The organism is Pseudomonas sp. LAIL14HWK12:I7 (assembly GCF_000483465.1).
In the GTDB taxonomy this organism is placed as follows: domain Bacteria; phylum Pseudomonadota; class Gammaproteobacteria; order Pseudomonadales; family Pseudomonadaceae; genus Aquipseudomonas; species Aquipseudomonas kermanshahensis.
This window is the reverse complement of the sequence record NZ_KI519606.1, coordinates 74326-189668: the sequence shown is the minus strand read 5'-3', so window position 1 is coordinate 189668 and position 115343 is coordinate 74326. Positions and strand designations below refer to the sequence as shown.

General features: G+C 63.4%; 95 protein-coding genes (2 of these 95 only partly in view). 55 read left to right on the top strand and 40 right to left on the bottom strand.

Going from position 1 to position 115343, the window contains the following annotated elements; genetic code table 11:
• Together D886_RS0123625 and D886_RS0123620 are read right to left on the bottom strand one after the other, a co-directional pair.
• A protein-coding gene (locus D886_RS0123625) for a Gfo/Idh/MocA family protein (RefSeq protein ID WP_027596249.1) crosses the window boundary here: on the bottom strand, positions 1-132 show its start. Its footprint begins 921 nt before the window's first position; only the first 132 of its 1053 coding nucleotides appear in the window; it begins with the start codon at positions 130-132; its stop codon lies off the left edge, out of view.
• A 150-nt stretch (positions 133-282) separates the two neighbouring features.
• Entirely contained in the window at positions 283-1059 is a 777-nt protein-coding gene (locus D886_RS0123620; RefSeq protein ID WP_027596248.1) for an IclR family transcriptional regulator, read from the bottom strand.
• A gap of 185 nt (positions 1060-1244) precedes the next feature.
• Here D886_RS0123620 and D886_RS0123615 point away from each other — a divergent pair, with 185 nt between their 5' ends.
• The 6 genes from D886_RS0123615 to D886_RS0123590 all read left to right on the top strand — a co-directional run bounded on the left by D886_RS0123615 (position 1245) and on the right by D886_RS0123590 (position 7538).
• Positions 1245-2957 carry an FAD-dependent oxidoreductase gene (locus D886_RS0123615; protein ID WP_027596247.1) on the top strand — a complete coding sequence of 571 codons (1713 nt, stop codon included), beginning with the start codon at positions 1245-1247 and terminating at the stop codon, positions 2955-2957.
• A 115-nt stretch (positions 2958-3072) separates the two neighbouring features.
• Positions 3073-3495, top strand: a complete 423-nt coding sequence (locus D886_RS0123610) for a nuclear transport factor 2 family protein (RefSeq protein ID WP_027596246.1) — start codon at positions 3073-3075, stop codon at positions 3493-3495.
• Positions 3492-4244, top strand: coding sequence for an SDR family oxidoreductase (locus tag D886_RS0123605; protein ID WP_027596245.1), 753 nt, complete (start codon positions 3492-3494; stop codon positions 4242-4244). The genes D886_RS0123610 and D886_RS0123605 overlap by 4 nt, the downstream gene beginning before the upstream one ends.
• A 6-nt stretch (positions 4245-4250) precedes the next feature.
• Entirely contained in the window at positions 4251-5498 is a 1248-nt protein-coding gene (locus tag D886_RS0123600; RefSeq protein ID WP_027596244.1) for an NAD(P)/FAD-dependent oxidoreductase, read from the top strand.
• Positions 5495-6304: a DUF1365 domain-containing protein gene (locus tag D886_RS0123595; RefSeq protein WP_027596243.1), complete on the top strand. Its 810-nt coding sequence runs from the start codon at positions 5495-5497 to the stop codon at positions 6302-6304. The genes D886_RS0123600 and D886_RS0123595 overlap by 4 nt, the downstream gene beginning before the upstream one ends.
• Positions 6279-7538: a cyclopropane-fatty-acyl-phospholipid synthase family protein gene (locus D886_RS0123590; protein WP_027596242.1), complete on the top strand. Its 1260-nt coding sequence runs from the start codon at positions 6279-6281 to the stop codon at positions 7536-7538. The genes D886_RS0123595 and D886_RS0123590 overlap by 26 nt, the downstream gene beginning before the upstream one ends.
• Positions 7539-7963: 425 nt before the next feature.
• Here D886_RS0123590 and D886_RS27230 read toward each other — a convergent pair whose 3' ends face one another.
• A complete protein-coding gene (locus D886_RS27230; protein ID WP_050580781.1) occupies positions 7964-8692 on the bottom strand; it encodes a sensor histidine kinase KdpD in 729 nt (242 codons plus the stop codon).
• A 152-nt stretch (positions 8693-8844) separates the two neighbouring features.
• Between D886_RS27230 and D886_RS0123580 the strand changes: the two genes are divergently transcribed.
• The 5 genes from D886_RS0123580 to D886_RS0123560 all read left to right on the top strand — a co-directional run bounded on the left by D886_RS0123580 (position 8845) and on the right by D886_RS0123560 (position 22683).
• Positions 8845-17469 carry a GH36-type glycosyl hydrolase domain-containing protein gene (locus tag D886_RS0123580; protein ID WP_027596241.1) on the top strand — a complete coding sequence of 2875 codons (8625 nt, stop codon included), beginning with the start codon at positions 8845-8847 and terminating at the stop codon, positions 17467-17469.
• 76 nt (positions 17470-17545) lie between these two features.
• Positions 17546-18277, top strand: coding sequence for a Crp/Fnr family transcriptional regulator (locus tag D886_RS0123575; RefSeq protein ID WP_027596240.1), 732 nt, complete (start codon positions 17546-17548; stop codon positions 18275-18277).
• A 401-nt stretch (positions 18278-18678) separates the two neighbouring features.
• Entirely contained in the window at positions 18679-19200 is a 522-nt protein-coding gene (locus D886_RS0123570) for a sigma-70 family RNA polymerase sigma factor (protein ID WP_027596239.1), read from the top strand.
• Complete coding sequence (locus D886_RS0123565) at positions 19197-20171, top strand: FecR domain-containing protein (protein ID WP_027596238.1); 975 nt, start codon at positions 19197-19199, stop codon at positions 20169-20171. Before D886_RS0123570 ends, D886_RS0123565 begins: the two co-directional genes overlap by 4 nt.
• A 172-nt stretch (positions 20172-20343) precedes the next feature.
• Positions 20344-22683, top strand: coding sequence for a TonB-dependent siderophore receptor (locus D886_RS0123560; RefSeq protein ID WP_033694359.1), 2340 nt, complete (start codon positions 20344-20346; stop codon positions 22681-22683).
• Positions 22684-22896: 213 nt separating this feature from the next.
• On the opposite strand, the gene D886_RS0123555 is transcribed toward D886_RS0123560, so the two are convergent.
• Both D886_RS0123555 and D886_RS27225 read right to left on the bottom strand, forming a co-directional pair.
• Entirely contained in the window at positions 22897-23343 is a 447-nt protein-coding gene (locus D886_RS0123555) for a GNAT family N-acetyltransferase (protein WP_027596236.1), read from the bottom strand.
• Positions 23344-23402: 59 nt separating this feature from the next.
• Complete coding sequence (locus D886_RS27225; protein WP_033694331.1) at positions 23403-24266, bottom strand: helix-turn-helix transcriptional regulator; 864 nt, start codon at positions 24264-24266, stop codon at positions 23403-23405.
• A gap of 156 nt (positions 24267-24422) precedes the next feature.
• Here D886_RS27225 and D886_RS0123545 point away from each other — a divergent pair, with 156 nt between their 5' ends.
• Complete coding sequence (locus D886_RS0123545) at positions 24423-24974, top strand: GNAT family N-acetyltransferase (protein WP_027596235.1); 552 nt, start codon at positions 24423-24425, stop codon at positions 24972-24974.
• A gap of 39 nt (positions 24975-25013) precedes the next feature.
• Here the strand turns inward: D886_RS0123545 and D886_RS0123540 are convergent, their stop codons facing one another.
• The 4 genes from D886_RS0123540 to D886_RS0123525 form a co-directional block, all read right to left on the bottom strand.
• Positions 25014-25574, bottom strand: coding sequence for a nucleotidyltransferase family protein (locus D886_RS0123540; RefSeq protein ID WP_027596234.1), 561 nt, complete (start codon positions 25572-25574; stop codon positions 25014-25016).
• Positions 25575-25845: 271 nt separating this feature from the next.
• Positions 25846-27339, bottom strand: a complete 1494-nt coding sequence (locus tag D886_RS0123535; protein WP_027596233.1) for an aldehyde dehydrogenase — start codon at positions 27337-27339, stop codon at positions 25846-25848.
• A gap of 139 nt (positions 27340-27478) precedes the next feature.
• Entirely contained in the window at positions 27479-28861 is a 1383-nt protein-coding gene (locus tag D886_RS0123530) for an aspartate aminotransferase family protein (protein ID WP_027596232.1), read from the bottom strand.
• Positions 28862-28906: 45 nt separating this feature from the next.
• On the bottom strand, positions 28907-29710 hold the full coding sequence (locus D886_RS0123525) for a helix-turn-helix transcriptional regulator (RefSeq protein ID WP_050580799.1): 804 nt from the start codon (positions 29708-29710) through the stop codon (positions 28907-28909).
• A gap of 335 nt (positions 29711-30045) precedes the next feature.
• On the opposite strand from D886_RS0123525, the gene D886_RS0123520 reads away from it, so the two are divergent.
• Entirely contained in the window at positions 30046-31419 is a 1374-nt protein-coding gene (locus D886_RS0123520) for an APC family permease (protein ID WP_027596230.1), read from the top strand.
• 3 nt (positions 31420-31422) lie between these two features.
• On the opposite strand, the gene D886_RS0123515 is transcribed toward D886_RS0123520, so the two are convergent.
• Positions 31423-31914, bottom strand: a complete 492-nt coding sequence (locus D886_RS0123515) for a GNAT family N-acetyltransferase (RefSeq protein WP_027596229.1) — start codon at positions 31912-31914, stop codon at positions 31423-31425.
• A 137-nt stretch (positions 31915-32051) separates the two neighbouring features.
• Between D886_RS0123515 and D886_RS0123510 the strand changes: the two genes are divergently transcribed.
• Positions 32052-32648 carry a biliverdin-producing heme oxygenase gene (locus tag D886_RS0123510; RefSeq protein WP_027596228.1) on the top strand — a complete coding sequence of 199 codons (597 nt, stop codon included), beginning with the start codon at positions 32052-32054 and terminating at the stop codon, positions 32646-32648.
• A gap of 180 nt (positions 32649-32828) precedes the next feature.
• Positions 32829-33224, top strand: a complete 396-nt coding sequence (locus D886_RS0123505; RefSeq protein ID WP_027596227.1) for a hypothetical protein — start codon at positions 32829-32831, stop codon at positions 33222-33224.
• Positions 33225-33379: 155 nt separating this feature from the next.
• Here the strand turns inward: D886_RS0123505 and D886_RS28065 are convergent, their stop codons facing one another.
• Positions 33380-33538: a DUF2986 domain-containing protein gene (locus D886_RS28065; protein WP_081717545.1), complete on the bottom strand. Its 159-nt coding sequence runs from the start codon at positions 33536-33538 to the stop codon at positions 33380-33382.
• A gap of 61 nt (positions 33539-33599) precedes the next feature.
• Entirely contained in the window at positions 33600-34415 is an 816-nt protein-coding gene (locus tag D886_RS0123495) for an AraC family transcriptional regulator (protein ID WP_256215309.1), read from the bottom strand.
• Between the two features lie 114 nt (positions 34416-34529).
• Between D886_RS0123495 and D886_RS0123490 the strand changes: the two genes are divergently transcribed.
• The 4 genes from D886_RS0123490 (at position 34530) to D886_RS27220 (ending at position 39725) form a co-directional block, all read left to right on the top strand.
• Entirely contained in the window at positions 34530-35438 is a 909-nt protein-coding gene (locus D886_RS0123490; RefSeq protein WP_027596225.1) for a DMT family transporter, read from the top strand.
• Between the two features lie 133 nt (positions 35439-35571).
• Positions 35572-37326, top strand: coding sequence for a phosphoethanolamine transferase CptA (locus D886_RS0123485; RefSeq protein ID WP_218186935.1), 1755 nt, complete (start codon positions 35572-35574; stop codon positions 37324-37326).
• 123 nt (positions 37327-37449) lie between these two features.
• A complete protein-coding gene (locus tag D886_RS0123480; RefSeq protein WP_027596223.1) occupies positions 37450-38112 on the top strand; it encodes a TetR/AcrR family transcriptional regulator in 663 nt (220 codons plus the stop codon).
• A 53-nt stretch (positions 38113-38165) separates the two neighbouring features.
• Positions 38166-39725, top strand: coding sequence for an MDR family MFS transporter (locus tag D886_RS27220; RefSeq protein ID WP_050580780.1), 1560 nt, complete (start codon positions 38166-38168; stop codon positions 39723-39725).
• On the opposite strand, the gene D886_RS0123470 is transcribed toward D886_RS27220, so the two are convergent.
• The gene (locus D886_RS0123470) at positions 39677-40885 is read right to left on the bottom strand and encodes an MFS transporter (protein WP_027596222.1); all 1209 of its coding nucleotides are present in this window, start codon (positions 40883-40885) and stop codon (positions 39677-39679) included. The two genes, D886_RS27220 and D886_RS0123470, sit on opposite strands and share 49 nt — an antisense overlap.
• Positions 40886-40988: 103 nt before the next feature.
• Between D886_RS0123470 and D886_RS0123465 the strand changes: the two genes are divergently transcribed.
• Both D886_RS0123465 and D886_RS0123460 read left to right on the top strand, forming a co-directional pair.
• The gene (locus D886_RS0123465; protein WP_027596221.1) at positions 40989-41576 is read left to right on the top strand and encodes a TetR/AcrR family transcriptional regulator; all 588 of its coding nucleotides are present in this window, start codon (positions 40989-40991) and stop codon (positions 41574-41576) included.
• 58 nt (positions 41577-41634) lie between these two features.
• Entirely contained in the window at positions 41635-42108 is a 474-nt protein-coding gene (locus tag D886_RS0123460; protein ID WP_027596220.1) for a YMGG-like glycine zipper-containing protein, read from the top strand.
• A gap of 36 nt (positions 42109-42144) precedes the next feature.
• Here D886_RS0123460 and D886_RS0123455 read toward each other — a convergent pair whose 3' ends face one another.
• The gene (locus tag D886_RS0123455; RefSeq protein WP_027596219.1) at positions 42145-43050 is read right to left on the bottom strand and encodes a LysR family transcriptional regulator; all 906 of its coding nucleotides are present in this window, start codon (positions 43048-43050) and stop codon (positions 42145-42147) included.
• A gap of 503 nt (positions 43051-43553) precedes the next feature.
• On the opposite strand from D886_RS0123455, the gene D886_RS0123450 reads away from it, so the two are divergent.
• Both D886_RS0123450 and D886_RS0123445 read left to right on the top strand, forming a co-directional pair.
• Positions 43554-43940, top strand: a complete 387-nt coding sequence (locus D886_RS0123450) for a VOC family protein (RefSeq protein ID WP_027596218.1) — start codon at positions 43554-43556, stop codon at positions 43938-43940.
• A gap of 84 nt (positions 43941-44024) precedes the next feature.
• Positions 44025-44594 (top strand): hypothetical protein, encoded by a 570-nt coding sequence (locus D886_RS0123445; RefSeq protein WP_027596217.1) that lies wholly within the window; start codon positions 44025-44027, stop codon positions 44592-44594.
• Between the two features lie 366 nt (positions 44595-44960).
• On the opposite strand, the gene D886_RS0123440 is transcribed toward D886_RS0123445, so the two are convergent.
• The 3 genes from D886_RS0123440 to D886_RS0123430 all read right to left on the bottom strand — a co-directional run bounded on the left by D886_RS0123440 (position 44961) and on the right by D886_RS0123430 (position 48340).
• Positions 44961-46640, bottom strand: a complete 1680-nt coding sequence (locus D886_RS0123440; protein ID WP_027596216.1) for an MFS transporter — start codon at positions 46638-46640, stop codon at positions 44961-44963.
• A 261-nt stretch (positions 46641-46901) separates the two neighbouring features.
• A complete protein-coding gene (locus D886_RS0123435; RefSeq protein ID WP_027596215.1) occupies positions 46902-47345 on the bottom strand; it encodes a VOC family protein in 444 nt (147 codons plus the stop codon).
• Positions 47346-47413: 68 nt separating this feature from the next.
• Positions 47414-48340, bottom strand: a complete 927-nt coding sequence (locus D886_RS0123430) for an alpha/beta fold hydrolase (RefSeq protein WP_027596214.1) — start codon at positions 48338-48340, stop codon at positions 47414-47416.
• Positions 48341-48525: 185 nt separating this feature from the next.
• On the opposite strand from D886_RS0123430, the gene D886_RS0123425 reads away from it, so the two are divergent.
• Complete coding sequence (locus D886_RS0123425; RefSeq protein ID WP_081717543.1) at positions 48526-53406, top strand: NEL-type E3 ubiquitin ligase domain-containing protein; 4881 nt, start codon at positions 48526-48528, stop codon at positions 53404-53406.
• 7 nt (positions 53407-53413) lie between these two features.
• Here D886_RS0123425 and D886_RS0123420 read toward each other — a convergent pair whose 3' ends face one another.
• A complete protein-coding gene (locus D886_RS0123420) occupies positions 53414-55885 on the bottom strand; it encodes a UvrD-helicase domain-containing protein (protein WP_027596212.1) in 2472 nt (823 codons plus the stop codon).
• A 221-nt stretch (positions 55886-56106) separates the two neighbouring features.
• Between D886_RS0123420 and D886_RS0123415 the strand changes: the two genes are divergently transcribed.
• On the top strand, positions 56107-56805 hold the full coding sequence (locus D886_RS0123415) for a pirin family protein (RefSeq protein ID WP_027596211.1): 699 nt from the start codon (positions 56107-56109) through the stop codon (positions 56803-56805).
• 218 nt (positions 56806-57023) lie between these two features.
• Here D886_RS0123415 and D886_RS0123410 read toward each other — a convergent pair whose 3' ends face one another.
• The 7 genes from D886_RS0123410 to D886_RS0123380 all read right to left on the bottom strand — a co-directional run bounded on the left by D886_RS0123410 (position 57024) and on the right by D886_RS0123380 (position 62594).
• A complete protein-coding gene (locus D886_RS0123410) occupies positions 57024-57923 on the bottom strand; it encodes a transporter (protein ID WP_027596210.1) in 900 nt (299 codons plus the stop codon).
• Positions 57924-57966: 43 nt separating this feature from the next.
• Entirely contained in the window at positions 57967-59028 is a 1062-nt protein-coding gene (locus D886_RS0123405; protein ID WP_027596209.1) for an NADH:ubiquinone reductase (Na(+)-transporting) subunit F, read from the bottom strand.
• A gap of 11 nt (positions 59029-59039) precedes the next feature.
• Complete coding sequence (locus D886_RS0123400; protein WP_027596208.1) at positions 59040-59399, bottom strand: phenol hydroxylase subunit P4; 360 nt, start codon at positions 59397-59399, stop codon at positions 59040-59042.
• Between the two features lie 73 nt (positions 59400-59472).
• The gene (locus D886_RS0123395) at positions 59473-60987 is read right to left on the bottom strand and encodes an aromatic/alkene/methane monooxygenase hydroxylase/oxygenase subunit alpha (protein ID WP_027596207.1); all 1515 of its coding nucleotides are present in this window, start codon (positions 60985-60987) and stop codon (positions 59473-59475) included.
• A 32-nt stretch (positions 60988-61019) separates the two neighbouring features.
• On the bottom strand, positions 61020-61289 hold the full coding sequence (locus D886_RS0123390) for an MmoB/DmpM family protein (protein ID WP_027596206.1): 270 nt from the start codon (positions 61287-61289) through the stop codon (positions 61020-61022).
• A complete protein-coding gene (locus D886_RS0123385) occupies positions 61286-62281 on the bottom strand; it encodes an aromatic/alkene monooxygenase hydroxylase subunit beta (RefSeq protein ID WP_027596205.1) in 996 nt (331 codons plus the stop codon). The genes D886_RS0123390 and D886_RS0123385 overlap by 4 nt, the downstream gene beginning before the upstream one ends.
• 55 nt (positions 62282-62336) lie before the next feature.
• Complete coding sequence (locus D886_RS0123380) at positions 62337-62594, bottom strand: phenol hydroxylase subunit (RefSeq protein WP_027596204.1); 258 nt, start codon at positions 62592-62594, stop codon at positions 62337-62339.
• A 372-nt stretch (positions 62595-62966) separates the two neighbouring features.
• Between D886_RS0123380 and D886_RS0123375 the strand changes: the two genes are divergently transcribed.
• The 5 genes from D886_RS0123375 to D886_RS0123355 all read left to right on the top strand — a co-directional run bounded on the left by D886_RS0123375 (position 62967) and on the right by D886_RS0123355 (position 71727).
• The gene (locus D886_RS0123375) at positions 62967-64670 is read left to right on the top strand and encodes a sigma-54-dependent Fis family transcriptional regulator (protein ID WP_027596203.1); all 1704 of its coding nucleotides are present in this window, start codon (positions 62967-62969) and stop codon (positions 64668-64670) included.
• Positions 64671-64809: 139 nt separating this feature from the next.
• Complete coding sequence (locus D886_RS0123370; RefSeq protein ID WP_027596202.1) at positions 64810-67602, top strand: amino acid adenylation domain-containing protein; 2793 nt, start codon at positions 64810-64812, stop codon at positions 67600-67602.
• Between the two features lie 97 nt (positions 67603-67699).
• Positions 67700-68230, top strand: coding sequence for a sigma-70 family RNA polymerase sigma factor (locus D886_RS0123365; protein WP_027596201.1), 531 nt, complete (start codon positions 67700-67702; stop codon positions 68228-68230).
• Positions 68231-68232: 2 nt separating this feature from the next.
• Positions 68233-69180 carry a FecR domain-containing protein gene (locus tag D886_RS0123360; RefSeq protein ID WP_027596200.1) on the top strand — a complete coding sequence of 316 codons (948 nt, stop codon included), beginning with the start codon at positions 68233-68235 and terminating at the stop codon, positions 69178-69180.
• A gap of 96 nt (positions 69181-69276) precedes the next feature.
• A complete protein-coding gene (locus D886_RS0123355) occupies positions 69277-71727 on the top strand; it encodes a TonB-dependent receptor (protein WP_027596199.1) in 2451 nt (816 codons plus the stop codon).
• A 135-nt stretch (positions 71728-71862) separates the two neighbouring features.
• On the opposite strand, the gene D886_RS0123350 is transcribed toward D886_RS0123355, so the two are convergent.
• Positions 71863-72318 carry a hypothetical protein gene (locus D886_RS0123350; RefSeq protein ID WP_027596198.1) on the bottom strand — a complete coding sequence of 152 codons (456 nt, stop codon included), beginning with the start codon at positions 72316-72318 and terminating at the stop codon, positions 71863-71865.
• A 199-nt stretch (positions 72319-72517) separates the two neighbouring features.
• Between D886_RS0123350 and D886_RS0123345 the strand changes: the two genes are divergently transcribed.
• The 9 genes from D886_RS0123345 (at position 72518) to D886_RS0123305 (ending at position 80089) form a co-directional block, all read left to right on the top strand.
• Positions 72518-73852: a lysine N(6)-hydroxylase/L-ornithine N(5)-oxygenase family protein gene (locus D886_RS0123345; protein WP_027596197.1), complete on the top strand. Its 1335-nt coding sequence runs from the start codon at positions 72518-72520 to the stop codon at positions 73850-73852.
• Between the two features lie 167 nt (positions 73853-74019).
• On the top strand, positions 74020-75213 hold the full coding sequence (locus tag D886_RS0123340) for a PepSY domain-containing protein (protein WP_027596196.1): 1194 nt from the start codon (positions 74020-74022) through the stop codon (positions 75211-75213).
• Complete coding sequence (locus D886_RS0123335) at positions 75210-75749, top strand: hypothetical protein (protein ID WP_027596195.1); 540 nt, start codon at positions 75210-75212, stop codon at positions 75747-75749. Before D886_RS0123340 ends, D886_RS0123335 begins: the two co-directional genes overlap by 4 nt.
• A complete protein-coding gene (locus D886_RS0123330; protein WP_027596194.1) occupies positions 75746-76066 on the top strand; it encodes a hypothetical protein in 321 nt (106 codons plus the stop codon). The genes D886_RS0123335 and D886_RS0123330 overlap by 4 nt, the downstream gene beginning before the upstream one ends.
• Positions 76067-76092: 26 nt before the next feature.
• Positions 76093-76662: a DUF6162 family protein gene (locus tag D886_RS0123325; RefSeq protein WP_027596193.1), complete on the top strand. Its 570-nt coding sequence runs from the start codon at positions 76093-76095 to the stop codon at positions 76660-76662.
• 16 nt (positions 76663-76678) lie between these two features.
• Positions 76679-77581 carry a metal ABC transporter substrate-binding protein gene (locus tag D886_RS0123320; RefSeq protein WP_027596192.1) on the top strand — a complete coding sequence of 301 codons (903 nt, stop codon included), beginning with the start codon at positions 76679-76681 and terminating at the stop codon, positions 77579-77581.
• The gene (locus tag D886_RS0123315; protein ID WP_027596191.1) at positions 77578-78327 is read left to right on the top strand and encodes a metal ABC transporter ATP-binding protein; all 750 of its coding nucleotides are present in this window, start codon (positions 77578-77580) and stop codon (positions 78325-78327) included. The genes D886_RS0123320 and D886_RS0123315 overlap by 4 nt, the downstream gene beginning before the upstream one ends.
• A complete protein-coding gene (locus D886_RS0123310; RefSeq protein WP_027596190.1) occupies positions 78324-79223 on the top strand; it encodes a metal ABC transporter permease in 900 nt (299 codons plus the stop codon). Before D886_RS0123315 ends, D886_RS0123310 begins: the two co-directional genes overlap by 4 nt.
• Positions 79220-80089: a metal ABC transporter solute-binding protein, Zn/Mn family gene (locus D886_RS0123305; RefSeq protein ID WP_027596189.1), complete on the top strand. Its 870-nt coding sequence runs from the start codon at positions 79220-79222 to the stop codon at positions 80087-80089. Before D886_RS0123310 ends, D886_RS0123305 begins: the two co-directional genes overlap by 4 nt.
• Positions 80090-80187: 98 nt before the next feature.
• Here D886_RS0123305 and D886_RS0123300 read toward each other — a convergent pair whose 3' ends face one another.
• The 5 genes from D886_RS0123300 to D886_RS0123280 form a co-directional block, all read right to left on the bottom strand.
• Positions 80188-81240 carry a DUF1615 domain-containing protein gene (locus D886_RS0123300; RefSeq protein WP_027596188.1) on the bottom strand — a complete coding sequence of 351 codons (1053 nt, stop codon included), beginning with the start codon at positions 81238-81240 and terminating at the stop codon, positions 80188-80190.
• Between the two features lie 26 nt (positions 81241-81266).
• The gene (locus tag D886_RS0123295) at positions 81267-81818 is read right to left on the bottom strand and encodes a hydrolase (protein WP_027596187.1); all 552 of its coding nucleotides are present in this window, start codon (positions 81816-81818) and stop codon (positions 81267-81269) included.
• A gap of 57 nt (positions 81819-81875) precedes the next feature.
• Complete coding sequence (locus D886_RS0123290) at positions 81876-82595, bottom strand: thioesterase II family protein (protein ID WP_027596186.1); 720 nt, start codon at positions 82593-82595, stop codon at positions 81876-81878.
• Complete coding sequence (locus tag D886_RS0123285; protein ID WP_003256222.1) at positions 82592-82813, bottom strand: MbtH family protein; 222 nt, start codon at positions 82811-82813, stop codon at positions 82592-82594. The genes D886_RS0123290 and D886_RS0123285 overlap by 4 nt, the downstream gene beginning before the upstream one ends.
• Positions 82814-82966: 153 nt before the next feature.
• Positions 82967-83368, bottom strand: a complete 402-nt coding sequence (locus tag D886_RS0123280) for a hypothetical protein (RefSeq protein ID WP_027596185.1) — start codon at positions 83366-83368, stop codon at positions 82967-82969.
• 345 nt (positions 83369-83713) lie between these two features.
• On the opposite strand from D886_RS0123280, the gene purU reads away from it, so the two are divergent.
• Genes purU through D886_RS0123250 form a run of 6 tightly spaced genes read left to right on the top strand, consistent with a single transcriptional unit; the run spans position 83714 to position 90532 of the window.
• Positions 83714-84580: a formyltetrahydrofolate deformylase gene (purU, locus tag D886_RS0123275; protein ID WP_027596184.1), complete on the top strand. Its 867-nt coding sequence runs from the start codon at positions 83714-83716 to the stop codon at positions 84578-84580.
• On the top strand, positions 84577-85488 hold the full coding sequence (folD, locus tag D886_RS0123270; RefSeq protein ID WP_027596183.1) for a bifunctional methylenetetrahydrofolate dehydrogenase/methenyltetrahydrofolate cyclohydrolase FolD: 912 nt from the start codon (positions 84577-84579) through the stop codon (positions 85486-85488). Before purU ends, folD begins: the two co-directional genes overlap by 4 nt.
• Positions 85470-86711, top strand: a complete 1242-nt coding sequence (locus D886_RS0123265) for an FAD-dependent oxidoreductase (RefSeq protein WP_019099481.1) — start codon at positions 85470-85472, stop codon at positions 86709-86711. The genes folD and D886_RS0123265 overlap by 19 nt, the downstream gene beginning before the upstream one ends.
• Positions 86712-86723: 12 nt before the next feature.
• Positions 86724-87029 carry a sarcosine oxidase subunit delta gene (locus D886_RS0123260; protein WP_027596182.1) on the top strand — a complete coding sequence of 102 codons (306 nt, stop codon included), beginning with the start codon at positions 86724-86726 and terminating at the stop codon, positions 87027-87029.
• Positions 87026-89926, top strand: a complete 2901-nt coding sequence (locus tag D886_RS0123255) for a 2Fe-2S iron-sulfur cluster-binding protein (protein ID WP_027596181.1) — start codon at positions 87026-87028, stop codon at positions 89924-89926. The genes D886_RS0123260 and D886_RS0123255 overlap by 4 nt, the downstream gene beginning before the upstream one ends.
• Before the next feature lie 3 nt (positions 89927-89929).
• Positions 89930-90532, top strand: coding sequence for a sarcosine oxidase subunit gamma (locus D886_RS0123250; protein ID WP_027596180.1), 603 nt, complete (start codon positions 89930-89932; stop codon positions 90530-90532).
• 115 nt (positions 90533-90647) lie between these two features.
• Here the strand turns inward: D886_RS0123250 and D886_RS0123245 are convergent, their stop codons facing one another.
• On the bottom strand, positions 90648-91823 hold the full coding sequence (locus D886_RS0123245) for an MFS transporter (protein WP_027596179.1): 1176 nt from the start codon (positions 91821-91823) through the stop codon (positions 90648-90650).
• Positions 91824-91918: 95 nt separating this feature from the next.
• Here D886_RS0123245 and D886_RS0123240 point away from each other — a divergent pair, with 95 nt between their 5' ends.
• The 5 genes from D886_RS0123240 (at position 91919) to D886_RS0123220 (ending at position 97965) form a co-directional block, all read left to right on the top strand.
• Positions 91919-92848, top strand: a complete 930-nt coding sequence (locus tag D886_RS0123240) for a LysR family transcriptional regulator (protein WP_027596178.1) — start codon at positions 91919-91921, stop codon at positions 92846-92848.
• A gap of 124 nt (positions 92849-92972) precedes the next feature.
• The gene (locus D886_RS0123235) at positions 92973-93704 is read left to right on the top strand and encodes a helix-turn-helix transcriptional regulator (RefSeq protein ID WP_027596177.1); all 732 of its coding nucleotides are present in this window, start codon (positions 92973-92975) and stop codon (positions 93702-93704) included.
• Between the two features lie 112 nt (positions 93705-93816).
• Positions 93817-95307: an efflux transporter outer membrane subunit gene (locus tag D886_RS27215; RefSeq protein ID WP_050580779.1), complete on the top strand. Its 1491-nt coding sequence runs from the start codon at positions 93817-93819 to the stop codon at positions 95305-95307.
• Positions 95304-96461 (top strand): HlyD family secretion protein, encoded by a 1158-nt coding sequence (locus D886_RS0123225; protein ID WP_027596176.1) that lies wholly within the window; start codon positions 95304-95306, stop codon positions 96459-96461. The genes D886_RS27215 and D886_RS0123225 overlap by 4 nt, the downstream gene beginning before the upstream one ends.
• On the top strand, positions 96451-97965 hold the full coding sequence (locus tag D886_RS0123220; protein ID WP_027596175.1) for a DHA2 family efflux MFS transporter permease subunit: 1515 nt from the start codon (positions 96451-96453) through the stop codon (positions 97963-97965). The genes D886_RS0123225 and D886_RS0123220 overlap by 11 nt, the downstream gene beginning before the upstream one ends.
• A gap of 59 nt (positions 97966-98024) precedes the next feature.
• On the opposite strand, the gene adhP is transcribed toward D886_RS0123220, so the two are convergent.
• The 5 genes from adhP to D886_RS0123195 all read right to left on the bottom strand — a co-directional run bounded on the left by adhP (position 98025) and on the right by D886_RS0123195 (position 102859).
• Positions 98025-99035 carry an alcohol dehydrogenase AdhP gene (adhP, locus tag D886_RS0123215; RefSeq protein WP_027596174.1) on the bottom strand — a complete coding sequence of 337 codons (1011 nt, stop codon included), beginning with the start codon at positions 99033-99035 and terminating at the stop codon, positions 98025-98027.
• Positions 99036-99154: 119 nt separating this feature from the next.
• Complete coding sequence (locus D886_RS0123210) at positions 99155-100354, bottom strand: type II toxin-antitoxin system HipA family toxin (protein ID WP_027596173.1); 1200 nt, start codon at positions 100352-100354, stop codon at positions 99155-99157.
• On the bottom strand, positions 100351-100602 hold the full coding sequence (locus tag D886_RS0123205) for a helix-turn-helix transcriptional regulator (protein ID WP_027596172.1): 252 nt from the start codon (positions 100600-100602) through the stop codon (positions 100351-100353). The genes D886_RS0123210 and D886_RS0123205 overlap by 4 nt, the downstream gene beginning before the upstream one ends.
• A gap of 221 nt (positions 100603-100823) precedes the next feature.
• Positions 100824-101153 carry a hypothetical protein gene (locus tag D886_RS0123200; RefSeq protein ID WP_027596171.1) on the bottom strand — a complete coding sequence of 110 codons (330 nt, stop codon included), beginning with the start codon at positions 101151-101153 and terminating at the stop codon, positions 100824-100826.
• 35 nt (positions 101154-101188) lie between these two features.
• On the bottom strand, positions 101189-102859 hold the full coding sequence (locus D886_RS0123195) for a hypothetical protein (RefSeq protein ID WP_027596170.1): 1671 nt from the start codon (positions 102857-102859) through the stop codon (positions 101189-101191).
• Between the two features lie 363 nt (positions 102860-103222).
• On the opposite strand from D886_RS0123195, the gene D886_RS0123190 reads away from it, so the two are divergent.
• The 3 genes from D886_RS0123190 (at position 103223) to D886_RS27210 (ending at position 105028) form a co-directional block, all read left to right on the top strand.
• The gene (locus tag D886_RS0123190; protein WP_027596169.1) at positions 103223-104218 is read left to right on the top strand and encodes a 5'-nucleotidase; all 996 of its coding nucleotides are present in this window, start codon (positions 103223-103225) and stop codon (positions 104216-104218) included.
• 64 nt (positions 104219-104282) lie between these two features.
• A complete protein-coding gene (locus D886_RS0123185) occupies positions 104283-104543 on the top strand; it encodes a Pathogenicity locus (protein ID WP_027596168.1) in 261 nt (86 codons plus the stop codon).
• On the top strand, positions 104540-105028 hold the full coding sequence (locus D886_RS27210) for a GNAT family N-acetyltransferase (RefSeq protein ID WP_050580778.1): 489 nt from the start codon (positions 104540-104542) through the stop codon (positions 105026-105028). Before D886_RS0123185 ends, D886_RS27210 begins: the two co-directional genes overlap by 4 nt.
• A 66-nt stretch (positions 105029-105094) precedes the next feature.
• Here D886_RS27210 and D886_RS0123175 read toward each other — a convergent pair whose 3' ends face one another.
• Both D886_RS0123175 and D886_RS0123170 read right to left on the bottom strand, forming a co-directional pair.
• The gene (locus D886_RS0123175) at positions 105095-110227 is read right to left on the bottom strand and encodes a RecQ family ATP-dependent DNA helicase (protein WP_027596167.1); all 5133 of its coding nucleotides are present in this window, start codon (positions 110225-110227) and stop codon (positions 105095-105097) included.
• A 14-nt stretch (positions 110228-110241) separates the two neighbouring features.
• Positions 110242-112944, bottom strand: coding sequence for an AAA domain-containing protein (locus D886_RS0123170; protein WP_218186934.1), 2703 nt, complete (start codon positions 112942-112944; stop codon positions 110242-110244).
• Here D886_RS0123170 and D886_RS28485 point away from each other — a divergent pair.
• Positions 112936-113679: a hypothetical protein gene (locus D886_RS28485; protein WP_218186933.1), complete on the top strand. Its 744-nt coding sequence runs from the start codon at positions 112936-112938 to the stop codon at positions 113677-113679. The two genes, D886_RS0123170 and D886_RS28485, sit on opposite strands and share 9 nt — an antisense overlap.
• A 487-nt stretch (positions 113680-114166) precedes the next feature.
• Here D886_RS28485 and D886_RS0123160 read toward each other — a convergent pair whose 3' ends face one another.
• On the bottom strand, positions 114167-114853 hold the full coding sequence (locus D886_RS0123160) for a hypothetical protein (RefSeq protein WP_371098678.1): 687 nt from the start codon (positions 114851-114853) through the stop codon (positions 114167-114169).
• 174 nt (positions 114854-115027) lie between these two features.
• Between D886_RS0123160 and D886_RS0123155 the strand changes: the two genes are divergently transcribed.
• A protein-coding gene (locus tag D886_RS0123155) for an AraC family transcriptional regulator (RefSeq protein WP_027596164.1) crosses the window boundary here: on the top strand, positions 115028-115343 show its 5' end (the start). The gene runs 509 nt beyond the window's last position; 316 of the gene's 825 nt are visible here — the first part of the coding sequence; the start codon lies at positions 115028-115030; its stop codon lies off the right edge, out of view.

Genomic DNA, 115343 nt, shown 5'->3' with positions numbered 1-115343 from the left:
GAAAGCCTCAGCCTGCGGGCCGGGGTCTGCCACCGCGCACAACTGCGCTTGCGGCAGCTGGCGCAGGTGCTGGTAATGCTGGCGGCCCATGATACCGGCGCCAATCAGGGCGATACGAAGCGGTGCATTCAACGGACTGTCCTCTTGTCATTGTTGTCGGGCACAAATTACGGAACAGTGTTCCATAATTCATGATCGACAATTTAGAACTCGGGTCCGCTTTTCAAAAGCGCCGCCTGCACAGACTGTGCGGTTATCGACCACTAATGAACAGGCGACGCTTTAGGCAAACAGCTCACTGGCCTGGCTGGCCGACGAGAGTTCGCCCACCGCCGCCAACAAGAGTGCTGCCAGTTCAGGCAGGCGCGCTTGCGCCAGCCGGGCGCTGGGGCCGGCGATGCTCAGCACCCCGATCACCTCGTCAGTGCGTGGGCGCCGCACCACGGCGGCCAACGCTGACGTGCCCACCGCTGAGGTCTGCTCGACCCAGGCATAGCCACGCTCCCGTGCACGCTGTAGGTAGCCCAGCAGTTCATCCGTGGAACGCGGCGCATTCGGGCCGAACTGTGCCGGGTCGGCGATGCCTTGGCGCAAGACCATCTGCAGCGCCTCGTCGTCGCTCAGGCTGGCCAACCAGGCATGCCCGGAGGCGGTGTAGAACAGCGGGGCATCGCGGCCCATGTCGGGGTCGTAGCGCAAGCCGGAGCGCGCGCCCTGAGACTTGGCGATCCAGGTCTGGCGGCTGCCTTCGATCACGCCCAGGCGCACCAGCTCGCCGCTGTCCTGGGCAAGGCGGTCAAGAATCGGCTGAATGATGTCGGCGCCACTGCTGGACAGGTAGCGAAAGCCCATCGCCACCAGCTTGGCAGACAGCTGATAGCGGCTGTTGTCGCGGTTCTGCCGCACGTAGCCCAGGCGGATCAGCTCGGCCAGCATGCGGTGGGTGGCGCTCTTGGGGATCTCCAGGCGCTCGGCCAACGTCTGCAGGGCAAGGCCCTCAGGCTCTCCGGTCAGGCTTTCTACAAGACTGAAGGCACGTTCGATCTGACTACCAGCCATGGCTAATGTCCCTGAAAAATGGATGAATTCTGGAAGATGATTCCACAGCCACTGCCATCGGCGCAGCAGGCGGGCGTTGAAGTGTCCGGTTATCGACCAGTTATGCATGTCCTCACTTGCATCTGGCACCGTCCCACATGAAGAATATGGAATCACGTTCCAATAATAATACTGGAGACCCTGCGATGCCTACCGACACCTTGCAAGCCGAATACGACGTTCTGGTCATTGGCTCAGGCGCAGCCGGCCTGGCCGCAGCGGTAACGGCAGCCTGGCATGGGCAGCGCGTGATGCTGGTAGAGAAGGCGCCGGTGTTCGGCGGTGCCACAGCCTGGTCCGGCGGCTGGGCCTGGGTTCCACGCAACCCGCTGGCCCGCCGCGCCGGCATCGTTGAAGACATCGATCAGCCCCGTACCTACCTGCGTAACGAATTGGGCACGCATTACGATGCTGAACGGGTTGATGCCTTCCTCGAGGCCTGCCCACACATGGTCGCCTTTTTCGAGGAACACACTGCGCTGCAGTTTGTCGACGGCAACGCCATCCCCGACATGCATGGCGACACACCCGGCGCCGCCACCGGTGGGCACCAGGTGATCGCCGCGCCCTATGATGCCCGCGAGGTCGGCGCGCTGTTGCCCCGCCTGCGCAAGACCCTGCGCGAGACCTCGTTCATGGGCATGCCGATCATGGCCGGCCCTGACCTGGCCGCCTTCCTCAACATGACCCGCTCGCCACGGGCCTTCTTGCATGTGTGCAAGCGCTTTGGCCGCCACCTGTACCACCTCGCCCGCCATGGCCGGGCCATGCACCTGGTCAACGGCGTGGCTCTGGTGGCGCGCCTGGCCAAATCGGCCGAAGACCTGGGCGTGCGGCTGCTGGAATCTGCCCCGGCCAAGCGCCTGCTGATTGAGCACGGTCAAGTGCGCGGCGCCGTGATAGGCACACCGCAGGGTGACCTTACCGTCCGCGCGAAAGCCGTGGTGCTCGCCGCCGGGGGCTTCCCCAACGACAGTGCGCGGCGCCGGCAGCTGTTTGCGCGTGATGCCAGTGGCCATGACAACCTCGCCCTGCCCCCGCAGTCCTGCTCGGGCGATGGCCTGCGCCTTGGCGAATCGGCAGGCGGTGTGGTGGCCACCGACCTGAAATCTGCAGTGGCCTGGGCACCGGTCTCCAAAGTGCCGCACCGCGACGGCAGCGTCGGCCACTTCCCGCACATCATCGAACGCGGCAAGCCCGGCGTTATTGGCGTGTTGGCCAGCGGTAGGCGCTTCGTCAACGAAGCGCACGGCTACTACGACTATGTGTCAGCCATGCTCGAGGCGGTGCCGCCGGGCGAGGAAGCCTGCTCGTGGCTGATCTGCGACCACCGCTTCCTGCGCCGTTACGGCCTCGGTCACGCCCGACCTGCGCCGTTGCCGGTATGGCCGCACCTGCGCAGTGGCTACCTCAAGCGCGGTGCCAGCATCGAACAATTGGCCCGCGCCTGCGGCATCGACCCTGTCGGCTTGAGTGCCACCGTCGCGGAGTACAACAGCCACGCGCGCCATGGCCAAGACCCGGCTTTCGGCCGCGGCTCCACGCCGTTCAACCGCAAGCAGGGTGACCCGGCGTACAGCGGGCCGAACCCATGCGTGGCGCCGATCGAACAAGGGCCGTTCTATGCTGTGAAGGTTCAGCCCGGTTGCTTTGGCACCTTTGCCGGCTTGCGCACCGATGGCCATGCACGGGTACTGGATGAGCAAGGCCAGCCGATTGGCGGGCTTTATGCCGCCGGTACCGACATGGCCAGTGTGTTTGGCGGCTGGTACCCCTCAGGCGGCATCAACCTGGGCCCGGCGCTGACGTTCGGTTACGTGGCCGGGCGGCATATTGCCGGGGCGCAGGCACCGGAATAAGGCCACCGTTTGGCGGTCACCGGGTAAAAACTGTACAAAAAAATCATCCTGTATAGCTTTGCGGCGAAAGCTAAACTATACCTGTACAAGAAAACTTTTTTGTACAGGAAAGTGAATGCACAGCTACCTGCAAACCTTCGCCGAACGCTTTGCCAGCCTCGATGCGCACACCCTCGACATGCTCGGTGACCTGTACAGCGAGGACGTGACCTTTCGCGACCCCCTGCACCAGATCAGCGGCTTGCCTGCGCTGCGGGGGTACTTCGCGCAGCTGTACGCGAACGTGCAGGAGGTACGCTACACCTTCGAGGGTTACGACGAAGTGCAGCCGGGGCACGGGTACCTGCGCTGGACCTTGCATTTTCGCCACCCTCGCCTAGGCAATGGCGCGCTGATCAGCCTGCAAGGCTGCAGCCACCTGCGTTGGCACGAGCGGGTTCACTTTCATCAGGATTACTTCGACGCCGGTGCGCTGCTTTACGAGCACGTCCCGATCATGGGCAGCGCGGTCCGCTGGCTCAAAGGCAGGCTGGCATGAGCCGCTGCTGGGTGACCGGTGCCAGCAGTGGCATGGGCGCGGCGCTGGCCCTGCGCTTGCTGGAGCAGGGGCACCAGGTGGCCTTGGGTGGCCGCCAGGCCGAGCGCTTGGCACCTTTAGCAGCGCGGTTTGCGCAGCAGGCAATGCTGGCCATCGGCGATAACGACGAACCGGGCCAGGTCGCCAAGGTCGCCGAGCAGATCGAGCATGCCTGGGGTGCACTCGACCTGGTGATCCTCAACGCGGGCACCTGCGAATACCTGGAACCAGGGCACTTCGACCCGGCGCTGGTCGAACGGGTGATGCGCACCAACCTGATCGGCACCAGCCACTGCCTTGCCGCTGCCCTGCCCTTGCTGCGCCGTGCCCAGCACCCGCACCTGGTGGTGGTGGGCAGCTCGGTGAGCTGGCTGGCCCTGCCCCGCGCTGGCGCCTATGGCGCGTCCAAGGCGGCCTTGCGTTACCTGGTGGAGTCGCTGCGCATCGACCTGGTCCGCGAGGGCATTGATGTCACCCTCGTCAGCCCTGGCTTCGTCGACACGCCCTTGACCCAGCGCAACGACTTCCCCATGCCACAGCGCTGGAGCGCCGAGCGTGCCGCCGGGCACATCGTCGCGCGCCTGGGCAAACGCCCGCTGGAAATCAACTTCCCCGGCGCTTTCACCTGGGTGTTGCGCCTGCTCGGCGCATTGCCGGTGCGCTGGCGTCTGCAGCTAGGCCAACGCCTGGCACGAAACCCACGGGAATAGCACGCCATGCGCATCGCAATCATCGGCAGCGGTATCGCTGGCCTCACCTGTGCCCACTTGCTCTCACGCCAGCATGCGCTGACGGTGTTCGAGGCGGCTGACTGGGTGGGTGGCCACACCCACACCGTCGACGTGAACTGGGGCGGCCAGCAGTATGCGCTGGACACCGGGTTCATCGTCTTCAACGACTGGACTTACCCGCATTTCATTCGCCTGCTCGAACACCTGGGGGTGGCTTCGCGGCCGACTCAGATGAGCTTTGCGGTGCATGACCCCGCCAGTGGCCTGGAGTACAACGGCCATGACCTCGACACCTTGTTCGCCCAACGGCGCAACCTGTTGTCACCTGGGTTCTGGGGCATGCTGCGCGACATCCTGCGCTTCAATCGCCAAGCCCTGGCCGACCTGGACAACCGGCGCATCGAAGAAGACACCACGCTGGGCAGCTACCTGCGCACACACGGCTATGGGCGGCGCTTCATCAACCACTACATCGTGCCCATGGGCTCGGCGATCTGGTCGATGTCACGCGCCGACATGCTGGGCTTTCCGTTGCAGTTTTTCGTGCGTTTTTGCCGCAACCACGGTTTGCTGTCGGTCAACCAGCGCCCGCAATGGCGGGTGATCGAAGGTGGATCGCGCAGCTACGTGGCACCGTTGTGCCGGCCCTTTGCCGAGCGTATCCGGCGCAACTGCCCCGTGGCCCGGGTGATCCGTGACGCCGACGGCGTGACTGTGATCAGCGCTGCCGGTACCGAGCGCTTCGACAAGGTGGTGTTCGCCTGCCACAGCGACCAGGCCCTGGCCCTGCTGGCAACACCCAGTGCGGACGAGCGCGCGGTGCTGGGTACCCTCACCTACGCCAGCAACGATGTGGTGCTGCACACCGACACTCGCCTGCTACCGCGTCGGCGCAAAGCCTGGGCCAGCTGGAACTATCGGCTGGGCGGCGCCGAGCAGGCACCTGCGGCACTCACCTACAACATGAACATCCTGCAGGGCATCGACGCCCCGGTCACCTTCTGCGTGAGCCTCAACCAGACCGCACAGATTGACCCGGCGCAGGTGCTCGCCCGCTTCAGCTACAGCCACCCGCAGTACAGCCTTGCGGCCTTGGCTGCGCAGGCCCGCCAAGGCGAATTGCAGGGCCGCCAGCACAGCTACTACTGCGGTGCCTACTGGGGCAACGGCTTCCATGAAGACGGCGTGCTCAGCGCGTTGAAAGTGGCAGAATACTTCGGAGAGCGCTTGTGAACAGCAGCCTGTGTCATGGCTGGGTCAGCCATCGGCGGCTGACCCCGCGGCACCATGCATTCCGCTACCGGGTCGGCATGTTCTACCTGGACCTGGACGAGCAAACACACTGGCGCGGCCTGTCGCGCTGGCTCGCGCGTTCGCGGCTGGCGCCCTTGTGCTGGCGGGAAACCGACTACCTGCCCGCACTGACCGTGCGTGGCATACCGTTGGCCCAGGCCGCCCGCCAGCTGGTCGGCCAAGCAACCGGGCACGCACCCGAAGGCGCGGTGCACCTGCTCACGCAACTGCGCTGCTGGGGGCTGTCGTTCAACCCGGTGAGCGTCTACTTCTGCCATGACCGCGACGGCCACCTGGTGGCGATACTGCTGGAGGTCCGCAATACACCTTGGCGGCAGCGCCACCACTACGTGCTACCGGTGCAAAACGGCCAACCCGACGCATTTAGCCTGGCCAAGGCGTTTCATGTATCGCCGTTCATGCCGCTGGACATGGACTACCGCCTGCGCTTCGTGCTCGACGGCCAGCGCGTCCACGTGCACATGGCGAACTGGCGCGATGGGCACAAGGTATTCGAGGCCCACCTGGCGCTGCGCCGCGAACCGCTGGACCGGCCCGCCTTGCACCGCTACATCCTGAGCTTCCCGTGGATGAGCCTGCGTACGGTGTCTGCCATCTACTGGCAGGCCCTGCGCCTGCTGCTCAAGCGCACCCCTGTCTACAACCACACCGCCAGCCAGGGCGACCTGAGCCTTGGCCACGCCTGTAAGGAACCTGACCATGTCCGACCCCACACTGAGCGTTAGCAAGTCGGCCGGCCTGACGCCGGTACTTGGCAGCCTGGCCCGGATGGCCGTGCTGGCGCAATTGCGGCGCTTGAGCCAAGGCTGCCTGCGTTTGATTTGCAATGACCAGCACTGGAACTTCGGTGACGCCGGCAGCGCGCTGTATGCCGAAGTCGAGATCGTCGATGATGCCGCCTGGAGCCTGATCGCCGGCAACGGTTCGATCGGTGCTGGGGAGGCTTATATCCACGGCTACTGGCGCACCCCCGACCTGGCGGCGGTAACCCGCCTGTTCGTGGCCAACCTGGACGTGCTGGATGCCCTTGAAGGTGGCCTGGCGCGCTTCGGCCGCCCGGCACTGCGCCTACTGCATCGCCTTAACCGCAACAGCCGGCGCGGTGCGCGGCGCAACATCCTGGCCCACTACGACCTGGGCAATGCGCTGTTCGAACGGCTGCTCGACCCAACCCTGATGTATTCCGCGGCACAGTTCGACAGCCCCGAGCAGAGCTTGGAGCAGGCCCAGCTGAACAAGCTGGAGCGCATCTGCCAGAAGCTTGAGCTCAAGCCCCACGAGCACCTGCTGGAAATCGGCAGCGGCTGGGGCAGCTTGGCCATCCATGCCGCTACCCACTTCGGCTGCCGCGTGACCACAACGACGCTTTCCGAGGCGCAGTACGCGCACACGCTGCAACGTGTGCAGGCGGCAGGCCTGGAGCAGCGCATCACGGTACTGCGCGAGGACTACCGCGATTTGCAAGGGCGCTTCGACAAGTTGGTGTCGATCGAAATGATCGAAGCCGTCGGCCATCGTTACCTGCCCCTGTACTTTCGCCACTGCGCCGCGCTGCTAAAGGACGACGGCCTGATGCTGTTGCAGGCCATCACCATTCGTGACCAGCGCTACGAAAAGGCCCGGCGTTCGGTGGACTTCATACAACGCTACATCTTCCCCGGGGGTGCCCTGCCCTCGCTAAGCGTCCTGCTCGACACCGCCAGCCGCCAGACGGCGCTGAACCTGGTGCACCTGGAGGACTTTGGCACCGACTATGCGCGCACCCTGCGCCATTGGCGCGACAACCTGCGCCATGCGCGCAACGCGTTGATGGAGTTGGGCTACGACGAAACCTTCCAGCGCCTGTGGGAGTTCTACCTGTGTTATTGCCAGGGCGGTTTCGAAGAGCGCGCCATTGGCGTGGCACAGCTGCTATGGGCCGCGCCCCAGGCCCGCCGCGCACCCCTACCAGGCGCCTGACCAGGCAGGCAAAGGCTGCTCCTACAAAGGGCGGGTCATGTGATCACTGCGGTATCGGCATCGCCAGGTTGATTCAGAAAACACGTGCCTGAGCCTGGCATGCAATGGCTGCACACTTCCCAGTAGGAGCAGCCTTGTGCTGCGAAGAGGCCAGTGAACATTGCGAAGATCAACGGTGCTGTCGCCGGCCTCTTCGCAGCACAAGGCTGCTCCTACAAAGGGCGGGCCATGTGATCACTGCGGTACCGGCATCGCCAGGGTGATGCAGAAAACAGGCGCCTGAGCCTGGCATGCAATGGCTGCACACTTCCCGGTAGGAGCAGCCTTGTGCTGCGAAGAGGCCAGTGAACATTGCGAAGATCAAGGGTGCTGTCGCCGGCCTCTTCGCAGCACAAGGCTGCTCCTACAAAGGGCGGGTCATGTGATCACTGCGGGAGCGGCATCGCCAGGGTGATGCAGAAGGTAGTACCCGCCTGCTCGGTCGATGTGACCGAAACTTCACCTGCATGCGCCTGGGCTATCTGCCTGACAATAAACAGCCCCAGCCCAATGCTGCCGGCCTTTGCAGCCCGTTGCTGGCCGCGTACCAGCGGCTCGAACAGGCGCCCAAGCAGCTCGGCAGGGATGGGTACGCCCCAATTGTGTACGCTCACGGTAGCTGCACGCCCATAACTGCGCGATGTCACTTGTATGGGCGCACCGCGCTCGCCATAGGCGACGGCATTGGCGACCAGGTTGCTGACGGCTTGATGAAGGCGGTCCTTGTCGAACAGGGCGCTGCGCTCGCCCAGGTGCAGGTGAATCAAGGGGTAATCGGGGCAGGTCAGGCGCAGCTCTTCCACGCACCTTGCAACAGCCTCTGACAGGTCGCACAGCACAGGATGCAGGGCAATGCCCCGCCCTTCTTGCGGCAACGTGTAGTCCAGAAGGTCCGCCACCAGCCGCTGGGCCCGCGCCACCGAATCGCTGATGGTGCCCAGCAGCTTGAGCGTATCGGCAGTGTGCTGGCGACGCGACAGCAACTCTGCAGCCATGCTCACGGCCTGCAGCGGTGTACGCAGGTCATGGCAGACCATGCCCAGCATCTGCTGGGGCGACACGGTCGGCTTGTACATCGGCGCCGGTAAAGGGGGCATCAGGGCGAGGGAAAGCACGGGGCAAACTCCTATGGCGGAACAGGTTCAACGGGAGGCAGGAGCAGCATGTGCCCGCTACCCGGGCGGGTCTGTTCGCTACCGTACAGACCCAGCCTGCCTGCCCCACGCACACTGCTTATCTACCGGTCAGCTCACGGCACCCGACACCCATGGACAACCCTTGGCTTCGCGCACTCAGCTACGTGCAACGCCTGGCCAACCGTGCCCGGCGCTGGCGCGCGCCACGGCACGCGTTCACCTACGAAAGCCTGCTGCGCTCGGAGCTGTACAGCGCCAAGCAACTGGCCGAGCACGGCACCTGGCTCGCCAGCCAGCACCGCTTGAGCCAGTTGCCTGCCGACGATTCGCTGCTCGACCGCCTGGCCGATAACGAACGCATGCTCTACGCAAGCTGTACCGCCCTCGCCGCCGCCCTGCCCGACTCACGCCCGACGCTGCCTGCCGCGCAGTGGCTGCTCGACAACTTTTACCTGGTCGAAAGCCATATCCGCATCGCCAAACGCCACCTGCCCAGCGATTACAGCCTGCAACTGCCCCGGCTGGACAATGGCGCCTCTAGCGGCTTGCCGCGGGTCTATGACATTGCACTGGAAACCATCTGCCACGGCGATGGCCGGGTCGACGTCGAGAGCCTGAGCCACTTTGTCGAGGCCTATCAGCAAACCGCCACGCTGACCCTGGGCGAGCTCTGGGCGATCCCGATCATGCTGAGGCTGGCGCTGATCGAGAACCTGCGCCGTGTGGCCGCCCGGGTCATGGCCAACGGGGCGGACCGAGACCTGGCCAATGGCTGGGCCGACACCCTCAGCGAAACCGCCGAACGCGATGCCAAAAGCGTGGTACTGGTGGTGGCCGACATGGCCCGCTCGGAGCCACCGATGACCGCCGCCTTCGTCGCCGAGCTGGCCAGGCGGCTGCAGGGCCACAGCAGCGCGTTGACCCAGCCACTGGCCTGGATCGAGCAACTGCTGGGCGAGTCGGCAATGAGCATCGAGCGCCAGGTGCAGCTCGATGCGCAACAGCAGGCCATCGACCAGGTCTCCATCAGCAACAGCATCGGCAGCCTGCGGCTGCTGTCGACCGTGGACTGGCGGCTGTTCGTCGAACACCTGAGCCATGTCGAGCAAGTACTCGGCCAAGACCCCGCCGCCGTGTACGCAGCCATGGACTTCGCCAGCCGTGATCACTATCGGCACATCGTCGAACGGCTGGCGCGGCACAGCGCCTTCAGTGAAGAACAGGTGGCACACACCGCCATCGAACTGGCGCGTGCCGCAAGCGCGACGTCGCACTCACAGGCAGCCCACGTCGGCTATTACCTGGCAGGCGCTGGCCTGGCGTTGCTGGAACAGCGCCTGGGGGCGCGGGTGGCGCTTGGCGAGCGCTGGCAGCGCCTGTTGCACCGGGCACCACTGGCGTTCTACCTGATGCCATCGGCACTGCTCTCGTGCCTGTTGGCCTGGGGCTTCGTCGCGGGCATGGCCGCCGAGGGCTGGCCTGCCTGGGCAGTGGCGGCTATGGCCCTTCCCGTGCTGCTGACCACCAGCCGGCTTGCCATCGGCCTGGTCAACTGGCTGGTGACCCTGACCGTGAAGCCTGCGTTTCTGCCACGGCTGGACTACGCCGCGGGGATTCCCGTCGAGGCCCGCACCCTGGTCGTGGTGCCGAGCCTGCTGGGCAGCGCGGCCGACGTCGAAGAGCTGGTCGAAGGCCTTGAGGTGCGCTACCTGGCCAACCGTGATGACCACCTGCATTTCGCGCTGTTGAGCGACTTTATGGATGCCCCCACACAAACCTGCGCCGAAGACACGGCCCTGCTCGACCTCGCCAGTGACGGTATTGGTGCACTGAACAAAAAATACGGTGAGCGCTTCTTCCTGTTGCACCGGCCGCGGCTGTGGAACCCCACCGAGCGATGCTGGATGGGCCACGAGCGCAAGCGCGGCAAGCTCGCAGTGCTCAATGCCCTGCTGCGTGGACGCGGGGCCGAGCGCTTCATGCGCATCGTCGGCGACCTGCGCACGCTCGATCGGGTGCGCTACGTCATCACCCTGGACACCGACACCCAGTTGCCACGCGATGTGGCGCAGAAGTTTGTCGGTGCCATGCAGCACCCCTTGAACCGCGCCTGCTTCGATGCCGACAGCGGCCGCATCCGGTCAGGCTACGCGATCCTGCAACCACGGGTCGGCATCAGCCTGCCCAGCGTGTCGCGCTCCCCCTATGCCCGCCTGTTCGGCAGCGATGCCGGGGTGGACCCTTATACCCTGGCGGTGTCGGACGTGTACCAGGACCTGTTCCTCAGTGGCTCCTTCATTGGCAAGGGCATCTACGCCGTGGATGCCTTCGAGCGGGCCCTGGAGGGGCGCTTTGCCGACAACCGTGTACTCAGCCACGACCTGATCGAAGGCTGCTACGCCCATGCCGGCCTGCTCAGTGACGTGCAGTTGTTCGAGGCGTATCCGGCGCGTTACAGCGCCGATGTAAAGCGCCGCCACCGCTGGATACGCGGCGATTGGCAACTGCTACCGTGGCTGGTGCCGTGGCTGCGCACCGGCGTCGAAGGCCAGGCGCAGCGCCCGCTGAGTGCGCTGTCGCGGTGGAAGATCTTCGACAACCTGCGCCGCAGCCTGGAGCCGGCCGCGCTGCTGACGGCATTGCTGTGGGGCTGGCTGGCCAGCACCACGCCGCTGCTGTGGACCGTCGCGCTGCTGGGCCTGCTGCTGACCCGCCCACTGCTGGACACGCTGCTCGAACTGGTGCGCAAGACCACTGATGTGCCACTGGCCGAGCACCTGCTTGCCGCCCTGCACACCTCGGGCATCTACTTCGTGCGGGCCGGGTTGTCGCTGGCCTGGTTGCCGTTCGAGACCCGCTACAGCCTGGATGCCATCGCCCGCACGCTGTGGCGGCTGACCGTGAGCAAACGCCGGCTGCTGCAGTGGAACCCTTCGCGGGAGGATGAACGCAACAGTGCCGATACCCTGCAGGCGGTGTATCGCGAGCAATGGGTACAGCCCGCCCTGGTGCTGCTGCTGACGGGCGCCTTGGCGCTACACCCCAGTGTCCTGCTGCTGGCGTCGCCCATTCTCGCGCTGTGGCTGCTTGGCCCGGCCCTGGCCTGGTGGCTGAGCCGCACGCGCGGGCGCAGCGTGTTTGCACCGCAGGCCCAGGACTTGCGTTTTCTGCACCGGCTGGCCAGGCGCAATTGGGCCTTCTTCGACCGCCATGTAGGCCCTGCCGACAACTGGCTGCCGCCCGACAACCTGCAGGAGCCGCCCTTCCCCAACATCGCCCACCGCACCTCGCCTACCAACATCGGCATGGCCCTGCTCTCGCACTTGGCCGCCCATGATTTTGGTTACCTGACGGCCGGCCGCCTGCTCCAGCGCCTGACCCCGATGCTCGACAGCCTGGACCACCTGGAGCGCTACAAGGGGCACTTCTACAACTGGTACGACACCCAGACCCGCGCGCCCTTGCACCCGCTGTACATTTCTGCGGTGGACAGCGGCAACCTGGCGGCCCTGCTGCTGACGCTCAAGCCCGGGCTGCTGGCGATGGCCGATACCCCCGTGCTTGACCGCCGCCTGAGCCAGGGCCTGCTGGACACGCTCGATATCCTGCACGAAACGTTCGCCACCGCAGGCCGGGCTGGCGAACCGCTGGAAGCGCTGGGCAAACAGCTGCGGCAAGCCCATGAGCAACCGGCCCCGTTGCCTGCCTCGTTGATGCAACAGCTCACCGAGCAAGTACAAGGGCTGATCCAACAATACGCCCCGCCCGCTACCGAGGCCGACGATTGCCTGTTCTGGCTGGAGGCCCTGCATCAGCAATGCCTGGACCTGGCTGGCGAGCTGCACGCCTTGCAACTGCCACCCGGCAATGCGCCGGCGCTTCAGGCAGCGTTGAGCTGGCGCCAGCTTGCGCAGCTAGAGCCGGACCACTGGCCCGCCGACGAACGCCTGGCCGTGGCCACCGTCCGCACGCAGGCCTGCCAGCGCATCGAGCAAGCGCACAGCCTGGCGCAGCGGATCGCCGCCATCGCCAGCATGGACTTCAGCTTCCTCTACGACACCCAGCGCGACCTGCTCGCCATCGGCTACAACGCCGATGAACATCGCCTGGACACCGCGTTCTATGACTTGCTGGCCTCGGAAATGCGCCTGACCAACTTCGTGGTCATCGCCCAGGGCCAAGTCCCCCAGGCAAGCTGGTTCGCCTTGGGCCGGCTACTCACCAGCAATGCCGGTGTGCCAGTGCTGTTGTCGTGGTCGGGGTCGATGTTCGAGTACCTGATGCCGCTGCTGGTGATGCCGAGCTACGAAGGCACCTTGCTCGACCAGACCTGCCGCGCCGCAGTCGAACGGCAGATCGACCACGGCAACCTGCTGGGCATCCCCTGGGGCGTTTCTGAGTCGGCCTACAACGCCCTGGACGCTCACCTGAACTACCAATATCGGGCGTTTGGGGTACCCGGCCTGGGCCTCAAACGCGGCCTGGGCGAAGAACGCGTGGTCGCCCCCTACGCCAGTGCGCTGGCCCTGTTGGTAGCGCCGGGCGCCGCCTGCCGTAACTTGCAGCGCCTGAGCACACTGGGGCTGGCTGGCCGCTTCGGGCTGTACGAAGCCATTGACTACAGCGAGGCGCGCCTCCCCCCGGGCCAGAGCGCCGTGGTGATCCGCTCGTTCATGGCTCACCACCAGGGCATGAGCCTGCTGGCCCTGACTTCCTTGTTGCTGGACAAACCCATGCAACGGCGCTTCACCTCCGACCCGCAATGCCAGGCCAGCCTGCTGCTGTTACAGGAACGCGTGCCGAAAACCGCCGCGCCGTACCTGCATACCCTGCAGGCACCGGCCGTGGACGCGGCAGGCCACACAGGCGAAACCCGGCTACGGGTGTTCAGCGAACCGAATCGGCGCCACCCCGCCGTGCAACTGCTTTCCAATGGCCGCTACCACGTCATGGTCAACCATGTCGGCAGTGGCTACAGCCAGCGCAATGGCGTGGCCGTGACCCGTTGGCGCGAAGACGCCACCCGCGATGACCTGGGCTGCTTCTGCTACCTGCGGGACGTCGCCAGCGGTGCATTCTGGTCAACCACCTACCAGCCCACGCGGCACCGCGGCAGTAATCAGGAAGCAATCTTCAGCGATGGCCGCGCCGAGTTCCGTATCCGTGAAAACGACTTCGACTGCCATACCGAAATAGCCGTTTCCCCCGAAGACGACATCGAACTGCGGCGCCTGCACCTGACCAACCACAGTGACCAGCCGCGCACCCTGGAGCTGACCAGCTACGCCGAAGTGGTGCTGGCACCGGCGCTCAGCGATGCCTTGCACCCGGCATTCAGCAAGCTGTTCGTGCAGACCGAACTGGTCCGCCCGCTGCAGGCCATCATCTGCACCCGGCGGCCGCGCTCGCAGCAGGATGCGGTGCCGTGGATGTGCCATGTGCTGGCCGTGCATGGCGCCGACATCGATGCGGTGTCTTACGAAACCGACCGTGCGCGTTTCATCGGCCGTGGCCGCACACTGGTGGCCCCGGCGGCACTGGACCGCCACACCGAGGCCTTGTCCGACAGTGCCGGGGCAGTGCTCGACCCGATCGTGGCGATTCGCTGCCGCATCAGCCTGGCACCTGGCCAGAAGGCCACGGTCGACCTGGTCACCGGCGTGACCGACAGCCGCGACGCCTGCCTGCAGCAGATTGCCAGGTACCGCGACCGGCACTTGGCCGACCGGGTGTTCGACCTGGCCTGGCCCCATAGCCAGGTGCAGTTGCGACAGCTGAATGGGTCGCTCAACGATGCCCGGCTGTTCGAGCAGATGGCCGCGTCGGTGCTCTACCCCAACGCGGCGCTGCGGGCCAGCGGCGCCCTGCTGGCCAGCAACCGGCGCAGCCAGTCGGGCCTGTGGGGCCAGGGGCTGTCGGGGGACCTGCCGATCGTGCTGGTGCAGATTGCTGACCCGGCCAACTTGCACTTGGTCAAGCAAATGGTGCTCGCCCATGCCTATTGGCGGCAGAAGGGCCTGGCGCTGGACTTGGTGATCTGGAACGAAGACCAGGCCGGTTACCGCCAGCAATTGCAGGAGCAGATCATGGGCATCGTCACCTCCGGCAGCGAGGCTGCGCTGCTCGATCGCCCCGGCGGGATCTTCGTGCGCCCGGCGCAGCAACTGTCGGCAGAGGACCGCACCCTTACCCTGTCGGTGGCGCGGCTGGTGCTCAGCGACAGCCACGGCACGCTGGCCGAGCAATTACATCACCGCCACGCGCCGCCAGCCCCCGCCGTGTTCGAGGCGACCCTGGCCTACCCCCCGAGCAAACCCGATAGCCGCTCGCTGGCAGACGCACCGGCGCGGGTGCTGGGCAACCGCTACGGCGGTTACAGCGCCGATGGCCGTGAGTACCTCATCGCCCACGCTGATGGCCTGCCACCCCCGGCGCCGTGGGTCAATGTCCTGGCCAACCCGCAGTTTGGCAGCGTGTTGTCGGAGGCCGGCAGTGCCTATACCTGGTACGAGAACGCCCACGAATACCGCCTGACCCCTTGGCACAATGACCCGGTTTGCGACCCCAGCGGCGAAACCCTTTACCTGCGTGACGAAGACAGCGGGCAGTGTTGGTCGCCCACCCCGATGCCTTGCCCAGGCCCTGGCCGTTATCGCACCCGGCATGGCTTTGGCTACAGCGTTTTCGAATACGCCGACGACGGCCTGGACAGCGAGCTGTGGGTGTATGTCGCGCTGGATGCGCCGATCAAGTTCAGTCGGCTCAAGTTGCATAACCGCTCGACGCAGGCGCGACGGTTGTCGGTGACCTGCTTTGTCGAGTGGGTGCTGGGCGACCTGCGCAGCAAGTCGGCCATGCACGTGGTGACTGAAATCGACCCGGCCAGCGGCGCCGTGTTTGCCCGTAACCGCTATGCCGAGGCGTTTGCGCGGCATGTGGGCTTTGTCGATTGCGACCTGCCCTTGTATGGCATTACCTGTGACCGCAGCGAATTCCTCGGGCGCAATGGCGATTGCCAAGCCCCGGCAGGCCTGCGCCAGGCGCGGCTGTCAGGGCGCACGGGCGCCGGGCTGGACCCGTGCACGGCCGTGCAGGTCAGCGTCCTGCTGCAAGCGGGTGAAAGCCGCGACGTGGTGTTCCGCCTGGGTGCCGGGCCAAACGCCGAGGCCGCCAGCCACTGCGTGCAGCAATACCGAGGGCTGCGCGCGGCCCTGGACGCTCTGGCAAAGGTCCAGGCCTACTGGCGCGACACCTTGGGCAGCGTGCAGATCGAAACCCCCGAGCCGTCCCTGGATGTGCTGGCCAACGGTTGGTTGCTGTACCAGGTGATTGCCTGCCGTTTCTGGGCGCGCAGCGGCTTTTACCAGTCCGGCGGCGCCATCGGTTTTCGCGACCAACTGCAAGACAGCATGGCCATGCTCCACGCCACCCCAGCCCTGGCCCGCCAGCACCTGCTGGCGTGCGCTGCGCACCAGTATGCCGAAGGCGATGTGCAGCACTGGTGGCACCCACCGCTGCAGCGCGGGGTGCGTACCCGCTGCTCCGACGACTTGCTGTGGCTGCCGCTGGCAACCAGCCGCTATGTGGCACTGACAGGCGACCACGCGGTGCTGGACGAGCCGGTCGGGTACCTGCAGGGACGTGCGCTGAATGCCGGCGAAGAGTCCTATTACGACCTGCCCTCCCAGGCGAACCTGGTCGAGAGCCTGTACCAGCATTGCCAGCGTGCCCTCGGGCATGCCCTGCAATATGGGGTTCACGGCCTGCCGTTGATGGGCAGCGGGGACTGGAACGACGGCATGAACCGCGTCGGTGAACAAGGCCTGGGCGAAAGCGTGTGGCTGGGGTTCTTCGGCCACGAGGTGTTGCGGGCGTTCGCCAGCGTCGCCCTGGGCCACGGCGACAGCGCCTTCGCCCTGCAGTGCAGCCGCCAGGCCGCCACCCTTGCCGAGCACCTGGAGCAGCATGCCTGGGACGGTGGCTGGTACCGCCGCGCCTGGTTCGACGACGGCCAGGTGCTCGGTTCGGCCAGCAACCTGGAGTGCCGCATCGACTCGCTGGCGCAGAGCTGGGCAGTGCTGTCCGGGGTTGCCCCGCATGGACGGGCACGGGCCGCCATGGCCGCGCTGGACAAACACCTGGTGCGCCGCGACATCGGCATCGTCAAGCTGCTCGACCCACCCTTCGACCACGGCGATCTCGACCCCGGCTACATCAAAGGCTACCTGCCCGGCGTGCGCGAAAATGGCGGGCAGTACACCCACGCGGCCATCTGGGCGAGCATGGCCTATGCCAGCCTGGGCGATGCCGCCAAGGCCTGGGAACTGCTGCGCTTGATCAACCCGGTGCGCCAGGGCAGCAATGGGTTGATCGAAACGTACAAGGTCGAGCCCTATGTGATGGCCGCCGATGTCTACGCCGTCGCACCCCACGCAGGGCGCGGCGGCTGGAGCTGGTACACCGGCTCCGCTGGCTGGATGTACCGGCTGATTTTGGAGAGCCTGCTAGGCCTGCAACGCTGCGGGGACACCCTGCGGATTCAGCCGCTGCTGCCAGCGGACTGGCCCGGTTACACCCTGCACTACCGATTCGGCAGCACCCCGTATCGCATTGAAGTACGCAACGGCGCTAATGCCGAACTGACCCTGACCCTCGACGGCCAGCGGCTGGCCCAAGCGGTACTGCCGCTCAAGGATGATGGCGTACTGCACCAGGTGATCGCCGAGTACCAGCCGTCCCCTTTGCCCATTAACTGAGGGCCGACGGGTATGCAGCACGTGCCAGTGGGGGCTAACCTTGTTGCGACAACCGCTGCCCCCGACGGTCCCGCGCATGCAACCCACCTCCAACCCCCGGCAAAATCACCTGTTGGCCGCGCTGACCGCGGACACGTTCGCCCGGTTGGAGCCGCACCTGGAACGGGTCAGCCTGCCCCTTGGCAAAGCGCTCTACGAGTCCGGCGACACCCTACGCCACGTCTACTTCCCCACCGATGCGATCGTCTCGTTGTTGTACGTAATGGAGAACGGCGCCTCGGCGGAAATCTCGGTGGTGGGCAATGAAGGGCTGGTTGGCATCGCCGTGTTCATGGGCGGCGAAAGCACCCCCAGCCGTGCGATCGTGCAAAGCGCCGGGCATGCCTATCGCCTGCCATGTCAGCGTTTGAAGGACGAGTTCAACCGCCATGGCGAGCTGATGATGTTGATGCTGCGCTACACCCAGGCATTGATCACCCAAATGGCGCAAACGGCGGTGTGCAACCGGCACCATTCCATCGACCAGCAACTGTGCCGCTGGCTGTTGCTGTCGCTGGACCGCCTGCCGGGCGACCGGCTGTGCATGACCCAGGAACTGATCGCCAACATGCTGGGCGTGCGCCGCGAAGGGGTGACCGACGCCGCTGGCAAACTGCAGCGGCTGGGCGTGATCGAATACAACCGGGGTCATATCAGGGTGCTCGACAGGGCACACCTGGAGCAGCTCAGTTGCGAGTGTTACGCGGTGGTCAGGAAAGAGACCGAACGCCTGCTTCCCTACCTGCCGCCTGTACGTCCTGCCGTATAGCCAAGCGTTATGGCCTGATTTTCTGCTTCGGCTGATAGCTGTACCGCTCTGCCGCAGAGGCTCTGGACGGGTCGGGATGGCCGGAACCTCTTTGGCTTTCCGTCGGCGTCTGCGCCTCGGTATCGTCTTCATCTTTCCCGGTTGGCCAGTCTTCGCCGTGCCCTGGTTCAACAGCGGGGGCATCAGCCTCTGTGAAGCGCTTGCCAGTGGTCATACACACCTCTCAATGCTCAGATGATCTGAGCTACAGCCAGTGTGCGCCTTCCCGGTGGGCAGCAGTTTTATATCGGACCAGAGACCGCCAAGGCATTTGCAGCGCGCGCGTATTGCAGGGCTGCCCAAGCCGTATATATGATAAGCATTATCGTTTGCAACAATGACCCCTGCGGCGGCCGCACTCCATGCTCCCTTCCCCTGATCCCCTTCTGTGCGATGTGGCCTTGCTCTATCGCCAGCAACACAGCTGGCTGACGCGCTGGCTAAGGCTGCGGCTGAACTGCTCGCAAAGCGCAGCGGACCTGGCGCAAGATACCTTCCTGCGCCTGCTGAACAAACAGAACGTGCCACAGTTGCATGCACCCCGCACCTTCCTGGCGAAGGTGGCGCAAAGCGTGTTGTGCAACCATTTTCGCCGGCAGAAACTCGAACGCGCCTACCTCGAGGCGCTGGCGACCCTGCCCGAACAGGTCGCGCCCAGCCTGGAAACCCAGGCAATCCTGCTGGAAACCCTGATCGCCCTCGACGCCGCCCTCGACGGCCTGGAGCGCCCGGTGCGCGAGGCGTTCCTGCTGTCGCAGGTGGATGGCCTGGGGCATGCGGACATTGCCGAGCGGCTGGCCGTGTCGATTACCACGGTGAAGCGCTACATCGTCAAGGCAGGCGCCCTGTGCATCATGCTCGATCACAGCCTGGACCTGCCATGAACGGCCAGGGCTCTGCATCGATCCCGGGCGAGGTGGCCGAGCAGGCCATGCAGTGGCACCTCGAACTGCAAGAGCCGGCGGTCAGCGCTGCCACCCTGGCCGCCTGCATGAGCTGGCGCCAAGCGCACCCGCTGCACGAGCACGCCTGGCAACGGACCCAGGTGTTCGCCCAACGCATGCAGGACATGCGCAGCCCAGGCCAACGCGCCTTGGCCCACGCGGCGCTACGCCAGCAGCCGTCGCGGCGCACGGCGCTCAAGCAACTGTCGCTGCTGATGGCCGCAGGTGCCGGCGCCTGGTACCTGAAAGACGCCGCGCTGGTACAAGACTGGCGCGCGGACTACCACAGCCGCATTGGCGAGCAACGGCGCTTGACGCTGGCCGATGGCACCCAGGTACAGCTGAACACCGACAGCGCCCTTGATGTGGCGTTCGACCATCAGGCACGCCGCTTGCGGTTGCTGCGCGGCGAGGTGCTGATCAGCCGCTCGCCCCGCGCCGATAGCCGGCCGCTGTGGGTGGACACCGTGCATGGCCGCCTCGCATCGACACTGGCGCAGTTCAATGTGAGGCTGCACGCCGAGCTCACCCAGGTCAGCGTGTATCAGGGCAGCTTGTCGGTGCAACCCGCCTTGCAGCCCCATCCGCCCCTTCTGCTGAGTGCCGGGGAGCAGGCCAGCTTCAGCCGCCAGGGCGTGCTCGACCGTCAGTCCGTGCCCCCCGTCGCTCCGGCCTGGAGCCAAGGCATGCTGGTTGCCCAAGGCCAACGCTTGGCGGCCTTTCTCGACGACGTCAGCCGCTATCGCCGTGGGCACCTGGCCTGCGACCCCGCCTTGGCGGACCTTCGTGTGTCAGGCACATTCCCGCTGGATAACACCGAAAAAATCATCACCGCAGTGGCGGACACCTTGCAGCTCGACGTGCAGCATTTCACCCGCTACTGGGTGACGTTGAAGCCGCGCATGGCCTGACGAAAAAAAAGTTGCACAGAGGTGGTCCGATTTCGCGTCTCACGAGACTTAACCCTCAGCACTTCAAATCAATGGGGGAACACTCGTGAATCGCACCGCACGCAAACGCCAGGGCTGGCAGTTATCGGTTACGCAAAAACTTGCCGGCGCAGTGGTCCAGGGCATCGCTTGCATGAGTGCAAGCGCCCCGCTGCTGCTGACGCCCGGCTGGGCCACCGCTGCCGAGCAGGCGCAGGCCGATTTCGATATCGCTGCCGGCCCACTGGCGCCCGCATTGGCCCGCTTTGGCCAGACCGCGCACATTCTGCTGTCTTACCCCACGGCATTGACCGAGGGCCGCAGCACCAGCGGGCTGCAGGGCCGTTTCGATGTCGACCAGGGCCTGGCGATGCTGCTGGCTGGCACTGGGCTTGAAGCCAGCCGCGGCGTCAACGGCAACTATTCGCTGCAAGCCACTGCCACGGGGGCCCTGGAGCTGAGCGCGGTGTCCATCTCTGGCAAGGCGCCGGGTTCGACCACCGAAGGCAGCGGGCTCTACACCACCTATTCGTCGAGCAGTTCCACGCGCCTCAACCTTACCCCCCGCGAGACCCCGCAATCGCTGACCGTGATGACCCGCCAGCGCCTGGATGACCAGCGTCTGACCAACCTCACCGACGCGCTGGAAGCCGCGCCAGGCATCACCGTGGTTCGCGATGGCCTGGGCTCGGAGAGCGATTCGTACTGGTCGCGCGGGTTTGCCATCCAGAACTACGAGGTCGACGGTGTGCCGACCAGTACCCGCCTAGACAACTACTCGCAGAGCATGGCGATGTACGACCGCATCGAAATCGTGCGCGGCGCCACCGGCCTGATCAGCGGCATGGGCAACCCCTCGGCGACGATCAACCTGATCCGCAAGCGCCCCACCGCCGACGCCCAGGCCAGCATCACCGGCGAAGCGGGTAACTGGGACCGCTATGGCACCGGTTTTGATGTGTCCGGGCCGCTGACCGAAACCGGCAACGTGCGGGGGCGCTTCGTCGCCGACTACAAAACCGAAAAAGCCTGGATTGACCGCTACAACCAGCAATCGCAGCTGATGTATGGCATCACCGAATTCGACCTCAGCGAAGACACACTGCTGACCGTGGGCTTCAGCTACCTGCGCAGCGACATCGACTCGCCGCTGCGCTCCGGCCTGCCTACGCGTTTCTCGACAGGTGAACGTACCAACCTCAAGCGCTCGCTCAATGCCGCGCCAAGCTGGTCGTACAACGATCACGAGCAAACCAGCTTCTTCACCTCCATCGAGCAGCAACTGGGCAACGGCTGGAGCGGCAAGGCCGAGCTCACCCATGCCGAGAACAAATTCGACGAGCTGTTCAACTTTGCCATGGGTGAGCTGAGCCCGGAGGGCAGCGGCCTGACCCAGTTGCCCGTGCGTTTTTCCGGCACCCCACGCCAAGACAACCTCGACCTGTACGTTACCGGCCCGTTCAGCCTGTTCGGGCGTGACCATGAGTTGATTACCGGCATGACCCTGTCCCAATACCGGGAAAACACCCCAAGCTGGGGCGGCTGGCGCTATGACTACGCCGGCTCGCCAGCGGGTGTGATCGACAACCTGTTCACTTGGGACGGCAAGTCTGCCAAGCCGGACTTCGTCGAAAGCGGCAAGTCATCGATCGACGAAGACCAGTACGCGGCGTACCTGACCTCGCGCTTCAGCGTGACCGACGACCTCAGCCTGATTCTTGGCAGCCGCTTGATCAACTGGAAGCGCGACACCTCGGACAGGCCGTATGGCGGCGACGAAACCGAAGTGAACCGTGAGGAAAACGGCGTATTCATCCCTTATGCCGGCGTGGTCTACGACCTCGACGACACCTGGTCGCTGTACGCCAGCTACACCAAAATCTTCAACCCGCAGGGCTCGTGGGTCACCGACGAGAGCAACAAGCCGCTCGACCCGATGGAAGGTGTCGGCTACGAGCTCGGCATCAAGGGCACCCACCTCGATGGCAAGCTCAACTCAAGCCTCGCGGTGTTCAAGCTGGAGCAGGACAACCTGGCCATCTGGCAACACGACAACGTCTACAGCGCCGAACAGGACACCACCTCCAAGGGCATCGAACTGGAGCTGAACGGCGAGCTGGCCGAAGGCTGGCAAGCATCGGCCGGTTATGCCTATTCGGTGACCACTGACGCCGACGACCAGCGCATCAACACCAACCTGCCGCGCAACAGCTTCAAGACCTTCACCAGCTACCGGCTGCATGGGCCACTGGACAAGATCACGGTCGGCGGTGGGGTGAACTGGCAGAGCAAAGTCGGCGCCGACCTGCACACCTTCAGCCAGGGCAGCTACGCGGTCACCAACCTGATGGCCCGCTATGACATCAACCAGCACGTGAGTGCATCGGTGAACCTGAACAACGTGTTCGACCGTGAGTACTACAGCCAATCCGGCCTTTACGGCGTATATGGCACCCCGCGCAATGTGATGACGAGTTTCAAGTACAGCTTCTGATTCGAGCCACAGACACGTCAAATCCCCGCTCAACCCCAATCCCGGTAGGAGCAGCCTTGTGCTGCGAAGAGGCCCGCGACAGCAACGAAGATTGATGGTGTTGTCACGGGCCTCTTCGCAGCACAAGGCTGCTCCTACAGGGGGGTGCGTCCCCGGCAGGTGCGCCTATGTGTGCAAGGAGAATTGGGCGTTGGGTAACGGCATCGCTAAAAATCAGGGCAACCGCTTCTCCATCGGCTGATAGACCAGCCCGGCAAACTCGCCCACGTCGCCTGTCAGAACGAACCCATAGCGTTCGTAGGCGGCCACCGATGACAACGAGGCCCTGACCGTCACCACCGCCTCCCTCGCCTGCGCCAGTGCCGCGTTCATCAGGCGCGTACCGATGCCCCGACGTTGCCAGCCCGGTGCGACGAACAGCATGGCCACGTGGCGGCCTTCCTTGAATTCGATCAACCCGGTGAGGGCGCCGTCCGCGACGCACACCAGCATCAGGTTATCGCCCTCCATACGCTCGGCAAACGCCTGTGCCGCCGCCACCTTGGCGAAGGTGTCCACACCCTGCGCCGACAGTGAAGGTGCAACGGCCTGCATGAATGCGTTCAGGCACAGGGTGCTGGCAGAGGGCAGGTCGTCGTGGATCAGTTGGCGTATGTGCATGGTCGTCATCCGTGGCGAGTCAAAGCAGGATAATGCCCCGCCGCAAGCAACCCTAGCAATCAAGGGCCTGGCCGCGATCCGTTCGGCTCATGCGAGTGGCTGCGATAGTAGGACAACGAAACCCCCGTCTGGCGTTTGAAATACCGGCACAAATACGACGCGTCGGCGAAGTTGAGCGTGTCCGCGATTTGCCCAATCGCCAGGGTACTGTATGAAAGCAGTGCCTTGATTTCCAAGGTCACTTGGCGGTCAATCAGGCCTTTGGGGGTGTCATTGAAAAAAGTCTTGCTGAGCTGCGACAGATAAAACGGCGTGATCGTCAGCGCATCGGCATAAAACTTCACCTCTCGGTGGCGCATGCAGTGCTTGCCTATCAACTCCCAGAAACGCCAACTGAGTGTTTCCTGGCGGCTGAATTGCCGGCCCGCCTGGTACTGCGCCGGGAGTTGCTCGGCGATCTTCAGAAACAAGTTTTGCAGGTGATTTCTAAGCATGATGTGCTGGTACGTGGGGCAGCGCTGCGCAATGTCCCGCATGTGCGCCAACCAGCCCGCCAGCAGCGGCCTGTCAGCATTGGCCGGCACGCAGTGAGGGTGGTCATGCAAGAAAACGAACAAGGGGTTTGGCAGTTGGTAAGCCACCTCCGCAGCAAAGCCTTTGGGCATCAGGCAAAAAAATACCCTGAAACTGCGTGAGCGACGTTTGAGCAACGCGATCGTGTCCTCGGCCAACACCATCACATCACCACGCCTGACCGCCTGGTCCTTGAAGTTGAACGCGAAGGCGGCACTGCCGGACAAGCACACCAGCAGCGTAATGTAGGCATGGCCGAAAGACAGCGGCACGCCTACCCCTTCAGCGAGTGTGGTGTCACCCAACCGGGGCGGGTCGCCCGGTGTAACCAGTTTCGGAATGTGCTGCATGGTGGCTCAACGCTGCCCAATTAAACTGCGCAAAGCTTATCACCGCTCGCTGATGGAGTTTCGAAAAGTACCGAAACTACCGAGGTACTGACGTGTACCCATCAAGCGCCGCCCACTACCCTGTGACGCCCGAGCAACCCAGGATGAGTACAGGACATGCGACTTGAAACACAACGGCTGCGGCTGCGCCCTTGGCAAGAAACAGATGCCGCTGACTTATACGAATACGCCAAGGACGACCGCGTTGGCCCTGTCGCGGGGTGGCCACCGCACACCAGCGTAGCGCACAGTGCCGAGGTCATCCGCACCGTGTTCAATCACCCCGAGGTGTATGCCGTCGAACTGAAGGAGAACGGCCGTGCAGTGGGCTGTGTGGGCATTCTGATAGGCGGCAACAGCCACTTCGAGATCAGCGAGCAGGAAGGCGAAATCGCCTACTGGATCGGCGTGCCGTACTGGGGCAAAGGCCTGATTCCCGAAGCCGTGCGTGAAGTGATGCGGCACGGGTTTGAAACCCTGAAACTCAAGGCGCTCTGGTGTGGCTATTTCGCTGACAACACCCAGTCTTTTGTTGCCCAATCGAAGTGCGGGTTCCGCCATCACCACACCGAAGAAAACAAATACAACCCGTCCCTTCAGGATTATCGAACCGAACACATCAGCTGCATCACTTACGCGCAGTGGCTCACGCCGGCTGACCACCCATGACGGGCGTACTAACAGCCAGGTGTGATGTGCGGTGATCGCTTAGCCAACCACTTTCAACCACGGCCAGCGCTCCCGGTAGCTGGCCGCTTTTTGCTCGAACAAGCCAGGTTGCAGGTTCAATGGGTTGGGCCTTAGCAGGTCGTGCTGAAGATCATCCAGCCCATGGGTGCTGTAGAGCACGCCGGTGTGGACATCTATGCCCAGGCAGGTCGAGCTGATCAGGTAGCGGTCGATGCCATCGGTTACCCGTTGCAATGCCGGGTAAGTGACGCCGAACTTCGAGGCGTACCACAGGTGAACACGGGCCTGGTTGCGCGCCTCGACATTGACGCCAAGGTGCGCGCAGGCCTGCTGAACCCGTGCGATCACCCGGTCTTCAGCCTCCCACGACAGGTCTTCATCGAAGTAGGCAATGTCGTAATCCTTGATACCCCACGCTGCCGGTTGCCCGGAGCGATGGTTCCAGAAGGTCTGGAACAGGCACCCCGCTGTCAGCATGCAGTGCGGTATATCCAGCGCCGGCAACAGTGACAGCAAAGCCCGGTTGATGGGGTTTTCCTGGGCAATGGCCAGTACCTGCGCGTGGCTCAGTGGCTGCATCGTTACCTCCCTGGTGATTACGGGGCTGACGATAAGCCTACCTGAGCGTCAAGACATTCGCACTGCGCTCGGCGTCGCGAGGTGATCATCATGGAAGGTCAGTGAGTTGATTGCCCTGCCCTTGGGTCATGCGCGACCCGTGTAGGAGCAGCCTTGTGCTGCGAAGAGGCCGGTGATAACACAGTAAATCTTCAGTGCTATCACCGGCCTCTTCGCAGCACAAGGCTGCTCCTACACCGGGCGCGCGTGGCTGGGGTGCGCAGTCCGCTTTTCAAGCGCGCAGCTGATACCAGGTGGTCTTGAGCTGTGAGTACTTGTCGAACGAATGCAGCGACAGGTCGCGACCAAATCCCGACTGTTTGCCACCCCCAAACGGCACCGTGACATCCAGCGCATCCACCGTGTTGACCGAAACGGTGCCAGCCTTCAGCGCCCGCGCAACGCGATGCACCTGGTTGAAGTCGTCGCTCCACACCGACGCCGCCAGGCCGTAGACACTGTCGTTGGCCAGGCGCACGGCCTGCTCCTCGCTGTCGAACGCAGTGACCGCCAGCACTGGGCCGAACACTTCCTCCCGGGCCAGGCTCATGCTGCCATCGACGCCGGCAAAGATGCTCGGTTCGATGTAGTTGTCCGAGCCGTCAATGGTGAGGCGCCGGCCACCGCACACTAGCTGGGCGCCCTGCGCGTGCGCACGGTCGATGGCGGCCTTGATGCGACCGGTCTGCTCGGCATCGACGATGGCACCCGCGCGGCTTGCCGGGTCGAGTGGGTTGCCGGGCATCCATTGGCGGGCTTTGGCTTGCAAGCGCTCGATGAACGCATCGTGGATCGAGCGCTGCACATACAGGCGCGAGTTCGCCGAACACACTTCACCCTGGTTGAAGAAAATGCCAAACGCTGCTTTTTCCGCGGCCAAGTCCAGGTCCTGGCAGGTGTCGAACACCAGGTTCGGGCTCTTGCCGCCACACTCCAGCCAGACCTGCTTGAGGTTCGACTGCGCCGAGTACTGCATGAAGTACTTGCCTACCTGAGTGGAGCCGGTGAACACCAGGCAATCGACGTCGGGGTGCAGCCCCAGCGCCCGGCCCGCGTCTTCGCCCAGGCCCGGCACGACATTCAGCACGCCCTCCGGCAAACCGGCTTCCAGCGCCAGTTGCCCCAGGCGCAGCGCCGAGAACGGCGATTGCTCGGCGGGTTTTAGCACCACGCTGTTGCCGGCCGCCAGCGCCGGCGCAAGCTTCCAGGCCGCCATGTCGAGCGGGAAGTTCCACGGCACCACGGCGGCGACCACGCCCAGCGCTTCGCGGGTGATGGTGGCGAGCGCGTTGGGCGCGGTGGGCGCTACCTGGTCGTACAGTTTGTCCAGTGCCTCGCCGTACCAGGCAAAGACATGCGCCGAGCCGGGGACGTCGATGGTGTAGGCATCCATGACCGGCTTGCCCATGTTCAGCGAGTCCAGCAGCGCGAGCTCTTCGCGGTTGGCCATGATCAGCTCGGCCAGGCGCAGCAGCACCTTCTTGCGCTCGACCGGGGCCATGCGCGACCACGGGCCTTGCTCGAAGGCACGGCGTGCGGTGGCCACCGCCAAGTCGACTTCAGCCTGACCACACGCGGCGACCTGCGCCAGTACCTGTTGGGTGGCCGGGTTGATGGCGGCGAACGTGGCGCCGCTGTTAGCGCTCACCTGCTGGCTGCCGATCAGGGCCTTGTCGGGCAAACGCAGGCTTGCAGCGCGCGTTTGCCAGTATTCGAGACGCTCCATTTTCACTCCCTATGACTGTCTTGGATTCTGGGGCTGCGCTGCAGCCCATTCGCGGCGCAAGGCCGCTCCTACAGACGATCGCCTGCACGTGTGGGAGCGGCCTTGCGTCGCGAATGGGGCGCAAAGCGCCCCCACTGGCTCAGAGCCTGCCCACTAACCGGGCAGTGCGGTCTACAGCGATACGTGTCTTGTCGACCAGTTCGTCCAGCTCGGCGTGGTTGGCCACCAGTGCCGGCGCCATGATCATCCGGCCCAAGGTCGAGCGAATGATCACGCCTTCTTCGAAGCCGAAGGTGCGGCACTGCCAGGCCAGGTCGTTCTCATTGGCAAAGCGCTTGCGGGTCGGCTTGTGTTCAGCGAACTGCAGCGCCGCCACCAGGCCCGCACCCTGCACCTGGCCAATCAAGGGGTGATCGGCAAACACTTCACGCAGGATGCGCTGCAGGTACGGCCCGGTGTCATCCTTCACCTGGCGCACGATGCCTTCATCGCGCAGCGCCTTGAGGTTGGCGATGGCCACGGCCGCCGCCACCGGGTGGCCTGAGTAGGTCAGGCCGTGGGCAAACACGCCGCCGCGTTCCACCAGGGCTTCGGCGATGCGCTTGCTCAGCACCAGGCCGCCCATGGGCACATAGCCGCTGGTCAGGCCCTTGGCGATCGACAGGGTGTCCGGCTCGAAGCCGAAATACTCATGGGCAAACCATTCGCCGGTGCGGCCAAAACCGCCGATCACCTCGTCGGCGCACAGCAGCACGTCGTACTGGCGGCAGATCCGCTGGATCTCGGGCCAGTAGCTTTCCGGTGGGAAGATCATGCCCCCGGCCCCCTGGAAGGGTTCGGCGACAAAACCGGCGACGTTTTCCGCGCCCAGTTCGAGGATCTTTTCCTCCAGTTGCAGCGCGCAGCGGCGGCCGAACTCGGCCGGGGTCAGCTCGCCACCTTCGGCGTACCAGTACGGCTCGTCGATGTGCGCCACGTCCGGGATCAGCCCACCCATCTCGTGCATGAACTTCATGCCCCCCAGCGCCGTGGCCGCCAGGGTCGAGCCGTGGTAGCCATTCCAGCGGCCAATCATGATCTTCTTGGTCGGCTGGCCAACCACCTGCCAGTAACGGCGCACGGTACGGATCAGCACCTCATTGGCCTCGGACCCGGAGTTGGTGTAGATCGCGTGGCTGTAGTGGCCAGGCAACAGGCTGAACAGCAACTCGGACAGCTCGATCACCGCTGGGTGGGTGGTGTGGAAAAACATGTTGTAGTAGGCCAACTGGTCCATCTGCGCGGCGGCGGCGGCGGTCAGGTCCTTGCGACCGTAACCCAGCTGAGTGCACCACAGCCCCGACATGCCATCCAGGTAACGCTTGCCTTCGCTGTCCCACAGGTGCAGCCGCTCACCTCCAACCATGACCCGCGGGCCTTCGGCATTGAGTGCCTTCTGGTCGAGAAAGGCATGGATGTGGTGCGCGGCGTCGGCGGCCTGGTAGTCACGGGTCTGGCGTTGGGGAGCGAAAGGCGCATTCATGGGTGGTTTTCCTTGTTGTCGGTGGGTGTTGCAGGGCTGCGGCGCTTAGCGCAGCTTGCCCATGTAGCTTTCCAGCGGGTCCTTGCCCAGCACGCCCTGGGCATTGGCCAGCGCGTCGATGAACAAGGAAAACAGTTCGGATTGCGTGCCGATGTCGAGCTTGGCATAGACGTTTTTGCGGTGGGACTTGATGGTGTCTTCCGACACCCCCAGGCGCTCGGCCAGGGACTTGGTCGAATGGCCACGCAGGATGAGCTGGGCGATACGGCACTCGCGCTCGGTCAGCAACGAGCTGCCAAAGTTGTTGAGCGCGGCATGGATACGCTGCTCCAGCACGTTCTCGAAACGCCCCCCGCGGCTCCCCAGCCCGGCGAAGTGCTTGTTGAGCACCGCCAGCACCCAAGGCGTGACACGGCCGAACAGCTCGCGGCTTGGCACGTCCAGTTTGTCGGTGAAGGCCAGCGACACCGCCAGGCTCTGGCCGGGCGCGACCTGCAGGATGTAATTGAGCTCATCCTCCAGGTGCGAATGGCGGTAGAACGACTGGTAGTACTCACTCACTTCGAAGTGGTCAGGGGCCACGTCGAACAGGCCGTAGCAGCCAGACTCGACGCGCTCCACGCAGGCACCGTAGAACGGGTCGAGCAGGTAGAACCCGGAAAGGTAGCGGCTGACATTGCCTTCTGGCAGCCAGGGCGCCTTGTCATCCTGCTCGAACAGCGCGCTCGGCATGCCGTCATGGGGGTAGAGGTAGACGGTGGTGGCCTGGATCGGCCGGATCAACCCGAGCGCACCGAACAAGGTGGCGGCAAAGCCCGGTTGGCCGATCATGTCGGTCACCTTGGCCATGTGCTCGAACCACTGCTCTGAAGCCAATTGGTCACTGTTCACTGGAGTTCTGCCGGTAGCGGGAAACGGTATCGCCGTCGGGGCGGCGCGTTGTTTGCAAATACTCCCACGGCCAGGCAGAGACCGAAATCACCCTTTGGGGTGAGCGTTTTCAGGCGACGACCGGCTCACCCCAAAGGGTGATTTCGAGTGTGCCCGGGGTGTGGGAGCATCGTCCGGCCCCACCCCTGAGGGCCGCGCACCGCACGCTGGCCCAGCCTCCTTTCATGACCCCGCAACGGTATCGAGCCCACTCGCCTACCGCGGCGTCCTGCATCCGATTTCAGGAGTTAGCAATGCATACAACAACAACTACAGCCCAACCCGCCCATGCCGCGTCGTCCTCCAGCCCTTCGGGCCGCTTCAGAAAATCCATGGGGCTGAGCGCCCTGGTACTGTTCGGCCTTGCCTACATGGTGCCACTGGCGGTATTCACCACCTATGGCCTGGTTACCCAGATGACCAAGGGGCACCTGCCCACCGCCTACCTGCTGACCCTCGCCGCCATGCTGCTGACTGCCTACAGCTATGGCCGCATGGTGCAAGCGCACCCCTATTCCGGCTCCGTGTACACCTACACCCGCAAAGCCTTCGGCACCCACATCGGCTTCATGACCGGCTGGACGCTGCTGCTCGACTACATCTTCTTGCCGTTGCTCAGCTACCTGCTGATCGGCATCTACATGTCGGAGTACTTCCCGGCCATCCACGCCTGGGTGTGGGTCGCAGGCTCCATCGCCCTGGTGACCTTCCTCAACCTGATCGGTATCGAATCGATTACCCGGGTGAACTGGATTCTGGTAGTCGTCCAGCTGGTGTTCATCATCGTCTTCGTCGGCTTGTCGATCAGCAACCTGGCCGGCCAGTCGGCACCTGTGTCATTGCTTGCGCCCTTCCACCATGAGGGCTTCAGCGTGCCGCTGATCATGACCGGCGCCGCCGTGCTGTGCCTGTCGTTTCTTGGCTTCGATGCGGTCTCGACCATGGCCGAGGAAACCAGCAACCCGACGTTCCGCATCCCACTGGCGATCATGGCCGTGTCACTGATCGGCGGGCTGCTGTTTCTGGTGGTGTCGTATTGCGCGCAGATGGTCTTCCCGGAGTGGGGCAGCTTCGCCGACCCCGACTCGGCCTCGGTGGACGTGATGCGCCGGGTGGGCGGTGAACTGTTGGTGACGGCGTTTACCGCCACCTATGTCGCCGGCTGCTTCGCTTCGGCCATGGTCTCCCAGGCAAGCGTGTCGCGGGTGCTGTTCGCCATGGGGCGCGATGGGGCGTTGCCGGCGGTGTTTGGTCAACTGGTGACGAAAAAGCGCGTACCGGCGGCGGCGATCATGCTGGTCAGCCTGCTGTCGCTGATCGCCCTGTTCATCACCCTCGACACCGTCGCCAACATGATCAGCTTCGGCGCGTTGTTCGCGTTTTCCGCCGTGAACCTGGCCGTGGTCAAGCACTACCTGGTTGACCAGAAGCTACGTGGCACGCGCAACTGCCTGCTGTACGGCGTGGTTCCTGGGCTGGGGTTTCTCAGTACGCTGTGGCTGTGGAGCAGCCTGTCCAGCCTGTCATTCACCATCGGGCTGTGCTGGATGGGCGTGGGGTTCGCCTGCCTGCTTGGGCTGACCCGGGCGTTTCGGGTGAAACTGCCCGAGCTGCAGATGGCCGAATAAGGCTCAGAGCGTCATGAGCATTTCGTGCCAGGCCATGCCACCGTGCTCCGAGGGCGATGGCTGCACGTAGGTGTAGCCCAGCTTTTGGTACAGCGCGACATGCTGCTCTTTGCACATCAGGTGGATGGTCTGCTTGCCCTGGGCCTTCATGCGCTGGATGAACTCGCTCATCAGCCGTTTTGCATAGCCTTTGCCCTGGTGTGCGGTGTCGACCACCACCGACATGATCACCACGTTCGGTGCCGCTGGGTCATGGCCGACCAGCTCCTTGAAGGCCTCGTCAGACATGACCACGTCATGCGCACAGCCACTGTTGATGAAGCCGACGGTTTCGCCCTCGGCTTCGAGCAGCAGAAAACCTTCCGGGTACTGGGCAATGCGGGTGCGGATTTTTTCCAGGGTTGCCGCTTCATCCCCTTCATAGGCGCCGATTTCGATCGCGTAGCAGCGTTCGGCGTCGGCGGGCACGGGGTTGCGGAACTGAGGGGCGCTCATGCGCTGACTCCTTGGGGTAATGACGACAGGCTGCATGATAAATCACTGCCGATTATTTTCAGCATGACAGGATCGTTTCCTGGGCTGAGCGATCTGATTACCATGCCACCCTCGCCACCTCGACACGGAAACGCCCAATGACTGCTACCGCCACGTGCCTCACCGAACCCGGCCGCTGTGCACGCCTGAAAGCGTCCAGCAGCCGCGACCACGACAGTGTCGATGCACTGGTCATGGCCGCACGCCCCTTCGAGGACCGTGAGCGCTATGCCCGCTTCCTGCAGGTGCAACACCGTTTCCATGGCAGCCTGACGGCGTTGTACCGCGACGAGCAGCTGAATCGACGGCTGCCGGGGTTGGTGCATTTATCGCGGTTCGAAGCGGTGGAGGCAGATCTGCAAGCCCTGGGGTTGCCGCTGCCTGCTGCGCCGCAACGGGTTATTGCCAGCCCTGCCGAGGCGCTGGGTTGGCTGTATTGCAGCGAAGGGTCGAACCTGGGGGCGGCGTTCCTGTTCAAACAGACCCAGCGCCTGGGCCTGGATGGCAACCTGGGCGCTCGGCACCTGGCGCCCCACCCCGATGGCCGCGGCCTGCACTGGCGTGAGTTTGTCGCCAAGCTTGATGGGTTGGCACTGGAGGCTGATGAGGAAGCGGAGGTGGTTGCCGGGGTGATTGCCGCGTTTGACAGTTATCGGGGGCATATGCGGGCTGTGTTTGTGGCGGGTGGGGGTTGATAGTGCGTTGAGGCTGACTGGTGGTTGGCTGGGGATTTTCGGCGCGTTTGAGATCGAGCGCCGCCCGCGCGGCGCTCGATCTCATAGGCGCCAAAGCAATCACCCCTATCACCTCTAGAACTTTTCCCTATTTAAAGGTCTATCTGCACAGGTAAATAGAACCAGAGGTTGGCTTCGCTCATGAAAATGCATGTCGCACGGTTGATGCTTCTCAGCCTGTTCACGTTCGCGGCGGTGGGCTCGGCATCAGCATCACAGATGAAGACCTCGAACGCGGTCTCCCCGGCGGCAACCGTTCAGGCACCGCAGCATCCGGCAGAAAACCCGTGGCCGACCGTGGCCAGCCTGGCGGGTGAACACACGGCGCCGTTGCTCGCCCATGATGACCGCGACTGGCACGATGATCGTTGGCACGATCGCAGAGGCGAATGGCGCCGCGAACAATGGCGCCGCGAGCAAGCCCGCCGCGAAGCCGAGCGCCGACGCGATTGGGAACGCCGTCGTGATTGGGAGCGCCGCCATGAACGGGCGATGCATCACCGCTATCAGGACGATCACCGCTACTATCGCCGTTGATGCGCGGCCCCGGTAGGAGCAGCCTTGTGCTGCGAAGAGGCCAGTGACAGCAACGACGATTTACTGGGTGGCTACCGGCCTCTTCGCAGCGCAAGGCTGCTCCTACAGGGAAATGCTTAACGGCCGATGGTCTGGCCGGGTCCCATTCTGTTTTATCAGCTCGGCGATTCGACAACTGTGGTTTCGGCAGCCTCTGCCAGCTTCAACCGGTCAGCTTTGCTGATGTACTTGGGCTTGCTTTTCGGCGCCAGCTTGGCACTGGCTTTCTTGGCATGCGCCTGCATCAACTGTTTGATCTTCTTACGACGGTTCATGGTTCCACTGGGCCTGTAGGTCTGGTTACGCTGTAGGCATCATACCTGTACGCCTGAGAAATCAAACCCGCGAATATCCGCTACGAAAACTGCCCGGCGTCAGCCCCACCACCTTTTTGAATGCCCGGTTCAAATGGCTCTGGTCGAAGAACCCGCACGCGATGGCGGCATCGGCGATACTCAGGCCTGCACGCAACAGGCGCTGGGCGTGGGCGACCCGCACCTGGATCTGGTAGCTGTGGGGCGAGATGCCCACGCTCTTCTTGAATACCCGGATTAAGTACAACGGCTCAAGGCCTACCAGGCTGGCCAGGTGCTCCAGCGAGACGTGCTGGTCGTATTCGTCTTCGAGCTTATGCCGCACCTGCTGCACGGCCTGCTTTTCGATGGCCTCGGTGGCTGCATCGCACAGGCTGCTGGGCGCGAACAACAAGGGCAGCAACTCCAGCAACAGGCTTTCTCGCTCCAGACTACAGTGCGACGCCTCGAGCGCTTGATGGTGATGCAAAAACGTGCGGGCCAGTGCCGGGCGCTCGGCGAACGCAGCCCGGAACAGGTGGATGAAGTCGCTGGCCTGCTTCGGCATCAAGGTGCCATTGAGCCAGTGTGGGTCCACATACAGCATGCGGTACATCCAGCCCTGCTCATGGGCGGGCACGCCATCGTGGATCTCCCCGGGGCTGATGGTAACCATACTCCCCGGCCCGCCCAGGTCATGGCGACCGCGGTAGTACATGCGCTCCATGCCGGCGCTGATAACGCCCACGGCATAGCGATCATGCGAGTGGCGGCCGAACGCCTGGTGGCTGTATCGCGCGGTCAGCAGTTCACACCCCCCTTCAGGTATGCGCCTGAACGCAGCGAAATCCTTGTTCACCTTGTCCCCCTCTCCCAAGCTCAACCACCGCGTGTGCAGTTTTTTACAATACGTTCCGACGGTAGCTGGCTACGTTATCACGCCTTAAACAGGCACTGATCAACGGGAACCCTCATGTCGACCAACAACAACCGCGCAATCCTCGAACTGACGTTCGGCGGGTTGATGCTCAGCCTTTCCGCCTTGACTGTCGCATTCGCCCAGATAGGCGCCGGCGGCGCGGGCTTCTACCGGATGCTGTTTGCCTCCATCCTGTTCTTCCTGCTGCTCAAGGCGCGGCGTACGCCGGTCATGCTCAAGGGCTTCAAGGCGCAGCTGTACACCGGGCTTGCGGGCGTGTTTCTGGCCATCGACCTGGCACTCTGGCACCAGAGCATCTACATCGTCGGCCCTGGCATCGGTTCGATCCTGACCAATTGCCAGGTGTTTTTCATGACCTTCCTGGGTTTTTACCTGCTCAAGGAACGGCCCTCGGCCAACTTCCTCGTCTCGATCACCCTGGCCTTTATCGGGCTGTACCTGTTGCTGATGCCAGAAATGAGCAGTGCGCTGGGCATGAAGGGCGTCATCTATGGGGTACTGTCGGGGCTGGCCTATGCCGTCTGTGTGTACTTCCTCAAGGTCAACACCCAGTTGCCCGACGGCGGTGGCGACAAGATCGCGCAGATGCTCAACCTGAGCCTGTGGGCTGCGCTGGTCTTGCTTGGCTACGCCCTGGCCAACGGTGAGAGCCTGGCGATCAACGATGGGCAGACCTGGCTGATGTTGGTGATCTATGGCGTGCTGGTGCAGTTCGTCGGCTGGCTGTTGGTCAACCGTTCGATTGGCGCGATCAGCCTGGGCCTGGCGGGCTTGATCCTGCTGCTGGAGCCGGTGATCACCTACTTCATCGACATCGCCTTCCTTGGCAAGGCCAACTCGACGCTCCAAGTGTGCGGCGCGTTACTGACCATTCTGGCGGTTTACATCGGCTCGATACGCCCCCCGAAAAAAGCCGACGCAGCCCTGCCCGACGCCACCTGAAACGCCCCGGCCGGGCATGCATCCCGTCTCATTGCGCTGCGCCTTGACGTTATTTTCACAACCTTCAGATTAGCGTCACGCCCTTTCCGGCCACGCGCGCATTGGGTGGCTGCCAAGGTTCTACGAGGCATACGTGTCAGCTATTAAAAAAATCCCCACGCGCAAAGGCGTGGACTGGGCCGGCCTGGGCTGGCTCCTGCTGTTCTTCTGGTATTTCTCCGGCGTTACCCAGGCGCTGCTGCTGTTCAGTGGCACCACCGGCTTTGCCGGCTTTCGCGATGCGCTGTTTCTCAGCAGCCTGTGGCTGGCCCCTGTACTGCTGCTGCCGCGCTTTACCCGCGCCACAGCGGCAGTCATCGGCCTGGTGCTGTGGGCCGCCTCGCTGGTCGGCCTGAGCTACTTCGGCATCTATCGCCAGGAGTTCTCGCAAAGCGTCATCTTCGTGATGTTCGAGTCCAATACCGCCGAGGCTGGCGAGTATTTCAGCCAGTACTTCAGCCTCTGGCTGGGCCTGGCGCTGCTGCTGTATACCGTGGTGGCCGTGCTGCTGTACAAGCGCGTGCGCCCGGTCACGCTGACCTTGCGCAGCCGCATTCCGGTGGTTGTCCTGCTGCTGGTGGCCAACCTGGTGTACCCCTTCTACAAACAGATGGTCACCCAGGAACGCAACTTTGCCGACGCTGCCGAAAAGGTTCAGCAACGCATGGAACCTGCCGTGCCGTGGCAGTTGCTGGTCGGCTACAAGCAATACCGCCAACAGTTGAACAACATGCAGGAACTGCTGGCGCAGAACGCTGCGCTGCCACCCTTGCAGAACCTGCGCAACAGCAGCGGTGACGCGCCGCGCACGTTGGTCCTGGTGCTGGGCGAATCGACCACCCGCGAGCACATGCACCTGTACGGCTACCCGCGCGATACCACGCCCAACCTTGATGCGCTGGCCGCCAGCGACAAGGGCCTGACGGTGTTCAGCAACGTGGTGTCGCCACGCCCCTACACCATCGAAGTGATGCAGCAGATCCTGACCTTTGGTGACGAACAGCACCCGGACCGCTTCCTCACCGACCCGTCGCTGATCAACTTGATGAAACAGGCAGGCTACAAGACCTTCTGGATCACCAACCAGCAGACCATGACCAAGCGCAACACCATGCTGACCACCTTCTCCCAGCAAACGGACGTGCCGGTCTACCTGAACAACCAGCGCAACCAAAACGCCAGCCAGTACGACGAAGTGGTGCTGGACCCGTTCGAGAAAGCCCTGCAAGACCCAGCGCCAAACAAGTTCATCATCATCCATCTGCTGGGTACGCACATGGATTACCGCTACCGCTATCCGAATGCCTTCCAGCATTTCAGCGATCGCCAGGGCGTGCCGGCCAAGCTTTCGCCCAGCGAGGTGGAAACCTACAACTTCTATGACAACGCAGTGCGCTACAACGACCACGTGGTGTCGAGCCTGATCAAGCGCTACTCGGCCACCACCCCCAACGGCTTCTTGCTGTACCTCTCCGACCACGGTGAGGATGTTTACGGCTCGGGCGATCACGACCGCCTGGGGCGCAACGAAGGCGCCCCGACCCGGCCGATGTACACCATCCCGTTCCTGCTGTGGACCTCGCCGAGCTGGCAAGCGGCCCACCCGCGCGACCTGCAGGCCACGGCCAACCGTGCCTACAGCAGTTCGCACCTGATTCACACGCTGTCCGATCTGGCCGGGCTCAGCTATGACCTGTACGACCCTGCCAAAAGCATTGTCAACCCGCAGTTCGAGGTTGTGCCGCGCTGGATCGGTGACCCCTACCGCAACAACGGCCTGCGCGAGTTCGACCACCTGCCACAGGACAAGGCCGAGCCTGTGCAGGAGACGGCCAGCAACGTGAAATAACCCCCTCACAACCACCGGGAGCGGCCTTGAGCCGCGCCCGGTCGGCGCTTAAATTAAATTTAAATTGATTTTAGACTAAGCCTGTTACAAGCTCTGCCTACTCCCTACAGCGCAGAGCCCACCATGCCCGCAGCCCCCCGAGAACCCCGCAAGGACGGTGCCGTCACCCGTACCCGGATCCTGGAATCCGCCGGTGAACTGTTCGCCGCGCTCGGTTATGCCGAAACCAGCAACAAGGCCGTGGCCGCCAAGGCCGAGGTCGACCTGGCGTCGATCAATTACCACTTTGGCAGCCGCAACGGCCTGTATCTGGCCGTGCTCGACGAGGCGCGCCAGCGCTTTCTGGATATCAGCGACTTGCAGCGGATCACCCAGGGCACACAGCCGGCGGCAGAAAAACTGCGGGTATTGGTAGAGCTGGTGGTTCGCAAGGCCTCCCAGGCCCAGGACAATTGGCACCTGCGTGTGCTGGCCGCCGAAATCCTCGCCCCCAGCCCCCACGGCCAGGCTCACCTGCAGGCCGCAGCGCCGCTGAAGCTGGCGCTGTTGAAAGGGCTGTTCAGCGAAATCACCGCCATCCCCGTGGACGCCCCTGCCCTCACCCGCTGCATCCTCTGCGTCACCGCGCCCTGGGCCATGCTGCTGATCGGCCCGCGCGGTGGCTCCGGGGCGCTACACGAGATTCTTCAAATGCCCGGCGATGCAGTGGCTGCCCAGCTGTACAGCTTCGCCCTGGCGGGCCTGCAGGAAGTTGGCCGCCAGTATGCCCAGGCGGGCGTCAACTGATCACGCACGGATCGCGGCCCCCACGAACGCCTCACTCAGTTCAGGTCAGCCCCATGCACTCGACAGCCGATAACACCTCCCCCACCGCGCAAGCCCCAGCGGATACGCACACGTCTATCCCGCTGCTGCTGGCCGCACTGATGCTGGTGATGTTCCTCGCGGCCCTCGACCAGACCATCGTCTCGACCGCGCTGCCGACCATCGTCAGCGACCTTGGCGGGCTGCGCTGGCTGTCCTGGGTCGTCACCGCCTACCTGCTGGCGTCTACGGTGGTGGTGCCGTTGTACGGCAAGTTCGGTGACCTGTATGGCCGCAAGCGGGTATTGCAGATTGCCATCGTGCTGTTCCTGCTCGGTTCGGCGCTGTGCGGCGCGGCGCAAAACATGGCCCAGCTGATCGCCTTCCGGGCCCTGCAAGGCTTGGGCGGCGGCGGCCTGATGGTGGTGGCGATGGCCGCGATCGGCGATGTCATCGCGCCGGCCGAACGCGGCCGTTACCAAGGCTTGTTCGGCGGCGTGTTCGGCCTGGCGACGGTGGTGGGCCCGCTGATCGGCGGTTTTCTGGTGGAGCACCTGTCCTGGCACTGGATCTTCTATATCAACCTGCCGCTGGGCCTGCTCGCGCTGCTGGTGATCGGCGGCGTGTTCCGCCCACACGTGGCCCCGGTCAAACACGTGGTCGACTACATCGGTGCGTTCTTTCTGACCGTGGCCCTGGCGGCCGTGGTGCTCATCACCAGCCTGGGCGGCAGCCTGTTGCCGTGGGCCTCGCTGGATGTGCTGTGCCTGGCGTTGTTCGCCCTGATCGGCCTGGTCGGCTTCGTTTTCGAACAACGCCGCGCCGCCGAACCGATCATGCCACTGCACCTGTTTCGCCATCGCACCTTCGTGCTCGCCGGCCTGATTGGCTTTATTGTCGGGGTGTCGCTGTTCGGTGCGGTGACCTTCCTGCCGCTGTACATGCAGATGGTGAAAAACGCCACGCCGACCAGTGCCGGCTTGCAGATGCTGCCGTTGATGGGCGGCCTGCTGGTGGTGTCGGCGATTACCGGGCGGCTGATCAGTCGCTGGGGCCGCTACCGGATCTTCCCAATCGTCGGCACCCTGCTGCAGGTGATTGCCCTGGGCCTGCTCAGCCGGCTGGACCTGCACACCCCCATGGCGTTGATGAACGTCTACATGGGCCTGCTGGGTGCCGGGCTGGGCATGGTCATGCAGGTGCTGATCCTGGCCGTGCAGAACAGTGTCGAGCCTCGCCACATGGGCGTGGCGACGTCTGGCGCCACGCTGTTCCGCTCGATTGGCGGCTCAATCGGCGTGTCACTGTTCGGCGCATTGTTTTCCCATGCGTTGCTGGGGCAACTGAGCGGCGACTTCGCCAGCCAGGCTGGGGCAGCGGCCAGCCTGTCACCCACCGCGGTGCATGCATTGCCGGCCGCCTTGCAACAGACTTACCTGGAAGCGTTTTCTGCCGCCATGCACGAGGTGTTCCTGATGGCCTGCCTGATTACCAGTGTGGCATTCGCCTTATCGTGGCTGCTGCGCGAGGTGCCACTGCGCCGGGCTCAAGCGCCTGACAAGGCTGCCCCCGTCGCTGTGCCCAGCCGTCGATAGCTGTAAAGCGCCACCAACGCGACCGCCACTCCCGCGACCACCGCGACTTGATAACCCGCCTTGGCGCCCAACAGGTCGACCACCTGCCCTGACGCCAACGCCCCCAGCGCGACACCGACATTCAACCCCGCCAGCAGCCAGGTCATGCCCTCGGTGAGCTGCTGTGCGGGCACACGGCGCTCCACCAGCGACATCGCCACGATCAGCGTCGGCGCAAAGAACAGGCCCGCCAGCAGAACGGCAGCAGCTAGCCCAAAGACGCTGTCAGCCAACAGCAACGGCAAGGTCGTCACTGCTGTCGCCAGGCCGCCCAGCAACAGCAGCCGGTGCAAGGGCGTTGGCAATTTCAAGGCCCCGAATACCAGGCCAGCAGCGCAGGAACCGACGGCATAGCACGCCAATACCACGCTGGCCGCTGCCGGCATGCCGGCCTGTTCGGCAAAGGCCACGCTGACGATGTCGACGCTGCCCACGATCACGCCCATGGCCACCATCAGCAACGCCAGCAGCCGAACATCCCAGTGCTGCAACACCGAGCCCTGGCCTTTCGATGCACCCGCGTCTGCATCCACGGGCGGTTCGCTGCCGGTTTGGGCGACCAGGGCGAACACCCCGATCGCCAACAGCAGCGCAGCAGCCAATGGCCCGGCATGGGACAGCACACCCACGCAGAGCCCCACCGACACCGGTGGCCCAGCAATGAACGTGACCTCGTCGAGCACCGTCTCCAGGGAATACGCCACCTGCAACTGCGGCGTGCCCCGGTACAGCGCCGTCCAGCGCGCACGCACCATCGCCGACATGCTGGGCATGAAGCCCGCCAACGCGGCCCCGACGAACAGCCCCCAATCGGGCGCTTGCCACCAGGTACAGGCCAGCAGCACCAACAGGCCCACCACACACAAGCCTGCAGCGGCGGGCAGCACACGGCGCTGCCCGTGCCGGTCGACCAAGCGGGACACCTGCGGTGACATCAGCGCATAGGTCAACACGAACGTCGCCGCCACGGCCCCCGCCAGGGCATAGCTACCGCGTAGCTGCGAGAGCAGAGTGATGATGCCGATGCCCGTCATTGGCAAAGGCAAACGTGCCACCAGGCCTGCCAAGGCGAAGCCGGCCGTGCCTTTTGCCTGGAACAGCTGGCGGTAAGGGTTGAGCATGATCGACTCTCCGTATCGAAAAAAGCGGCTTACATACAAGCCGTATGATTAAAACCCTATTATCATACGCACTGAATGTAAAGCCGCATTTCCAGGAGCCCCAATGGTCAGACGTACCCGCGCCGACATGGAACAGACCCGCGCCACTCTGCTGGAGACCGCTCGCCAGGTTTTCAGCGAACGTGGTTATGGTGAAACATCGATGGACGACCTGACGGCCCAGGCCAACCTCACCCGTGGCGCCCTTTATCATCATTTCGGCGACAAGAAGGGCCTTTTGGCCGCCGTTATCGCGCAAATCGACGCAGAAATGGACGCGCGGCTGCACGCGATTTCCGACACGGCCAGCGACCCCTGGGAGGGCTTTCGCAACCGCTGCCGCGCCTACCTGGAAATGGCCCGCGAGCCGGAGATTCAGCGCATCGTGTTGCGTGATGGGCGTGCCGTATTGGGTGCCCCTACCCCGCAAGCGCAGCTGCACTGCGTCGCGTCGCTGCGCAGCATGCTGGAGCAGTTGATGGCGCAGGGCGTGGTCGCCCAGGCCAATCCACAGGCGTTGGCGTCGCTGATCTGCGGGGGCCTGGCAGAAACGGCATTCTGGATTGCCGAAGAAGAGGGCCAAGGCCAAAGGCTGGAGCAGGCCCTGGACGCCATGGAACTGATGCTCAAGGGGCTGCGCAACCCCTGCTGAAAAACCGCGCAGGCGGACTATCCTGTGAGAGGGGGTTCACGCCCACAGGAGGTGTGCCATGCGTTCGCTCACATGGAGTTACCTGCTGGTGCTGCTGTGCACTGCACTTGCCGCCCAGGCGCAGTCAGTGGTACCGCTGAAAGGCCAGAGCAGCCAGCAGATGCAACTGGACATCAATGATTGCAATACCGTCGCCACCAATGCCGCGAACAGCGCCTCGACATCCAGCGATGCCCACGTTGGTGGCCGGGTACGCGGCGCGGCAGCTGGCGCAGCTGCAGGTGCCGTCGGCGCGCAGGTCCGCGGCAATCAGCATGAAGAGCTATACGACCGGGCCAGCGACGATGCCAAGCAGCAATACCGGCAAAACCGCGCCGGTGAAACCGCCGCTGCCGGTGCGGCAGTGGGTGGCATGCGCCAGCGCCAGGATCGCCGCCAGGACCGGCGTACCCAGGGCGAAGCGCAGAGCTCGGCCCATGCCAGCGCGTACAGCGGTTGCCTGCAAGGGCGTGGGTACCAGGTCAACCCTTGAAGGTTTGATGCACCAAGGTCAGGCCGACGGCAGGCATTAGAACTTGGCCAGTTCTTCCCGGCAAAACTCGACAAACAGTTGTGCCGGCTTGGTCAACTGAACCCGCTTCAAGCGGGCTGCCGCCAGCCCCGACAGCGCCACAGGTTCGGCGATATCGACCATGGCCAGACGCTGCCCATCGTAGGTGCATTCCGAATGTGGGCGGGTCACCAACAGCGAAAAACCGAACCCCTGCCCCACCATCCCGCGCACCATCTCGATCGACGGCGAGCTGAAGACGATGTTCGGGGTCAGGCCCATTTCGTTGAACAGGCTGACGAAGTAAGTCCGGCTGGGTGCCACGTCCAGCAAAATCATCGGCTCGGGGCAGAGATCGCGCAGCGAGACCTGGCTTTGCCCAGCAAAGCGGTGCTTTTCGGGCAACAGCACATAGGGTTTTTGCGGCGGCATCAGCGGCTCGGCCTCGATGGTGCCGTCCAGGTCGTGGTCGTAGAGAAACGCCAGGTCGAAGGTGCCGGCGGTCAGGCCCTGAATCAGGTCCTGCTGCTCGCCATCGCGCAGGCGAATGTCGACGCCAGGGTAGCGTTCGCGAAAGCCGGCGATCAGGCGCGGCAGGTACAGTGGGGCCACTGTCTCGAAACAGCCGATATCGATTTGCCCAGCCACGGTGTCGTTGTCGGCCAAGGCGTTCTGCTCGAACTCGTGGGCCATCTGTAGCAGCGATTTGGTCTTGGCGTAGAAGCGCTTGCCGCTGGGTGTCAGCGACACACCTTGGGCGTGGTGGCGGATGAACAGTTGCACGCCAAAGCTTTCTTCCAGGCTTTTGATGGCCGTGGAGATGGACGGCTGGGCGATGTACAGCTGGCGCGAGGCCTCGGCGACGCTGCCGGCCTCCACGGTGGTGACGAAGTACTTGAGTTGTCGCAAGGTATAGGAAGCCACAGGCACCTCTCCGGCGCCGCCTGGGCGCGCTGGTATTTTGCCTGTCACTTTAACGTGGCGCCTGGCTGCAGGGGGATCGGGCTATGAAGGATTTACCTATGGCTTGAGCATGTTTTTTAGTGGGAGGCGCATGGCGCCCCCCCCCCCTGCTCGGATCACTCAAAGTCAATGTTCGCAGGTACGCACTCGTCGCCGAGGTGCTTGTAGCCTGGCTCGCAAGGCATACCGACTACAGGTGCTACACCTCTTGTACGCCACGCTCGTGATGTCTGAGTCACAACTTCCTCCACGTGCTCAAGGTGATCAACGGATGGCGATTCATTCTTCGGTTCATTTTGCATGGTCATTTCTCCGGTTTATGTGAATTGCCCATTCAAGCTACAACCTGTTCGCGCCCATACCCACCGGGAAATGCCCCAGCCCCTGCACACTGAAATGAACCCCGGCGCGGCCCAAAAGGTCTTTACTGAAAGTGGACAAGTCCCAAAAAACGGTGTGCGCCTATGAAGATCGTTGTCACCAGTATTCTTGTCGACGACCAGGCCAAGGCCTTGGCTTTCTATCACTACGTGCTCGGCTTCATGCCCAAACATGACATCCCCCTGGGCCGGCACCGCTGGCTTACCCTGACCTCACCCCACGAGCCAAACGGCGTAGAGCTGCTGCTGGAGCCTGATGCCCACCCTGCCGCCAAGGTGTACAAGGCTGCGCTCAAGCAGGACGGCATCCCCGTCACCTCGTTCGGCGTGCGCGACATCCAGGCTGAATACACCCGTCTGTGCGCGGCCGGCGTGCAGTTCACCCAACCGCCCACGGCCGCAGGGCCGGTCACCGTGGCTGTGTTCGACGACACCTGTGGCAACCTGATCCAGATCGCTCAGAAACACTAACAGTCCCCCCGCCTGGCGGGCACCCGTGGCCCGCCGTCCGCTATAGTTGCCTTTGCTTACTTGCGCAGCCAACAAGGAAAACAAATGCGCCACGAATTCAGTGAGGTCCTCAACGACCTGATCGATTACTTCCTGGTCGGCGACATTCAGTTGCTCGAGCGTTTCAAGCAAGACAACGACCTAGCGGACGACCTGGCCCACGCGTTCACCCATGACGACAGCGGTGACAAGGCGGTGCGCGAAGGCGTGGTGCTGCCCATTGCCGGCATCGATAACCTGCCCTATCGGATCATCTTCACCCTCGATGGTCACACCCCTGCCCTGCGTGAGCCGGGTAGCCGACTGAAGCATCAGCGTTCCGGCTATGTACTGCGCGTCGAGCACCGCGCGTTGATGCTGTACACCTGGCGCATCCTGCAGCATTTCACCAATAAGGCCCTCGGCGATCTGCTGGCACGCTACCAGGCGCCTGGGCGGCCGATCATCGAGCTGGACAACGGCTGGTATGACGTGGAGGTGCTCGGCGGTGCGGTGGTGCGGGATGGGTTGTACGAGCCGGCGTTCGAGTTCGTTTTGAAGAAGCGCTGGAGCCGCGGGGAAGCCACCGGGGTGGATACCGGGTACGCCTTTACCCTGCGAGGGTATTTTGACTGAGGCGGGCCATGCACGCTTCGGTAGGAGCAGTCTTGTGCTGCGAAGAGGCCGGGGACAGCAACGGAGATTTTCGCTGCGATCACCGGCCTCTTCGCAGCACAAGGATGCTCCTACACGGGTCCCATAGCCTGACTCAGGTGTGGCTAATATCGCGGCAAGATCCCCAGCACTTCGGGGAAGCCACCGGGGTGGTTACCTGGTACGCCTTTACTCTGCGAGGGTATTTTGACTCAGGCGGGCCATGCACGCTTCGGTAGGAGCAGCCTTGTGCTGCGAAGAGGCCGGGGATAGCAACGGAGATCTTCGCTGCTGTCACCGGCCTCTTCGCAGCACAAGGCTGCTCCTACACGGGTTCCTTAGCCTGACTCAGGTGTGGCTGATATCCCGGTCCTTGGTCTCTGGCATGAAGAAGATCCCCAGCACCGCCGTCATCAGCGCAATCACGATCGGGTACCACAAGCCGTAGTAGATATCCCCGGTTGCCGCCACCATGGCAAACGCCACGGTCGGCAGGAAGCCACCGAACCAACCGTTGCCGATGTGGTACGGCAGCGACATCGAGGTATAGCGGATGCGCGCCGGGAACAGCTCGACCAGCCAGGCCGCAATCGGCCCATAGACCATGGTCACGTAGATCACCAGGATGGTCAGCAGCAACAGCACCATCGGGTAGTGAATCTTCGCCGGGTCGGCCTTCTCGGGGTAACCCGCCTCCTTCAGCGCCCCGACGAGGGTGGCGGTAAAGGCATCGCTCTGCGTCTTGAGGTCGGCGGCGGCCAGGCTGCGGCCATCAAAGCTTGGGATCACCCGCTCGCCAATACGGATCTGCGCCACGCTGCCGGGCTCGGCCTTCTCGTTCGAATACGGGATCGCCCGCTTGGCCAGCAGGCTCTTGGCGATGTCGCAGGAGCTGGTGAATTTGGCCTTGCCCACCGGGTCGAACTGGAACGCGCACTGGCCAGGGTCAGCTACCACCACGACCGGGTTCTGCTCCTGGGCGACGAACACGTCCGGGTTGCCGTACTCGGTCAGCGCCTTGAAGATCGGGAAGTAGGTCAGCGCAGCGATGATGCAACCGGCCATGATGATCTTCTTGCGGCCGATGCGGTCCGACAGGCTGCCAAAGATGATGAAGAACGGCGTACCGATCAGCAGCGAACCTGCGATGAGCAAGTTGGCAGTCTGCGGGTCAATCTTGAGCGTCTGCAACAGGAAGAACAGCGCATAGAACTGCCCGGTGTACCACACCACCGCCTGGCCGGCGGTGCCGCCAAGCAGCGACATGATCACCACCTTGAGGTTTTCCCAACGGGCGAACGACTCGGTCAACGGCGCCTTGGACGCCTTGCCCTCGGCCTTCATCTTCAAGAACACCGGCGACTCGTTGAGCTGCATGCGGATGTACACCGAAATGGCCAACAGCAGGATCGACAGCAAGAACGGAATGCGCCAGCCCCATGCCTCGAACGCCTCGGTGCCCATGGCCGTGCGGCAGGCCATGATCACCAGCAGCGACAGGAACAGCCCCAGCGTCGCGGTGGTCTGGATCCAGGCAGTAAAGAAGCCACGCCGGCCCTTGGGTGCATGTTCGGCCACGTAGGTCGCAGCGCCGCCGTATTCACCGCCCAGTGCCAGGCCCTGCAACAGGCGCAGGCTGATCAGGATGACCGGCGCCGCCACGCCAATCGACGCATAGCTGGGCAACAACCCGACCAGCGCCGTGGACAGGCCCATGATGACGATGGTGATCAGGAAGGTGTGCTTGCGCCCGATCAAGTCGCCGAGGCGGCCGAACACAATGGCCCCGAACGGCCGCACGGCAAAGCCTGCGGCAAACGCTAAGAGGGCGAAGATGAACGAGGTGGTTTCATTGACGCCGGCAAAGAAGTGCTTGGCGATGATCGCGGCCAGTGAGCCGTACAGGTAAAAGTCGTACCATTCGAACACCGTGCCCAGGGATGATGCGAAGATGACCTTGCGCTCCTCCCGGGTGATACCACGTTGGGGCGCGCTACTGCCCGTGGATGCGCTGTCGAGAACCGCCATGGGTTGCCTCCGTCTTGTCGTTATCGCAGGCCGGAGTACCTCACACCCATTTCACCGTCGCACCCAGGCCCTAGGGCTTGCATTGGTTGCGCGAAGCACGACGAGGCAGGCCGCCTCGAATCGCAGCAAGGTATCTGAAGCATAATCGGCTTTGCCGGGATATCCACTCGCCTTGATGGCGAGCGGCCACAGGGTGGACTGCCCCCGAAACTCGAACAAGACAGTTACCCCCACAAGTGAAGTGAATTCTCAAGACATACGCTATCCCTGTGGGAGCTGGCTTGTCGGGGCGCCGAACCGCAGCGGCCCTTTGAGCTCGACCTGGTTGCCATCGGGGTCGAAGCAGTACAACGACGGCCCTTCGCCCTCTGCGCCGTAGCGTTTCTCGGCAGGCTCCACCGTTACACCCGCAGCGCGCAGGTAAGCGGCCAATGCCGGCTCATCGAAGGGCTCGATACGCAGGCACAAATGATGCAGGTTACGCCCCTCTGCGCCAGGCGCGGCGCCACCCGGCTGCCCCAGCACACCGTCCAGCGTGACCAGGTCGATCATGGCAGTGCCCGTCGCCAGGTGGACCATGCCCAGGTCTTTACGCACCTTCCTGACCGTGCAGCCCAGCACGTCCACATAGAAGGCGAGGCTGCGCGGCAGGTCGCTGACCCGCAGGACGAGGTGGTCGATGTGCTTGATGGCGAACGGTCGCATGCCGGGGACTCCTTGTGGCGTGTGCGCGAGGGTCAGACGCCACCATAGCCCACTATTCAGCGTGCTCGCTACTCATTGACCAAGCGCTGTAACTGGCCACCTTCATGACGTGCCAACAGCCGCAGCAACTGATCGACCAAAGCCCGGTCCGGTGCCTCAAGGTGGAAGTGATGCCCACCTGGGTGCCATGAAACCCGCGCATGGCCAGGCAAGGCCGTTTCACGCTGGGCGTACGCGTTGCCGCTAAAGGCCCCTTGTCGGCCGAACATCAGGTACAGCGGGCATTGGATCTGGCTGAGCAGGTCACAGGCTTCGCGCTCGGTCAACGGCATGGGTTCGGGCAGCACCAAGCGTGGATCGTGGCGCCAGCAATAGCCGTCGCCTACCTGCAGCAGGTCACGACGGGCCAGCAACCGCGCAGCGTCCTCCGACAGCTCGCCGTCCAGGCGCTGGCGGCGCTGCTGCAAGGCCGCTTCAATCGTGTCGAAGCGGCTCGCGTCGGGTTCGCCAAAACCCTGTAGCTGGCTGCGCTGGACCATCCGTTTAAGCCGGTAGGAGCGCGCCAGATGCTGCACGCGGTCATCCTCCGCGACCGTGAACGGCGCGCCCATGCCATCGAGGAAGGTCATGCTGGAAATGCCGCTGGACAGGGCGGCGAGCAACGAGGCGATACCGCTGCCCATGCCGTGGGCCAGCACATGGAAGTGCGCCAGGCCCAGGCTGTCGACCACCGCCAGCATGTCCTCGGCATGCTCCCAGAGGTAATAGCCGCTGTCGTGGCGCCGATGGCTGGAGCGGCCATGGCCGACCAAGTCTGGCGCCACCACGAAACAGCCGTCGAGCAACGGCCCGAGCCGATCGAACGAGGCGGCATTATCCAGCCACCCATGCAAGGCCAGCACCGGGATACCGTCTTCCGGCCCCCAGGTGCGTACCGCTATTTCAATACCGTCGAGGTCAAGCAAATGATCCTTGGGACCGCACAGCGAACGCATAGAAGCTCCCCTTGGCTGCAAACCGGCCGCCATGGCCTACCCCACCCTCTCGCAGATGCACCTGCACTGTTGGCCCCTCACCGACCCGTACATGCGCGAGACCGACCGCTGCTGGCAATTATCTACCGCCACTCGGCACCCGGATGAGTGTCGACTACCGCCTCCCTACTCAAGAGGTCGGTACCATGACAAGCACCCCACCCTTACATCACGCGCAGATCACGCGCACGCTGCCGCTATGGAGCAAAGCCCTGCACCCCGACCATGCCGAACGCGTCGTGCAGCGGGTACGCAAGGATTACCTGACGGCCGATGGCACGCCTTACAGCTGGTACGCCAGCGCCGAACCCGAGCAGCGCCTGCAACTGCGCCTGCTTGTCGAGACCCGCGACACTTGCCTCGCCCAGCTCCGTCAGGCACTGCCCGGCTTCAAAGGCATCATCGAATTCTGCCAACCGCTGCTGACCGAGCGCCTAGGCCTGAACGTGGCCGTGGACCAGGCCCAGTACGTGTTCCAACCCTTCGAGCCGATCAGCAACCCGTGGGTCGGCGTGCCCGACCCACAATACCCGTTGGTGCCGGAGCAGCCGGTAGACGTGCTCGCAACCCGCCCCGTCGGCGCGCCGCAAGCGCGCAGCTTGCTGGAAGCGGCCCTGCACAACTTCGAGGGCCTCACGGAAGTCGGTGCCTATAGCCGGCTGACCCGCGCCGCAGGCGATGAGTCCCCCTTGCAGGGCCTGAACCTAGCCAGTTTCGTTCAGCAATGCCGGGCGCTGGACCTGGGCCAACAGTATCAGGGCCACCTGCAGGCTACCCATGAAGGCGCGAACCGGCTGGAGGTCGAGCGCCTGTCGATTCAAGCGAGCCGCGAGTGCTTGCGGGTGCAGGCGCAGGTTGCCTGGCTCAAGGGCTTGCTGAGCGAACGCGGGCGCACCGCACTGATGCAACTGTGCAGCAATGTGACCGCCCCGGCCTATGGTGAACACAATCTGCAGTGCTGGCGTTTAAGCCTGTTCGATACCCCACTGCACGAAATCCTGCTTATCGGGCCTGATGCGCCGCACCAGAGCAACCCTTGCATCCTCTACATCCCAGACGACAGCGAGCACCCAGTGCGCGAGTTTGTCTCGATCCAGGCGGTCGGGCAGCACCTGCGGCACCGGCTGCAGCGCAGCGAATTCCGCCGTGCCTTGCTGCAGTTCGCCTACAAAGACCGGCAAGTGGAACTGTCGGCCAAACTGGAACACGCGCTGTTCGAGGTGGATGCGAACGGCAACCGCACGCTGCGCAGCAATCCGCTTTTGCACGTTACCCCTTCGCCTGTGGGCAATGCGCCCTGGCCGACGTTGTACAGAGCGCACCTAGCACGCATGAAGGCCGACGCCAAAACCATCGCTGTGCCCACCGCCGAGGTTGATGCCAAGGCGCGTAACGCGCGCCTGCAGCACTGGTTCGAAATGGGCATGAACGTACTCAATGTCGCCGCGTTCTTCGTGCCGGGCCTGAACACCGCTATGCTCGGGGTATTTGCCTATGACCTGATGAGTTCGGTGTTCACCGGTTTCGAAGCCTGGGAGGAAGGCGACACCGCGCAAGCGCTGCAGCAGGTGCAGTCGTTGGCCATCAATGCCGCAGTGATCGCCGGGTTCGCCGCAGGCGCCAAGGTTATCCAGGCGTCCGGTTTCGTCGATGCGCTGAAGGCGGTGTGGCAGGAAGACCGCGAACTGCTGTGGCACCCAAACATGGCGCCGTATGCCAGCAATGTAATGCTTGCTGAAGGTGCAAAGCCCGATGCGCTCGGGCTTCATCAACACCAGGGCAAGGCTTACATGGCGCTGGAAGGCACCCTGTATGAAGTGTTCCAGGACCCTGAACAGCACTGGCGCGTGCGTCACCCTGACTCCCCTCAGGCTTATGCGCCACACGTGCGGCCGATTGGCGATGGCCGCTGGCAGCTGGCCCATGAACATGCTCACGAGTGGGACGACATACAGCTGCTGCGCCGTCTCGGCCATCGCAGCCAGGGGCTGGACGATGCGCAATTACTCACTGCCCTGCGCAGCACCGGCACCGACACGGCCAGCCTGCGCCGTGCCCATGCTGCTGGCTTACGCCCCCCGGCATTGCTGGCCGACACGCTGCTGCGCCTGCAGCTGGATAATGAAGTGGGCACCCTCATAGAACACGTACGCCACGGCCTGCCGCTCGCGGCCCACAAAAACTATGCCCTGCCCGAACTGCTCAACCTGCCGAAGTGGCCGCAGGATCACGTACTCAAAGTCTTCGAAGGCCCAGAGCCGTGGGGCAAGGCAGTGCGCTATGGACCGCCTGCCGTACCAGGGCAGACAGAGATCGAGATCACCCGCGCCGACCTCGACAGTGGCGCACTGAGCCAGACCGTGTTGGCGCAGATGGATGAGCCCACGGTGCAATCGATGCTAGGTGATACCCCACACGCACAACGTGCCTCGGTACTGAACGACACGCTCGCTGAGCATCTGACCCACCGCCGCAAGGCGATATTCAACAGTTTGCAGCAAGGCCATCGTGAACCGCAGAGCCCCGCAGCGCAGGCCCTTGCCCGCCAGTTCCCGGGGCTGCCGGACAGCGCCCTCGACGAAATCCTCGACCATGCCAACAGCACTGAGCGTCAGCGCCTGGGCGCAGGCCGAGTACCCCTGCGCATCGGCGAAGAAGCCCGCTTGCTGCAAGCTCGCACCAGAATAGACCGAGCCCTCATCGGGCTGTATCGGCACAGCCTGGCCAACACGGACAGCCAACTGCTGCTGCAAGCATTGCAGGCCGAACACCCCCAGGCCATAGCGGTCGAACTGTTCGAGATCGCGCTTGCCGATCGGCAGCACTGTGCTGCCTTGCTGGGCCAACAGCCGATCAAGCCAGGGTTCCGCTCACCCCTTCGGCTGGCCAATGGCAGGCTCGGTTACCCGCTCAGTGGCCGTGGTGAGACGGGGGCGGCGGCACGCCGTTTACGGGTGCTCTACCCAGAGCTCGACAACGCACAAATCAGCGCATTGCAAACCGAGCTGACAGAAGCCGGCGACCTGGGCACAGCGATCAACCGCTTGGAAGCTGAGCAACGCAGCTTGGACCGTGATCTCGGCCGCTGGATCGAGACCGCGCAAGACCTGGAAGACCGCCGAAGCCGCCAGCAATGTGCCGAGCGCCTGATGAGCGCCTGCCGCCGTGAGGGCGGTGAACAACGCAACCTGTTATGGCTGGAGCGTATTCGCTTGCGCGAGTTGCCAACCCTCACTGCCGCCATGCCGCATATCCATGAATTGCGGCTCGACGGCTTGCGCCTGGAGCGCATGGAAGGCGCTTTCCTGGCCAACTTCCCTCACCTGCAAGCATTGGACGTGATCAACAATCCGCACATGAATGCCGAAGCCTTGTTCGAGGCGCTGCGGTCCGCCCCCCGGCTGCGCGATCTGAACCTGACCGGCAATGCGTTACGGGCCCTCACGCCTGCGGCTCGGCAAGCCATTGGCGCGATGCCGGGCCTGCGCATACTCAATTTGCGCAGTAATTTTCTGGAACTGGATGACGCCAGTTTGCAATTTCTGACCCGCTTGCGCCTGGACGCACTGGGCCTTGGGGACAATCACATCACCTTGGATCAAAGGCTTGCCGCACGCTTCCAGGACATGGTCCATCCACAGGTCTTGCACCTGGATTTCAACCCGCTACACGTGGCCCCCGACCTGCGCTTCATGGCCCGCCTCAGCCACCTCAACCTGCACCGCTGCGACTTGCAGCAATGGCCCGAAGGCCTGACCACCCTGATGAGCCAGCCACAGTACCGGCTGCGCTACCTTGACCTGTCTTACAATCGCATCCGCAACGTGCCCGACCTACCTGGGGTTCTACGTACACCGTTTGCCCGTGATGTCTCAGCGCGTTTGCCTGAACGCCGCTGGCTGTTCAACTACAACAACCTGGAGGCCGAAACACGTACACGCCTGGGTGACAGCGGCGTCAACGTTTTTGAACACGCGGGGGCGATGCCCGAGTGGCAAGCGCTGTGGCGCAACCCGGCGAGCGACGCCCAGGAGCAACTATGGCGCGATCTGTTCGAGCAGGGGGAGAACAACGACCTGCAAGGGGTCTTGGAACGCCTGAGCCAATCCGCTGAAGCACAGCGCGATGCGCAGAGCCTGCGCAACCGTGTCTGGGCCTTGCTGGAAAAAGCGGCTGGGGACAGTGCGCTGCGCGAACGCCTGAACACGGTGGCCCAAGACTTCCCGCCCACCTGCGGGGATGCCGGGGCCGACGCCTTCAGTGCCCTGGAGATCGAAGTGCTGGCTTACGAGGCGGCGGGCGGCGCCGGTACTCGCCCTGGCGAGTTGCTGGCGCTGTATCGCAAGCTGTACCGGCGCGATCAGGTCAACCAGTTGGCTGACCGCATCAGTGTCCGCCGGTCGTTACGCAAACAGGCGCTGCAGGACCATGTATTCGACGAGGCACTGCCGCCTCATGATGTGCTGGATGATCCCGCAGCGTTCCCCGACGGCGAACTGCAAAACGGCCTGGTGGACGATATCGAGCTTCGCCTGGCGTTGCGCCAGTCACTGGCCGAGCCGCTGGGCTTCCCGGAGCCCAGCCACGGTATGCGCTACCGTGACACGGCCCAAGTCAACCAGGTCATCATCGACCGGGTCGAGGCCGCCGTACTCGCCCTGGACGCCGACACCGATGCCCGGCTGCAATGGCTTATCGAGCAACCGGGGTGGGTAAGCTACCTGAAGCGCGAGTATGCCGCGCAGTTCATGTTGCTCACCGACTTCTGGCGACAGGGCCACGACTACCTCTTCTACTGCCTGGATGAGACCCAGGAAGCCGTTACTCGCTTGGACAGTTCGGTGATAGGTGCGTTGAGCGACGCCCTGCCAACGTCGCCCGTGGACGAGCTGGGCAACCTTCACCGCGTGCCACTCAACGATGGACAGTTCGACCGCGCCATGCGGGCATTGACCGCTGAACAGCAAGCGGTGGAAGCGGGCCTGCTGGCCAGCCTCACCCGACAGGCGCAAACCCTGGGCGGCTAAGCAGCCCTCACTGGCCGCGCAGGTCTTCGAAGAAGGCCTGCCGGCCATCTACCTGGCTCGACGCACGCGGCGCCGCCGGCGCTTCGCTGTTGGCCGCTTCCACGTGCCAGTAGCAGTGCCTGACCGCACGCGTGACCGCCACGTAGGCCAAGCGCTGTACTTCTTCCTTCTGCGCAGTATCGAATGCCTGGGCATCACCGGCCTTACCCAGGCCGGCCAGGCGATAGACCTGGTTCTTGTAAGGCGAGCTGGTCAGGTACTGGCAGTCACCAAGCATGAACACCGCATCGGCCTGCAAACCTTTGGCGCTGTGGTAGGTCAACTGCCGCAGCCGGCGTTGCTCGGCCGGCAGCGCTGCCTCAGCGTGCAACACGGCCTGCAGGTGGTCGTTCATCAGGGCTTTGTCGCTGCCCTTGCGGTACAGCATCATCACCGACTCACCGCGTTGATAATGCTCGATCAGGGTCTCGCCCAGCGCGGCCTCGTCGCGGTCGAACACCTTGACTGGCGAGCCCGGCAACTCGGCTGCCGGGCCACTGGCGCGGGCCTTCTTGCCAGTAATCGCGGGCGTGCCCTTGACCAGGAATTCCGCCGCATCGATGACCTGCTGCTGGCACCGGTAGTTCTCGACCATCATCACCCGCGTGTTGGCCGGTGACACAAAGGCCTTGGTGAACTCCATGAAGTACTTCGGCGAACTGCCGCGCCAGCCATAGATCGATTGCCAGTCGTCACCCACGCACAACAGCGACGAATGCTGGGCATTACGGCCGGTGTGCATCGACGGCCCACGCCGGCGGATCTCGGCAAGGCAGGCACGCAGCCAACTGACGATTTGCGGCGAAACGTCCTGGAACTCATCGATCATCAAATGCGCCAGGGGCCTGAGCAAGGGGTCGGGCAGCAGTTGCAGGTTTTCCGGGTTGTTCTCGCTAAACAGGGCAAACATGCGGTTGTAGCTCATCACCGGCGGCGACTGGTCCAGCAGGTGCGCCTCCAGGGCCTTCCAGTACAGCGCCAGGGCTTCGAAGAACAGGCCGTCGCTGTCGCCTGCCGGGAAGCTCATCGCCGCCACGGCGCCGTTCACGTCAAGCCCCAGGTTCTCGATGAAGTTGGCGGCACCGACAAAGGCGTCGAGCAGCGGTGCCGGGGCCAGTTCGCCCTTGACCTTGTACTCGAAGCCGGGGCCAGCCACCGCATCACCGGCCAGGGAGGCCGCCAGGCGTCGCGCGGCCGCGTAGTTGTCCAGCCAGATCAGCGGTTTGTCGCAGAAGGCCTGCAGCAGGGTGCGCTTGACCGCCCATTCGGCACGCACCGCCAGCTTGGCGCCGGGGCGCTGGTACTGGGCGCTTTCCGCGGGGTCGAAACCCAACACCACCCAGGGCCCCCGCCCCTCAAGGCGGCCATGCACATGGAAACGGCTGCCACGGATTTCGACCGTGTCGCGGCACGGCTCGATGCCTTTGATCGGCCAGGCGCCTGCGGCGAACCACAGGTCTTCGATGACATCGCACAGCTCTTCGTCGCGCTGGGCGGCCAACTGGGTCACCTGCGCACGCTTTTGCACGTCCGGGTGGTTAGGGTCCACCGGCTTGAGCTGCAACGCTTCGCTGCGCAGCAGGCCAATGAGTTCGGCAAAGCGCGGGTTATCACCCAGCAAGGTGCTGTAGCAGAGGTTCAGTTGTTGGCGCTGCGCATCGTTCAGGCGCAGGTCGAACGGGTTGCTCTCGGCTTCGGCCTCGCGGCCCGCCGGCATCTCGTTGCCCAGTGTCTCGAACGCGCGCACCTGGCCAAAACCTGGCAGGCTGCGCACCAGCGGCAAGATGCGCGAATGGAAGGTGCGCACCAGCTCGCGGGCCAGCGCGGGCTGCAGGTCGATCTGCCACAGGGCGAACACCTGCAGCAGGCGTTTGATGAAGTCTTTGCGCGATTCGCGGGTGAAGGTGACCACGGTCATCGCGTCCAGCTCGTAGCCCAGGTAATGGCGCAGCAACAGAATGCGCAACACCAGCGAGGTGGACTTGCCCGCCCCTGCCCCCGCCACCACACAGGTGGACGGCGTGTCGCTGAAAATCAGCTTCCACTGGGCCGCGCTGGGTTGCGCCTCGGCGGGCAGGCGCTGGGCCACATCGGCCTTGAAGCGCTTCTTCAATTCGGCGGTCAATGGCAGGCGCCAATCGTCGAAGAGGTTGTCGTCCTGGCCGGGTACGGCGGCGGTGTCAGGGCGGGTATCGCGGATGACCAGCACCTGGCGCCCCGCCTCGTACCCTTCAACACGCCCGCGCTCGAAGCCTTCGCGCACCCCGTCGGCATGGCCACTGCGCTGGCCTGTGGCGTGGCCGAGGAACCAGGAGTCGCGATGCTGGGCTTGCAAGCGGGTCAGGCCCCGCCCCAAAAGGCGGGCGGCCAGGCGGCGAAACCACGGTAACTGGGCAGGTGGGGTCAGGTCGGCAGGCGCCTGGGGATGCTCGTGGGCCACGGTCACTCCGATGGAATACAAAATCAGCGTGCCATGTTCGCCGCATCCACCAAAAATCACCAGCGAATGCTTGCAGATCAGTGGATTAGGCGATGAAACGGATAAAAAGCCGCAACCTTAATGATCTACCAATTCGATCATTATTAGCCGATATTTACGCTTATTTCCGATCTTTCTTTGTCGCATCATGGCGTCATTCCACTGATTCAAGGAGCACGACCATGCTGCAACTGCGACCGTTCGAAAGCCTCGGCCACGCCAACCACGGCTGGCTCGATGCCCACCACCATTTCTCGTTTGCCGAGTACTACGACCCTGCTCGCATGCACTGGGGCAACCTGCGGGTCTGGAACGATGACCTGATCGCCGCCGGCAGCGGTTTCCCGCCGCACCCGCACCGTGACATGGAAATCATCACCTACGTCCGTGAAGGCGCGATCACCCACCAGGACAGCCTGGGCAACAAAGGCCGTACCGAAGCGGGTGACGTGCAGGTGATGAGTGCAGGCTCCGGCATCGTGCACAGCGAATACAACCTGGAAGACGTCGATACGCGGATCTTCCAGATCTGGGTAGTGCCTGAGCGAGTGGGCGATGCGCCGACCTGGGGTACCCGCCCTTTCCCCACCGGTGAGCGTGGCGAAGGCTTCGTGACCCTGGCCAGCGGGCGTGAAGGTGACGAAGACAGTTTGCAGATTCGCACCGATGCCCGGCTGGTGGCCGCGACCCTGCGGGCTGGGGAAAGCGCCGAGTACCGCTTCGATGCCGGGCGCCGTGGCTACCTGGTGCCGGCCAAGGGATTGGTAGAGGTCAACGGCCTGCAGGCGAAAGCGCGCGATGGGGTGGCGATCGAGCAAGAGGACGTGTTGCGGGTGACGGCCATCGAGGACAGCGAGATCGTGCTGGTGGATGTTGCCTGAATCGATTGCCTGCTCCCATAGAGCAAAACTTAACGCATTGAGCTAGCAGCGACTCTGTTGGAGCAACTGTCTTGCTCATTGATTTAGCGGCGACTCTGTGGGCTTGCCCCGCGAACACCGGCGAAGCCGGTGCCATGCACCGCGTAGCTTCATTCGCGGGACAAGCCCGCTCCCACAATGTGAACTGCCCCCAAGAGGCTGGGCAGTTTCCCTGAAAGTCAAAACGGCAACGTCAGCTTCACCCAATACGCGTCCCCTTGGGCGCGGTTACGCACTTCGGTCTCCTTCGACCATTTCGCCGTCACAAACCACCCCCCCTCGCCGCTGTATTTGATCGACGGCCCGATGGCAAAGCTGCGCCCTTTGTTATCTTCAATACGTTCGCCGTCCTGGCGGTCGTCAGTCGTCTGGCGGTAGTAATAACCACCTACCCCCAACACCCACCCGTTGCCCAGCCCCCACCCCACCGCATAGTCGACATGAAACTCCTGCCCAGACCGGTAATCGGTATCCGGGTTGCTACGGTTGAAGTCGTACATCACCTTGGCATCCAGGTTGAGCCCTACGGGGTCGACGTAGCTCATCGCGTACACCGGCTCGAACACCCAGTAGTTGCGCCCAGGGTTGGCCAGGTCGTGTTTGTCGTAACGGCCAGTGGGCGCAATCATGTCGAAGGCCAGGATGCTGTGGAACTTGTCGCTGTGGTGAAAACCCAGCGCCGGGCCAAAAATCACGTCCCCCAGGCCACGGTTGTGCTGCGACTGGCCATCGACCGAAACCTTCAGGTCCACCAGCGGCACAATCGCGTGCAGCGCAAGGCTGCCGCCCAATACCGTGTAATCACTCACCCAGATCAGGCGTGGCACGATCGCATTGGCGCGCACGCGAAAGTCTACCGGCAGCTTGCTGCCGTCGTTACCACGCAGGTTGTCGGCCTCATCGTGGTTGACGAACAATTGGCCATAGACACCCGGCGGCGGCATGGCGCCGGACATGTAGTTTTCGGCACCGAGCGGGTACGACGTGCCGCCCCCTTCGGTGGCCTGTGAAAGGTTGGCTGCACCGAACAGCGTGGCGCAGGCGGCAAGGCGTAGCAGGTTGGCAAGCTTCGGGTTCATCGGGTCAACCTTTGTTGTTGTTATCGGTCGTGCAATAAGCCGGTCAGATGCGCTTGAACAGCGCCGAACGCTGGCCTTCACCTGCGGCATCAGCAGCGCTATAGAAGCGCTCCATAAAGATGTCGCGCTCGAACAGGCGGCCCTGCATCAGGCAACTGATGGCGGCGTCGATCATCGGTGGCGGGCCGCACAGGTAGGCCTTGTGGCCGTTGAAGCGGCCGTCGAAATGCTGCTTGGCAGCGTCGTGCACATAGCCGCGTACCCCCTGCCACTGCTCATCCTCGGCTGCCTGGCTAAGGGCTGGCACATAGCTGAAGTTGGCATGGCCGGCCGCCAGCGCTTCGAACAGTTCGCGGTTGTACAGCTCGGCGCGGGTACGTGCGCCCTGGAACAAGGTGATGTGCCGCGTGTCGCCCCGCGCCAGCAAGTCGAGGATCATCGACTGCGGGCTCGACAGCCCTGAGCCACCGGCGATGAAGATCAGGTCGCCCGGTTGAGCGCTGCGCACGAAAAACTGCCCGTAAGGGCCGGACAGGCCCAACGCATCCCCCACCTTGAGTTGCCGGTGAATGTGCCCGGTCGCCACGCCGCCTTCCACCAGTCGCACGTGCAGCTCCACCTCATCGGGCCGGTCAGGCGGGTTGGCCAGGGAGAACGCGCGTGTGCCTTCGATGCCAGGCAGCTGCAGGTTCACGTATTGTCCGGCCTGAAACGCCATCGGCCGGTCGAGCTTGAGGTGCACGCCGCGAATGGTCGGCGACAGCTCAACCAGTTGGGTGACCACGGCGCGGTAGTCCTGCACCGGCAAGCCGGCAAAGTCAGGGTCGACGTCGATGTCGGCCTCGATCACCAGGTCGCTTTGTGGAATGGCACAGCAGGCCAGCACCTTGCCCTCGTCGCGTTCCATGTCCATCAGGGCAAAGGAGGACGCCGCCCCCAGGTCGACCTCACCTTCCAGCACCTGGCACTTGCAGGTCGCGCAGGTGCCGTGGCCGCAGGCAAACGGCAGCCACACGCCCTGGCGCAAGGCAGCCTCGAGAATGGTCTGGCCTTCCTCCACCTCGATCTGTTCACCGGTGGGTTCGATGGTGACTTGATAGCTCATGGCAGCGCTCCTCAGTTATGGCTGCCGCCCAGGCCTTCAAGGCCGGGGGTATGCAGGTGCAGCAGGCTCTTGTGGACCACACCATTGGCGGCCAGCCCACTGGACAGGTCAGGCGTGAATGGCTGTTCGTCCAGGCGCCAGCGTACGGCGGTGAAATCCACCTGCGCGGCATCGGGGTGCAGGGCAATGGCCGGCTTGACCACGTGCTCGATGAAGGCCGCGAACGGCTGCGCCGGGTCCACGGGCAGGGTGAACGGCGCGCAGAACAGCAGGTGGTTTTCCCAGCACAGGTACACCAGCTGGGCGCCGTGGAAGTTGGCCTGAAGGTCCAAGGGTTGGGCGGTGTAGGCGCCGATGGCGGTCACGGGCATGGCAAGGTTCCTCTTGTTCTTGTTTGGGCCCGGGCGCAGCAAGGCGCCCAGGCAGTTGCGGTGTTTTGGCGGTTCAGCCGGCCTTGCGCCCGGCACGTTGCAAGGCCTCCCAGCGCTGCTGCTCGGGCGAGCCCTGGTACTCGAAGTTGTCCTGGCCGGGGGCGATGTTGTAGTAGTCGCGCACCACCGCCTCGACATCCCCACCGCCACAGTTGCCCTGCAGGATCTGGTGCACCGGCAGCCAGGCCTGCACGTATTTGTCGGGCTCGTAGGCGAAGATGTCGCAGCAGCCATCGGAGCAGAAGTGGTAACGCTCGCCTTCGTGCAGCAGGCTGCGGTGGCTCAGTTGCGTGGGCGCGTCCGGCTCGGTGAAGGCCAGCGGGATCTGGCAGATCTGGCAGAGCATTGGCAGGGTCGGGTTGTAGAAGCGCTCGCCGCGCGCCTGCAAGTCACGCCAATGCTCGTAACGCGGCCGGTAGTAGCGGTCGAACGTGTCTGGGTACTTGGCCGAGAGCCAGTCCAGCTCCTCGTCGGTGGGGATCCAAGTATGGAAGTTGGTGGCCTGGCTGTACTGGTAGAAGATCGACCAGGCCTGGTGGCTGATGTGTTCTTTGCCGATGGTGGTCTGCTCGACGTATTTCGGCGGGCGGATGCCATAGCGTTCCAGGTCCTTGAACAACGCGCCGCCAGCCTGTTCGAAGTACACCTCCCAGGCCTCGGCCCACGACATCACTTTGTTCGGCAGCATGTAGTCCATCATCATCCCAACCAGGGTCAGCAGCCGGTAGCCACGCCAGAACCATTTGTCGATCCAGCGCTGGACGATCGGCACGTTGTCCTCGTGCTGCTCGAGCAAAAACTTGATCACCTCAAGGCCCAGGGTCATGTGCCGGGCTTCGTCCGACTGCGCCGAGAAGCCGAAGGTGACGGTGGCCATGTCGCCGTTGAACGCGGCACCGGACATGAACGGCACGAACAGTAGGTTGGTCAGCACGTACTCGAAGGAGAACGAGATGGCCGTGAGGAACTCGAACGGGCCAGCCGTGCGGGCGTCCTCGAAAAACGACTTGGGCACCGAGAGGAACCACACCCGGTCGTGCATGTGGGCAAAGTCATGCAGGCCGTTGAAGTGCTTGTTGTAGTGGCTCATCGCATGCACTTGGGTCTGCACGTGGCGCAGTTCGTCTATCGCCTGCATCTGGCAGGCCACCCGCGCACCGGCACCGCCAAAATGCCGGCCGACGCGGGCGAAGCCTTGGTAGGCCTGGTATTCCAGGGGCGTGACACCACTCAAAAATAGCTTCAACGCGTTGACGTAACGGGCATCGGAGATGTTCTGGTGGCCATTGTTCTGGGCGAAGGCGTCGAAGATCGCGTACAGCTTTTTCTCTTTTTCGGCCTGGTATTTCCAGTAGGCGTCCATGGTCAGGCGGAAGGGGTCTTCCCACTTGTCCCAGTCGGTGATCTTGATGCCCTCGAAGCGTTCGTAGGGGTAGATCGCGTCCTTGCTCTGGTAGCTCGGTTCCCAGCCCAGGTCACGGGTCAGGCAACGGTATTTGTCTTTCTGGTTGAGGCGCTTGGCGGCCATGGTGGCTCTCCGAATGCTGGTCGTTGGGTGGGTCAGTTCCAGTGCAGGGCGAAGCAGTCTTCGTCTTCCTCGACGTTGCCGCCGAGGGTGATGACGTCGATCAGCATTTCCTGCACGTCCCATTCACGGCCGGTCTTTTCCTCCACTTTGGCGCGGTGAATCTCCAGGCGCCCTTCGGCCTGCACGCGGATCATCGCGGGCTGATGCTGGACGACTGCGTGCGGGTTGTCCTGGGTGATGGCCTCGACGATGTAGCGGGCGCTGTCGTTGTCCTGGAAGGCGATGTAGACGAGGGAAGTCATGCGGCGTCTCCACTGAGGCCGAGTTTTTTCAGGCGTGCGCCAAAGGCGCTGTCGATGGCATCGAGGGCTTCGCGCCCAGGGCCGACCTCGGCCAGCGGCAGCAGCGCCTCCCGTGCGCGCACGCGCCACTGGGCCACCCAGCCGTCGACCAGCTGGCGGTTGTGTGCGCTCTCCCCGACCACGGTCTTGACCAGCGCATCGACCCACCGCTGGCTCTCGGCAAACCACAAGCGCATGAACTCGGTGAGCATGCCGACCTGCCCTGCCCCGTCCGCCACCAGTTGTGCATCGAAGTGCTCGAACAGCAGCGGGTACAACAGCCCATCACTGACCAGGTTTTGCGCCAGGGTCAGCTCGAACCAGTCCTGCACCACCAGGCTGTCTTCGACATAGCGGCGCAGCCCTTGCCAGGCCGGTTCGTCCAGCCAGCGCTGCTTGGCTTCGGCCAGCAATGCCAGGCCGTCGTCTTCGAGTAGCAGGCCGATGCGCGACAGGTACTGGGCAATGGCCAGGCGGTCCATGGCCTGGAACATGTGCATCTGGGTGACGCTGGTACCGAAGGCGTCCGCGGCAATGCCGCTGTTGTTCATGTTGGCGCCCAGTTCGGCATGGCGCAGCGGCAGCAGTACGCGGGCGATCAGGGCACGGGTTGCGACGGGCAGGCTGCCCAGCAGTTCGCGCTTTTCGCAGAAGGCGAAGCTGTGCTCGGCGTTTTCCTGCATGCGTGCCCGGGCCTGCACGTAGGTGCCGTAGTAGTACTGGCGCGGGTCGCTGACGGTGTACCAGTCGGCCATGCACACGGCGGTGCGGCTGGGGTCGTTGAGCAGCTTGTCGGGCTGCCACAGCGGGCGGTAGTGGAAGTTGCTGGCGGCTTCGATGTCGAAGCTGGCTTCCTGGTAGCGGCTGGCAGGTTTATCGCCGAACCGCCGGCGGGTGTGGCTGAAGGTCTGGCGGATCGGCTCGACCGTGGCCGTCTTGATCTCGATACTCATGCAAGGCGTCCTGTACTTGTTGTTGTGGGGAAGCAATGCGCCGGCAAACGGCGCGTCAGTCGTTGTCGTCGTGGCGCTCGCCGTAACGCCACTTCTGCATGTCGGCATCGACGGCAGCGGCCATTGCGGCGTCCATGTGAAGCACCCGGTTGCTTTCGCAGAAGCGCGCGAAGGCAGCGCGTGGCAAAACCAGTTCGACGAACAGGTCCGGGTAGGCGATGGCAAAGTCGAACTCGACGAAGGCGGCGTCCGGCGCGCTGCGTACCCGGACGTAGCGCGGCATCTGCTCGAAGGGCGTGGTGGCTGGGGTCATCGGTTGTGCTCCGGTAAGGCTTGCAAGGGCTAGAGCAACCGCTGTGCCAGGCCTGCTTCCAGAGCAGGAAAAACAATTCAATTCATTGATTTAAAACGATTTTTACACCAATCAAAGATAAGCCGAGACGCGATCAAGCGGCCGCCGCAGCCCGCCCGATTGATCATTTGCTCAATCGCGCAACGGCACTTCGAGCAAATGACCAACGCGTGCTGCGATTGACTTTTGCGTAGGTTTCAGGCGGTTTAGAAAGAAGAGATGACCCGAGCCTTGCCTGAGCCGCCGAGGTCGTCCCGGCGCGACCACCACCCGCCCACGCCTGAGCGGAACGCGCCGATTCCCCATACAATTACAAGCAAGGGGCGCACGCGAATGATTACCCAGTACAGGGCGCCAGAACCTGCGCCGGCGCTGAAGGACCTCACCGAACGGGTGCGTTTCCTCGGCACCGAAGGCAAGATCTGGCTGGACGAACAACGCATGCTGCTGGTGCAGGCGGCGATGATGGCCGGTATGCGCCGCGAGCTGATCGAAATGCTCGGCGTCGAACGCGCCAAGGGGTTTTTCCTGCGCCTGGGCTACCAGTCCGGCCTCAAGGATGCCGAGCTCGCCCGCAAGCTGCGCCCCAACGGCAACCCGGTGGAGATGTTTTTCATCGGCCCCCAGTTGCACTCGCTCAAAGGCATGGTCAAAGTCCGCCCGCTGCAGCTGGAGATCGACCTCGACAACGGCCATTTCTACGCCGACATCGAATGGCAAGACTCTTTCGAGGTGGAAAACTGCCAGCAAGAAAACCTGCAGTCCGAGCAACCGATCTGCTGGATGCTGCTGGGCTACGCGATCAGCTACAGCTCGTTCTTCCTCGGCCGCCAGGTGCTGTACAAAGAGGTCAGCTGCCGCGGTTGTGGCGGCAGCGAATGCCGCATCATCGGCAAGCCGGTGGAGCAATGGGAAGACGCCGAAACGTTCATGCGCTACTTCCAGAGCGACCCGGTGATCGACGAGTTGCAGTCCTTGCAAGTGCAGGTGGCCAACCTGCGCCAGCGCCTGCAGTACGAGTCGGGGCAGTTCTACGGCATCGGCCAGTCGGCGGTGTACCGGCGCTGCTGCGCGCTCACCGACAAGGTCGCCTCGGGCAAGGCCTCGGTGTTGCTGCTGGGCGAAACCGGCGTCGGCAAAGAAGTCATCGCCCGCAGCCTGCACCTGCGCAGCGAGCGCGCCGGTGCGGCGTTCGTCGCCCTGAACTGCGCGACCATACCGCCCGACCTGATCGAGGCCGAACTGTTCGGTGTCGAGAAAGGCGCCTACACCGGCGCCCAGCAGGCCCGCATGGGCCGTTTCGAGCGGGCCAACGGCGGCACCCTGTTCCTCGACGAAATCGTCGAGCTTACGCCACGCGCCCAGGCCAGCCTGCTGCGGGTGTTGCAGGAAGGCGAACTGGAGCGGGTGGGCGACAGCCGCACACGCAACGTTGATGTGCGGGTGATCGCCGCCACCCATGAAGACCTGGAGCAAGCGGTCAAGGACGGGCGTTTTCGCGCCGACCTGTTCTACCGGCTGAACGTGTTCCCGGTACGCATCCCCGCACTGCGCGAGCGCCGCGAGGACATCCCGCTGCTGATCGAGCACTTCCTCGGGCGCCTGCATGAAAGCTACGGCAAGAAAACCCGCGGCCTCAGCGACCGGGCCATGGAGGTGTGCCTGCATTACGACTGGCCGGGCAACATCCGCGAGCTGGAAAACCTCATGGAGCGCGGCGTGATCATCACCGATGAGAACCAGAGTATCGGCCTGGATGCGTTGTTCCCGCATGCACCGCCCGCCATCGACAGCATCGGCCTTGGCAGTGATGGCCGGCTGGTGGCCGACAGCGACCTGCAAACGCCAGGCTGGGTGGCGCAGATCTTCGACAGCGGCACCGGCCTGGATGCCGTCGAGGAGGCGCTGATGCAAGAGGCCATGGCACGCTGTCGGCAAAACGTTTCGGAAGCGGCGCGGCTGCTCGGCATGACCCGCCCTGCCCTGGCCTATCGGCTGAAAAAGGCACCCGGCGAAAGCGTGGCGGGTAAGCCTTGAGCATTTGGGGCCGGAAAGCGGCCCCAACATTTCAGCGCCCACGCAAATACCGCAAGCGCATTGGCGCCATTCACTGCCCTGCACTAGCGTTGTGCTATCCAGCCAGCCACTTGCCGTTCATGCGGAGCGAACACACAACATGCCGGATCTGCGCCCGAACCCGACGCTGAGCCTTGATTACCGTGCCGAACAGCCGATTTTCCAGGCCTTTGTGGAGCAGGCGAGTCGCTCGCCCGAGGCAACCGCGATCATTGCCCACGAAGCCACCTGCAGCTATCGACAACTTGAGCAGATCAGCCAGGGTATCGCCACGTACCTGCTCGAAAATGGCGCCATCGGTGCCGATCGGGTAGTGATTGTCGCAAGCCGCGGCGCGGCGCTGGTCTATGCCATGCTCGGCGCCTTGCGCGCCGGGCTGACCTTCACCGTCGCCGACGCCGCGTACCCGGCTGCACGTATCGGCCAGATCATCCGCACCCTCGAACCTGCCTTTGTAGTGCGCTGTGGCGACGTCGAGGTCGAACCTGGCCGTGCGCACTGCGTGAACGTGCCGCACGCCCCCGCTGATGCCCTGCAACACTTCCCCAGCCTGTCAGCGCCCCTGCCCGCAGTCAGCCCTGCTCAGCCGGCCTACATCACCTTCACCTCGGGCAGCACTGGCGAACCGAAGGGCATCGTCACCCATCATGCGCCGCTGGTGCACTTCGTCGACTGGCACGTACAGCAACATGGTTTTACCCAGGATGACCGCTTTTCGCTGCTATCCGGCTTGGGCCACGACCCGGTTTACCGCGATGTGTTCACGCCACTGTCGATAGGCGCCACCATCCTCTGCCCGGCCCAGTCCACCCTGACTGACCCGTCGCGCCTGGCTGCGTGGATACACGACCACGGCGTGTCCGTCATCCACCTGACGCCGCCTTTGGGCAAACTGATCGAAACCGGCGCACGGATGCACGGGCTGCTGTTCGAACGCTTGCGTTACCTGTTCTGGGGCGGCGATGCGCTCAGCCCTACGCTGTACCAGCAGATGTGTGCGATTGCGCCACACGCCACCAGCGTGAACTTCTACGGCACCACCGAAACGCCACAGGCCATGGCCTTCCACGTGCTCGACCCGCACGCGGACAACAGCAAAATCCCGTTGGGCAAAGGCATAGGCGGCGCGCAACTGTTGCTCGTCAACGAAGCCAACCACCTGGTCGAAGCCGGCGAAGTCGGGGAAATCCTGATCCGCAGCCCCTACCTGTCGCTGGGGTATTGGGGCGACCCGGCTCTGACCCAGGAAAAGTTCGTGGTAAACCCGTTCACCGGCGCCCCGGCCGACCGCTGCTACCGCACCGGCGACCTGGGCACGTACCTGGCCGATGGCAGCGCCACTTTTCTGGGGCGCGGCGACAGCCAGGTGAAAATCCGCGGCCATCGCATCGAACTGGCGGAGATCGAAAACGCCATCACCCGACAGCCGCGCATCAAGCAATGCGTGGTGCTGGCCAACCATGACAACGCAAGTGTCAGGCTAGTCGCCTATTGCGTCGCCGATCAGCCCATAGCGACCGCTGAACTGCGCCAGGCCATCGCAGGCATGCTGCCAGACTACATGGTGCCGGCGATGTTCCTGTTCGTGCCGAGCATTCCACTCACGCCCAACGGCAAGATCGACAAGCGCGCCTTGCCTGCGGCTTTCGATGACAGCGCCTCCAGCACCCCGCAGGCGCTGTCACCGCTGGCGTTGAAACTGACCGAGGCCTGGGCGCAGATACTGCAGGCTCCGCACATCGATGCCCGCCTCACCTTCGTGGAGCTCGGCGGCGACTCGCTGTCGTTCGTCCGCGCCTCGATGGTGCTGGAAGCGCTGATCGGCCACTTGCCGGATCGCTGGGAAATGATCCCGGTACAGGACCTGGCCGAACTGGCCGAACCAGGCACCCCGGCCAACACGTGGTCGATGCGGGTCATGGAAGTGCCGGTGTTCCTGCGCATGGTCGCCATTCTGCTGATTGTCGTCGGGCATTTGAATGTGTTTTCCGAATGGCGGATTGCAGGCGAGACGTCGGTGCTGTTCCTGATCTCCGGCATCAGCCTGGCCAGGTTCCAGTTCAAGGCCATCGATGAGCGCGGCGATGCGCGCATGCTGCTCAAGTCCCTGGCCGCCATCGCGGTGCCGACAATTCTGTACACAGTACTGGTGCAGGCAGTGTTCGACCGAGTCCACTGGCAATCACTGCTGTTGATCTCCAACTGGTTCCCGCCCGACAAGGTCGGCGTGTTCAATTACTGGTACATCGAAGTGCTGGTGCAGATGCTGCTGATCCTCGGTGTCGTGTTGTCGATCAAGCGTGTGCGCAAGGCGATCATCGCCAACCCGTTCCCCTGCCTCATCCTGGCCTCGTGCGCACTGGTGGTGGCCGATGTGCTGCTCAGCCGCTTCGTGTTCGACCCCACAGCCCTGCTCAACCGGGTACCTCAGCATTACCTGGCCGTGATGGTACTGGGCATGGCCATTCACTACGCTGATACGACGCTGCGCAAAGCGGTCGCCAGTGCGGTGGCGCTGCTGCTGATTGCCGAGCTCGACCTGGTGGCCGTTGCCGGCCTCGGCTGGCAGGCCTTTGCCCGTTACATCGATATCGCCCTGCCGGCGATGCTGGCCTTGATCTGGTTCCGGTCCGTGCCCGTGCCGGGCGTGATCGCCAGAGCGGGCGCGATGATCGCCTCGTCCACCTTGTTCATCTACCTGACGCACTTCCAGTTCCAGTCGCTGGCACGGCGCATCGTCGATCAGCCGTTGTTCGCGGTGGCCCTGGCCCTTGTCGGTGGCGTGGTGGTGACGTACTGCTGGAACACGCTGACCCGGCACGTCATTACACGCCTTGGCGGGCGGCGCAAAACGCGTGGCGCGCAGGCCGTGGAACGCGCGACCTCCCCTTGAAGCGGTAACGCTGTCGGCCCGCGGGTCATTGCCAAGCCTGAAACAGTTTGCATAAAATGCGAACCATTAACATTTGCAACTCTTTCAGGCGGCATGGATGAGCACCCCGGACGTAGCCCTCAATACCCAAGTCACCCAGCTCTACCGCGCGCAGAGCAAGTGGCTGCACGGTTGGCTGACGCCCCGGGTCAACTGCACCCACCTGGCCGCGGACCTGGTCCAGGACGTGTTCGTTCGGGTGATGTCGGCCGCCGACGCTGCGGCCAAGCTCGAAGCGGTACGTGAACCCAAGGGCTATTTGGCCACCATCGCCCGTCGCCTGATGATCGACCACCTGCGCCGCGTGCACCTGGAACGGGCCTGGTTGCAGGTACTGGCCGAGCAACCCGAAGCGTTGGACATCTCGGCAGAACAGCGTGTTGCCCTGCTGCAGACGTTGTTCGAGCTCGATGCGATGCTGGCAGCGCTCGGCACCAAGGTGCGTGAGGCGTTCTTGCTTTCGCAGGTCGATGGCCTGCCCTACAAACACATCGCCACCCAGTTGGGCATCTCTGAAGTGACGGTGCGCCGCTACGTTGCCAAGGCGGCCGAGCACTGCATGATCTACAGCCTGACCCACGGCCAGTGAGCATGGCCCTGAGTACCGAGCAACTCGCGGCCCTGCGCCAGGCCGCGCACTGGTACAGCCAGCTCAACAGCGGTGAGGCGCAGCCCAGTGAGTACAGTGCCTGGCAGGCGTGGCTGAACGCTGCGCCGGTCAATTCCTGGGCCTGGCAGCAAGCCGAGCGCTTGCAGACACGCATGAGCACCCCCCATGCCCCAGCCACCACGCGGGTGTTGGCCGTGGCCGCACACGGCCGCCACGCCTCCCGCCGCCGTGTGGTCAAAGCCGGCCTGGTGTTGCTTGGGGGCAGTGCCCTGGGCTTGGGCAGCTATCGCGAAATGCAGCACTCGCCGCTGTTGCCAGACGTGCGCAGTGGCGTGGGCGAACAGCGCTGGCTGACCTTGAAAAACGGCAGCACGGTGCTGCTCAACACCGCCTCCTCCGTTGACATCGACGAGACCCGCGAACAGCCGTCGGTGCGGCTGCGCCAAGGCGAAATCATGGTCGAGGTGCCCGCGCAGCAACGCTGCAGCGTGGTGACCCGGCACGGCAGCGTAGAGGCTGGCCACAGCCGCTTTTCCGTGCGGCTGCTGGACGACGCCGGCAAGCTCGAGGTGTTTGGCCAACAGGCACGCGTGGCGCTTGCCGCTGGCCAGGCAATGGCGCTCAAAAGCGGCCAGACCTGCCAGTTCAATGGCCAGGGCTTTTCTGCCGTGCAGGCCTTGGCCAGTGCCGCAGACGCCTGGAGCCGCGGCTTGCTGATCGTGAACGACCAGCGCCTCGACACCTTCATCAACGACCTCGCGCGCTATCGGCCCGGTTGGCTGCGCTGCGCGCCCTCGGTGGCCGGCCTGCGCATCAGCGGCACCTACCGGCTCAATGACACCGACCAGATACTGCGGGCGCTGACCACGTCCCTGCCGGTGCAGGTGCAGGCCCGCACCCGCTACTGGGTCACCGTCACCGCCGCATAAAAAAATGGCCAAGGCCTGATCACTTTGCTGCGGCTCATCCGACTCATAGGTAACCCCAGCCCTGGCTGACTCTTTACCTTTCAGAGAACAACGACGATGACCTGCCGCTTCACTCTCAGGCCGTTCAGCGCGCCAGACCTGCGCACCTGCCTGTTGCTGACTGCATTGCTCGGTGGGCCAGGCGCAGCCTGTGCCGCGCAAGTGCATGACTACCACCTGCCGCAGGGCGACCTGGGCGAGACACTGACCCGGTTTGCCGCAGCGTCTGGCATCGTCTTGTCGTTCGACACCCAATGGACGCGCGGCAAACGCTCCCCCGCCTTGAATGGCCAGTACCCGGTGGACCAGGCTCTGCAGATGCTGCTGAGCGGCACCGGCCTGCAGGCCGTACAGGAAAGCGACGGCCGCTACTCGCTGCTGCAAACCCACCAACAGGGTGACGTGGTGGAGCTGGCCCCCAGCCGCATCGATGGCCAGGGCCTGGGCAACATCACCGAAGGCACTGGCGCCTACACCACCGGCGGTTCGACCACCGCGACCAAGCTGCCGCTGACCCTGCGCGAAACGCCGCAGTCCGTCAGCGTGATCACCCGCCAGGCGATCGACGATCACGGCTCGCAAGACATCGGCGAAGTGCTGCGCAATACGCCCGGGGTTTCGGTGCAGGCATATGACAGCGAACGCATGGAATACTCCGCACGCGGCTTTGCCATCACCAACTACCAGTACGATGGCGTCAACACCATCTATGACGGGGTCTATGACGAAGGTGCGACCCACGTCGACATGGCCGCCTACGACCGCGTCGAGGTCATCAAGGGCGCGACCGGGCTAATGACCGGCTCCGGTGACCCCTCCGCCACGGTCAACTTGATCCGCAAGAAGCCCACCCACGACTTCAAGGCCTCGATCACCGCCAGCGCCGGTTCCTGGGACAACTACCGCACCGAAGGTGATATCGCCGGCCCGCTCAACGCCAGCGGCAGCGTGCGCGGCCGCTTGGTCGGCGCGTACCAGGACCGCAAGTCTTACCTGGATCACTACAAACAGAAGAAGGACGTCTACTACGGCATTCTCGAAGCCGACCTGACGCCCGACACCCTGCTGACCTTCGGCATCGACAACCAGACCACCACGCCGCGTGGCGCTTCCTGGACTGGCAACCCGACCTACTTTGCCGACGGCAGCCGCACCGACTTTTCGCGTTCGCACAACCCAGGTGCCGACTGGAGCCGCCGCGACTTTCAGTCCACCACCTACTTCGGCTCGCTGGAGCAGGCCCTGGCCAATGACTGGAAGGTCAAGCTCAGCCTCAACCACATGATCAGCGACCATGACACCCGCCTGGCCTCGGCCAGCGGCGGCAACCCCAACCCCGCAACCGGCGAAGACATGTTCTTCTACTGGGGGCGCTGGGAAGGCCACCGTGTGCAGAACACCGCCGACCTGAATGTGTCCGGGCCCTTCACCCTGTTCGGCCGCCAGAATGACTTGGTCGCAGGCTTCATGACCTCGCATTCGCGCCAGACCGGCGACACCTTCGACGGCAGTGCCTTCGCCCAGGTACCGGGCTCGATCTTCGACTGGAACGGCAAGATTGCGGTACAGGACTTCCCGAAAAACGGCGACTACACCACCACCCAGAGCCAGAACGGCGCTTACGTGGCCACGCGCCTGAGGCCAACTGACAACCTGTCGCTGATCCTCGGTACCCGGGTCAGCACCTTCAAATACAACGACGACCAGGATTACTACCCGACTTCGTCCCTGGATGACACCCACGCCAGCTACAAGCAACACGGCGTCGTCACCCCGTATGCCGGCGTGGTCTATGACCTGGACGATACTTACTCGGTGTACGCCAGCTACACCTCGATCTACCAGCCGCAGGTGTACAAGGACGTCAATGGCGCCACCCTCGACCCGGTGGAAGGCGATGGTTATGAAGCGGGCCTGAAGGCGGCCTATTTCGATGGTCGGCTTAACGCTACCCTGGCGTTTTTCCGGATCGAACAAGACAACGTCGCCTCCTCCGTCGGCACCAACCCGGTCACCAACGAGGGCATCTACACAGCGATCGACGGCGGCACGACCCAGGGCGTCGAGCTGGAGCTGGCCGGTGAACTGGCCCCAGGCTGGAACATCACCGCCGGCTACACCTACGCCCGTACCCGCGACGCCGACGACAACCGCCTGTTCGGCTTCCCGCTGGCGACCACCAAGCCTGAGCATGTGGCGCGGCTGTTCAACACCTACCGGCTGCCCGGCGCGCTGGACCGTGTCACCGTCGGTGGTGGGCTACGTTGGCAAAGCGCGTTCTACGGCACTATCTACAGCCCGACGGCTGGCGACTACACGCGCATCAAGCAAGGGGGTTACACCTTGGTGGACCTGATGACCCGCTACCAGTACAGCGAGCACCTGAGCTTCACGGTCAATGCCAACAACGTGTTCGACAAGGTGTACCTGACCGGGCTGGGCAACTTCGACACCACCTACTACGGCGAGCCACGCAACCTGATGGTCACGACCCGCTGGGATTTCTGAGGCTGCTGGTGGTGTAGGAGCAGCCTTGTGCTGCGAAGAGGCCGGTGCATAAGGCCTAGATGTGAGGGGCCTGCACCGGCCTCTTCGCAGCGCAGGGCTGCTCCTACAAACAGCCCTAGGCCAGTCAGTTAGTGCCTAGGCCTGGGTGCTGACCATCCCACCCGCGCTGCTGCCACCGCTCTCTTGCAGCGCTTCGAGCAGTTGCGCGGTCGCCTGCATGATTTGCCCAGTCAGGGTGGCGATGCTGGCCTGCTTGGCGCTCACCGCTGCGGCTTTTGCAGTCTCTTCCATCTTCGATGCCATCAATGCGGCCAACTGCTTCTGCTCTTCAGCCAGCTGCTTTTGCAGTTCCTTGATCATCTGCCGCAACTGCTGCACCGCTGCCGACTCGTCGCTGCTCTCGCTGCCTTGGGCCGACTCCGCCTGGCCACCGCCACCCACCTTCAAGGTGTCGCCACTGATGCTCAAAGGCCCGCCTTTTTCGCTCTGCGCGGCCTGCTTGGCCTGCTCGCGCTCGGCGGCCGCCGCGGCGCTCATCGCCTGGGCGGAAACACCATTGATGTGGAGGTTACTCAAAGATATTGCTGTCATGCCGATTCCCTGCCTTCAGGTGAGTCCTTGCCTTGACCCCACTATCGGCCGCCGGAGGCAATTCTTTAGCCAGCGGTGACAAAACCCTGTAACCCCACCAGTAAATTCCCCCTCGCGTGGCTCGTTCCAACACATGTACTTGCGCAGGAGCCGGAGCCCCGGCGGGCGTCCACATTCGACCATTCAGGGAATCGCAGCCATGAGCCAGTCCTCACAGCAGGAAACAATCAAAGATCTGATCGGCGTGGGCTTCGGCCCTTCCAACCTGGCCTTGGCCATCGCCCTGGAAGAGCTCGCTCAGTCCCAGGGCCATGCCCTGGACGCGCTGTTCATCGACAAGCAAAAAGACTACCGCTGGCACGGCGAGACCCTGGCGACCCAAAGCGAGCTGCAGATTTCGTTCCTCAAGGACCTGGTCTCGCTGCGCAACCCCACCAGCCCTTACAGCTTCGTCAATTACCTGCACCAGAAGCAGCGCCTGGCCGACTTCATCAACCTCGGCACCTTCTACCCCTGCCGCCTTGAGTACAACGATTACCTGCGCTGGGCTGCCGAGCACTTCGCTACCCAGGCGGTGTATGGCGAAGAAGTGGTGCGTATCGAGCCCGAAGTGACGGCCGGCCGGGTCGAGCACCTGCGCTTGGTCTCGCGTGACCAACAAGGCCGCGAATACAGCCGCCGCACCCGCTCGGTAGTGGTCGGCAGCGGCGGCACGCCGAAAATTCCGGAAAAGTTCGGCGCCTTCAAAGATGACCCACGCGTCTTCCACCACTCCCAGTACCTCAGCAGCCTGAACAAACTGCCGTGCACTGAAGGCAAGCCGATGCGCATCGCGGTGATCGGCTCTGGCCAGAGCGCCGCCGAGGCCTTCATCGACCTCAACGACAGCTACCCGTCGGTCAAGGTCGACATGATCCTGCGCGGCTCGGCACTCAAGCCGGCCGACGACAGCCCGTTCGTCAACGAGATCTTCTCCCCAGGCTATACCGACCTGGTCTACAACGAGCCGGCCGACCAACGTAGCAAGCTGCTGGGCGAGTACCACAACACCAACTACTCGGTGGTCGACCTGAACCTGATCGAACGCATCTACGGCATCCTCTACCGCCAGAAGGTCGCCCACCAGTTCCGTCACAACGTGCTGTGCCGGCGCCAGGTGGAAGCGGTGGTGGCCACCCGCGAAGGCCTGGAACTGACCCTGCGCGACCTCGCCACTGGCCAGCACCAGACCCACCGCTACGATGCGGTGATCCTGGCTACCGGCTACGAGCGCCGCTCGCACCGCGACCTGCTGGCACCACTGGCGGGTTACCTGGACGACTTCAGTGTCGACCGCAACTACCGGGTACTGGCCAGCCCAGACCTGCAGGCGTCGGTTTACCTGCAAGGTTTCTGCGAGAACAGCCACGGCCTGAGCGACACCTTGCTCTCGGTACTGCCCGCCCGCGCCGCCGAGATCGGCCAGGCGCTGTACCAGGACCTGTCGCGCCTCAATGGCCGTTCGCAACCGGCTGTCGCCCTGACCAGCGCCTGATTCCCACCTTTACTCGCCGGCCTGTCGCCCTGCGCGAAGGCCGGCTTGTGCTTTCTGAAACATTTGCTTGCATTTAAAACGGCAGGATTTCCATTCTCATTCGTCTTTATAAGTGCAGCCCTCTTGGTTGGGCATAAGCTCGACTACACATTTCAGAAGACGATCAGATGGCCAAATCCCCGAAAAAATCCAAATCCAAGTTGTGGTTCCTGGTCCACAGCTGGCTCGCCCTCCCGATCTGGTTCTTCGTGCTGATCGTCTGCTTTACCGGCATGCTCGCCGTGGTCAGCCAGGAGATTGTCTGGCTGGCCAACCCGGACGTGCGCGCCAGCAAGCCTGACGGCGATGCCGAACGCCTGAGTTACCAGCAGGTGCTCGATGCCCTGCACAAGGCCGAGCCGGACATGGCCGTGGAGTCGCTGAGGCAGCCGGATGGCTCGCACTTCGCCCTGACCGCCGATGTGACCTTCCCCGATGGCACTAGCCCAACGCTCTACGTCAACCCATACACCGGGGCCATCCAGGGCAAGAGCCCGGACTTCAACTTCGAAGGCTTCACCCGCGCCTTGCATGGCTGGTGGCTGGTGCCCTTCACCAATGGCTTCAGCTGGGGTTGGTACCTGGTCTCGATACTCGGCCTGCCGATGCTGGCCTCGCTGGTCACAGGCCTGGTGGTCTACAAGAAATTCTGGAAGGGCTTCTTCAAGCCCGTTCGCACCGGCCATGGCTCACGCATCTTCTGGGGTGACCTGCACCGGCTGGCCGGGGTTTGGTCGATCTGGTTCATCGCGGTCATTTCCATTACCGGTACCTGGTTCCTGATCCAAGCGATTTTGTTCGACAACAACATCAGCATCTCCAGCCGACCTATCGTGCCGGTCATCGCCCGTGAGGATGTGCCGCAGACAGCCGATGGCAGCCAGGCACCGCGCATCGATGTGGATGAAGCGGCGCGCATCGCCGGCTTGGCGATCCCGGGCCTGGAGATCAGCTCCGTCTCACTGCCGGCTACTGCCTACAGCCATGTCACCCTGGGTGGCCGCGGCTGGTACCCGCTGATGTTCCAGTCGGCCGCCGTCAACCCCTACACCAGCAACGTCGACAGCCAGTTCCTGATCAGCGACCGCTCTGCCCTGGAGTTCGTCACCGAGTCCATGCGCCCCCTGCACACCGGCGACTTTGGCGGCCTGGCGATCAAGCTGATCTGGTTCTTCTTTGGCCTGGTCCTCACCCTGATGGTGTTCAGCGGCCTGTTGATCTGGACCAAACGCACCGCCCAGGCGACCGCCGCCGCCCTCAAGCGCAGCGAGCGTGCGCCACGCGCGGCCAGCCGTGAAACCACCGTGGAGATCCGCCCATGAGCCAGGCCAAGACCCTGCCCGCCAGCCCGCTCAAGCAGTGGTGGCTGAAATGGCGCTTCCACCTGAACATCCTGCTGATCCTCATCCCGCTGGGTTTCATGCCCAAGTACTTCGAAAACGCCAGGCTGTTCCGTGGCGACGCCGGGCTGGGGGCGAACGTGATCAGCGACATCCAGGTCGGCCCCTACAGCCTGAACTTGGCCGAACTGCGCGACGAGGCACCACGCGCCGACGGCCCCGCCGGCCATTTCAAGTCGTTCAGCGCCTCGCTGTGCAAGGCCTGCATCAATGACGTCAAGGCCGTCTACCTGCGCATCGGCAAGCCGCGCAGCCTGCGTGCTGCTGGCACCATTTTCTTCGGCGCGCCGTACCGCATGGGCACCAACCTGCTGATACCGCCGCGTACCCAGCCTGATGCACAGATCTGGATCACCCTCGAAGGCTGGGACGGCAGCATGCACCAGGCTTCGGTCCCCCTGGCCAAGGCATCGCCCGCCACCGTGGCCTGGCTCGAGAAACAAGGAGGCAAGAAATGAAACACCTGATGCGTAAGCTCGCCCTGCCCTTGCTGGTACTGGCCGCAGGCCCGGCCCTGGCCCACAACCCGATGTGCGAATGCGAAGAAGTGGCCAGCGGCCAGGTCAAATGCACCGGCGGTTTCTCGGATGGCAGCGGCGCCCCTGGGGTGACCCTGGATGTGATCGGCTATGACGAGCAGGTGCTGGTCGGCGGCAAGCTCGGCGACGACTCGACCCTCACCTTCAAACGCCCCGACGGTGAGTTCTACGTGCTGTTCGATGCAGGCCCTGGGCATGTCGTCGAAGTCGACTACGCCGACATTGCCCAGCCATGAACAGCCCGGCCATGAATAGCCCAGCCATGAACCGCGCCCAGGTAGTCCGCCCGGCCGGTGCCGGCCACGAAACCCTGTACGTGCTGCTGGTCAGCCTGCTGATCGTGGTGCTTGCCGCCACGGTGGTGATGCTGCGTGGCGAACGCGAGGACGAACAGACCATCGCCAGCCACCAGATCGACGCCCGCCGCGACCTGACCCCCGCCGAACAAGGCCTGTACACCGACCTGCGTGTGGCCTTCGACGAGATCCAGTTGCTGCGCGAGGAAACCGCCGCCGTGCCCAGCATACAAGCCCTGGCCGACGACGGCTTGCCACCTTTTGTGGTCGATGCGGGCAGCCAGAGCCGCGGTGGCCACCAGTGGTCGTGGCTGGCAACTGGCGCCTACCTGGGCCGCAGCCAGGCCCCTCAGGTGGCCGGCAGCCTGCTGCTGATTCTGCCTGACGACAGCACTGGCCAGCCGGATGTGTGGCTGCGCCGCGACAGCGCCGCCGTTACGCCGGACGACCTGGGCCACGCCGCCCTGATCGCCGCCGGCTGGCAACAGGTGGTCAGCCACTACGACGCCGGGGTCACCCGCGAACACCGTCACTGAACCCAAGGACTCCCCCATGTTCCGCTCCGCCCTCGCCCTGCTCCTGGCCCTTGCCCTACCGGCATTGGCCCTGGCCGATAACGGCAAGCCACTGCGCATCGGCATTACCCTGCACCCGTACTACAGCTACGTCAGCAACATTGTCGGTGACAAGGCCGAAGTGGTGCCGCTGATCCCGGCGGGCTTCAACCCGCATGCCTACGAGCCGCGCGCGGAGGACATCAAACGCATCGGCACGTTGGACGTGGTGGTGCTCAACGGTGTGGGCCATGACGACTTCGCCGACCGCATGATCGCGGCCAGCGAAAAACCCGGCATCGCCACCATCGAGGCCAACCAGAATGTGCCGTTGCTGGCCGCCACCGGCATCGCCGCGCGTGGCGCCGGCAAGGTGGTCAACCCACACACCTTCCTGTCGATCAGTACCACCATCGCCCAGGTCAACAACATTGCCCGCGAACTGGGCAAGCTCGACCCGGACAACGCCAAGTTCTACACGCAAAACGCCCGCGCCTATGCCAAACGCCTGCGCGCCCTGCGCGCCGAGGCCCTGGCCAAGGTCACCGAAGCGCCCAGCGCGACCTTCCGCGTGGCGACCATCCATGCGGCCTACGACTACCTGGTGCGCGACTTTGGCCTCGAGGTCACTGCTGTGGTCGAACCGGCGCACGGCATCGAGCCAAGCCCGGCCCAGCTGAAAAAGACCATCGACCAGCTCAAGGCGCTGGACGTGAAGGTGATCTTCTCGGAGATGGACTTCCCGTCCGCCTACGTCGAGACCATTCAGCGCGAATCGGGCGTGCGCCTGTACCCGCTGACGCATATTTCCTACGGTGACTACACCAAGGAAAAGTACGAAGTGGAGATGAAGCGCAACCTCGATACCGTGGTCCGCGCCATCCAGGAGAACCGCGCATGACCGCCGCCGCCCACCTCGCCGCGGCCAATGGGCCGCGCATCGAGTTTGCCGGCATCGACCTGACCTTGGGCCGCACCCGCATTCTCGAACAGGTCAGCTTCAGCGTGGCGGCCGGCAGCGTGCATGCGATCGTCGGCCCCAATGGCGGCGGCAAAAGCTCGCTGATCAAGACCCTGCTCGGGCAGATGCCGCACCAGGGCCAACTGACCCTGCACTGGCCGAGCCCCCACGAAGTGATCGGCTACGTGCCCCAGGCGCTGGAGTTCGACCGTGGCCTGCCGATGACCGTGGACGACTTCATGGCCGCCATGTGCCAGCGCCGGCCCGCCTTCCTCGGCCTGTCACGCCGCGTGCAACCGGCCATCGATGCCGCGTTGGCCCGGGTCGGCATGCTCGACAAGCGCAAGCGGCGCATGGGCGCGCTGTCCGGCGGTGAACGCCAGCGCGTGCTGTTGGCACAGGGGTTGATTCCCGAGCCGCAACTGCTGGTGCTGGATGAACCCATGTCGGCCCTCGACGAAGCGGGCATTCAGGTGTTCGAGCAGCTGCTGCACGGCTGGCGCCAGGCTGGCACCACCGTGTTGTGGATCGAGCACGACCTGGAGGCCGTGCTGCGCCTGGCCGACCGGGTCACTGGCCTGAGCCGCCAGGTGCTTTTCGACGCCCCACCCGCACAGGCCCTGACCCCAGAGCGCCTGCTTGGCCTGTTCTCCGTTCACCCGCGCAGCGAGAGCCTTGCCTCATGAGTTTTGAAGCATTTCGCCAACTGGTCCAAGAATGGGCCAACACCGGCTACCTGCCCGAGGCGCTGGCCTACGGGTTCGTGGTCAATGCCCTGTTGGCCGGCCTGATGATCGGCCCGGTGCTGGGCGGTTTGGGCACCCTGGTGGTGGTCAAGCGCTTTGCCTTCTTCTCCGAGGCGGTCGGCCATGCCGCGCTCACGGGGGTTGCCATCGGCATCCTGCTGGGCGAGCCGTATACCGGTCCTTACGGCAGCCTGTTCGGTTACTGCCTGCTGTTCGGCATCCTGCTCAACTTCCTGCGTAACCGCACCGGGTTGTCGCCGGATACGCTGATCGGCGTGTTCCTGTCGGTGTCCCTGGCCCTGGGTGCGAGCCTGCTGCTGATGCTGGCGGGCAAGATCAACGTGCACATCCTCGAAAACGTGCTGTTCGGCTCGGTACTGACGGTCAGCGCCCAGGACCTGGTGGTGCTGGGTATCGTCGCGGTGCTAGTGCTGGCGCTGGCCTTGCCACTGTACAACCGCATCATGCTGGCCAGTTTCAACCCGCAACTGGCGGCGGTACGCGGAGTGGCGGTAAAGACCCTGGACTACCTGTTCGTGGTACTGGTGACCCTGGTCACGGTGGCGTCGGTGAAGGTGATCGGGGCGATTCTGGTCGGTGCGCTGCTGGTGATTCCGGCAGCTGCGGCACGCCTGGTCAGCCAGTCGCTCAAGGGCTTTTTCTTCATTTCGGTGCTGATCGCCACGCTGAGCACCCTGCTCGGCATCTTGTTGCCGATCGTTTGCGACCTGCCGGTACCTTCCGGCGCTGCGATCATTCTGGTCGCCGGCATTTGCTTCGCCTTGGCCGCACTGGCCCGCGCGCTTGTTCCACGCCTGCAAGGAAACCCGGCATGAACCTGAAACAGCTGACCTTGGCACTGACCCTGGCGGGCCTGCCTTCGCTCTCTTTTGCCACGCAAGTGCTCACCACCTTGCCGGTGACCCACAGCCTGGCCACGGCCCTGCTCGACGGCACTTCGGTGCAGCTCAAGCGCGCAGCGCCTGCCAACCTGCCGGCCAGCCGCCAGCCTTCGTACTTCAGCAGCCGCGGCGGCGAAAGCCTGGCAAACGCCGCGCAACAGGCCGACGCAGTCATCGGGGTGCGCTCGATCTGGCGTGACGACCCGCTCTACCCGATGGCCCGGCGCAGCAATATCCGCATCGTCGAAATTGATGCAGCGCGCCCGGTGGACGGCGCCTTGCCAGGGATTGCGGTGACCGGCGACGACGCCTACGGCGCCTACCCGTGGCTGAACCCGACCAACCTTGGGCGCATGGCCGATGTGGTGGCCAATGACTTGGAACGGTTGTCGCCGGCCGACAAGGCGAAGATCCAAGGCAACCTGGCCGGCCTCAAGCGCCAGCTGCTGGAGCTGACGGCCAGCAGCCAGACGCAGCTGGCCGAGGTAGACAACTTGACCGTGGTCAGCCTGTCCGAGCGCTTGGGCTACCTGGCCAGCGGGTTGAACCTGGATGTGGTGGAGCAGGCGCTGCCGGCCGAGGGCAAGTGGGATGCGGCGGCGCTCAAGGCGCTAGGGGAAAACCTGAAAAGTCAGGACGTGGCATTGGTGCTGGACCATCGCCAGCCGGAGCCAGCGGTGGCTGAGGTGATCAAGGCTGCAGGGGCCCGGTTGGTGGTGGTGAACAGTGATGCCGATGATGCGGTGGCCGGGTTGAAGGCCAGTGTTGACCAAGTGGTTGGCGCCTTGAGCGAAAGCTGATGCCGCCTGTACTGGCCTCTTCGCGGGTAAACCCGCTCCCACAGGTCTCCGTCGGTGACGGGCCTGGCCGGGAAGAGGCCGGCACAGGCCATCGACATTCAGCGCTTCATGCACCGCTGGTACCGCTCATCCACCCTGCCCGCAAACCACGCGGTGGTGAGCTTGCGGGTAATCTTCGGGCTCTTCAGCTCGATCCCCGGCAAGACCGCACGCGCCACCGGTTTACCTCCCGCCGCATCCGCCAGCTCGAACACACCGCTGTACAGCTTGCTGTCTTCAAAGGCCAGGCTGTCACCCGACTCCAACTGGCTGCGAATCTGTGGGTTGCGCAAACCCAGCTTCACCCCCAATTTGCGCGCCGCCAGTTCGGTAGTACCGGGCATGATCGCGCCGGGGGCAATCAGGTCGCCATCCAGCGCCAGGCTGGTGCCCGTCACCTTGCTCAGCGCCGCCTGGAACGCCGCATTGCGGCTGGCATACCAGCCTGCATTGAAATCAGCGAAGCGGTACAGCTGGCGATCGTAATGCGCCGGGTAGCCCAGCAAGTGGGCAATGCCGAAATACAGGCCGCCACGGCGGCTGAACACTTCCTGGCGGATCGTGCCTTCATAGCTGTAGGGGTAGTCCTTGGCGTGCTTTTCGGCGAAGTCGATGCTGACCTGCATCGGCCCGCCGGTGTGCACCGGGTTGAGCCCACCCAGCAAGGTCTTGCCCAGTGGCAGGCGGGCGATGACTTCGTCGTACAGCGCACTCAGTTGCTTCTCGCTGCGCACGGCCAGCAGCCGCTGCTGGTAGCTCTGGCCGTTGCCGGAAGGCGTCTTCAGCGCGCCATCCACCAGCAGGCGGGGAATGTGCAGGCGCGCGGCGCGGCGGTCGATTTCGTCGCGGGCGATGCGCCCGAGGTTGGGCACCTGTGGGTCGGCGTTGAAGGTCGACTCCTGCTCGGTCACCGCCAGTACCGCGCACAGGTTGCTTTTGCTAGGCGCAATGCGCTGGGCTTCGAAGGCCTGTTGAATGTCCTTGGCCCAGCCTGCACGGTCTTTGGCTTGCGCGGGAAATAAGCGCATCAGTTGGGCGCGCACCTTGGCCGGGTCCGCTTCAGGCTCTTCTTCGCGACGCCCCGCGCAGCCTTGCAGCAGCGCCAGGGCCATCAGGGCCGTCGCCAGTAACCGCGCGTTCAGGGCTGCTCACCGACCAGGTAGGTCTTGCTGATATGGCGGAACTGCGGGTGGCTGGCACTGCCCATCAGTTCGAACAGCACCATCTCACGGGTGACGATGTGCGCCCCGGCTGCGCGCATGCGCGCCAGGCCCGCGGCCTTGCTGGCTGCGGTGCGGCTGTCACAGGCATCCTCGACCACGAACACCTGCTTGCCCAACGCCAGCAGGCCGAGCACGGTTTGCAGCACACAGACGTGGGTCTCCATACCGCAGACGATCACCTGCTCACGTCCCATCAAACTGGCCGGCAAGCACTCGGCGGCCACACAGGAGAAATGGCTTTTTTCCACTACCTGGGCAGCAGGCGCTGCAGCGGTCAGTTCCGCCAAGGTAGGGCCAAGCCCTTTGGGGTACTGTTCGGAAATGACCGTCGGCAGTTCCAGCTCCGCAGTCGCCGCCAGCAACCAGCGCGCTCGCGCCCGAGTGCCTTCGGGATCGCTCATGGCGCCGATGAGTTTTTCCTGGATGTCGACGACCAGCAGCGTGGCCTTGTGTGGATCGATCAGCATTGTCTGCCCCTTGCCTGGGAAAAGGTCTAGCCTCCCCCAGGCAAGCGGTGACGTCAATCAGGCCGAAAGCCGATGTGGCTCAAGCGACGCGGCCAGCACGCCGAGCACACGGTCTTCGTGTTCGTGGATGAAGAAGTGGCTGCCGGGGAATATGTCCAACGAAAAGTCGCCCAGGGTTTCCTTGCGCCAGGCCAGCAGTTGCTCCTCGCTGGCCCGGTCGTCTTCGCCGCCCAGCACGTGCAGCGGGCATTGCAACGCTGGCCGCTGACGATAGGCATAGCGGCCGCACAGCAAAAAGTCGGCGCGCAGGATCGGCAAGGTCAGGCTCATCAACTCGGCATTGCCCAGCACTTCCTCTGGCGTACCGTTGAGTTCGCGCAATTCGCTGATAAGCTCATCGTCGCGCTTTGGGTCGCGCCAATTCTTACCCTCGTAGTCTTCGCGCCGGGTGGGGGCGGCGGTGCCGCAGGCGAACAACGCCAACGGCGGCGCACACCCCAGCGCCTGTAGCTCATGGGCCAGCTCGAAGGCCAGCAGCGCGCCCAGGCTATGACCGAGCAAGGCATACGGCGCGCTGGCGGCCAGGCGTTGCTCGGCCGCCAATTGCCGCGCAAGTGCCTGCATGTCGGTCTGCAGCGGTTCGCCCATGCGCGCACCGCGCCCAGGCAGCTCCACCGGCCGCACCTGCAACCAGGCCGGCAGCTTGCGCCGCCAGCGGCTGTAAACCATGGCGCTGGCCCCGGAATACGGCAGGCACAGCAGGTTCAGCGAGGTCACTGCGCTGCGGCTTCGGCCATCTTCTGGCGCAGGCTCAGCGGGCGCATGTCGGTCCAGACCTCGTCGATGTAGGCCAGGCAGTCTTTCTTCAGGCCGCTCTTGCCTACTGCTCGCCAGCCATTGGGGATTGCCTTGTAGTCGGGCCAGATCGAGTACTGCTCTTCGTGGTTGACCACTACCTGGAACTGGATATCGTCGCGGTCGAATACGGAAGTCATTGCCTGTCTCCTTGAGTGATAGGTGCCGGTACGCGCTTGGCGTAGGACGGTTCTCAAGTAGACGTAAGGCGGTGCGGAAAAATTAGGGGGTGATTGATAGGGGGCATGGCGTTGTTTTTGCAGCGCCTGGGAGATCGAGCGCCGCCCATCCCCTCACGCCCCCCGCAGCAAGTCATGGTCATCCAGCAACCGATAAGCCACCTGCGGATTACGCTCCAACCCCCGCCGAATCGCCGCCGGTATCAACTGCCGGGTCTTGCGACAAAGCCCCGGTTGTTCATCCAGCTCGATGACGATCCCGCGCATGGTCCGCACCTCATTGAACCCCGGGGCAATGTGCACACGGATGCCAAGGTTTTCATACATCCGCTGTTGCAGGCGCTGCAGGTCTTCCAGGTCCTTGAGGTTCTCCAACCGCTCGAGCAGGCGCTTCTCCTCCTGCCGCGTGAGCAGGAGGATGCGCTGCGCCGCTGACGGCTGCTCGGCCAGGTGCTCGCGGCCGCAGTTACAGGCGCCAGGGGGGCACGGTTGGCGAAGGTTGGGTGGTGTGCTCATGGGGCAAGCATAGCCTTCTTCGCCATCAAGCCCCAATTCGAACCTGTTAGGGCCAAAAGGGCCGCTGCGCGCCCCATCGCCGGCAAGCCAGCTCCCACGAGAATGCGCGGTTCTTGTGGGAGCCGGCTTGCCGGCGATGGGCTGCACAGCAGCCCCAGTGCCTCAAAATCCAATTTATTTCCTGACAGGCAAAAAAATTTCACAAAGCGCTAGACCTGAACCCATCACTTCGCCTATAAATCGCCTAAAGGAAATTTATATTCCTACCAAGAAACACCCTTCGCCATCCCGCGAATCCCTTTGCCCTTGTGCCCGACCTGCCCCACTCCACCACGAGGCCCCGACATGCATCCCGCTCCCGATCATTTCATCCTGCGCGTCAGTTGCCCGGCCGTGTCCGGCATCGTCGCCGCGGTGACCACTTACCTGGCCGAGCAAGGTTGCTACATCAGCGAGATGGCGCAGTTCGACGACGAGGACAATGGCCGCTTCTTCATGCGCGCAGTGTTCCGCTACAACACCGGTGTCAGCGGTGATACGCCGCAACTGGAAGCGGGCTTTGCCGACGTCGCCCAGCGCTTCGACATGCAATGGAGCCTGCACAGTAGCGCCCGGCCGATGCGTGTGTTGCTGATGGTCAGCAAGTTCGACCACTGCCTGTCCGACCTGCTCTACCGCCACGCCAAGGGCGAACTGGACATGCACATCACTGCCGTGGTTTCCAACCACCTGGACCTGCGCCCCATGGCCGAACGCCAGGGCATCCGTTTCGTCTACCTGCCAGTAACCAAAGAAACCAAGGCCGAGCAGGAGGCCGCGCTGATGCGCATCGTCGAGGACACCGGCACCGAGCTGGTGGTGCTGGCGCGCTACATGCAAATCCTCTCCGACGACCTGTGCCGGCAACTGTCGGGCCGGGCGATCAATATTCACCATTCGTTCCTGCCCGGTTTCAAAGGGGCCAAGCCTTACCACCAGGCTTACCAACGCGGGGTCAAGCTGATCGGCGCCACCGCACACTACGTCACCAGCGACCTCGACGAAGGGCCGATCATCGAGCAGGAAGTGCAGCGCGTGGACCACGCCTACGCCCCTGACAACCTGGTAGCCATCGGCCGTGACACCGAGACCATCGCCCTGTCGCGTGCGGTGAAGTACCACCTGGAACACCGGGTGTTCCTCAACCACGACCGCACGGTGATCTTCAAATGAATGCCCTCCCCAGCGTCAAGCTGATCGACGGCAAGGCCACGGCGGCGCGGGTGCTGGCCGAGGTCCGTGAGCAGGTGCACACCCTGCGCCAGGGCGGTGTGCAACCAGGCCTGGCCGTGGTGCTGGTAGGCGCCGACGCCGCCAGCCAGGTGTATGTACGCAACAAGGTGCTGCGCGCCGAGGAAGTGGGCATCCGCTCCCTGGAACATCGCCTGCCGGCAGACACGTCTCAAGCCCACCTGCTGACCCTGATCGACCGGCTCAACCGTGACAACGCGGTCAACGGCATCCTCGTGCAACTGCCCTTGCCGGCACACATCGACGCGCACCGCGTGCTGCAAGCCATCAGCCCGCTCAAGGACGTGGACGGCTTCCACAGCGAGAACGTCGGCGGCCTGGCCCAGGGCCGCGACGTGCTCACCCCCTGCACCCCCAGTGGCTGCATGCGCCTGTTGCGCGATGCTTGCGGTGAGTTGCGCGGCAAGCATGCGGTGGTGGTGGGGCGTTCGAACATTGTCGGCAAACCCATGGCCGCCCTGCTGCTGCAAGCCGACTGCACGGTGACCGTGGTGCACTCGCGCAGCCACGACCTGCCGGCGTTGTGCCGCCAGGCCGACATCCTCGTTGCTGCGGTGGGCAAGCCGCGCCTGATCGGCGCCGACTGGCTCAAGCCTGGCGCAGTGGTGATCGACGTCGGCATCAATCGCATCGATGAAGACGGCCGCAGCCGCTTGGTCGGCGACGTCGATTTTGCCGCCGCCCTGCCCCAGGTCGCCGGCATCACCCCAGTGCCCGGTGGCGTCGGTCCGATGACCATCGCCTACCTTATGAAAAACACCTTGCTCGCCCTCGACCTGCAACAACAGGCCGCCCAACAGGAGCGCACCGCATGCCTTTCGCCCTGCTGAAATACGGCCTGAGCGCCGACTACCCGGTGGAGGTCGACCTGCCGCCACCCTGCGAACTCAAACCGCGCTACGACGTAGTGATCATCGGCGGCGGCGGCCACGGCCTGGCCATCGCCTACTACCTGGCCAAGTACCACGGCATCACCAACGTCGCGGTGCTGGAAAAGGCCTACCTGGGTGGCGGTAATACCGCACGCAACACGGCGGTGATTCGCTCCAACTACCTCACCAGTGAAGGCGTGCGCTTTTACGCAGAATCGGTGCGGATGTTCCAGAACCTGTCCAACGAGTTCGACTTCAACATCATGTACTCCGAGCGCGGCCAGCTGACCCTGGCGCACACCGACGCCACCGTGCGCGCCTTCCGCCAGCGTGCCGAGGTCAACAAGCACTTTGGCGGGCGCACCGAGATGATCGACCGCCAGCAGATCCGCGAACTGGTGCCGAGCCTGAACCTCGACCCCGGCCACCTGCCGGTGCTGGCCGGGCTGTGGCACATCGACGGCGCCACCGCACGCCACGACGCGGTGGCCTGGGGCTACGCCAAGCAGGCCGCCAAGCGCGGGGTCGAGATCCACCAACTGACCGAGGTGCAGGACCTGCTGATCCGCAATGGCCGCATCGAAGCGGTGAAGACCAACCGCGGCACCGTGCAGTGCGGCTGCGTGGTGCAGGCCGTGGCCGGGGCCAGTTCGCTGTTGATGGCCAAGGCCGGCATCCGTGCGCCGATCCACACCTACCCGCTGCAGGCCATGGTCACCCAGCCGTTCAAACCGTTTCTCGATCCGCTGGTCAGCTCGTCAGCACTGCACTGCTACGTGCAGCAGACCAGCCGTGGCGAGATCGTCTTCGGCGGCGGCTCCGACCCCTACCCGCTGTACAACACCCGCTCCACCCTCGATTTGAAGGAAAGCCTACTGGCCCACGCCATCGAGATGTTCCCGTTCATGGCCAACGCCAAACTGATGCGCCAATGGGCCGGGATGACCGACATGACGCCGGACTACAGCCCGATCATGGGCCTGTCGCCGGTCGACAACTACTACCTGGACGCCGGCTGGGGTACTTGGGGCTTCAAGGCCACACCCATCTGCGGCAAGACCATGGCCGAGCTGGTCGCCAGTGGCGGCAAGGTGCCAGAGATGATCGCGCCCTTTGCCCTGGAGCGCTTCAGCCGCTTCCAGCAAGTCAACGAAATGGGCGCGACCGCCGCCAGCCACTGAAAGGAACGCACGATGAAGATCCTGACCTGCCCCTTGAACGGCCCGCGCAACATCAGCGAATTCACCTACGGCGGCGAGTTCAAGCACATGCCCGACCCGGCCGTCTGCAGCGATGCCGAATGGGCCGACTACGTGTTCAACAGCGACAACCACGCCGGTGTGGTCATCGAGTGGTGGCTGCACAACGCCTCCAGCTACTGGTTCCTGGCCGAGCGCCACACCGTCAGCGACCAGGTGCTGCGCACCTTCGACCCGAAAGAACGGTTCGACCGCCGCGTCGACTTTACCCCCGCCGCCACCCCGGAGATCGCCGGATGAACAGCCACACTCGCCTCCCCGCGCCCATGGGCCTGCTGATCGACCGCGAGCGGCCCCTGCGTTTCAACTTCGATGGCCAGGCCTGCTCAGGCTTTGCCGGTGACAGTATCGCCAGCGCCCTGCTCGGCAACGGCCGCTGGTTGCTGTCGCGCTCGTTCAAGTACCACCGGCCGCGAGGCCCGCTGAGCCTGGCCGGGCAGGATGCCAACACCCTGGTGCAACTGCCCGACGAACCCAACGTGCTGGCCGACATGGAGGCGGCGCGTGATGGGCAGGTGGTCGAGGGGCAGAACTTCAACGGCAGCCTGGAACACGACCGCGACGCCTACCTGGGCACGTTTTCGCGGTTCATGCCGGTCGGTTTCTATTACCGCTCGTTCTACAAGCCCAAGGGCATGTGGAAGGTCTGGGAGCCGCTAATTCGCAAGAAGGCCGGCCTCGGCGTGCTGGACCTCGGCTTCAAGCCGCAGTACTACGACAAGGCCTATCTGTTCGTCGATGTGGCGGTGATCGGCGGCGGCCCTGCCGGTTTGCGCGCCGCGCTGGACGCGGCCAACGCCGGGGCCAAGGTGCTGCTGATCGAGCAGCAACCGGTGCTGGGTGGCTCGCTCACCTACGCCCGTTTCGACATTGCCGGCACCCGCGCTGCCAGCCTGCGCCAGGAGCTGCTGGCCGCTATCGAGGGGCACCCGAACATCCAGGTGCTGCTGAAAGCCACCTGCAACGGCTGGTTCACCGACAACTACCTGCCGGTGATACACCACAAGCGCCTGTACAAGGTACGCGCCACGCGCTGCCTGGTGGCGGCGGGTTCGTTCGACCAGCCGGTGGTGTTTCGCAACAACGACTTGCCCGGGGTGATGCTGACCAGCGCCGCGCAACGGCTGATGAAGCTCTACGCGGTCAAGCCGGGGCAACGGGCGGTGATCCTCACGGGGCACGATGACGGCTACCTGGCCGCGCTCGACCTGCAGGAGCAAGGTGTGGCCATTGCCGCCCTGGTGGACATGCGCGCCGCGCCCGCCGATGCCGCGCTGGCTGCCGAATTGAAACGGCGTGATATCCCCATTCATCTGGGCAGCACCGTCTATGAAGCCCTGCACGACAAGGGCATGCGCCATGTGACTGGCGTCGATATCCGCCCGATCACCGGCCAGGGCAAGGTCGGCGACCATGGCCTGCGCCTGGCTTGCGACCTGCTGTGCATGTCGGCCGGCTACATGCCGGTGTACCAACTGCTGTGCCAGGCTGGCGGCAAGCTGGCCTATGACGTCAACCGCGACGAGTTCACCCTCAGTAACCTGCCGGCCGGGCTGGATATCGCAGGCTCGGTGAACGGCCGGCATGTGCTAAGCAATGTGCTCACGGACGCCACACGCGCAGCTAGCGAGGCCCTGGCGGCGCTTGGCCTGGAGGCCCCTGCGCAGGCAAGCTTCGTCGCAGAGGCCAAGGTCAATCATCCGTGGCCGATCTTCCCGCACCCCAAGGGCAAGGATTTTGTCGACTTCGACGAAGACTTGCAGGTGCGCGATATCGTCAACGCCACCCGCAGCGGCTATCGCGATGTGCAACTGGTCAAACGCTTTTCCACGGTCGGCATGGGCCCGTCCCAAGGCCGCCACTCGGCGCTGCCCACCGCGCGCCTGGTGGCCCAGGCCACGGGCCGCAGCATCAGCGAAACCGGCGTGACCACGGCGCGCCCCCCGTTCCAGGCGGAAAAGCTGGCGCATGTCGCCGGCCGCGCTTTCGACCCGTACCGGCAGACACCGATGCACCGCCGTCACCTGCAAGCAGGCGCGAAAATGATGCCTGCTGGCATCTGGCAGCGCCCGGCCTACTACGGCAAGCCCGACCGCGAACGCTGCATGCAGGAAGAAGCGCGGCATGTGCGCGAGAAGGTCGGGCTGATCGACGTCTCCACCCTCGGCGGCCTCGACGTGCGCGGCCCGGACGCGGCCGAGCTGCTCGAGCGCTTATACACCTTCGGCTTCGCCAAACTGGCGATCGGCCGCACCCGCTATGCACTGATGACCAACGAGCACGGCGTGGTGATTGATGACGGCGTCTGCGCACGCCTGGCCGAGCAGCACTTCTATGTCAGCGCCACCACCAGTGGCGTCGACCGCATTTACCAGCAGATGCTCAAGTGGAACGCGCAGTGGCGCCTGGACGTCGACATCACCAACGTCACCGCCGCCCTGGCCGCCGTCAACCTGGCCGGCCCCTTGTCGCGCCAGGTGCTGGCCAAGATGTGCGAAGGCGTGGAACTGTCGGCCGCGGCCTTCCCTTACCTGGGCGTACGCCTGGGCAAGGTGGCGGGCATTTCGGCGCGCATCCTGCGGGTCGGTTTCGTCGGCGAGCTGGGCTATGAAATCCATGTGCCGGCACGCCATGCCGAACGCCTGTGGGACGCCTTGATGCAAGCAGGCGCCGGGCTGGGCATTCGCCCGTTCGGTGTCGAGACCCAGCGCCTGCTGCGGCTGGAAAAAGGCCATGTGATCATCAGCCAGGACACCGATGGCATGACCCACCCCGCCGAAATCGACATGCAGTGGGCTATTGGCCGCAAGAAACCGTTCTTCGTCGGCAAGCGCTCGATCGAGATCCTCGAAGCGCAGCCGCTCAAGCGCAAGCTGGTCGGGTTCACGCTGCCCAAGGGCAGCCCGCAGCCACTGGAAGGCCACCTGGTACTGGACGGCCCGGACATCAGTGGCAACGTCACCTCGTGCGAGTACTCGCAAACCCTGGGTCAGATCATCGGCCTGGCTTACGCCGGCGCCCACCAAGCCACCCCCGGCATGCACATCCCAATCCGCGTGGAGGGCGGTGTGATGGTCAATGCCAAGGTGGTGCAACTGCCCTTCCATGATCCCGACAACCTGCGCCAGGAGCTGTGAGCCATGACTAGCCTGAAGACAGAACAGTGCTTCTCTCCCCAGCCACAGGCCGAGCCACTGCTGACCTGCGCGCTGACCGACCTGACCGACCTGGCGCGGGTGGGTTTTCGTGGCGCCGACAGCGCGGCCTACCTGCAAGCACGCGGCTATCGTTTGCCGCCACAGCCCAACCAAGCGCTGCGCCAGGACGACGGTAGCTGGGTGGCGCGGCTGTCGGCCACCGAATACCTGCTGCTGGGCAGTTTCGCCGACCAAGGGGCGCGGATTGCCGCCGAAGAGGCCGACTGGGTGCAGGAGGCCCAGCGCAACTACCTGCTGCCGCGCCAGGACAGCCACGCCTGGCTGCAGCTGTCGGGGCAGCATTGCAGCGCGGTGATGGCCAAGCTATGCGGGGTTGACCTGCGTACCCAGGCGTTCCCGGTCGGGGCCGTGGCGCAGACATCGGCGGCGCGGATCAATGTGATCGTGGTGAATGTCGGGCGTGAAGCGGTGCCGGCCTTGCAACTGCTGTTTGACCGGGCTTCGCGGGCGTATTTTTGCGAAGCGATGCGCGATGCGATGGCGGAATTTGAAGGGGTGGAGATTGCACTGGACGCTGCGTACTAGCGGCAGGCGCGATTGAGGTAGGAGCAGCCTTGTGCTGCGAAGAGGCCCGTACCCGCAGCGAAGATCCACGGTGTTGCCACCGGCCTCTTCGCAGCGCAAGGCTGCTCCTACACCCTTAAAGCGTGGCCAGCGGTGAGGCCTGGACGGCCCGCGAGCGCCAGGCAAACAGCAACACCATCACCAGGCCCAACCCCGCCATCAACGCACCCGCCAGGGAAATCGCCGGGTAACCCAACCCTGCATTGATCACCGCGCCACCCAGCGCGGCACCGATCGCATTGCCCAGGTTGAACGCCCCGATATTCACCGCAGACGCCAGGTTGGGCGCCTCCTTGGCGGCCTCCATCACGCGCATCTGCAGCGGCGGTACCAGGGCAAAACTGGCAGCGCCCCACACCAGCACCGCCAGTGCGGTAGGCAGTGCCCAGGGCATCAGGAACGGGAACACCAGCAACACGGCAATCAGCACCGCCAACGAGACGATCAGCGTGCGGTCAACCGAACGGTCCGCCGCCTTGCCACCCCACACGTTGCCCAGCGTCAGGCCAATACCGAACAACACCAGCATGGCGGTGATGAACGGTGTGGAGGCCTGGGCTTCACTGTGCAGGATTGGCGCAATGTAGGTAAAGACGGTAAACATCGCACTGGAACCCACCACGGTCAGTGCCAGCGCCGCCAGTACCGGGCCACGGCCCAGCACGCGGATCTCGGCCATCACCCCGTCGCTTTTCGGCAGCGGCACATTAGGCAGTGCGTACCACAGTGTCGTCATCGCAATCAGCCCCAGGCCCGCAATGCCCCAGAAGGCCGTACGCCACCCCAGCAATTCGCCCAACCAGGTGGCCAGCGGCACACCGCCGATGGTCGCCAGTGTCAGCCCCATGAACATGGCCGCCACGGCCCCTGCCCGTTTTTCAGGGGGCACCACGCTGGCCGCGACGATCGAGCCAATGCCAAAGAACGCGCCATGGTTGAGCGAGGTCACCACGCGGGCAACCATCAGGCTGGCGTAGTCGGTCGCCAGGGCCGACATCAGGTTACCCAGGGTGAAAATGGCCATCAGCCCGATCAGCAGGTAACGCCGTGGCACCCTGCCGGTGGCCAAGGTCATCAGCGGGGCACCGATCAGCACGCCGAGAGCGTAGGCACTGACCAGCAGCCCGGCTGCGGGGATCGACACGCCAAGGTCAGTGGCAATACTGGGCAACATGCCCATGGGGGCGAACTCGGTGACGCCGATGCCAAAGGCACCGATGGCGAGTGCGACGAGGGGTGGATTGATGCGCATGAAACGGCTCCTTATCTGTGCCTGAAATGCTACGATCCGTTTCATGCGGGCACTAGTCTGCATTTTTGCCAACCACCTTTGCGCACGAGGCACAAATGGACTTCACCGGAAGGTCTGGAGAGATGGAGATTTTTGCCAAGGTGGCGCAAGAAGGCAGCTTATCTGCGGCGGCACGTGCGCTGGGGCTGACGCCGTCAGCTGTCAGCCGGATCATCGCCCGTACCGAGCAGCGCCTGGGCACTCGCCTGCTGTTGCGCACCACCCGCGCCATTACGCTGACCCCAGAGGGCGACGCCTACCTGCGCGGCGCACGGCGCATCCTGGCCGACCTGGATGAGGTCGAGGATGCCATCACCGACCAAGGTGTACCGCGGGGCCGGCTGCGGGTCAGTGCCGCACTGGGCCATGCGCGGCTGACGGTGGTGCCTTTGCTGGCGCAGTTCAGCGCCTTGTACCCGCAAGTGCTGGTCGACCTTACCTTAAGCGACGAAGTGGTCGACATCGCCGGCGGCCAGGCCGATGTCGCGCTGCGTTTCGGCCACCTGCCGGACAGCTCGCTGAGCGCCCGCTACATTGGCGACACCGGTCAAGTGATCGTCGCCTCGCCCGACTACCTGCAACGCTGCGGTACCCCGGTGGAACCTGAAGACCTGGCCCGCCACAACTGTTTGCGCTTCAACTTCCGCCGCGCTGAAGCCGACTGGCCGTTTCGCCGGGACGGGCAGGCCTTTGCCCTGAAAGTCACCGGTAACTTGGAGTGCAGCAGCGGAGAGGCACTGGCCCAATTTGCCAGGCTGGGGGCCGGCATCGCGCGCATCGGCACCTTCACAGTGGCCGATGACCTCAACAACGGGCAACTGGTGCCCGTGCTGGAAGCCTACAACCCCGGTGACCGCGAGCCGATACACGCCGTATTCGTCGGTGGCCCGGCGATGCCGGCACGGGTGCGGGTGTTCGTGGACTTCCTGGTCCAGCATCACCAGGGCTGGCCAACCCGCCACGAACCGCCACGATTCACACCCTGAGCGCAATTCATGCGCATATTTCTGCGTTGCACGCGAACACTTAGCAACCCCGCCTGAACGCCTTGCGATAGCATTGGATCCAATCGTTACCCCTGCTCGCCACACACGGCCCGAGGAGATTGGCATGCAAGCTTTGGGAATGGACTACCGACACGGCGAAGTGGTTGCCAGCCACTGCCATGCCGAAGATCAACTGATGTATGCCGCCAACGGCGTGATGCGCGTGTGCAGCGATGGCGGCAACTGGGTGATACCGCGCGGGCAGGCGCTGTGGATACCTGCCGGCATGAGCCACGAAGTGCGCATGCAAGGCGAAGTGTCGATGCGCACCTTGCTGCTGGGGTCGCACGTGACTCGCTGCCATGTGATCGCGGTCTCCGGCCTGCTGCGCGAGTTGATCCTGGCGGGGTCACGGATGTTGCAACGCGACGAGCCGCTGGGCGAGCACGCTCGGGCACTGATCCAGCGTGAACTGGAGACGGCCGAGCGCATCGACGCTTATGTGCCGGTACCGCAGCATGCGCGGCTGCGCGCCTGGTGCGAGGGGTTTCTCGAAGACCCGGCCCAGGACCTGACGCTGGAGCAGTGTGGCGCGCAGTTGAACATGAGTGCCCGCACCCTGGCGCGGTTGTTTCAGCGTGAGGTGGGGATGTCGTATGGCGAGTGGCGGGCCCGCACCCGCATGATCCTCAGCCAGCAGTGCCTGGCCGATGGCAAGCCAATCCTGAACGTGGCGCTGGAGTACGGCTACCAAAGCGCCAGCGCATTCGCCGCAATGTTCAAGCGCATCCTTGGCTACAACCCCAGCGCCTGGCAAATCAGCGTGCTGGGCACCGGCACCGCGCCCACGCACTGACCGCCGAGGCTGAGGTTGTCCCAGTTGCGCGCACGGTTGTCCCGCTTGCGGCAGCGGGGCCGCCCTGCCCCTCGATAAGCTGGCTTCACGACCCCTCATACGACTTTGCGTGATGCCAATACGATCCCTTTCCTGCCCTGCCGGGCGCGCCGCCGCCCTCGGCTTGCTCGGCGTGCTGACGGCTTGCACCGGGCACCCCACAAACGCCGTGCCCCCCACTGCATTCCAGGCAACCCCTGCACTGCACCTGCCTGCCGGCGTCAGCGACCAGGCGCTGCCCGCGCGCTGGTGGGCGCTGTACCACGACCCGCAGCTCAATGCCTGGGTGCTGCAAGCCTTGGCGCACAACCAGGACTTGGCGCAGGCCGAAGCCAACGTGCAGGCCATGCTCGCCGGCATTGGCGAGTTCGATGCCCGGCGCTGGCCGTCCACCTCCATTGGCATGGGCGCGAGCTATGGCAAGAGCGCCGATGACCAGACCCTGGCCGAGGCGACCGACAGCCATGCGCCGTCGCAATGGGCTTTCAACCCGGCCATCGAGCTGGCTTACCAGGTCGATGTCTGGGGCCAGGTGCGCGCCGCCATCGAGCGGGCGCGGGTGCAGGCCGAGGCCAGCCGCGATGCCCTGGACCTGGTGCAGCTGCACGTGGTCAGCCAGACCACCCGGGCCTACATCGACCAGTGCGTGTACGGTGCCCGCATCGCCGCGGCCAGGCAGTCCCTAAGCACCTTGGAGCGCAGCGTGCAGCTCAGCGACCGCCAGCGGCAGGCCGGGGTCGCTACGGAGCTCGATAGCGTGCGCCTGCTGGGATTGCGCGAGCAGGTGCGGGCGCAGCTGCCGATGCTGGAGGCTCGCCGGCAGATGGCGCTGTACGAACTGAGCATGCTCAGTGGCCAGGACCCGACAACGCTCACGGACGACACTGACACCTGCCAGCGCATCCCGACCCTCGCCGCGCCGTTGCCCGCTGGCGACGCCTGGCGCCTGCTCGAACGCCGGCCCGACGTGCGCAAGGCCGAGCGCGAACTGCGGGCTGCCGCCCTGGAAGTCGATATCGTCAAGGCCGACCTGTATCCGAAAGTCAGCTTCGGTGCCTCGTTGACCTCATCGGACCACCACCTTGCCAACCTGGGTGGCAGCCGCGCGGTGATGTTTGCCATCGGGCCGTTGATCAGCTGGGAGTTCCCCAATATCAAAGCCAACCGCGCACGGGTGAACAAGGCCCAGGCCTTGCAAAACGCGCAGGTCGCTCATTACCGCGGGGTAGCGCTGGCGGCACTCAAGGATGTGCGCCAGGCGCTGGCGCGCCTTGAGGGTGAGCGCCAACGGGCCTTGGCCCTGGGTGCGGCCCTGGCGCAAGGCGAGCGTGGCTTTGCCCTTGCGCAACGCAACTACCAGGCAGGCACCGTTGATGCATTGGCGTTGCTCGACAGCGAGCGCGACCTGATCCAGGTCAGGGCCAGCCACGTCGTGGCCCGAGGCCGCCTGGCGCGTGCCCAGATCAACCTGTTCCGCGCCCTGGGCGGGCGCTGGCAGTCGTCACCAGCACCGGCCCCAAGCCAGGTGCACCGCTCCACCCCCGAGACTGGAAGCCAATCATGAATGTTGCCGTCAGCAAGAACCCGCTGCCCGATAACCAGGCCCAGGCAGTTGCCAGCGCCCCCAGGCCTACCCGTCGCCGCCTGGCGCTGTACGCCGGTGGTGGCCTGACGGTGCTGGCAGCGCTGGCATTCAGCGGGTACTGGTTGACCACGGGGCGCTACCTGGAAACCACCGATGACGCTTACGTGCGTGCCGACTGGGTGGCCTTGAGCGCGCGCGTGGCCGGCTATGTGGCCAAAGTGGAAGTAGAGGACGACCAGGCCGTCAAAGCCGGCGATGTGCTGGTACGCCTGCAGCACCGCGACTACCGCGCCCGCCTCGACCAGGCCACTGCCGGCGTGGCCGAAGCGCACGCCGCGTTGGCCGCCGCACAGGCACGCCAGCAAGTGGCCGCCGAACGCATCAACCAGCAGCAGCAGGCCATCGTCCAGGCTGAAGCGGCTGTGCACAGTGTCAGCGCCGAGCGCCAGCGCAGCGCGCTGGACATGCAGCGCTACCGTGGCTTGGTGCGCGATGACGCAGCCACCGTGCAGCGCCTGGAAGCCGCCCGCGCCAACGCCGTGCAAGCCGGTGCCGCGCTGCAAGGCGCGCAGGCACATTTGCGTGAACAACGCTCGCAGCTGGCGATGGCCAAGGCACAGGCATTGGCGGCCGATGCCGAGATCAAGCAACGGGCAGCAGGCCTGAGCCGTGCCCAGGCCCGGCAGGCGCTGGCCGACCAGGACGCACAGGACACCGTCCTGCGCGCGCCCATCGACGGCGTGGTCGGCCAGCGCCGTGTGCGCGCCGGGCAGTACGTGGTGCCTGGGCAGCCGCTGCTGGCGGTGGTGCCGTTGCAACAGACCTACGTGGTTGCCAACTACAAGGAAACCCAGCTGGCACACATGCGCCCAGGGCAACCGGTGCAGGTCCGTGTCGACAGCTTTTCCAGCCAGCCTGTGCAAGGCCACGTGGCCAGCTTCTCGCCGGCGTCCGGCAACGTCTTCGCACTGCTGCCATCGGACAACGCTACCGGCAACTTCACCAAGATCGTCCAGCGTTTTCCGGTGCGCATCGTCCTCGACCGGCCAGCAGACGGCCTGCAGATATTGCCCGGCATGTCGGTGGTGACCACGGTCGACACCCGCCCCGTGGAGCCTGCCGATGAGCAATGAGCAACGCGTACCGTTACGCGCCTGGGTGGCCGTGTTCGGCGGCCTGCTCGGTTGCTTCATGGCCGGCATGAACGTGCACGTCACCAGCGCGGCGCTGCCCGAGATCCGCGGCTCGCTGGGCGCGAGCTTCGAGGAAGGCTCGTGGATTTCCACCGCGTACCTGGTGGCGGAAATCGTCATGATTCCGCTGACGGCCTGGCTGGTCGAAGTGTTTTCCATGCGCCGGGTGATGTGGACGGGTTCGTTCATCTTCCTGCTGGCGTCGATCGCCTGCTCGTGGGCCCCCAACCTTGAGGCGATGATCACCCTCAGGGTGATTCAGGGCGCTGCCGGCGCCGTGCTGATCCCCCTCTCCTTCCAGCTGATCATCACCGAACTGCCCGCCAGCAAGATGGCCATGGGCATGGCCCTGTTCAGCCTGGCCAACAGCGTGGCCCAGGCGGCCGGACCTTCCATTGGCGGCTGGTTGACCGATGTCTATTCGTGGCGCTGGATCTTCTACCTGCAGCTGTTCCCCGGTATCGCCTTGCTGCTCGCCATCGCCTGGTCGATCGAGGCCAAACCCATGCAACTGACCCTGTTGCGCCGTGGCGACTGGCTGGGCATCACGGCCATGGTCGTTGGCCTGGGCGGGCTGCAGATCGTGCTGGAAGAAGGCGGCCGGCTGGACTGGTTCGGTTCGACATTCATCGTCGGCATGTCAATCATCGCCGGCCTGGCGCTGGCGGTGTTCGTCTACACGCAGCTGTACGGCCAACGCGCGTTCATCAACTTGCGCTTGCTGGGGCGGTACAACTTCGGGGTGGCCAGCGTTGCCATGTTCATCTTTGGCGGGGCTACCTTTGGCCTGGTGTTCCTGGTGCCCAACTACCTCTCCCAACTGCAGGGCTACAGCGCCCGCGACGTGGGGGTGGCGCTGATCGCCTATGGCGTGGTGCAACTGCTGCTGGCGCCATTGATGCCACGGCTGATGGCCTGGACCAGCGCCAAGTTCATGGTGGCCAGCGGTTTTCTGATCATGGCCGCCGGCTGCTGGCTGGGTGCGAGCCTGACAGCCGACAGCGCCGACAACGTCATCATCCCATCCACGGTGGTACGCGGCATTGGCCAGCCGTTCATCATGGTGGCGCTGTCGGTACTGGCGGTGGCAGGGTTGGAAAAGCGAGAAGCGGGCTCCGCTTCGGCGGTGTTTTCCATGCTGCGCAACCTCGGGGGCGCCATCGGCACTGCCGCGCTGACGCAGATCGTGGCCACGCGCGAGCGTTACCACAGCGAGCGCATTCACGAGCATGTGACGGTGTTTGCGCCCAGTGTGCAAGAGCGCATCAGCCAAACCGTGCAGAGCTGGCTGCCGGCCCAGCAGCAGGCGCTGGAGGGGGTGGCGGCGACCATTCGACGCGAGGCCTACCTGATGGCTTACAGCGATGCGTTCTACCTGGCGTGCCTGGCGCTGATAGGCTGCGCGGTGGCGGCGTTACTGTTGCGGGCCCAGCGATCGGCTTGAACCCACCCTGAAAACGGCCCGCACACGCGGGCCGGCTTCACCTGGGCAGGCAGCAGCCTTCAATCGGCGAAGTGGATCACCATGCGGCCTTTGATCTTGCCCTCTTGCATCTCTTCGAAGATGTCATTGATGTCTTCGATCGGGCGCAGGGTCACCTTCGGCACCACCTTGCCTTGGGCGGCAAACTCGAAGGCTTCGTGCAGGTCTTGGCGGGTGCCGACCAGCGAACCGACGACCTCGATTCCGTCGAGTACCAGGCGTGGAATGTCCAGGCTCATGGCTTCTGGCGGTAGCCCCACAGCTACGAGGCGACCGCCCGCGCGCAGTGCATCCACTGCAGAGTTGAACGCGCTCTTGGCCACTGCCGTGACCACGGCAGCATGGGCGCCCCCGGTCTTGGCCTGGATGACTTTCGCGGCGTCTTCGTCGCGCGGGTTGACCACCAGGTCGGCGCCCATTTCGCGGGCGAAGGCCAGCTGATCATCGTTGACGTCGATGGCAATGACCCGGGCGTTGAAGACGTTTTTGGCGTACTGCAGGGCGAGGTTGCCCAGGCCGCCAAGGCCGTAAATGGCCAGCCATTGCCCAGGGCGGATATTTGATGATTTCACCGCTTTGTAGGTGGTCACGCCGGCGCAGGTGATGCTGCTGGCGGCCGCTGAATCCAGCCCATCCGGCACTTTAACCGCGTAGTCGGCCACCACGATGCACGCCTCGGCCATGCCACCGTCGACCGTGTAGCCGGAGTTTTTCACCTCACGGCACAGGGTCTCGTTGCCGCTGTTGCAATATTCGCAGTGCCCGCAGCCCTGGAAGAACCACGCCACACTGGCCCGGTCACCCGGCTTGAGCGACGTGACACCCGGCCCCACTTCCACGACCACGCCAATCCCTTCGTGGCCCAGAATCACACCCGTCTTGTCGCCGAAATCGCCATTCTTGACATGCAGGTCGGTATGGCAAACGCCACAGCACTGCATCTTCAGCAACGCTTCACCGTGCGCCAGCGGCCGCAGTGTTTTCTCCACCACGTCCACGCGACGCCCTTTGGCAACGACAGCAGCTTTCATAAACACCTCCGTGTCTGTCTGAGTGAGCTTGAGAGAATGCCCGGATCAGCATAGTGGCGGATGGAGGAAGAGGCGTTGCTTCAGGTCAGGTTTTGAAGGGAATCCTGGGGAGCGGCAGGCTAGCCAAAGGTCCTGATGAACGGCCCTGCAGATTGCCGAATGGCACCCACCACACTGGGAGCCTGCTCGCAGAGTTCAGCAGAACGAGCAAGAACTCGCTCAAGCGCCTGTAACTGCTCCTGGATGATCTCCTTGGGGCGAGCCACATCACAGGTATCAGCGAAGTCCGTCAATCCTTGCCGCGAAGCGAACAATGACTTACTGCCGCACAGGTCCAGTGCCAGTACATCTTCAGGTATGTAGGCTGTTGTATTGACGATGTCGTATGCCGGTGCCAGCCGTGCGTCCCGTTGAGACGGATCGGAATACAACAATCCGAAGTTTTTCAAATGCGCATCGCCATTACCGACAATACAAGACAGGCTCACCATGGCAAACAACTGCGCCAGTGAACCTTGCACCTGCTCGGGTGTGCAGAACAGGCGAATGGCCTTGGCAATTGCCGCATAGCTCTTGCTGTATTTCTGCTCGGCGGCAAGCCCCATCAGCGCTGCCATGTCTTCAAAGCCAATGGGGTCGAGTTGCTCATCACGGTCGAAGCGGCGCATGACGAACAGCTTGGTATTATCGGACAGGTAGAACTCGGGTACCGGAATTCCCACATCCTTGGCCACAGACATGCAAAGGAACTCATTGATAGCCAACCCCGGAAACTCGTCGCGCCCGCTTTTAATTATCAGGTCGGAGGTTTTCGAGGTAAAACGTTGCGGTGTACTGCTCGGCGCTTCTGGTACCAGTACCTTGGGCTGCACCCCTGATATTCCAGCACGCAAGATGTACCGGTCCACCAGACCAGCAAAGATATCGTCAGCGCCATCCCAAGTCAGAATTTCCTCTAGTCGCTCACCAGGAAACTGCTGGCGGCGCAAGAGCGCATCCACCTCAGCTGAACTCACTGCCACGCGCCCGATAGGGGAACTGCTGCCCGAAAGCGCCAACAGCAACATCGGATCGACATTGGCGACCTTTGCCAAACGGTTACGTAATTGTTCCAGAACATAGCCCTCAGGCAAGTTCATTTGGAAAATAGGATGCAGGTCCCGATGACGGTAATCATCCAGGCGTACCGGCATTAAAAGGCTGATCGCAGCATGAGCATCAGCACTTTCGTGGTAGCGAAACACATAGTCGCCAGCGGAATTGAAGATTTTCCCGCTTTCCCCTCCCGGTGTTGCAACCCGCAGCGTGGCCGTCTTCACTCGAATACCCCCTGGATCTCATCTAACGTGGGCATGGCTGCGGTCACCAACGCGAACTCGCAGTCCAAGGCGCCCACCACTCGCACATAGGCAGCCATGCCGACAGATAGGTCGCCCCGCTCGATCGCGATAACCTTCTGCCGAGTAACGCCGGCCAACGTCGCCAGCTTGGCTTGAGTGAAACCAAGGCTGCGGCGGCGCTGCCGAACCTGCTGGCCAAGGCGTACAACGATAAATGAGGGGTCCATGTTCTGTATACGTAACAAATAAGAGTTAATGTAACGTATACATGACCTTGAACAAATGTCAAAGCTGAGGGATATCGCCTTCGTATTTGCAGTGCATAAGAATAGCCTTGTGGTGCGATGCGGCCGGTGAAAACGCACCGAATATTCGCTGCTTTCACAGGCCTCTTCGCAGCACAAGGCTGCTCCTACCCGACGATGGGCCGCAGAGCGGCCCGGTAGGGTCAGTCGACGCGCACGAACACTTGCTTGGCCATGTTATTGCCACCAATCGACTCGAGGCGCTTGCCGCCGTCTAGCACGCGGACGTTGATTAGCGCGACACCGTTGGCATCACGGGCTACAACCACGTCGTCCTTGCGCTCCCACTCGTCGACCTTGATCTTGTTGCCTGCCGCAATGATGTAGTCGCTGGAGAATTCGACCGTCTGCTTGCCTGCGCTGTAGCCCATCACGCTGGTCGTGGCCTCGTAGGTGCCATCCAGCGCGTCGTTGCCGCAGCCAGCCAATACACAGAACGGCAGTGCTGCCAGCACGTATTTGAAGTGACGCATAGGTAATCCTTGTCTGTAGATCCTGAAAGAAACAATCAACCCTTGGCGGTGCCCACCAAGGAATCGATCAACATCGCCGAGGCCGTGTCGCCGTTTTCCAGCACCAGCTGGCGAATCGATTTGCCGAACGCCGCCAGCGGCGTGTCGAAGGTGAAGTCGGACTTGCCCTGGTAGCTGGCAGCGAAGCGGATCACGTTCTCGGACCAGCCCACCCGCTGCCCGGCTGCCGCCAGGTTGTAACTGCCGAAGAAGGCCGCGGCCACCGGCGTGGTGCCATCGACATCGGCTGCATTGAGGTCAGCGCCCGCCGCGACCAGCGCTTCGGCGTAGCTGTGGTTACGCTGGGCCATGCAGGCATGCAAGGCCGTCTCGCCGCCGTAGGCCTTGGCGTTGACGTCGCTGCCCTTGAGCAGTGCCTGGAACAGCGCTTCAGGCTGCTGGCCGGCGCCATGGCGGCGTTGCAGGCTGCCGGCTTTCTGGCAGAACACCGATAGCGCGGTGTCGCCGTAGACGTTGTGCGCCTTCAGGTCTTCCTTGCCCGCCAGGGTGATCATGTGCGCGAAGCTGCACGAGCTGTAGTCGCTGCCCGCCAGGCAGTTCATCAGGCGCGTGTTGCCGTTGATATCCCGACCCATCGGGTCGGCGCCAACTGAGATCAGGTAGTCGTAGGCGTTATCGGCGACCACGGTGATCAGCGGCTTGTTCTCGTAATGCAGGCGTTGATTGACATTGATGCCGGCGCTTTTCAGCAGGTAGGCGAAGGCGTCGAGGTCCTTGATCTCTTTTGCCCAGTCCGACGTACGCGCCTGGCCCTGGGCGGCGTCCCACAGGCGCATGGCCATGGGCGAGGTGTCTGGCGGGCTGTCGACATCACGTACCTGGGCCGAGCCAGGCTGATAGTTGACCCACACGCCAGCCTGCTTGTCGTCCTTGTAGCTGCCCTTTTCGGAGACCGTGCCAGCAGGCCAGCCGCGAATGAAGTACACCTCGTACAGGCCGTTTTTTTTGCCTGCGCTGTACTCGACCTTTGTGGCCGGCACCGACGTGCCATCCGTGAACGACGTCCAGGTCTCACGCACGCCATCGAGCTCGCCAGCCTTGTAGGTCGCGCGGTCCTTCAGTGTGCCCTGGTAGTCATAGTGTTCCACCAGGCCATCGAGCTTGCCGGAGCCATCGCTGGCGAAGGTCTCCAGCAGGGTGAGCTTCTGCTGGCCATCGATCACCTTCCACTCGCGCTGGGTGCCGACACGGATCGCGCGCTTGCGGAAATCAACGGTCGGGATCTCTGTGCTGTCACTGACCTGCAGGCCTGTGGCGCAGTCGTAGTGCTGCTCGCTGCGGCGTCCGCCTTCGAGGGTGATGACGTTGTCCAGGTGCTCGGCGAACTCGCCCTTGCACCAGGTTTTCTTGGGCCCGACAAACGCACCGTCCTGCAACTGGCCTTCTACCAGCAGCTTGCCGTCCTGGTCGAACTCCTTCCATTCGCCGACCACTTTGCCGTCTTCGACCTTGAACGCCTGCAGCACCCGGTCACCCACTTTGTGCACCACGGTGCCGTTCAGCCGCTCGCCCGACTTGCGCTCGAGGTACAGCGCATGCGGCGACCCGACAGTGCCGGTGTAGCTGGTGACTTCATCGAAGTTGTATTCGGAGTTGCAACCTGCCAAGGCGGAGGCCAGGGCACAAAGAACGAAACGCTTTTTCATGAATATCCTTGTTGAAATGCGTGCAGCCTGTTACGGGGCATGGCTTCGCCAACGCCCAGCAATGGCCTGGATGCAACGGAGTAAATGCAATGCGCAAAATGGCGGGCAGTGCCGCTGGAGGGCATCGGCTAGAAACGCATCAAGAAACTTGCCTTTCCATGGTTAACCGCTCTGGAATGCGGGTTTCGGCGGAATTATACATAGTAGCCTAACGATGGCAACGCTCATGATCTGTGCCGCGTTTGCCAGCATGCGCCTTCCCTGTGGGCTTGCCCGCGAAGGGGCGCGGAGCGGCCCCAATTAACCATCACCCGCCTGCATACCCCTATACTCGTCACCTGCACCCCTCAAGGAGCCCGTTCAATGCCCTACCCCATCGAACACAAGCTGGTCATTGGCGTGGCCTCCAGTGCACTTTTCGACCTCACCGTGTCTGACGACATCTACAAGGCCGACGGCGTCGAGGCTTACCGCCAGCACCAAGAGCAAAACCTGGATGAACCCTTCCCGAGGGGCGTTGCGTTCCCGTTCATTCGCCGCTTCCTCAGCATCAACCAGGCCTTCCCCGACCAACTCCCCGTGGAAGTGGTGTTGCTCTCGCGCAACTCGCCCGAAACGGGCTTGCGCGTGTTCCGCTCCATCAGCCATTACCAACTGGACATCACCCGCGCCGCCTTCATGTCCGGCCGCTCGCCCCACGAGTACATCCCGGCCTTCAACGCCTCGTTGTTTCTCAGCGCCAACGAAGACGACGTGCAGCGCGCCATCGACGCCAGCTACCCCGCTGGCCTGGTGCTGCCGACGCGCATTTACGACGATGAGATCGACACCGAGCTGCGCGTGGCCTTCGACTTTGACGGCGTGATCGCCGATGACGAAGCGGAAAGCGTGTACAAGCAGAACGACAACCTGGACGACTTCCAGGCCCACGAGCGGGCCCGCAAGGCCATCCCCCACCAGCCCGGGCCACTGGCGGACCTGTACCGCAAGCTCTCCCACATTCGCACGCTCGAAGACCAGAAGCTGGCACAAGACCCGAACTACAAACGCATCTTGCGCATCGCCATCGTGACCGCGCGCAACGCGCCGTCGCACGAGCGGGTGGTGACCACGTTGAAGGATTGGGGCGTGTCGCCGGATGAGTGCTTCTTCCTTGGCGGGATGGAAAAGCCCCGGGTGTTGTCGATTCTCAAACCCCACGTGTTCTTCGATGATCAACGCAGCCACCTGCAATCACCGGCCGGCGACCTGCCGATGGTGCATGTGCCGTTTGGGGTGGCAAACAGAAGTGGGCCGAAGCGATTTTCGAAACAGCCGGTGGAAACCTCACAAGGCAACGCACTGGAGAAACTTGATTAGCCCCAGCAGGCTAGCGAGTTGGTAAACTCCCGCGGCAGTATTTGCCGATAACAGGAGTTTACGGATGCCATTTCCACTGACGGAACACACAGCATTGCTGGCCCTCAAGGGCGTAGGGCCAACCGTTGTCGCTCGCCTTGAGCAGATGGGGATTGATTCGCTGGCGATGCTTAGCGAAGCGAATGTCGATGACATTTTGGCCCAGGCATCAGCGGCCGTTGGCTCCACATGCTGGAAGAACAGCCCCCAGGCACGGGCTGCGATCAATGCGGCTATTCAGTTGGCGAAGAAAACCCAGTTGAGTGCATCGGAGGCGCGAGAGTGAGTTGCCCTATACGCTTGGCGAATGCAGACGATGCCGAGGGCATAAGCCGAGTCGTGATAGCGGCCTTACGCGGGTCGAACGCGGCTGATTATGATGCCGAGACTATCTCGCGCATCGAGGCGTCTTTCAGTGCGGCGCACATTCTTGAGATGCTGACTCGGCGGTTGGTGTTTGTGGCATTGATTGAGGATGAGGTGATTGCCACGGCCAGTCTTGACGGGGATGTGGTCAGAAGTGTGTTTGTCGAACCCCAGCATCAAGGGTTTGGGGTCGGGAAACAGATGATGGCAGTGATCGAAGATGAAGCGATTGCGCGTGGGCTGAAGGTGTTGCGTGTGCCCTCCTCCATTACGGCGGAAGGGTTTTATGCAGGGTTGGGCTTTTGCACAGTGCGGGATGCGTTTTATGGGGAGGAGCGGACGGTTGTCATGCAGAAAACGCTTCCAGCCTTTGACCCTTCAGGCGGATCGCGTGAAATCACCTAGACCTTGCGCTGGAGCTGCCCACTTCAACGACTCCTGTCATTCTAGCAAGTGGGCTAGTCTGCTGGCTCATGGCCTCCCGATGCAGTTCGTGCCACACACCCGCGGTACGACAATCTCCCACCGCTCAGATTTATGCCACGTTCGATACTGCTCCTCAGTATCTTCCAGATACCGAACCAGCACCCCTGCCACCTCGCATCGCTCCACTTCAATGTTCAACACAAACGACTTGGCGGTTCGCCCAACCACACGCCCCAGCCCATCGCGTATCTCATACCGGTCACCCTGCCTCACAAGCTGCAACTCATCCCCCGGTTGCAACCCTCGCAGTGCCTCATGGATGACATCCGTCGACGCAGTGCGCCCGGCAAAACCGATATCGATGTCTCTCAACCCGAGCTGCAAAAATCGCCGCTCCAAAGCCCGGTCATGGTCACCCTTGAACACCAAGGGTGCGACGTTTGCTGTCAGGCTGCCACTGAACGGGTTAGCCGCATTGAACTCACACAACGTCAACGTCTGTTCGGCCCGCGTCATGCCTACGTAAAACAGCCGACGTTCATCGTTGAGCCCGTCTGCCTGGGTATTCCAGCCGCCATCAAGCAATACCACATGCCTAAATTCGAGCCCCTTTGCCGAATGCACAGTCCCCAGATACAGGCCATTGCGTGCTTGCTGGCGCATTTCCCGGGCGTAGTCATAAAGCCATTCGACAACCGCACTGCAGCGAAGCTGGCATTCCCCCAATTCGACGTGTAACTGGGTAAAGGCCTCGTCAAAAAAACTGCGCCAGGCGGCACTGACATTCACCGAAACCTGCGCCCACGCCTCTGCAGCAGTCAGTGTTTTGCCAATATTCCGCAGCTGATCAACCACCGCTACGAAGTCACGCTGCCGTGTGATCGGCAACCCGCTGTCTTTGTCGGCAGCCAGAAAATAGGGAATGCCTGCAAGCTCGCAAAGGGCCTGAACCGGCAGCAAATATTGGTGAGTACGCGCAAGCAGGGCGCAACCGTGCCAGGCGCCCTTCTCCAGCGCCAGAAGACGCTTGAGCTCGTTCATGGCGGCCTGGGCCTGAACATTGCCAACACCACTGTCACCTGGGTCAATGGCCAGGCGTGCAACCCGCCCTGCACGCCCTGGGTCGAGCGATTGCCAGGCGCCACCTGGAGGGTTCGGCTGGCGACTGCGATCGATCCGGATCGGGTGGTCAACCTTCAACCGTTCGGGGTTATGGCCTACCAACTGATTGGCTGCCGCGATGATGTGCTGCGTCGAGCGGTAATTTTCGATCAAATAGCTGGTGGTGGCCGAATAATCCTCGCGGAAACGTTCGATATAACGGTTGTTGGTGTCGCGCCACGCATAGATGTTCTGGTCATCGTCACCCACCGCCAAGATGCACAAACGGCCCTCCTCGCTGGACTGCCTGCCGGCCAGTGCACTCACCAAACGGTATTGCAGCGCGTCGATATCCTGATATTCATCCACCAGAATGTAGCGATAGCTACGCAATAGCTGATCTCGCAGGTCATCCTCGCCTTCAGCCATGCCTTTGCCTTCCAGCATCAGTACGGCATTTTCCAGCACCTGCTTGAGCGCCCCTTCATCCACTCCGTCCTTTCGCTCGAAACGGGTGCCAGTCAGGCGCATGGCCATGCTGTGGTAAGTCATTACGCTGACACCGTAAGCATCCGCACCCACCAGCTGTAGAAGCCGCTTGCGAATTTCATTGGCAGCATGCCGATTGAAGGTCAGGGCCACGATCGCATGGGCCGGTACCCGCCGCACGCGCAACAGATAGGCGATGCGGTGCACGATGACCCGCGTCTTACCTGAGCCCGGCCCAGCCAGCACCAGGCGATTGATGTCGTCGTCATCGACCACCACAAGCCGCTGCTGAGTACTCAGGTCTTCGACAATCGAACGCCACGACTCCTCGCTGGTGGCGTGCTTGAGCACCTCTTCGCGGCCAGAGAAATAGCGCTGTAAAAAAGCATCTTTCGAGTCTGTGAAGTAATGCAGTACCAACTCCAGCGCACTTGCCATCGCCTCCAGGGCCACCTGCGCATACTCACGCATCACATGCACCTGGATGCGCTTTTCGCTGTAATGCTCGTCCAGGCGCAAATAGTCGTCCTTAAGGTAACTGCCCTTTTTCTCGGCATTCACCTCAATGGTCATTGCCCTGCGCATCACTGTCATACCATGGTTAAGCGTAAGCACTTCTTGCTTGTGCAGGTACAGCAGCACGTGCTCGATGGCCCTCTGGCGCTGGTTGGCCTGCACGGCTTGAGCGAGGACGAGGTCCGACTCGATCAAGCCGGCCAGCTCACCGAAAGTACTCTGCACCATCAGATCTTTGCCCTTTGAAGCAGGCGCCAGCTTGCTGGTCAGAAATTGCAGCAACTTTGTGGCAATGATCCGTCGTTTTTCGCCAAAGCGTTCGAGCTGTGCCCAGCTGTATTTACCCTGGATCCTGAGCTTGATGTAGTCATGGTTGACCTGCTTGAGTTCGAAACTGCTGCGTGGCTGGCTGTTGCTCTCGCGGTCGTAGGACAGGCTATGCAGCAGGCGCAACACTTGAAGGGGGATAAGATCTTCCTGCTCCAGCCTTGCGCGCAGGCCCGCAGTCAGTGCAGTGAGGTTCAAGTCTTGCCAGCTGCCATCGTGTGCGTCCGGCGCCAGTTCGCTGAGTAATTCGAACAGGGCCGCCTCCAAGGCCAGGGTCTGTGCCAGACGCTGGCTCGAAGCCCCCACCACGCCATGGCGCAGCAGTACGGTCAACTGGGTGTCGTTGACCAGCAACCCCAGCGCTTCCATCTGCCTTAATGTGCTGACGACCTCTTCAGAGGTGAGGCTGGTGAGTGTCATCAAGTTGTCGGTGCTGACCCGCTCGTCGGCCTCGGCGCGGTAAAGGTACTTCAGGATCGCGTCGAACTCTTCATGGCGCCGCTTCGACAGGTTGGCCTTGTGTAAACGCTGGCTGGCTTCCCCTTCGCTCAGGCTCAAACGCGCCGGGAAGATCTGGGTGCTGTTTTCTTCCCGCTTTAGGTATTGCCCGCGCTCCAGCCAGGCAACGGCGGTGACCACTTTGGTTTCAGCATCGATGTCGCCGGCATCGAACGAGGTTTCGACGTCCTCATCCATGAGGATTTCGCCTGCGGTAATCACCAATTCACCGCCCTTGCGCCTGGCGTACTCAAAACGTAGCTTGCGCAAAATTTGCTGGATGTCGCGCAGGCTGAGCCTGGAGCGCTCGCAGAGGCCGAATTGGGTTTCAATGTCTTGCGCATCGTAAAGCAGCACGCAGCGTGCCGCGCCCTGGTCACGCCCGGCCCGGCCAGCCTCTTGCAGGTAGTTTTCAAGCGAGCCTGGGATGTCTGCATGAACAACCAGCCGAATGTCGGCCTTGTCGACCCCCATGCCGAAGGCATTGGTAGCGACAATGATGCGGATACGCCCGGCCTTGAAGTCGTCCTGGATATCCTTCTTGTCATTGGGCTCAAGGCCGGCGTGGAAATGCCGGCAGGACCAACCTTGCTCGATCAAAAAGTCCGAGAGCTTTTCAGCCCCCTTACGGCTTGAAACGAACACCACCGCCCCACCTTCCTGGCCACCGAGCTCTGCTTCAAGCAAATGGTGGATCCTCGGCCACTTCTCGTCGCGGCTGCAAGGCTGTACTTCAAAACTCAGGTTGGTACGTTCATGGCTGCCCAGAAACTGGGCGAACTCGATGCCCAGGCTATCCCTGAAATGCGCCCGGATATCAGCCAATACATCCGGTTTGGCTGTTGCCGTGAAGCAACCGATTGGTGCAAGTGGTTGGTCGCCCGTGTGCTCACGAATGAAGCGCGATGCATACAGGTAGTCGGGGCGGAAATCATTGCCCCACTTCGATAAGCAGTGCGCCTCGTCGAAAATCCAGGCACCGATCTGTCGCTGCCGAATGGCACGGCGAAACGCCCTGTTGCGAAATTGCTCGGGGGATACCAACAGGATGCCGACATCCCCCATCTGGATTTTCTCCAGCACATCGGCACGCTCAGGCATCGTCAGCATGCCATTGAGCGTGGCGGCGCATTGCACGCTGCGCTCCAACAGCCCGTCCACCTGGTCCTTCATCAGCGACTGCAACGGCGAAATAATGATGGTCAAGCTACCGTTGCGATGAAAGCGGTTCAGCGCGGGCAGCTGGTAACACAGTGACTTGCCGCCGCCTGTCGCTAGAATGGCCAGCACATGCTGCCCCTGCATGCCAGCGAGTACCACGTCATGCTGCAGGCTCTCGCCGGGGCGTTCGTAGCGGAAGTCCGCAAAACCGAAGTAGCGCTTGAGTTCATGGCGTGGATCGTGGGTGGTGAGGCAGTACTGGCAATCCGCACGGCCACAAGGCACATCGCGCAGCTCACGAATAAGGCGCATCACCCCCGGAAACTGATGCCGAACCCACGGCGCGAGTACCGAGTTGCCGCCCGACACCCGTAGCCACGCCAGTGCGTAGGCCAAAGGCAAGTGCAAATCCCTCTGTTCAAGCTCAGTGCCCAGCAGTTGCTGCAAACGGGTGTTGCACACTTTCAGATCCCGACCTGTCGACGCATCGGTTTCCGTCAACAGGCCTGGAATCAGCTGGCGCAGCTGCGCGATAGACACCGCTTGCCGACCAGTCAGGGAGGCGAAAAAAGTGCCCAGGTCGCTGTCCAGACCTGGGGCCAGCAGCGCTTGATAGCACAGCAACTCGGCCTGGTTGACCTCGTTCAACTGCGCGAATGCATCGCGCTGGTCGCTGAACAAAACCAGCGTTGAACGGCAATCGGCAAGCGGCGAGTTGAGACTGTCGCGGATCAGCTTGTAGTCTTTGACCAGCCGGTGGTACGGGTTCTGCGGAAACGCCAGCGGTGACAGACGCAACGTATCGATTACCGGCAGCGCATGCAGGGCCAGTGCCGGTGCCTGTTGCAGAAGGATGGGCAGGTCGTGCTCGATGATATTGTGCCCCAGCAGGTAGCCAGCACCGTGCGAAAGCGTATCGACCTCAGCCAGTACCTGCGCAAGGTTTTGTTTGACCGCTACATCTATCTGTTTATCCAGGTCAGGCCTTGTTGCGCCGACTTTTATGATGCGATCGGGTTTGTCCCCCTTGGCGGGGACGACTTCCAGGTCGATGACCAGGCTATTGGACTGAAAAGTTACTGACATTTGGTTTCGGCGCCTCAGGCCCCTCCCCCATATGAAGTCACCCGACTGGCCAAGCTGCTGCGGTTGACCTGGATCTCCTCGCTGACATCCGGGCCCCGATAAACCATCGAGGTCTCGTGGCGTACATACTCACCCTGACGCTGGGCGCTCAGCCAGTTGAAAGAGCCAACACACAGCACCTCCTGATCTGCCATGACCATCTTGCTGTGCACTTTGCTGACCACACGCACAGGAACATTTTGCGCCTGCAGGTAAGCAAGCACAGCCTCAAATTCAACCACTTTCTGTGGCTCGCCTTTGGGTTTTTGACGTGAGGTATCCGTGTTCAAGAGCAAGTCGGTATACACCTCGACCTGCACCCCACGTTGCACAGCAGCATGCATCTGCTGCAATGCTCCGGTTGTCTGCAAGCAGTGTAGCCTGACCCACGGGGTCACGATCTGTACCTGCTGGCGAGCAGTCTTCAGCGTCTGCATCAGAAACCGGTCATGCTCCTCCCACTCATGCAAATGGCTCAACCCGGTAGTGGCCGTTTGCAGGTCAAGCCTGGGCTGGTACTCGAACTGCAGCTCGCTGGCAGGGTCCGCCAGCAGGTACTTCGCTAATAATCCGCGCGGTTTGCTGACCGGCACCTGGCCAAACACATCCATATCGCCGAACACCAGAAAACTGTCCTTGGCCCGCGACACGGCGACGTTGAGCATGCTATCTCGGCGATCGATAAAACCACCATCGGCATGCTTGGAATACACCGCTGAGAAAATCACCACAGGCCGCTCCGCGCCCTGAAACGAATGCACCGTGCCGACGGTAATTTCGCCCGCCCCTTTACCGGCGTGAATACCCAGCGCGGTGCAGGCGTCGACGATGGCACTGGTTTGCGCACCGAATGGCGTGATCACACCAAGGATCTCAAACAGCGCTTTGCCCTCGTAACGCTGCCTCAACTCGGCTTCATTGGCCTGTATCCAGGCCGCGATCGTCTGCGCTTCAAGCAGGTTGTCGCGGCTACCCTGGCTGTTTTGCTGGCATCTGCCATCGATATGCAGGTAGCCCAGGCCCGGCAAGCCCCCGTCTGGCTTCTGGCCACGCCGTGGAAGCAGCTTGCCCTTGTAGCAGAGAGCATTGCAGAAGCTGATGATCAAGTCGTAGCAGCGACGATGCTCGTACAAATACATGCCTCGTGCCAAATCGGGATCGTAATGATAGCGGCTGGTCGCTTGGGCGATCGCCATGACGCTACCACTCGCCGCGCTGCGCCCGCCCTCACAAAAGGCCTCGTAGTCCTCATCGACCTGGCTGTGTGAAATCAGCCCGGCGTTCGTCAAGTTACCGATATCCACCTTGGCCGGGATCGACCAGATGGGCTCTATCTGCTGCGTGTCACCGATGACAAGCGCCTGCTTGGCGAGGGCGAACGATGGCGCAGCCACCTCTGGCAACACCTGCCCGGCCTCGTCGACAATCAGCAGGTCGATGAAGTCGATCAGGTAATCGTCGATGTAGTCACCGTCATCGTAGCGCTTGCACGACAGCTCTTTGGGCAGGCGGAAAAACGTCGAGACCACGCAAGGCGTCAGCTTCATCCAGCGACGCCAGCTGTTGACGAGGGTTTTCCTGCCGGTTTTCGTGCGGCTTTTGACAATGGCAGGCAGGTCTTCGCCTACCTCCAACAGCCAGCGCCCTTCCCAGTAGTGTGTGGTCAACCGAAAAATGTCGAAGCGCAACGTCGTATCGGCCCAACCGTCGCAGTCATCGAGCGTGGTTTCAGCTGCAGGCTTGCCAATCGACCCGGCCAGCGGGCCTATCACGCCCTGCCAGTGCTGCAGCGAACGCTGTTGCGCCTCAAGCAGTTGCTGTGCAGTTTGTAACCGGGCAGTTAGCTGTTGATGCTGTGCACGCGCTTCATTCTCGGCCGCCACCAGACGGCTTTCGATTTCACTCAAGCTCGAGGCATTGTGCAGCGGGGTATCGGCGCCATCGAGCTGCAGCTTGGCCAGCCGAAGCCGCTTGGCCGCCACGGGGGGGATCCAGCTGAACAGGCTGTAAAACAGCGGCTCGTGGGCCAGGTAATGTCTGAAATTTTTCAGCCGTTTCTGTACGTTTTCCAATGGCTGCACATGGCCAGCCAGCGCCGCCTTTCGTGCTTGGATATCAGCCTGCGGGTCGTCGCCCAACGCTGCCTGGACAGCTTCTCGTGCCAAACTCAGGGCAGTCCACGCCTGTTCGATAACAGCAAGTTGCTGCTGACGACCGACGATCTGCTGACGCAGCAGGTCCACCGCACCCTTCACGCTCATCTCTTGAACGCCTGGGAACGCCAACGCTGCATGCTCCAGATAAGCCTGCTGCGCCCTCTCCAGGTACGCCTCTGATTCCAGTTCGGCGAAGAAGCTTTTGGTCTGGAAGACAGTGGCCATTTCCGCTTCGGCCGAGGCTCTCGGAAAATAAGCACCGAAACTATGAACGTCGGGCAGCCAACGTCCCGCGAAAGGCCCACTACCCTCGGCGAAGTCTTTGCCGAAAGCCGCGATGATATTAGTGACTGCCTGGTTGTTAGTGGAGCTGGCAACTATTACCGGTGGCTCGCCGCCCTCCACGGCAGCCTTGGCCCATAGCGATGCGACCACCGACAACACCAGCGTCGTCTTACCCGTACCGGGCGGGCCGTTCACAGCCAGTACCTCGCCCGCCTCGCCTGCCAGTAGATGAGCCAAGGCGTCACGCTGGGCCGGCGCCAGTGCGTATTCGTCACCCGCATGGCCAAGCCGTGCGGCAAACAGGCTATTGGCAGGCAGGCAGGCTTCGTCCAGGCTTGGGGCGCGCTGGGCGAAGCGCTCGAACAGCGCTACGGCGGGCTTGTGTTGGCGCAGGTAGTCGTACAGGTTGACAATGTTCTGGCTGAAGCCGTCGGCTTTGTCTTCTTTGAACAGCAGGCCGTGCTCAGCTCGACTCAGGCCGTCTGCCGTTGGGTCCCAGCCTTTGCCGACCTTGAGCAACATCTTCCAGCAAAAACGCATGAACAGGCGCCATTGCTCGTGGTGCTTCTGCGCATCCAGCACCTGCTCCCCTTCGGGAGGGGAAAAGGCAGGTACCTCCCTGGCGTTCAAGAACTCATCAAGCACCGACTGCGCGCCGATGCAGAACGTGCCTCTGTCGAGCGGTTCGAGAATATCGCGTGGCACGAAGGTCTGGCTGGTTGGATAAAGACGACCATCCCGCGCAACAAGCACAGTGCACATCACCGGCGTGACCGTGGCTGGTATACCCGAACGCGTCTTGCCGTGTTCCAGTTGCGCTTCGAATACCCAAGGCCGAAGGGTGACCTTAACTGTCGCAGTCGAGGCGGGCTCGTTGGTAAACAAGGGGTCTGCCAGTTCCACAGGCAGGCAGCCTTTGTTGACGTGCTCCAAAAGGATGGGGGTCAGTGCCTTGGATTTATCGGAAGTTAGTGCGCCATTGCCGTTTTCAGCGTCAGCGAGGGAGTTACGCCAGTAGGTGGCGAGTTTTAGGGCGTAGTCGTTCATCGTCCTGATCTGATGCGGACCGTCACTCACTGTAACGGTCGTAAACGAATGGATTGACGCAGGGGGAGCTGGGTGCAGCGGGGCGTCGTTGTTTGGGGATGGTCGTCAGCTGTAGGGCCGCTGTCAATTACTGATTACCGATGCAGCCCTTGCCTTACGCCGCAGTGCCCGCGCCGCAACCAACGGGCGTCACTCAGCACCCGGCGGGATTCCATCCTTGTTCTTGTCCTTAAGCTTGGCCTTTTCCTCTTCCGTGGAATGCGCCGGTACTTGGCTTTGTTGCTTCTGGTCGTCTTTGCGCTCAGTCATCGTGCTGCCCTCTGGTTGATGTTCATTAGGCACCCCTGCAGTTGGGCAGTTCAAATGTAGGGGCGCAGCACCACGGCGGTGGAATGCCGATAAACGCATTACCTCATGGCCGCATCAAAGGCTCGATACCGATCCATTTCTTCACAGGTTGGTAGCAGAGTTTGATCGGGGGAATCGGCAGTTTCTGGCCTTGAACCTCTAGCGCGCCCAGGTGGATGGTCCACTTGGCATTGGCATCGAACTTGTCCGTCTGGAAAATCACATAAGCGGAGCCGTAGCGTTTGTTGTTGGTGATCTTGGGGATGTTGCGGTGTACTTCGTCGCTGTTGATGTCGTAGGGCGATGGGCGCGCGGCGGTTGGGTAAACGAGCGGATAGTCGTAGGTTTTGTCGATGCCTAGGTACACCTCGGGCCGCGCCTGCAGGCGTGAGCCATCTTCGAAGGTGATAGAGGCCTGGCGGCTGTCGTAGAGGATCGGGATCGGCGGCTCGCCGCGGGTGGAGCTGGACGACGGACGCTGGCGGTTTTTGTTGTAAGCGATCAGTTGCACATAGAATTCACGCCGCGCGTACTTCTCGCCGGGGTACTCGACGTGCAGGACTTGCTCGATTGGCCGGTCGCTCCAGTGGGCGGCGTGGTCGTAGAGGTAGGTTTCCAGGTAGAGGGTGGTCTCCCCCTGCGGGCCTGGCACTTTGAATTGGAATTCGGATTGGCAAAGGTCTGCGTAGGCGGGGCGCTCGCGCTTCCAGGGGACGCAGGCGGCGAGTGTGGCCGCTGCCAGCAATAGCATAAGCGATTGGGTGCATTTCACGTTGGGCATACCCCTCCTTGGTTCGCGTTTTCTGTACGCTAGCCCCCCGATCTGGCTTAGGGGTTCAGGCCTCTGACCTGAGTACAGCTTTAATCAGTAGGCAACCGTTTTCAAGTGACAGTCACGCAGGGAACCCGACAGGAAAGCCCTTCCATGGAACGTAAATCAGCCCACGCAGCCACCTCGGACTGGGTCATACGCAGCGCTCAACCCGGCAGCGTAGAGCGGATCGAAGCATGGTTCGGTAGCCATGGCTACGATCCGCATCGTCACGACACCTATTCGATCGGCCGCACCCTCGCCGGCGTGCAGAGCTTTCACTACAAGGGGGCACTGTGCCACGGCGTACCCGGTAATACGCTGGTCCTACACCCTGACGAAGTGCATGACGGCATGGCCGGCACGGATGCGGGCTTTCGCTACCGCATGGCCTACATCGACCCGGCGCTGATCCAAAACGTGCTCAGCG

What these genes read in the sequence shown, in the direction of transcription:
- D886_RS0123620 (WP_027596248.1), bottom strand. Translation starts at nt 1,059, where the DNA reads ATGGCTGGTAGTCAGATCGAACGTGCCTTCAGTCTTGTAGAAAGCCTG.
- D886_RS0123615 (WP_027596247.1), top strand. Translation starts at nt 1,245, where the DNA reads ATGCCTACCGACACCTTGCAAGCCGAATACGACGTTCTGGTCATTGGC.
- D886_RS0123610 (WP_027596246.1), top strand. Translation starts at nt 3,073, where the DNA reads ATGCACAGCTACCTGCAAACCTTCGCCGAACGCTTTGCCAGCCTCGAT.
- D886_RS0123605 (WP_027596245.1), top strand. Translation starts at nt 3,492, where the DNA reads ATGAGCCGCTGCTGGGTGACCGGTGCCAGCAGTGGCATGGGCGCGGCG.
- D886_RS0123600 (WP_027596244.1), top strand. Translation starts at nt 4,251, where the DNA reads ATGCGCATCGCAATCATCGGCAGCGGTATCGCTGGCCTCACCTGTGCC.
- D886_RS0123590 (WP_027596242.1), top strand. Translation starts at nt 6,279, where the DNA reads ATGTCCGACCCCACACTGAGCGTTAGCAAGTCGGCCGGCCTGACGCCG.
- D886_RS0123580 (WP_027596241.1), top strand. Translation starts at nt 8,845, where the DNA reads ATGGACAACCCTTGGCTTCGCGCACTCAGCTACGTGCAACGCCTGGCC.
- D886_RS0123575 (WP_027596240.1), top strand. Translation starts at nt 17,546, where the DNA reads ATGCAACCCACCTCCAACCCCCGGCAAAATCACCTGTTGGCCGCGCTG.
- D886_RS0123570 (WP_027596239.1), top strand. Translation starts at nt 18,679, where the DNA reads ATGCTCCCTTCCCCTGATCCCCTTCTGTGCGATGTGGCCTTGCTCTAT.
- D886_RS0123565 (WP_027596238.1), top strand. Translation starts at nt 19,197, where the DNA reads ATGAACGGCCAGGGCTCTGCATCGATCCCGGGCGAGGTGGCCGAGCAG.
- D886_RS0123560 (WP_033694359.1), top strand. Translation starts at nt 20,344, where the DNA reads ATGAGTGCAAGCGCCCCGCTGCTGCTGACGCCCGGCTGGGCCACCGCT.
- D886_RS0123555 (WP_027596236.1), bottom strand. Translation starts at nt 23,343, where the DNA reads ATGCACATACGCCAACTGATCCACGACGACCTGCCCTCTGCCAGCACC.
- D886_RS27225 (WP_033694331.1), bottom strand. Translation starts at nt 24,266, where the DNA reads ATGCAGCACATTCCGAAACTGGTTACACCGGGCGACCCGCCCCGGTTG.
- D886_RS0123545 (WP_027596235.1), top strand. Translation starts at nt 24,423, where the DNA reads ATGCGACTTGAAACACAACGGCTGCGGCTGCGCCCTTGGCAAGAAACA.
- D886_RS0123540 (WP_027596234.1), bottom strand. Translation starts at nt 25,574, where the DNA reads ATGCAGCCACTGAGCCACGCGCAGGTACTGGCCATTGCCCAGGAAAAC.
- D886_RS0123535 (WP_027596233.1), bottom strand. Translation starts at nt 27,339, where the DNA reads ATGGAGCGTCTCGAATACTGGCAAACGCGCGCTGCAAGCCTGCGTTTG.
- D886_RS0123530 (WP_027596232.1), bottom strand. Translation starts at nt 28,861, where the DNA reads ATGAATGCGCCTTTCGCTCCCCAACGCCAGACCCGTGACTACCAGGCC.
- D886_RS0123525 (WP_050580799.1), bottom strand. Translation starts at nt 29,710, where the DNA reads ATGGCCAAGGTGACCGACATGATCGGCCAACCGGGCTTTGCCGCCACC.
- D886_RS0123520 (WP_027596230.1), top strand. Translation starts at nt 30,046, where the DNA reads ATGCATACAACAACAACTACAGCCCAACCCGCCCATGCCGCGTCGTCC.
- D886_RS0123515 (WP_027596229.1), bottom strand. Translation starts at nt 31,914, where the DNA reads ATGAGCGCCCCTCAGTTCCGCAACCCCGTGCCCGCCGACGCCGAACGC.
- D886_RS0123510 (WP_027596228.1), top strand. Translation starts at nt 32,052, where the DNA reads ATGACTGCTACCGCCACGTGCCTCACCGAACCCGGCCGCTGTGCACGC.
- D886_RS0123505 (WP_027596227.1), top strand. Translation starts at nt 32,829, where the DNA reads ATGAAAATGCATGTCGCACGGTTGATGCTTCTCAGCCTGTTCACGTTC.
- D886_RS28065 (WP_081717545.1), bottom strand. Translation starts at nt 33,538, where the DNA reads ATGAACCGTCGTAAGAAGATCAAACAGTTGATGCAGGCGCATGCCAAG.
- D886_RS0123490 (WP_027596225.1), top strand. Translation starts at nt 34,530, where the DNA reads ATGTCGACCAACAACAACCGCGCAATCCTCGAACTGACGTTCGGCGGG.
- D886_RS0123480 (WP_027596223.1), top strand. Translation starts at nt 37,450, where the DNA reads ATGCCCGCAGCCCCCCGAGAACCCCGCAAGGACGGTGCCGTCACCCGT.
- D886_RS27220 (WP_050580780.1), top strand. Translation starts at nt 38,166, where the DNA reads ATGCACTCGACAGCCGATAACACCTCCCCCACCGCGCAAGCCCCAGCG.
- D886_RS0123470 (WP_027596222.1), bottom strand. Translation starts at nt 40,885, where the DNA reads ATGCTCAACCCTTACCGCCAGCTGTTCCAGGCAAAAGGCACGGCCGGC.
- D886_RS0123465 (WP_027596221.1), top strand. Translation starts at nt 40,989, where the DNA reads ATGGTCAGACGTACCCGCGCCGACATGGAACAGACCCGCGCCACTCTG.
- D886_RS0123460 (WP_027596220.1), top strand. Translation starts at nt 41,635, where the DNA reads ATGCGTTCGCTCACATGGAGTTACCTGCTGGTGCTGCTGTGCACTGCA.
- D886_RS0123450 (WP_027596218.1), top strand. Translation starts at nt 43,554, where the DNA reads ATGAAGATCGTTGTCACCAGTATTCTTGTCGACGACCAGGCCAAGGCC.
- D886_RS0123445 (WP_027596217.1), top strand. Translation starts at nt 44,025, where the DNA reads ATGCGCCACGAATTCAGTGAGGTCCTCAACGACCTGATCGATTACTTC.
- D886_RS0123440 (WP_027596216.1), bottom strand. Translation starts at nt 46,640, where the DNA reads ATGGCGGTTCTCGACAGCGCATCCACGGGCAGTAGCGCGCCCCAACGT.
- D886_RS0123435 (WP_027596215.1), bottom strand. Translation starts at nt 47,345, where the DNA reads ATGCGACCGTTCGCCATCAAGCACATCGACCACCTCGTCCTGCGGGTC.
- D886_RS0123430 (WP_027596214.1), bottom strand. Translation starts at nt 48,340, where the DNA reads ATGCGTTCGCTGTGCGGTCCCAAGGATCATTTGCTTGACCTCGACGGT.
- D886_RS0123425 (WP_081717543.1), top strand. Translation starts at nt 48,526, where the DNA reads ATGACAAGCACCCCACCCTTACATCACGCGCAGATCACGCGCACGCTG.
- D886_RS0123415 (WP_027596211.1), top strand. Translation starts at nt 56,107, where the DNA reads ATGCTGCAACTGCGACCGTTCGAAAGCCTCGGCCACGCCAACCACGGC.
- D886_RS0123410 (WP_027596210.1), bottom strand. Translation starts at nt 57,923, where the DNA reads ATGAACCCGAAGCTTGCCAACCTGCTACGCCTTGCCGCCTGCGCCACG.
- D886_RS0123405 (WP_027596209.1), bottom strand. Translation starts at nt 59,028, where the DNA reads ATGAGCTATCAAGTCACCATCGAACCCACCGGTGAACAGATCGAGGTG.
- D886_RS0123400 (WP_027596208.1), bottom strand. Translation starts at nt 59,399, where the DNA reads ATGCCCGTGACCGCCATCGGCGCCTACACCGCCCAACCCTTGGACCTT.
- D886_RS0123395 (WP_027596207.1), bottom strand. Translation starts at nt 60,987, where the DNA reads ATGGCCGCCAAGCGCCTCAACCAGAAAGACAAATACCGTTGCCTGACC.
- D886_RS0123390 (WP_027596206.1), bottom strand. Translation starts at nt 61,289, where the DNA reads ATGACTTCCCTCGTCTACATCGCCTTCCAGGACAACGACAGCGCCCGC.
- D886_RS0123385 (WP_027596205.1), bottom strand. Translation starts at nt 62,281, where the DNA reads ATGAGTATCGAGATCAAGACGGCCACGGTCGAGCCGATCCGCCAGACC.
- D886_RS0123380 (WP_027596204.1), bottom strand. Translation starts at nt 62,594, where the DNA reads ATGACCCCAGCCACCACGCCCTTCGAGCAGATGCCGCGCTACGTCCGG.
- D886_RS0123375 (WP_027596203.1), top strand. Translation starts at nt 62,967, where the DNA reads ATGATTACCCAGTACAGGGCGCCAGAACCTGCGCCGGCGCTGAAGGAC.
- D886_RS0123370 (WP_027596202.1), top strand. Translation starts at nt 64,810, where the DNA reads ATGCCGGATCTGCGCCCGAACCCGACGCTGAGCCTTGATTACCGTGCC.
- D886_RS0123365 (WP_027596201.1), top strand. Translation starts at nt 67,700, where the DNA reads ATGAGCACCCCGGACGTAGCCCTCAATACCCAAGTCACCCAGCTCTAC.
- D886_RS0123360 (WP_027596200.1), top strand. Translation starts at nt 68,233, where the DNA reads ATGGCCCTGAGTACCGAGCAACTCGCGGCCCTGCGCCAGGCCGCGCAC.
- D886_RS0123355 (WP_027596199.1), top strand. Translation starts at nt 69,277, where the DNA reads ATGACCTGCCGCTTCACTCTCAGGCCGTTCAGCGCGCCAGACCTGCGC.
- D886_RS0123350 (WP_027596198.1), bottom strand. Translation starts at nt 72,318, where the DNA reads ATGACAGCAATATCTTTGAGTAACCTCCACATCAATGGTGTTTCCGCC.
- D886_RS0123345 (WP_027596197.1), top strand. Translation starts at nt 72,518, where the DNA reads ATGAGCCAGTCCTCACAGCAGGAAACAATCAAAGATCTGATCGGCGTG.
- D886_RS0123340 (WP_027596196.1), top strand. Translation starts at nt 74,020, where the DNA reads ATGGCCAAATCCCCGAAAAAATCCAAATCCAAGTTGTGGTTCCTGGTC.
- D886_RS0123335 (WP_027596195.1), top strand. Translation starts at nt 75,210, where the DNA reads ATGAGCCAGGCCAAGACCCTGCCCGCCAGCCCGCTCAAGCAGTGGTGG.
- D886_RS0123330 (WP_027596194.1), top strand. Translation starts at nt 75,746, where the DNA reads ATGAAACACCTGATGCGTAAGCTCGCCCTGCCCTTGCTGGTACTGGCC.
- D886_RS0123325 (WP_027596193.1), top strand. Translation starts at nt 76,093, where the DNA reads ATGAACCGCGCCCAGGTAGTCCGCCCGGCCGGTGCCGGCCACGAAACC.
- D886_RS0123320 (WP_027596192.1), top strand. Translation starts at nt 76,679, where the DNA reads ATGTTCCGCTCCGCCCTCGCCCTGCTCCTGGCCCTTGCCCTACCGGCA.
- D886_RS0123315 (WP_027596191.1), top strand. Translation starts at nt 77,578, where the DNA reads ATGACCGCCGCCGCCCACCTCGCCGCGGCCAATGGGCCGCGCATCGAG.
- D886_RS0123310 (WP_027596190.1), top strand. Translation starts at nt 78,324, where the DNA reads ATGAGTTTTGAAGCATTTCGCCAACTGGTCCAAGAATGGGCCAACACC.
- D886_RS0123305 (WP_027596189.1), top strand. Translation starts at nt 79,220, where the DNA reads ATGAACCTGAAACAGCTGACCTTGGCACTGACCCTGGCGGGCCTGCCT.
- D886_RS0123300 (WP_027596188.1), bottom strand. Translation starts at nt 81,240, where the DNA reads ATGGCCCTGGCGCTGCTGCAAGGCTGCGCGGGGCGTCGCGAAGAAGAG.
- D886_RS0123295 (WP_027596187.1), bottom strand. Translation starts at nt 81,818, where the DNA reads ATGCTGATCGATCCACACAAGGCCACGCTGCTGGTCGTCGACATCCAG.
- D886_RS0123285 (WP_003256222.1), bottom strand. Translation starts at nt 82,813, where the DNA reads ATGACTTCCGTATTCGACCGCGACGATATCCAGTTCCAGGTAGTGGTC.
- D886_RS0123280 (WP_027596185.1), bottom strand. Translation starts at nt 83,368, where the DNA reads ATGAGCACACCACCCAACCTTCGCCAACCGTGCCCCCCTGGCGCCTGT.
- purU (WP_027596184.1), top strand. Translation starts at nt 83,714, where the DNA reads ATGCATCCCGCTCCCGATCATTTCATCCTGCGCGTCAGTTGCCCGGCC.
- folD (WP_027596183.1), top strand. Translation starts at nt 84,577, where the DNA reads ATGAATGCCCTCCCCAGCGTCAAGCTGATCGACGGCAAGGCCACGGCG.
- D886_RS0123265 (WP_019099481.1), top strand. Translation starts at nt 85,470, where the DNA reads ATGCCTTTCGCCCTGCTGAAATACGGCCTGAGCGCCGACTACCCGGTG.
- D886_RS0123260 (WP_027596182.1), top strand. Translation starts at nt 86,724, where the DNA reads ATGAAGATCCTGACCTGCCCCTTGAACGGCCCGCGCAACATCAGCGAA.
- D886_RS0123255 (WP_027596181.1), top strand. Translation starts at nt 87,026, where the DNA reads ATGAACAGCCACACTCGCCTCCCCGCGCCCATGGGCCTGCTGATCGAC.
- D886_RS0123250 (WP_027596180.1), top strand. Translation starts at nt 89,930, where the DNA reads ATGACTAGCCTGAAGACAGAACAGTGCTTCTCTCCCCAGCCACAGGCC.
- D886_RS0123245 (WP_027596179.1), bottom strand. Translation starts at nt 91,823, where the DNA reads ATGCGCATCAATCCACCCCTCGTCGCACTCGCCATCGGTGCCTTTGGC.
- D886_RS0123240 (WP_027596178.1), top strand. Translation starts at nt 91,919, where the DNA reads ATGGACTTCACCGGAAGGTCTGGAGAGATGGAGATTTTTGCCAAGGTG.
- D886_RS0123235 (WP_027596177.1), top strand. Translation starts at nt 92,973, where the DNA reads ATGCAAGCTTTGGGAATGGACTACCGACACGGCGAAGTGGTTGCCAGC.
- D886_RS27215 (WP_050580779.1), top strand. Translation starts at nt 93,817, where the DNA reads ATGCCAATACGATCCCTTTCCTGCCCTGCCGGGCGCGCCGCCGCCCTC.
- D886_RS0123225 (WP_027596176.1), top strand. Translation starts at nt 95,304, where the DNA reads ATGAATGTTGCCGTCAGCAAGAACCCGCTGCCCGATAACCAGGCCCAG.
- D886_RS0123220 (WP_027596175.1), top strand. Translation starts at nt 96,451, where the DNA reads ATGAGCAATGAGCAACGCGTACCGTTACGCGCCTGGGTGGCCGTGTTC.
- adhP (WP_027596174.1), bottom strand. Translation starts at nt 99,035, where the DNA reads ATGAAAGCTGCTGTCGTTGCCAAAGGGCGTCGCGTGGACGTGGTGGAG.
- D886_RS0123205 (WP_027596172.1), bottom strand. Translation starts at nt 100,602, where the DNA reads ATGGACCCCTCATTTATCGTTGTACGCCTTGGCCAGCAGGTTCGGCAG.
- D886_RS0123200 (WP_027596171.1), bottom strand. Translation starts at nt 101,153, where the DNA reads ATGCGTCACTTCAAATACGTGCTGGCAGCACTGCCGTTCTGTGTATTG.
- D886_RS0123195 (WP_027596170.1), bottom strand. Translation starts at nt 102,859, where the DNA reads ATGAAAAAGCGTTTCGTTCTTTGTGCCCTGGCCTCCGCCTTGGCAGGT.
- D886_RS0123190 (WP_027596169.1), top strand. Translation starts at nt 103,223, where the DNA reads ATGCCCTACCCCATCGAACACAAGCTGGTCATTGGCGTGGCCTCCAGT.
- D886_RS0123185 (WP_027596168.1), top strand. Translation starts at nt 104,283, where the DNA reads ATGCCATTTCCACTGACGGAACACACAGCATTGCTGGCCCTCAAGGGC.
- D886_RS0123175 (WP_027596167.1), bottom strand. Translation starts at nt 110,227, where the DNA reads ATGTCAGTAACTTTTCAGTCCAATAGCCTGGTCATCGACCTGGAAGTC.
- D886_RS28485 (WP_218186933.1), top strand. Translation starts at nt 112,936, where the DNA reads ATGAGCCAAGGCGTCACGCTGGGCCGGCGCCAGTGCGTATTCGTCACC.
- D886_RS0123160 (WP_371098678.1), bottom strand. Translation starts at nt 114,853, where the DNA reads ATGCTATTGCTGGCAGCGGCCACACTCGCCGCCTGCGTCCCCTGGAAG.